This is a genomic window from uncultured Solobacterium sp., assembly GCF_963550625.1.
In the GTDB taxonomy this organism is placed as follows: Bacteria; Bacillota_I; Bacilli_A; order Erysipelotrichales; family Erysipelotrichaceae; genus Bulleidia.
In genome coordinates, this window is the sequence record NZ_CAUVCV010000005.1 from 1 (window position 1) to 108,672 (window position 108,672).

The following is a 108,672-nucleotide window of genomic DNA, read 5'->3' on the forward strand; positions in this document are numbered from 1 at the left end:
ATTTATTTTCAAACTTTTCATTACTTTACTCTTGATTTATATATAGTTGTCTATATCTGCTCTTAATTTTCCATAAATTGCCTTTCTTCTATACTTTGGTATAAACACAATATGATACTTACAGTTCCATCTCGTATGTGATAAACTTGAATCGTCATTTGGCTTTGTTGCCATTGATATCTCCTCCTTATATTTTGAATTTCGGTTGTCAGCCTTATTCAATTATATACGGAGGCTTTTTTCATCGCTTAAGCTTTTCTCTTCTCATACGCATAGCGTATGGTTTTTATAGGAAACTTCGTTTCCTATAATAATAAAAATTATCCCTGTGTACTGCATTGTACACAGGGACTTTTTTACTTCATATCTGACGGTTTTGAATGATTTGGATTAAAGAATTGTGAATAAGAATTAAAACGAATGAAGAAATAAATACAAACCATCACAATCATTACTGTCTCGAAGAGACGATTAAACATTAGTGGATCATGGATATCAAAGAGAATTGCTTTTAGTATGCCTAATGGTAACGCTAGTAACCAAAGATACTGTTTTTTATCTTTGACAACGATCCAATTAAAGTAAGTTTTCATACTTTTTCCCCTAAACATATCCTTTCTAATTTCAATATAGTACGAATTGTTTAAAATGCAATCAATTTTATATCATTTATTGGGGATAACTATGTATTTAAATGTATATAGTATTAGGTTATCAACAACTTATTCACATCCCACAATGAGTAGTTATCCACAATTGTGGATAACTGTTGAAAAGTTTAAATAACCCTTTATTTATCATATATTTTTATAAACAGTATTCTGTGTATAATCTATTTTTATAAAAAGTTATCCACGATTTTTATACTTATCAACAATGTTTATAACTTCTCCACAATTTTATCCACATCAAATTTTGTGGAAAACTGTGGAAAACCTATATATTTCATATCTGTACTATATTTTTTACATTGCTCGGTTGTGGATAAAAAAATTATCAACATTTTAACTATGGATTTATCCACAATTGAGTCTTAAAATAATAGTACGACTTAATAAAGGGGATTTTTTATGGAGTACAGGAATGAACAATATTTGAAGGAAGTCTGGGATAAACTTCTTCAATATTTGAGTGATAACCAACTAGTTGATATTGTTATAATTAATAATTTTTTTAGACCTTGTTTTTTGTATGCAATTACAGATGAAAAGGTGATTATTGTCGCACCATCTATTATTAATAAACAAATTCTACAAAGCCAAAATAAAGAAATTGAGGCTTCTTTTATTGATATTTTAAATGTTGATCATAATTTCATTGTAGAAGTACTTTTAAAGAATGAACTTACAATCAATAAAGTCGTTACAACACCTATTTCTAAGATTGATACAAGTGACTTCGTTTCTTTACCAATTCAAAAAGATCGTAATTTTGATAATTTCGTTGTTGGTGACTGTAATCGAGAGAGTCACGCTGCCGCATTAGCTTGTGCAATGAGCCCTGGTAAATTCTTTAACCCTTTATTTATCTATGGTAATTCAGGATTAGGTAAAACACATTTATTGATGTCGATTGCAAATTATGTATTAAAAGAAGATCCTACTAAGAAGGTTTATTATACAGAATCTTTAAAGTTTGTTGAAACTGTTGTTAATGCAATCAGAAATAATAAAATTGATGAGTTTAAACAATATATGTACTCAGTTGATTTATTACTTGTTGATGATATTCAATTCTTAGCTGGTAAAGAAAAATCACATGAAGTATTCTTTACAATTTATAACGAATTAGTGAATAATCGTAAGCAGATTTGTATTGCTTCAGATCGTTTACCAAAGGAAATTAAAGGTCTTGAAGATCGCTTAATTAGTCGTTTCTCCAGCGGTTTATCTGTTGGTATCGATTCACCTGAATTTGAAACATCTCTAGCAATTCTTCAAATGAAGATTAAATCTAGTAGCTATTCCATTGAAGATGTTGATAAAGATGGATTAAATTATATTGCGTCTAACTTCTCAGGAAATGTAAGAGATTTAGAAGGTGCTTGGAATCGTGTATTATTCTATGCAATTCAATTCCAACCAGATGGTGGATGTATTCGTTTTGATACGATTATGAATGCATTAAAGAATCAGTCTGTTGTTTCTGACAAGACTGGTTTATCCCCAAAAAAAATTATCAAAGTTGTAGCAGATTATTATGGATTAACAAGACAACAAGTTACTTCAAAAACACGTACAAAGAATATTGCGAATGCACGTCATATTTCTATTTACTTATGTCGTAAATTACTTGATATTTCTTATATTAAGATTGGTGAAGAATTTGGTGGTAGAGATCATTCTACTATCATTAGTGCATGTACAAAAGTTGAATCACAAATTGCTAAAGATAAAGCAATGTCTGCAGCAGTAAAAGAAATTGAAGATTACTTGAAAGCTTAAGTTATTCACAATTTTATCCACTGTAAAATAACAAGTTACAATGCTAAAATAATATAGTAATTAAAGGCTTTCTGAGAGTTTTCCACATTATCCACATACTTAATAAGAATAAATACTTAAAATACTTTAAATACACGGGAGAAAAAAATATGAATTTAACAATTTCCAAAACAGAGTTTTATAACACATTACAGTTAGTATCAAGAGCTATCTCACCAAATTCTCCACAGACATCTTTAAGAGGATTAAAGATTGAAGTTAAAAATCAATCGATGGTTGTGACTGGTAGTGATGCGGATATTTCAATCCAACGTACAATCACAGCAAACGAGAAGAATAAATTAAATATTTTAGAAGAAGGATCTATCTTAATTGAATCTAAATACTTATTAGAAATCGTTCGTAAGATTGATAGTGAAGAAATTCATGTAGAAATTATTGATGGTTCACTTACTAAGTTCTCAGGTAATTCAGCTGTATTTAAAATCAATGGTATGAATCCACATGATTATCCAACAATTGATTTTTCTAAACCAGCGAACTCTGTTGTAATTTCTTCTAGTGTAATGTCAGATATTATTGAACAAACAACATTTGCAACATCTACAAAGGAAACAAAACCTGTATTAACTGGTGTTAATTTCCATCTAGCAAATAATACATTATGTTGTACAGCTACTGACTCTTATCGTTTAGCTAAGAAGACAATTCCATTTACAAGTTCAGACAGTTTCAATGTTACAATTCCTTCTAAGTCTTTAAATGAAGTGAAGGCTACAATGCTTGGGGATGATGGTGAAATTCAAATCTTCTTGAATGATAAGAAAGCACAGTTTGTAAATGAAGATATGATTTTACAAACTAGATTATTAGATGGTGGATATCCAGAAACAAATCGTTTAATTCCTAGAGAATTTAAATATACATTAGAAATCAGTCGTAGCGATTTGATTCACGCAATTGATCGTACAACTTTCATTAAGACAGATAATATGACAATTAACCGTCTACAATGTTCTACTGATGAAATTGTATTAACGAATAAGAGCCAGGAAATTGGTGAATCTCATGAAACATTGGTTGGTACATTTACTGGTGAACCTCTAGATATTAGTTTCTCAGGTAACTATGTCATGGAAGCTGCAAGATCAATTAGAGGAGATAAATTAAAGATTGAATTTGTAGGGGAAATGAGACCATTTATTCTTAGCAGTGAAGAAGATCCTACTATTTTACAACTTGTTCTTCCAGTTAGAACTTATAACTAATTAGAGTAGATAAAATCTACTCTTTTTTATTGAATAATTATAATAATTTATTGTCTGATTTTGAGATATAAAAAATGTTTATAAATGCCTTTGTATAAAGGATTTTTTGCATTTTTTATGATATAATTATTTTGGTTTTTTAAGGTTTTTTATGAAGGAGTTTAGGATGGAAAAAATCACAACAGAATACATTACTTTACAGCAATTTATGAAACTCTCTGGTATTGTTTCCACCGGTGGTGAAGCAAAGCTAAGAATTAAAGAAATGGATATTGTTGTGAATGGTGAAAAAGAGAATCGTAGAGGCAGAAAACTCTATCCTGGCGACAAAGTAAAAATTGAAGGAAAGACTTATGTGGTTTTCTAATGTATATCAAAAATATTCAATTAAGAAATTTTAGAAATTATGAAAATGCATATATAGAGTTTAATCCGAGTATCAATTTAATCACGGGTGAAAATGCCCAAGGAAAGACGAATCTATTAGAGAGTTTGGTTTATCTTTCATTAACTCGATCACATCGCATTGTTGATGATAAGAAATTGATTCGTAATGATGAGATGTTTGCTGGGATTGATTGTAAATTTGTGGATACAGATGAAAAAGATATTGAAGTTATCATTCATCCAAATGGAAAAACTCTGATGGTTCATAAAAGACCACTCAAAAAGAGTAGTGAATTCATTGGTTTATTAAATGTAGTTTTATTCTCACCAGATGATCTAAGAATTTTTAATGATCAGCCTAAAGAGAGAAGACGTGTAATGAATCAAGAAATCACTAAAGTTTCTACAAAATATTTATTATCGTTAAATCAATTTCAAATGTATTTAAAAGATAGAAATGCTTTGTTGAAGAGTGAAAAAATTGATTTGAATTATCTAGATATTTTAGATGAACAAATGTCTAAAGTAGAAGCATATATTATCCGTGAAAGAAGAAAGTTTATTGAAGTGATTCAATCTGTGATTTCTAAGATTTATCAGGAATTATCTGGTAGTCAAATTCAGTTGGAAGTTGCTTATAAAACTTTCGTTGATGATATAGATGAACTAGAAGATAAAATTCTTGAGATTCATCGTGAATCACGTCAGAAAGATATTGAATATCATATTACAAAAGTTGGTATTCATTTAGATGATTTGATATTTAAAATGGATGATCAAAATCTGATTTACTTTGCAAGTCAAGGTCAAAAAAGAATGGCAATGTTGTCATTTAAATTAGCTTTATTAAATTATATTAAGTTAATGACAAAGAAACAGCCAATTCTACTTTTAGATGATGTATTAAGTGAATTAGATTACAGTCGTCAAAAGAAGTTATTACAAATGGTACAGCGTGATTTTCAATGCATTATCACGACGACGGAAATTCCTGAATTTTTGAAACATGCAGACATGACGGAATTTCGTATAGAAGGTGGAAAAATATTTCCACTTACAGGAGGTAAGTAATGAGCGATAAATTAGAGCAGGTAACTGAAGTATCTGAAAATAGTGAACTTGTATTAGGACAAGAAATGGATATGAAAGTTACACACACTTATAACGACTCTGATATTCAGGTCTTAGATGGCTTGGAAGCTGTACGTAAAAGACCAGGTATGTATATCGCGTCAACTTCTTCAAAAGGTTTACATCACCTTGTTTGGGAAATTGTTGATAATGGTATTGATGAAGCGATGGCTGGTTATGCTTCAACGGTTACTGTAACTGTTGATAAAGACAACATTATTACAGTTGAAGATGATGGTCGTGGTATGCCTACGGGTATTCATGAAAAGACAGGTAAGTCTACAATTGAAACTATTTTTACTGTCTTACACGCTGGTGGTAAGTTTGGTGGTGGCGCTTATAAAGTGTCTGGTGGTCTACATGGTGTAGGTGCATCTGTTGTAAATGCGTTAAGTAGTTGGTTAGAAGTAACTGTTTTCCATGATGGAAAAGAATATTTTATTCGTTTTGAAAATGGTGGCCATCCAGTAGGAACTCTTGTAGAAAAGGGAACATGTCCTGCAGATAAGCATGGTTCTACAGTTCGTTTTAAAGCTGATCCAACTATCTTTACAGAGACAGTTGTATATGAACATGATATTCTACGTGACCGTTTACGTCAGTTAGCGTTCTTAAATAAGGGTATCTGTTTAAAGTTTAATGACTTACGTGAAGAAGATGAAGCAAAGCGTCATTACGTATTTAAGTTTGATGGTGGTTTGAAACAATATACTGAATTTTTAAATCGTAATCGTGATGTTGTAAATCATGAAATTATTTATAGTGAAGGTTATGAAAATAATATTCAGGTTGAAGTAGCTTGTCAGTATAACGATGGCTATAATCCTAATATTTATACTTTCTGTAATAACATCAATACAGCTGAAGGTGGAACACATGAAGAAGGTTTCCGTCTTGCATTAAACCGTTTTATCAATAAGTATGCTCGTGATACAGGTTTCTTGAAGGAGAAGGATGATAATCTTACGACGGATGACTGTCGTGAAGGTTTAACAGCTGTTATTAGCGTTAAACATCCAGATCCTCAGTACGAAGGACAGACAAAGACAAAATTAGGTAACTCTGAAGTACGTAAGATTGTTTCTGATATCTTTGGTACGCAATTAGAGCGTTATTTAATGGAAAATCCAGATGAAGCAAAAGCTATCTTAGAAAAGGTTGCTTTAGCTTCACAAGCACGTATGGCGGCTAAGAAGGCTCGTGAATTAACAAGAAGAAAGAGTGCTTTAGAAGTCAGTCCACTTCCTGGTAAATTAGCAGATTGTTCATCTAAGGATGCGTCTATCTGTGAAATCTATATAGTCGAGGGACAGTCAGCCGGAGGTTCCGCAAAACAAGGAAGAGATTCACACTTCCAGGCAATTCTACCGTTAAGAGGTAAGATTCTTAACGTAGAAAAGGCTAGACAGTCTCGCATTTATGAAAATGCAGAAATTCGTTCAATGATTACTGCATTTGGATGTGGTGTGAGTGATGAAATTGATCTTGAGAAGTTACGTTATCACAAGATTGTTATCATGACCGATGCCGACGTCGATGGTGCTCATATTCGTACATTATTATTAACATTCTTCTATCGTTATTTACGTCCATTATTAGAACAGGGTTATATCTATATTGCACAACCACCACTCTATAAGGTTCAAAAGGGTCAGACAGTGCGTTATGCTTATACAGATAATCAGTTAGAAGAAGTAAAACGTGAACTGGGTGATCGTCTCAGTATTCAACGTTATAAGGGATTAGGTGAAATGAATCCTGAACAGTTGTGGGAAACAACAATGGATCCTAAGAATCGTACATTGATTCGAGTTACGGTAGGTGATGCGGAAGCAGCTGACTATAACTTTACAATGTTGATGGGTGAAGAAGTTGAACCACGTAAGAACTTTATTGTAGAAAACGCACACTTTGCGGAAAACTTGGATATTTAGAAAGGAGATAAATTACAATGGCTTTAGATGATTTTATGGAATTTGACGAAAGTAATTTTGATCCTGGACATATTACAGAAACAGAATTAACAAAAGAAATTCGTCGTGACTTCTTGGAGTATTCGATGTCAGTTATCGTATCACGTGCATTACCAGATGTACGTGACGGTTTAAAACCTGTACAAAGAAGAATTCTTTACTCCATGCATGAGATGAACATTGGACCTGACAAGGCATATCGTAAGAGTGCACGTATTGTCGGTGATACGATGGGTAAATATCACCCTCATGGTGACTCTTCTATCTATGGTGCTTTAGTTTATTTAGCGCAACCATGGAATATGAGAACTGTATTAGTTGATGGACATGGTAACTTTGGTTCGATGGATGGTGATGATCCAGCTGCGATGCGTTATACCGAAGCACGTATGTCTAAGATTGCGGTTGAAATGTTACGTGATCTTGAAAAAGATACAGTTGATATGGTTGATAACTATGATGGTCAGGAAAAAGAACCTACAGTTTTACCATCACGTTATCCAAACTTGATTGTAAATGGTTCTTCTGGTATTGCGGTAGGTATGGCAACCAATGTTGCGCCTCATAACTTAGGAGAAACAATCGATGGAATTTTTGCGGTTATGGATAATCCAGAAATTACAGCGACTGAACTGATGAATTACATGAAGGGCCCTGACTTTCCTACAGGTGCATATATCTTAGGTAGATCAGGTATCCGTCAAGCATTTGAAACTGGTCGTGGATCAGTAATTATGCGTGCAAAAACAAAGATTGAAGAAATGCCAAATGGCAAATCGCGTATCATTGTCTATGAATTACCTTATATGGTAAATAAAGCTAGTTTGGTAGAAAGAATTGCTACTTTAACTAGAGATAAAGTAATCGAAGGTATTACTGACTTACGTGATGAATCTAATATGGACGGTATCCGTGTTGTAATTGAATTACGTAAAGATATCCAACCAGATGTTATGTTAAATCAGTTATATCGCTCTACACCTCTACAATCTAACTTTGGTGTAAATAACGTTGTATTATTCAATGGTGTTCCTCGCCAAGCGAGTATGATTGATCTTCTAAAGGGATATATCGCATTCCAAGATGAAGTTATTGTACGTCGTACACAGTTTGATTTAAAGAAAGCACAAGATCGTGCACATATCTTAGAAGGACTACGTATTGCGGTTGATAATCTAGATGCGATTATTCATACAATTCGTGATTCACGTGATCCTAATGAAGCGATGCCACGTTTGATGGAAGGCTTTGGTTTAGATGAGATTCAAGCGAAGGCAATCTTAGATATGCAGTTTAGAAGATTGACAGGTCTTGAACGTGAAAAGATTGAAAATGAATACCAAGATCTATTGATTAAGATTGCAGACTTCCAGGATATTCTTTCTAACCATGCAAGAGTATTACAGATTATTCGTGATGAATTGAGTGAAGTGAAGGCGAAGTTTAGTGACCCACGTCGTAGTGAGATTATTGATGCTATCGCTGATGTAGAAGATGAAGACCTGATTCCTGTTGAAAATATTATTATTACGTTATCTTCAAACGGATATATTAAGCGTCTAACAACAGATACTTATCACGTACAAAATCGTGGTGGTAAGGGTATCAAAGGTATGGAACTTAACAAGGATGATATTATTGATCAGTTTATCAGTATGTCTACCCATGACCACTTATTAGTATTTACAGATAAGGGTAAGGTATATCGTATTAAGGGATATAACGTACCTGAATTCAGTAGAACAAGTAAGGGTATTCCTGCTATCAACCTAATCAGTATGGAGAAGACAGAGAATATTCGTGCTCTTGTGCCATATAGTAAAGACCATGATTCCAAGTTCTTATTCTTCGTTACAAAGCAAGGTATTATCAAACGTACTACATTTGATGAGTATGAAAACATCAATAAGAACGGTAAGATTGCGATTAAATTAAATGAAGATGACGAATTAGCGTTTGTAAGAAGTACGGATGGTAATGCAGAAATTATCATTGCAGGTTCAAATGGTAAGGCAGTTCGCTTCCAAGAAAATACAGTTCGTCCTCTAGGACGTACAGCACGTGGTGTAAAGGGATTCAATGTTGATGGTGGTTATGTCATTGGTCTAGCTACAAATCTTGAAGGTGAGTATATCTTAACAATTACTGAAAATGGATTTGGTAAGAAGTCTGCTCTAGCTGATTATCGTATGACACGCCGTGGTGCACGTGGTGTTAAGACAGTTAACGTTACAGAGAAGTCAGGTAAGCTTGTATGTATGCGCGCTGTAAGAGGCGATGAAGACTGCATGATTATGACTGCTGGTGGTATTGTAATCCGTATCTCTCTAAACCAGGTTTCTGTATATAGTCGTTCTGCACAAGGTGTGAAGGTAATTAATGTGAAGGATGATATAGTGTCATCTGTAGCGATACTTGAACCAGAGGAAGATTCCGAAGTAGTAGATATATCTCATAACGAAGTATTAGATGAAGGTGTGTTTGAAGAAACACCGGATGATGAAGATATCATTGAAAATGATGAGGAAGATGTAACTGATTCTGATTCAGAAGAATAAAAAACTAGACAGAGTGAATAATCACTCTGTCTTTTCTTTTTGGATATAAAAAAACTTCCGTAGCAAAGTACAGAAGTTTTTTAGAGATTACTTTTTCTTAGTAGTCTTCTTAGATGGTTTAGCAGCTTTCTTTGTTACTGGTGCCTTTTTTGTTGTTTTCTTTGTAGTTACTGGTTTTGCGACTGTCTTCTTAGTAACTTTTTTTGCAGCAGGTTTAGTAACTGGCTTAGCAACAGCCTTCTTAGCTACTGGTTTTGCGACTTTTTTAGCCGGAGTAGTTTTCTTGGCAATTTTCTTTTCAGCCTTTACTGGAGCCTTCTTTGTAACTTTCTTTGTGGCAGTCTTCTTTCCATTCTTTTCCATATCTGCAAGAATTAGATCACATAAGTAACCCTTTACAGATTCTTTAGCTTCAAGCCAAGCAATAACTGTTTTCTCAACTTTATTGTTAAAGCGGACTGAGAATGAGCGGTAGTTGTTTCTGTTGTAGTTGTTGTTATACTCTAACTTCTGTTTGTACTGCGACTTCTTTGCCATACCTATTCTCCTTATTATTAAACATAACTGTGTTGTTTAATCACTATAAATATATCACTGTTTTGTAACATTGACAAATTTCTAACAAGATGATTAAATATTTTTGTAAAAACGTTGATAGAGAACAGTAGTACAAAAGCATTTTCAGAAAGGCAACGGATGATGTGAGTTGCCATTGTGATGTATGAATCCGCTCTTGAGTGAAACTAATACTTTCCGGTTGTCCCGTTATCGCTAATGAAGTGGTTAAATTGTTTCACGTGAAACAATTTAGCAAAAAGGGTGGCACCGCGTTGACATCGTCCCTTTGATGGATGATGCTTTTTTATTTTTAGAGGAGAGGTAAATTATGATAGATATTAATCTAATTAGAGAAAATCCAGAACTTGTTAAAGAAAATATCAAGAAGAAGTTCCAAGATGAAAAGTTAGTACTTGTTGATGAAGTATTAAGTATGGATGCTGAGTATCGTGCAGCGAAAACACGTGGAGATACACTACGTGGAGAAAGAAATAAGATTTCTAAGCAAATTGGTCTCTACATGAGAGATAAGAATATTGAAGCTGCAGAACAAGCGAAGCAATCTGTGAAGGACATGGATGCAGAATTAGAAAGCTTAGAAGTAAAGGAAGAAAAGCTTGCTGAAGAAATTAAGAATAGAATGATGGTTATTCCTAATATTATTGATTCTTCAGTTCCAATTGGAAAAGATGATTCAGAAAATGTGGAAATTCAAAAATACGGAGAACCAGTCATTCCTTCATTTGAAATTCCATACCATACAGATATCTTAGAAAAACTTGCTGGCATTGATATTGATAGTGCAGGAAGAACATCTGGTAATGGTTTCTATTACTTACAAGGAGATGTTGCTAGATTACATTCTTCAATTCTTGCATATGCTAGAGATTTCATGATCAATCGAGGATTCACTTACTTCATTCCTCCATTCATGATTCATAGTAGTGTTGTAACAGGTGTTATGAGTTTTGCGGAAATGCAAAATATGATGTACAAGATTGAAGGTGAAGATTTATATCTCATCGGTACTTCAGAACATTCAATGATCGGTCGTTTCATGGGACAAATCTTAAAAGAAGAAGACTTACCATATGCTTTAACATCATATAGCCCATGTTTCCGTAAGGAAGTTGGTGCACATGGAATTGAAGAAAGAGGTCTTTACCGTGTACACCAGTTCGAAAAACAAGAAATGGTAGTAGTATGTAAGCCAGAAGAATCTATGGAATGGTATGAGAAGTTATGGCAAAATAGCGTAGACTTCTTCCGTTCATTAGATATTCCTGTAAGAACTTTGGAATGCTGTTCTGGTGACTTAGCAGATCTTAAGGTTAAGAGTTGTGACGTTGAAGCTTGGTCTCCACGTCAGAAAAAATACTTTGAAGTTGGAAGCTGCTCTAATTTGGGTGATGCACAGGCTAGAAGACTTGGAATCCGTATCAAGGGTGAAAAGGGCAACTACTTTGCACATACACTAAATAATACTGTAGTAGCTCCTCCACGTATGTTAATTGCATTTGTTGAAAATAACTTAAATGAGGATGGATCATTAAATATTCCTGAACCGCTCAGACCATATATGGGTGGACAGGATAAGATTGTACCTCCAACAAAGAAGAAGAGTTTCTAAAATCACAAAGGATTGTTTCACGTGAAACAATCCTTTTAAAATACACTCTTGGACAAGTAAGATAAATTTGCTATAATCATACATGGCACAGCATATATACATTGAACCTGGTCAGGGCCGGAAGGCAGCAGCCATAGATGTCCCTGTATCGCGTGTGCCACTTTTATTTTATGAAAACACACGAAGAATATATGGAACTAGCCCTAGAAGAGGCTAGAAAAGCAGAAGAAATCGATGAAGTGCCTGTAGGATGCGTTGTTGTATGTGATGGAGAAGTTATTTCACGTGGGCATAATCTTAAAGAACAACTAAACCAGGCATACGCACATGCTGAAATGATGGCTATCCAGAAAGCTGCAGAAATAAAAGGAAACTGGTGTCTGAATGACTGCGATTTATATGTAACCCTAGAACCATGTATGATGTGTACAGGAATTATCAACCTTTCACGAATAAGAACAGTATATTACGGTACAACGGATCTAAAAGGTGGTTGTTTAGAGACAGTAATTGATTTAAAGAAGATAAAAAGACTCAATCATTATCCAAATATAGTCGGAAATATACTTCAAAAAGAGTGTAGTGAGATACTAACGAATTACTTTCGAAAAAAACGAGAAATCATAAAAGAGAAAAAACAGAAAAATAAAGCCAATATACAGTGAATTCCTACATGTGAATGTAGGAATTTTGTTATAATGTATATACTGGGAGAAAAATAATGTCAAAGCAAGCGTTGTATCAAAAATATCGTTCTGCAAACTTCGAAGAGGTGGTAGGACAAGAGTATATAGTTCAATCAATTAAGAATGCAGTGCGTGAACATAAGGTGGGACACGCATATCTTTTCTGTGGTCCAAGAGGAACAGGAAAGACCACAATGGCAAGACTTCTAGCGAAAGCAGTAAACTGTGAACATCCAGAAAAGGCTCCATGTGAAGAATGTGATAACTGTACAGCCGCAAATAGCGGAACTCATCCAGATATAATTGAGATTAACGCAGCAAACGAAACTCACGTAGAAGATATTCGTGACTTAATTGATCGAAGTAAGCTAGCTCCAATGCAAGGGCATCATAAAGTATATATTGTAGACGAGGTGCATCAGCTATCCAGTGCTGCATCTAGTGCACTGTTAAAGACATTAGAAGAACCACCAGAAAATGTTATCTTTGTACTAGCTACAACAGATCCACAGAAGTTATTACCAACAATCATTTCAAGATGCCAACGCTTTGACTTTACAAAATTACGCAAAGACCAAATTAAAAATCATCTATTAGATATCGCTAAGAAAGAGAATATCTACTTAGATGAAGAAGCAGCTGAGAATATTGCGGTGTTATGTGATGGCGGAATGCGTGATGCTTTGAGCATCATGGATCAATGTGCATCCTATACAAGTGACCATATTACAGCTGAGGAAGTAGACCATATTTATGGATTGGCATCAGTTGAAGAGAAGATTGACTTAATACATTCAATTCATGCAGGAAATCTAGAAGATATCCTAACAAGAATTAAAAAGTACGAACAGAAAGGTATTGACTTCCAGAAGTTTACAGATGGGATGATAGATATCCTGAAAGATGTTGTAATCTACCATTCTACAAAGAAAGATACTTTACTGAAACTGATCACAAAAGAACAAGCAGAATCATTATCAGAAACACTATCACAAAAAACATGCATGCATATAATTGAAAAGATGTTTGATTCTAAAGATAAGTTTAGAGTAGCAACATCTTCCGCAAGTTGTTTTGAAGTGATTTGTTTAGGTCTAGCAATCCAACCTACTGCAGAAACAGTAGTGGTTGAAAAGCATGTAGAAGTTCCTGTTCAACCAAAAGAAAGTGAATATGTTGTTCCTACTGTCGAACTAAAAGAACCAGAAAAACCTATGGTACAATCACAGGAAATTAAAGTGGAACAACAGCCTGTAGAACCAGTAAAGACAGTGGTTTCAACAAGTTCTAATGAATTATCAATTGATGAAATCTTAACATTACTTGTACAGTGCCAGAAATCAATCAAGTATGAAGATGATGAGAAATTCAACAAGATTCATAGCTTGTTTGATATGGAAAGCAAGAAGTATACGGCACTTCTCGAAGAGACAAGAATTGTCGCAAGTGGACTTGATTGTGTTGTGCTAACTACTGATTCAAAAGTACTTGCAAATCGAATGAATGAACCAAAGATGAATCAAGAACTATATCAATTTGCAAAAGAAACTCTAGGTATTGATAAGATGTTGTATATTGCCACAAATGAAGCAATGAAAGAGGCAACACTGAAGTTTATTGAACTAAAGAAAGCAGGTAATCTACCACATCCAAAATCAATTGTTCGATACACAATTGAAAAGCCACAAGAAGTATCAACAGAAGATAAAGTAAAAGCAATTTTCAATCCAGAAATATTAGAAATAGAGGAATAAAAAATGGATATTCAGAAATTAATGGAACAAGCACGCCAGATGCAAGATAATCTTGGCAGAATTGAAGAAGAACTTAATGCGACGGAGTACGAAGGTAAAGCTGGAGGAAATGGTGTTAAGGTTGTTGTGAATGGAAGAAACGAAGTTCAATCTGTAGAAATTGCAGATGATCTTATGACTATAGACAACAAAGAAATGTTACAAGACTTAATTTTAATCGCTGTAAATGAAGCGGTAGAAAAAGCATTCCAAGATAGAGAAAACAAACTTGGCTCTGCTACAAGCGGATTAAATCTTCCGGGGATGTAAAGAATGTACCCAAAGAGTTTAACCGAACTGATTGAACGTTTAAAATTCTTGCCTGGTGTAGGTGAAAAGACAGCAGAAAGATACGCGTTTTCCATTATGGAAATGAATCTTCAAGAGGCAAAAGAATTTGCCCAGGCAATTAATGATGTTCATGAGAAGATAACGCATTGTAGGATATGTGGAAATCTTTCTGAGAAAGATGAATGTGAAATTTGCCGTGATGAAAGTCGCAACCAAAAACAGATTTTCGTAGTACAGTCTCCTAAAGATGTTATCGCAATGGAAAAAACAGCAGAATACCGTGGTAGCTATCACGTATTAAATGGTTTGATTTCCTCAAGCAAAGGAATTATGCCAAATGACTTAAATATTGAGGCACTACTTGCAAGACTGCCTGAAGCAGAAGAAGTAATTTTAGGTACTAATATCACAATTGATGGTGAAACAACAGCGATGTATTTGGATAAACTCATTACATCACGTTATCCAAATGTATTAGTAACTCGAATTGCACACGGTCTACCATCAGGTGGAATGCTCGATTACGCAGATGAAATGACACTTGCGCATGCATTAGCAGATCGTCGCAAGATGAAATAGAAAAGAGGTGTTTCTATGAATACAGATTTAAAGATTGCACAAGCAGCTATCCTGGAGCCAATTGATACAATTGCGCATAAAGCAGGAATCCCAGAAGAGTACTTGGAATTGTATGGCAAAGAAAAAGCCAAAGTTAACATTAAACTCATGGAAACACTAGCAGATAAATCAGATGGAAAACTGGTATTAGTAACTGCAATCAATCCAACAAAAGCAGGTGAAGGAAAGTCTACAACGACGATTGGATTAGCAGATGGATTATCCAAGATTGGTAAAAATGTTATGGCATGTTTACGCGAACCTTCTTTAGGACCGGTATTTGGTTTAAAAGGTGGTGCAACAGGTGGAGGATATGCACAGGTAGTTCCAATGGAATCTATCAATCTACACTTCACAGGTGACATGCACGCAATCACAACAGCCAATAACTTAATCGCAGCTATCTTGGACAATTCAATCTTCCAAGGAAATCCACTCAATATCGATCCGACAAGAGTGACATGGAAGCGTTGTTTAGATATGAATGATCGTACATTACGTGACATTACAATCGCACAGAAGAAAAAATCAAATGGTGTTGAAAGAGAAGACCATTTTGTAATCACAGTAGCTTCTGAAGTAATGGCTATCTTGTGTCTCTCAAAAGACTTACAAGATTTTGAAAAGAGAATTGGTAGAGCGGTTGTGGCGTATACATATGATGATAAACCAGTAACTGTAAATGATATCCAAGCTGCTGGCGCAGCCACGGTTGTTATGAGGGAAGCTATCAATCCAAACTTAGTACAAACTTTGGAACATACTCCAACATTCATTCATGGTGGACCTTTCGCTAATATTGCGCATGGATGTAATTCGGTTATTGCAACTAAGATGGCACTTAAGTTAGCTGATTATGTAGTAACAGAAGCTGGCTTTGGTGCAGATTTGGGTGCTGAAAAATTCTTAAATATCAAGTGTAGATTAGCAGAATTAAATCCTTCTGCAGTTGTGGTGGTCGCAACAATTCGTGCCCTAAAGATGCATGGAGGAGTTGAACAAGAAAATCTTGATCAACCAAATGTTGAAGCTATGCTTGCAGGTGCGAAGAATTTGCAAAAACATATTGAAACAGTTCAGAGTTTCAAACTTCCATTTATTGTCGCTATCAACAAGTTTGCAAAAGATAGTAAAGAAGAAGTGGAAGCACTACTTACATGGTGTCATGAAAATAGCTATCCAGTTGCGGAAGCTGATGGATGGGCAAAAGGTGGCGATGGTATGTTAGATCTCGCAAATAAGGTTGTAGAGATTACAAACCATGCATGCAAGTATCAACCAATCTATGATGTGGAAGATTCCATTGAAACTAAAATCACAAAGATTTGTGAAACAGTATATGGGTCACCACTCGTGGAGTTTAGTGAACTAACAAAGACGAAGATTCAGGACTTTATCAAACATGGATGGGATAAATTACCGGTATGTATGGCAAAGACACCATTATCACTGAGTGATGATCCTACTCTTAAGGGAAGACCAGAAAACTTTGTAACACATATTACAGATATCTCAGTATCTGCTGGTGCAGGCTTTGTGGTTGTTTATACAGGCAATGTACTCACAATGCCAGGACTTCCAAAGTTACCAGCAGCAGTGAATATGGGAATTGATGAAAATGGAGAAACCTACGGCTTATTCTAATTAAGATAGAAAGGAGGAGTCATAATGGGATCTATTGCATATGTAACAGATGAAAATATGCTTGCATATCATCGCTTGTGTCGAAATCAATCGATACTCTTTTGGCGGTTATCCAATAAGAAGTTTACGGATTTCCGTAAAGGAGATTTACTATTCTTCTTTGCAAGACCAAATCATGGACGTAAGAAAGCACTGATAGGTTATGCGCATTATGATTCCGAAATAAATCTTTCACTTAAACAGATGTGGAATCGCTATGGTGATTCCACTGGATATGACACACAAGATGGGCTCTACGCAGCGATAGAAAAAGCATCTCGTGGAAATATACCACCACAGATGAATTGTTTATATCTAACAAACGTTGTGTTCTTCTTATCACCTGTCTATCCAGAAGATGTAGGTATTTCTATACAAAATAATCTTGAAAGTTATTGTTATCTAGATAAAGATAGTCCAAAGATAACTGCCAAGATTTTACAACAAGCACAAAAACATGGTATCGACCTCTGGAGTGCAAATCCAAATATCACTCCAGAAGAAATCTTTAAAGAAGATGCCACAAAACATTATCTAGCAGTTATCTCTCAAGAGATTGGCCAAGATAGTGGAAATGAAAGACAACAACGTACGCTTGAAAAGTATGCAAAACAGAAAGCGAAAGAATCTAGTTGGGAGTTAATTCGTGGTAGTAATACAGAATGTATTCGTATGGACGGAAGTGAAATACAAATTGCGATTCCATTTGTATCACAAGTAAAAGAACAACCCCAGAGGATTCGAGAATATATAGGAAGGCTAACGATGTATCGCTTGTTGGCCAAGCATCAGGGTTTGGAAGGCAAAATCAGATTTGAAATACTTTCCCCAAAAATACCTGACGTATTAAAGGAAATGGTGGAAGAAATAAACAATGAGTGATTTTGATATTATTGTCATAGGTGGTGGTCATGCAGGTATTGAAGCTGCACTGGTTGCTGCACGACTAAAAAAGAAAACATGTCTACTTACATTGAAGATAGAAAATATTGGAAAGATGCCATGTAATCCATCCGTAGGTGGCCCAGCGAAAGGCATTGTTGTAAGAGAAATTGATGCCTTAGGCGGTCAAATGGCGATTACCGCTGATAAGACAGCACTACAATTCAAGATGTTAAATGGCGCAAAAGGTCCAGGTGTACGTGCACTCCGTGTACAGTCAGATAAACTTGCATATAAACGTATGATGCAAGATATCTGTTTACATCAAGAAAACCTAAGCGTGATTGAAGGTATGGCAAGTAAACTTAACGTAACCAATAACAAAGTTACTGGTGTTACGTTAAAAGATGGGACAGTAATGAATGCCAAGATTGTGATTGTAACAACAGGCACATATATGGCAGGTGTAAATATGATTTCATCAGAAGTTACACCAGGTGGTCCAGATTTAGAACCAACAACCGGAGACTTATCAGAGTCTTTACGAGAACTAGGATTAAAAACCTTTAGATTAAAGACAGGAACACCACCAAGAATCCTGCGTTCATCCATTGACTTTAGCAAAGTCAAATTAGAACCAGGTACGGAAGGTTTCTTACACTTCTCAGAATTAACAACAAAAGAAGATGTATTACCATATGATAGACAAGTATCTTGTCATATGACCTATACAACCCCAGAGACACATGAATATATCTTAGATAACCTTAATAAATCCAGTATGTATTCTGGTGTCGTAAAGGGAGTTGGACCTCGTTATTGTCCATCTATCGAAGATAAACTTGTACGTTTCCAAGATAAACCAAGACATCTATTATTCTTGGAACCAGAATCGCTAGAATTAGATACCATCTACTTACAGGGATTCTCTACATCACTTCCACGAGATATCCAAGAACAGATGGTACATTCATTACCCGGTTTCGAAAATGCAGTAATCAAAAAGTATGCATACGCAATTGAATACGACGCAATCGATCCAATTCAAATGAAACCAAGTTTTGAATCAAAGATGATTGAAAATCTATTTACAGCAGGTCAAGTTAACGGAACTTCAGGTTACGAAGAAGCTGCTGGACAAGGATTACTTGCAGGAATTAACGCATGTATGAAACTTGATGGAAAAGACCCACTCATTCTAGCAAGAAATGAAGCATATATCGGTGTTATGGTTGATGACTTAACAACCAAGGGAACATTAGAGCCTTATCGCTTATTAACATCGCGAGCAGAGTTTAGATTGTTATTACGACATGATAACGCTGATCAAAGATTAATAGAATATGGACGTCAAGTTGGACTTGTTAGTCAAGAAAGATATGACGCATACCTTGCTAAGATGGAGAATGTAAAGAAGTTAATACAGCATCTATCTGAAACAACATTCGTACAAGATGAGGAAAAGATACATGCATACCTTACTTCACTAGGATATGAAAGTGATGCGCATATTGGTATTAATGGAATTGATTTAGTGAAACGTCCAAACGTAACAACAAAAGAACTTCTCGCCACGATTGGAGAAGAAGTAGATGAAGAAATTGCGAACCAATGTGATATAGAACTAAAATATGCAGGTTATATCGATAAGGCTAAACGAGAAGCCAATAAGTTAAAAGAGATGGATGGCATTAAGTTAGGTGTTGATTTCAATTATGATGAGGTTGATAACCTATCTATTGAAGGTAGACAGAAGCTAATGAAGTATAAACCAGCCACGATGGGACAAGCATCTAGAATTTCAGGTGTTAACCCAGCCGATATCGCAGTACTTGCGATTGCCATTAAACAAGGAAAAGGAAGATAAAAAATGAAATATACAGATGTAGTATCAAATGTAAATGTCTATGGTATGGATTCAGCAGTTATGGGCTCAAAATATCCCATGGCAGTTGATTTAACAAAAGTAGATGGAACAATCGTTCCACGTACACATGCACTAGCAAACGCAAAACTAGGTAGTGGTCATGATAACTTCTTAAATGGAATTATCGTACAGTTCGACCTCACATTTACAAATAAAGCATGGGTAGAGGCGGAGCGTTATCACTTCCTAGACTTTATTAGTTCTCAATCCACAATGCACCGTATCACAAAGTTCAACTTAGATGAGGTGTATATCTCTTATACAGATCCACGAATTATCGAAATCATGAAAGAAAAGGTTAATTCCTATAATGAATTAACACAGAAGATTTCTGATAAGAAATTAGCTGGAGAAGATGTTACAGCGTTGAATGAAGAAGCGAAAGTAAAATATCTTGAGATTCTCTATTCTAATCCAGCAGGTTTTAGAATTACAGCGCGTATGACTACAAACTACCGTCAGCTCAAGACAATTTATGCACAGCGTAAGACACACCGCTTACCAGAATGGCGTGCATTCTGCGATTGGGTAGAGACATTACCAAATGCATCATTTATTGTAAATAGTGACTTAAAATAAGGATTATTTGCAATTTGTGGAAAACTATTTTATCCACAAATAATATAAAATATTTACAAGATGTGGAAAAACAAATTATCCACAATTGTGGATAAAAAAGTTATCAACATATTTTCATCTTTCACAAGGAACGTGATGGTGATAGAATAGGTCACACAGAGATTATGACAATACAAGAACTTATAGAAAAAGCAGCAGAGCTACAAATTTCATTGTCAGAAACACAGGTTAAACAACTTGAACAATACGCTCAACTTTTGGTTGAGTGGAACGAGAAAATGAATCTCACAGCCATCACGGAACATGGTGAAATATTAGAGAAACATTTCTATGATTCTATCTTGCCATTAGGAAAGGGTAAGATTTTTGGAAAAGTAGCAGATGTTGGAACTGGAGCGGGGTTTCCAGGACTGGTTTGGAAAATCGTTAAACCAGAATTAGATGTGTCACTCATTGAACCAACAGGGAAACGGTGCACATTCTTACAAGAAGTAATAAATCAACTGCATTTAGAAAACATCCATGTTTATAACACGCGTGCAGAAGAACAGGTTAAAACAGACCGCGAAATGTACGACGTAGTAACTGCAAGAGCAGTCGCAAACTTACGAGTCTTATCCGAATTATGTATTCCACTAGTCAAAGTTGATGGATTATTCCTAGCGATGAAGGGTATGCAAGGCAATGCGGAAGCGAAAGAGGCAGAACATGCGACTAAGCTGCTTGGTGTAGAGCTAGAAGAAACACAGGATACATCTTTATATACAGGAGATATGCGTGTGAACTTATACTACCGCAAGCTGAGTCACACACCACAACAATATCCACGCAATTACGGGCAAATAAAAAAGAAGCCTTTATAAGGGAGGGTTATATGCCAAGTATTTTAAGTATATTTGATCGAAAAGATACTAATCGTATCGTAGATATCCCAACAGAGAAAATTGTTCCATCAAGATACCAACCAAGATTGGTATTTGATGAAGAAGCTTTACGTGAATTAGCACTATCTATTAAAGAGAATGGATTAATTCAGCCAATTACAGTCCGTAAGGTGAATGATATATACGAAATTATCACGGGAGAAAGAAGATTCCGTGCATGTAAGATGATTGGCTTCAAAGAAGTGCCATGTTATATCATGTCACCAAATGAAAGCCAAGCAGCACAGATGGCTCTGGTTGAAAATATCCAACGTGAAAACTTAACCGCAATTGAAGAGGCGAAGAGTTACTTACAAATCATGCGCCAATCTGGATTAACACAAGAACAGGTTGCACAAAAAGTAGGTAAGTCACAATCCGCAGTAGCCAATAAGATTCGCTTACTAAATTTACCAATTGAGATTCAGGATGCAGTCATGGAATCAAAGATTACAGAACGTCACGCTCGCGCACTATTGACGGTGCCAAGCGATAGACAAAAAGAAGTATTCCATCATATCGTCGCAGCTGAATTTAACGTAAGACAAACGGAAGACTTTATCGCAAGTCTAGATGATATTCCTAAGAAGAAACGTACACGTCAAAAGACAAAAGGTTTCTCAAGAAATACACAAATTGCGGTAAATACAATTCATCAAAGTATCAAGATGATTAATAAAATGGGTATCCAAGCAAAAGTAGAAACGGAAGATAGACCAGAAGAAGTATGCATGATCATCCGTTTCCCGAAGAATTCATAAGGGAGAAGTATTATGGGAAAGATCATTGCAATCGCAAACCAAAAGGGTGGTGTAGGTAAAACGACTACATCCATGAACCTAGCATCAGGTTTATCATATATTGGCAAAAGAGTCCTCTTAGTAGACTTCGATCCACAGGGAAATGCGACTCATGGCATCGGAGCACATAAAGTAGGCTTTGATAAGACGGTATACGACATCTTGATGCGAGATGAAAATGTGGAAGATGTAAAAGTTACACTACAGATGCCACCACTAGATGTACTACCATCAACTATCGACTTATCTGGTGCAGATGTCGATATGGCACAATACGAAACAGGTCGTGAACAATTATTAAAGAGAAAACTAGAAGCGGTGAGAGATCAATATGATTACATCATCATTGATTGTCCACCAGCACTAGGTCTATTGAATACAAACGCATTAACTGCAGCAGATTCTGTGATGATTCCGGTACAGTGTGAGTACTTTGCGCTAGAAGGATTAACACAGCTATTAAGTACAATTCGTTTGGTTCAGAAATTGTGGAATCCAAGACTATCTATTGAAGGCGTACTCTTAACTATGTTCGATGTACGTACAAAGTTATCGGTAGAAGTGCAACAGGAAGTACGTAAATACTTTAAAGAAAAAGTTTACCATTGTTTTATCCCACGAAATGTACGCTTATCAGAAGCTCCATCTCGTGAACAATCAATTTTTGAGTATGATACCCGTTCGGAAGGTGCGCGTGCTTACGCACAACTTGTAAAAGAAGTAGTTACACAAAACGAAAGGATCAAACGATAGAAAATGGCAGAAAAAAAACAAAAAGGCTTAGGACGTGGTTTAGATTCTATCTTCGGGTCGAATGTTGAACAGTTCCTTGACGATATTCAAAGTAGCGCAAAGGAAGTGCCAGGCAGAAGAGAAGTAGAAATCGCAATTGAAGAAATTAGACCAAATCCTTATCAGCCAAGAAAAGAATTTGATCAAACTGCGTTAAATGAATTAGCAGATTCTATTCGAACACACGGAATCTTTACACCATTACTCGTACGCAAGAGTGTCAGTGGTTATGACCTAATCACTGGTGAAAGACGTTTACGTGCAGCGAAGATTGCTGGACTTAAGGTTGTACCTGCGATTTCTGTAGATTTTACAGAAGAACAGATGATGGAAATTGCCATCTTAGAGAATGTACAACGTGAAGACTTAAATGCAATTGAAGAAGCTGCAGCTTATGACTCACTTGTAAAAAAACTAGGCTATACACAAGAAAAACTAGCGGAGAGAGTTGGTAAATCTCGTGAATATTGTGCAAATATCATGAGACTCTTAAAACTTCCTTCTGAGATTCAAAAATTAGTCGTAGATAAAAGACTAGCAATGGGACATGTTCGTCCACTTCTAGGCTTAAAAGATGAGATGGAAATGCTTGATGCGGCTGAGAAAATCATGAAGGAAAAGATGTCTGTTCGTGAAGTAGAAGCCTACATTAGAGATATTAATGCAGAAGAAGTAAAACCAAACAAAACAAAACCAGAAAAGAAACGTGATCCAATCATTCACGATTTAGAACATCAGATTTCTGTGAAGCTTGGCACAAAGGTAACAATTCAAAACAAGAAACTCACAATTCGATATACGGATACAGAAGATTTAAACCGTATCTTAGAGATATTGAATTGCTTGGATGAAGGATAAAATTCGTGAAAAAAATACTTTTTCACGTATACTTTAAAAGGAATATAATGCAGGTAGTTGGAAATAGAAAATGACAAATCATTCTTGGAAAATATACTATGCATTCGTTCTGATTAGTTTTGTTTTCTTGCCGTTCCACTGGCAATGGACGACAGGTTGGTTGTTGGGATCGTTAGCCGCATTCATTATTTATAAAAGAACAGAGAATTTTGCAAGACAAGTAGTAAGTATGCAGTCCTCATCTGGAACATATGGAAACTTCGCTATCAATTATTTCTTGATGGCAGCAGTGCTAGTAGTTAGTGCAGTCTTTCCGCAATATCTCAATGTTCTAACATGCGCAATTGGTCTTTCAACAATTAAATTAGCAATTATATTTCATGTGGCAGTCATAGAGAGAGGACGGTGAAGACATGACAATACAATCGGACGTATATGTAATCATTCTGATTACAATCGTCCTAGCAATCGCGATGATATTATTGTCAAAGAAAATCGAAAAGGCAGATCCATTAGAAAAACCAAAAGGTATCGTCGTACCGATTGTCCTTGCGACAGAAGCAGTATATAAAACGGTACGCACAAATGTAGGTAAGAAAGTAGCGGATAAGTTAACACCATATATCCTAGCATTATGGTTCTACATCTTTGTCAGTAACACAATTTCGCTATTTGGATTAAGTTCACCGACAGCTAACTTTAGTGTAACCATTACATTATCATTCTTAACCTGGTTAATGATTCAGGTTGCGGAATTAAAATACGGTGGCTTTAAAGCCTACATGCATGCATTCTTAGAACCGATAGCACCGATGTTACCAATGAACATCATCGGTAAGTTCTCAACGATGTTATCAATGGCATTACGTCTATTTGGTAATATCACCTGTGGTTCTATTATGATGTCCCTTGTATATATGGGGACAGCAAATCTATCAAATGCGTTAGCAAGTCTAGTTGGTATCCAAGGAAATGTATTTAATTTCATGGCCCCAATTATTGCGCCAGTATTACACATGTATTTCGATTTATTTGCAGGTTTTATTCAAACATTGGTATTTGTCACTTTGACAATCGTACTTTTAGGAAACGATATTCCTGAAGAAGAAAAAATTTAAAAAAGGAGAAAAAATTATGGAAAAGGGTTTAATCGCAATTGGTGCAGGTATCGCAGTATTTACAGGTTTCTTAACAGGTTTAGGTGAAGGTACAGTAGCCGCTCACGCATGTGACGCTATCGGTAAGAATCCAGAAGCAGAATCAAAGATTCGTTCGACAATGATTTTAGGTATCGCTTTATCTGAAACATGTGCTATTTACGGTTTGTTAGTTTCTATTCTTCTCATTTTCGTATACTAATTGAGGCTTTCAGGTAACTATGGAAGTCAATATTGTTGAACAGTTATTTCCAAATGGTTTGACAGCGCTGACTCAGCTTTGTAGTACACTTGTTTTATTTCTGATTGCAAAACATTTTCTATGGCCATCTGTAAAGAATTTTTTAGATGCTAGAGCAGAAAAGATGCAAGAAGAACTTGCGTTAAGTCAACAGGCAAAAGAAGAAGCCTTGGCAGATCGCAGGGTTGCATTAGAGCAGTTGAATACTGCATCTACAAAATCAGATGAAATTGTAAGTGCTGCAATTCAGCAGGCAAAACAAGAAAAGCAACAAATCCTTGCGCAGGCGGATAAAGAAGCTGCAGCTGTAAAACAGCGTGCACAAGAACAGATCGAAGCAGAACGCAGAGAAATGTACGCATCCATGAAGAAGGAGATGGTCGATGTCGCATTCAGTGCTGCCGGTAAGTTAATTGGCGAACATGAAGGCGAAAAAGTTGACCGTCAAGCAATTGATGCGTTCGTAAAGGAAGCGGTTGGCGATGGTGAATGAGATAGCTGAACGCTATGGACAAGGACTGTTCGAGTTAGCAACTGAAAATAACACAGTTCGCGAGAAGAAAGTACAATGTGAATCATTGTTAAAAATCTTAAAAGAAAACAATGAAGTTGAACTATTCTTACGCGCAGTAAAAATAACAAAAGAAGAAAAGAAGAACTTTATAACAAATGTATTTGGTAAAGTTGTTGATCAGGATATTTTAAATCTACTAAAATTACTTGTTGATCGTGGAAGAGTTTCATATATTGATGAAATTCTACGCAAGTTTGAAGTACTCGCAAATGAGGAACTAGGTATCGTCAAAGCGGTGGTTCATTCTGCACGTAAATTAAGCCAAGAAGATTTAAATAGAATTCAAGAAGCTCTGATTCAAAAGACAAAGAAGACAGTTACAATTGAAAACCATGTCGATCCACAAATTATCGCAGGCATCAAGGTAACCGTCGGCAACAACGTTACAGATATCACAACAAAAACAAAAATTGAACGCATGAAGAATGCGATATTGAAAGGAGGACAGGCATGAGTCAAATCAGACCAGAAGAAATCAGTTCTTTGATCAAAGATCAAATCAAAAACTATGAACAAAAGATTCAGTCCGATGATGTCGGCTACGTTATTAGTGTCGGCGATGGAATTGCCATGGTCCAGGGCATCGATAAAGCAATGTCCTCAGAACTTTTAGAATTCCCACATGGTGTTATGGGAATGGTATTGAACTTAGAAGAAGACCATATTGGTGCCGTATTACTCGGTCACGATACTTTGATTCGCGAAGGTGATGAAGTAAAACGTACTGGTAGAATCGTTGAAGTTCCAGTAGGTGATGCATTACTTGGAAGAGTCGTAAATGCGCTTGGTGAAGCAGTCGATGGTGGCGAACCTATCGTTAGCACAAAGTCACGTCCAATCGAAAGAGTTGCGCCAGGCGTCATGACGAGAAAATCTGTATACCAGCCATTAATGACTGGTTTAAAGGTAATCGACTCCATGATTCCAATTGGTAAGGGGCAGCGTGAGTTAATCATCGGTGACCGTGAAACGGGTAAGACTGCAATCGCAATCGACGCAATCATCAACCAAAAAGGAAAGAACGTAAACTGTATCTATGTCGCTATTGGACAAAAGGAAAGTACAGTTGCTCGTTTGGTACAGAAGTTACGTGAAAGTGATGCGATGTCATACACAACAATCGTTAACGCCGGTGCTTCCGCAAGTGCTCCGTTACAGTACATTGCGCCATATGCAGGTTGTGCAATTGGTGAAGAATGGATGGAACAGGGTAAGGATGTATTAATTGTGTACGATGACTTATCAAAACACGCAGTTGCATACCGTACAATGTCCCTATTATTAAGAAGACCACCAGGACGTGAAGCGTATCCAGGTGATGTATTCTACTTACATAGTAGATTACTTGAAAGAGCTGCGAAGTTATCTGATGCCTTAGGTGGAGGATCACTTACAGCACTTCCAATCATCGAAACACAAGCTGGTGATATCTCTGCATATATCCCAACTAACGTTATTTCGATTACAGATGGACAGATTTTCTTACAGACTGATTTATTCGCAGCTGGTGTAAGACCAGCCGTAGACTCTGGTCTATCTGTATCCCGTGTAGGTTCTAATGCACAGACAAAGGCGATGAAGAGTGTATCTTCAACCTTGAAGTTAGACCTAGCACAATACCATGAAATGTTGTCATTCTCACAATTTGGTTCCGACCTCGATCCAGTCACAAAGAAGATCTTAAGTCATGGTGCTAAATTAACAGAACTTCTCAAGCAAGGACAATACCAACCATTATCTATGACAGAACAAGTATTATCCTTGTTCGCTGCGAAGAATGGTTATTTAGACCGTGTTGAAATCGAAGATATCGCAAGTTTTGAAAAGAGTATCCATAGATACTTCAAAGAAAACGCAAAAGACGTATGCGATCGAATTGAAACAGAAGCAGTCATCAATGATGAACTACGTTCTAAGATTACGGAAGTAATGGATAAAGTAATCGAACAATACGTACTTGTTAAAGGGGTAAACTAAGATGGCACAATCTAGACAGGCTTTGCGTAGCAGAATTAAGTCTGTCAACTCCACCAAAAAGATTACAAAAGCGATGGAGATGATTGCCAACGCAAAGCTTCTAAAACAAAGAAAAAAGATGGAAGCCAACCGTGAGTATGCACAACGTTTACAAGATACAGTCAATGATATTGTCGCAAACAACCAAGATGTTGAAAGTAAGTATCTTGTACATAACAAGAACACACATACAATGACGATTATCTTCTGTTCAGATTTAGGCCTATGTGGTGGATACAATCAGAATGTCTTTAAGTTAGCAAGAGAAACATTGAATCCTGCTGACCCAGTATTCTTAGTTGGAACTGCAATCCATCACCAGCTGAAAGAAGCAGGATTTAATATCATTAATGAGGAACAAATCTCCTCAGATAAAATCTCATTTGCGGATTTAAAGAAATGTGTTGAGGATGGTGTAGCACGCTATCAGGCAGGTGAAGTTGGTAAGGTACAGATTTTATACACAAGATTTGTAAATACAATGACCTTTACACCTGAATTTGATGTATTACTACCATGTACAATTAAACCGGGTCAAAAGAAAGAAAAAGCCGGAGAACATCAAGAAACACTATTCGAACCAGATCCAGCATCTATCTTAGATAGTTTAATTCCAATGATGATCACTGACGTAACTTATTCTGACTGGATGGAATCCACAACCGCAGAACAGGGAAGCCGCCGTGTAGCGATGAAGGCAGCTTCAGATAACGCAGATGAGTTAAGCACAACGCTGAAACTCGAATACAATAAGGCAAGACAGGCCGCAATTACCCAGGAAATAACGGAAATTGTTGGTGGCTCAAGTGCCGTATAGAAAGAAGGTAAAACAATGAGTGTTACAGGAAAAATTGTACAGGTCATTGGACCGGTCATTGATATTCGCTTTGATCCGGAACACTTACCTTCCATCAATAACGCAATTAAAGTAAAGATTGACGATCAGACATCAATGACCGCAGAAGTAGCACAACACATCGGAGACGATGTGGTTCGCTGCATCGCGATGTCATCTACAGATGGACTGGTTCGTGGCATGGAATGTACAGATACAGGGGCACCAATCGAAGTACCAGTTGGTGATGAAGTATTAGGACGTATGTTTAATGTACTTGGTGAGCCAATTGATGGATTAGGTGAGGTACACGCAAAACACAAATTACCAATTCATAGAGACGCTCCAACATTTGCACAACAACAGACAACCAGTGAAATCCTAGAAACAGGTATCAAGGTTATCGACTTACTCTGTCCTTATTCAAAGGGTGGTAAGATTGGTTTGTTTGGTGGTGCCGGTGTAGGTAAGACAGTCTTAATGCAGGAATTAATCCACAATATCGCAATTGAACATGGTGGACGCTCTGTCGTTGCGGGTGTCGGTGAGCGTACTCGTGAAGGTAATGACATGTATCATGAAATGGAAGAGTCTGGCGTATTAAAGAATACAGTTCTTACATACGGACAGATGAATGAATCACCAGGTGCGAGAATGCGTGTAGCACTATCCGCGCTAACAATGGCTGAATACTTCCGTGATGAAGAACATCAAGATGTATTATTATTTATCGATAACATCTTCCGTTTCACCCAGGCAGGTTCTGAAGTATCCGCACTACTTGGTCGTATGCCATCCGCAGTAGGATACCAGCCAACCCTTGCGACAGAAATGGGTAGATTACAAGAGAGAATTACATCAACAGATCAGGGTTCTATTACATCCGTTCAGGCAATTTATGTACCTGCCGATGACTTAACAGACCCAGCTCCAGCAACAACATTCTCACACTTGGACGCACGTCTTGTATTAGATCGTTCTATCGCTGCGCTAGGTATCTATCCAGCGGTTGATCCATTAGGTTCCTCTTCACGTATGTTAGATCCACTTGTGATTGGTGATGAACATTATGAGGTAGCTCGTCAGGTTCAGCAGATCCTACAAAGATATCGTGAACTTCAAGATATTATCGCAATCTTAGGTATGGAAGAGTTAGGCGAAGAAGACAAGAAGATTGTCGCAAGAGCACGTCGTGTTCGTAACTTCCTATCACAGCCATTCTCCGTTGCGGAACAGTTCTCAGGAATTCCAGGTATTTATGTACCAGTCGCAGATACAGTTAGAAGCTTCAAAGAAATTCTTGAAGGAAAATACGATGATTTACCGGAAGCCGCATTCCTAAGCGTTGGAACAATCGAAGATGTTGTTAAGAAGGCAGAGTCACTGAAATGAGTATGATTCATTGCCGCATCGTAACACCACACGGTGTATATAAAGAGGTAGATACATCCATCCTCAATATTGAAACACAAGATGGACAAAGAGGTATCTTACCTGAACATATGCCAATTGTGACAATGTTGCGAATAGGTAAGATGACAACAGTCGAATCCGGCAAACGAATGGAATATGCGGTGACTGGAGGACTATTCTACTTTAGAGATAACAACGCAGAAATCATGGTCGACGCAATCGAAAATAAAGATGAGATTGATGTTGAACGTGCAATCGCTGCAAAAATCCGAGCAGAACAACGTCTACAGTCAAATGACAAAAACGTCGATCAAGTTCGTGCAGAAATCGCATTAAAGAAAGCATTGAACAGATTAAACGTCAAAGGATAAAAGAAACAGATAGTGAAGACATTCTTCATTATCTGTTTTTTATATATGGTATGATAAGACCATCGAGGTAACAATATGATTAAAAAATACTATCAGTCACTAAATAGTTTATTGTATGGGCCATTCATGACACCACTTGTATTCCTAGTATTCGCATTGGCGTTTTTCTATCAAAAGAAGGGGATTCAAGAATTACGTTATGCGATGATGGTAGGTACAGCTATTTTGGCTGTCATTCTAGTGATGTACTATACAAAGAAATTCAAAATATCACGGGCACTAAAATCAATTCATAATATTGAAGAATACGAAAAAGGCGGTGTGATTGACCGCAGTTGGATCTTAAATGACCGTATGATCGCATGCATTGGATTAGACATGCATGAAGAATCCACAATGGACATTCAAGTGATGAAGGTCGAAGAAGGAAAACATGGAAAGTTAACCATCTATCTTACAAATAAAGAAAAAACCTTCTCACTTAGCTGCCGAGATAAAGGCGAAGCGAGAAGATTTGCAGGATACCTACAAAAGAGAAACCCAAATATCAAACTAGAAAATATTCAGCCTGAAGGTAATGGTACATTACAAGATTTAGGTGCATTATAGAGAAACTACGATGCATATAGTTTGTATTTGTTGACAAGAGGGAAATGATGAAAGACTATATCATTCATAAATTAAGGAAAGATACATGGAAAGGAACACTGTTACCTATTGAATACACATCGAAAGAATACTACGATGTAGATTTGCAAAGAACAGATGATGGTTTTCAGATTTCAATTCAAAAGAAAAAATTTACGAAACCATTTATACATCGTTTAGAGGACTGCGAATATCAGGATAAACTTTACGAGGACTGGTGGGAAGATGCGGAAGCCTTTGGTATTACAGAAGATAACAAATTACTTGCGGCAATTGAAATTTGCCCAGAGAGTTGGACAAATCGCTTGATTATTACAGAACTATTTGTTGATGAGAAGTTGAGAGGGCAAGGGTATGGTAAGAAGTTGCTAGACATTGCCAAAAAGATTACAGTAGAAAAAAACTATCGTACATTGATTTTAGAGGCACAATCATCAAATATAAATGCAGTTGACTTCTACCTGCATGCAGGTTTTACTTTAATCGGTTTTGACAGTTGCTGTTATACAAACACTGATTTAGAGCGAAAGGAAGTTCGTCTTAATATGGGATGGTTTCCTATAAATACAAAATAATGTAACTTAAATATGAACCTCCTAAGTTATTATAGAAAACTTAGGAGGTTCACTTTATAATTGCATGATTATTTTTGTGGTAAATCAATTTGTGTAAATGGGACATTACTAACAAACTTAAATACTAAAGAAACTAGATTGCCATTTACTTCTACAGGAACAGATATAGTATCGTGATAAATATTCATAAGATACTTCTTATCTTTCGTTTGGATATAGTAGGAGTCTGTGTATTGTGTCTGTTCGTGTTCTAGAGTACCTTCTACATAAACCTTATCAAGGAAAATCTTCACAGAATTATCTTCATAGATTTCCATGTTGTATGTACCATTTGTATTTGAATCCATCGCAAGATAATGCCCTTTTCCTATAGAAATTGTAGAGTTAAACTGCATATAAAGATAAATACTAAAACAGATAGACGTAAATAAGATGAGTAAAAAACCTGAGATTAAAACCTTTGTGCTAGTTTTATGCATGCTTTCACCTCACAATTTTAAGAAATAATGATAAATAGTAGATGTATTGGTATTTTTAGTATATCGCTTTCATAAAAAGAAGTGAATATTGAAGCAAACTTCAAATATTTTCAAAAATCTACAAAATTTGAAGTATACTTCAAATTTACTGATTCAATAATTCGACTTTTCTGCGCTTTCCTTTAACTGTAAAATCTTCGAAACGAGATAAAATATCATCCTCTTTGGAAAGGATTGTGACTGTTGAGAAGCGGTCTTGAATTTCAAGTGTGCCAATTTCATCAAAAGAGAATATGGTACAAAGTGCACCAATGATATCTTTTGGACGTATCTTATCATTTCTTCCAGCACGAATAAGGATGTGCGTTACCTGTGTGGAAGGTGTCGCTTTCTTTTGGTATGGAATCGATAGATCAACTGGGTGTGTATCTTGTGCTGTATATAATTGACTATGCATGCGGATATACATGCCAACTTCTGACGTCATATCTTCAGGTGTTAGTAATGAAATAGAAATACCTTCATCACCTTGATGTGCAGTACGACCAGAGCGATGAATGAATGTTTCCGTATCAACAGGAATATCATAATGAATTACATGGGATAGTTCATGAATGTCGAGGCCTCTAGCAGCTGCGTCTGTCGCAACCAATACGCGAATAGCGCCTTTACGGAAATCACTCATGATTGCGATACGTTTTCTCTCGTCAAAATAACCAGAGAAAGCTGAACTAAGAATATTATTTCTTAGTAGTAGATCTGATAATTCAATGGCGGTACTACGATGATTTACAAATACAATCGCTGATGTGATAGGAAGCGATTGTAGTAGAGATAGTAAAGAAGCTTTCTTGTCTTCTGTCTCAAGATAGTAAGAATAAATCTTTTCATTTATCGCTACACTTCCTTGCAGCACTTCTTCAAATGGAGTATCAAAGTAAGTTTGAATCGTGTCATTTTTTGTGGCAGACAAACAAATTGTTTGAACACCTTGAATTTCTTTTCGTAATTGATTCACTTCTTCCGATTGGCCAGTTGAGTAAACTTGATCAGCTTCATCAATGACAAACAGTGATAACTTTGAAAGATCAAAGGCACCCTGTGTATAGAGGTCTAATAATCTACCAGGAGTTCCAATAATGATATGTGGACGATGGCGTAGTGCGTTGAGTTGCCTATCGGAATCCATACCACCAATTAACGTTACGATATGCACTTTTGTGTAGGAAGCTAGTAGCTTCGCTTCTAATGAGATTTGGATTGCGAGTTCTCGTGTAGGAGCGACAATTAAAACAGATGTAAAATCGTCATTCTCTTGAACCTGCTCAATTGCAGGAATGAGGTAGGATGCAGTTTTACCACTACCTGTTTTGGCTAGCACAAACAAACTTTTCCCATCTTGAATCATCGGAATAACTGTTTCTTGAATCGGTAATAGAGAATGATAGCCCATTTCATTTAGGGCATTTTGTATAGAATTTGATAGTTTCATGACTTAATCTTAGCACACAACAAAAAAACTGCTGAGTTAACATGCAAGGAGTTGATAAAACTAGTACAATAATAGTTGAAAACTGGAGGGACAACATGTTTCAGGATACTATAGCCGCAATCGCCACTGCTGATGCGATGGGAGCCATCTCCGTCATTCGTATTTCTGGTAGTGACGCAATTCAAATTGTTACCGACTTAACAGGAAAAGATTTTAGTGATGCCAAGGGATATACAATTCATTACGCAACCATCAAAGAAGGAAATGAATCTGTTGACGAAGTACTCGTCAGTCTTTTCCGTGCACCAAAATCCTATACTGGTGAAGATGTTGTGGAAATCTCTTGTCATGGTGGCGTCTATATTACAAGAAAAGTATTGTCCCTGATACTTGGTGCAGGTGCACGTATGGCACGACGTGGAGAATTTACAGAACGCGCATTCCTTAGTGGAAAGATGGACTTGTCCCAAGCAGAAGGTATCAATGATTTAATTTGGGCAAAGGATGAAATTAACGCGAAGAGCGCAATTCATTCATTAAAAGGATCTGTCGCAAAACTAATGCGACCATTGGAAGAAGATTTGACACAAATTATTTCGAATATCGAAGTAAATATTGATTATCCTGAGTATGATGATGTACATCAATTAACAGAGGAAGAAATTCTACCAAAGGCAGAGAAGTGGATTGATGATATTCATCAGATCATCGTAACAGCCCAACAATCTGCAGTGATTAAAGAGGGGATTAACACCGTTATCCTAGGTAGACCAAATGTTGGTAAGTCCTCCTTATTGAATGCATTGTTAGAAGAAGATAAAGCTATCGTTACGGATGTGGCTGGAACGACAAGAGACCTTGTGGAAGGAACTGTAAGACTGAATGGCATCACACTAAATCTAATCGATACCGCAGGTATTCGTAAGAGTGATGATGCGATTGAACAGATTGGCATTACCAAATCCTTACAAGCATTAGAAAAAGCACAGCTTGTGATTGTTGTATTAGATGGTTCTGAAGAATTGACGGAAGAAGACCAAGAACTATTAGAAAAGACAAAAAATCATAATCGTATCGTTGTATATAATAAGAAAGATAAGGATAGTATACATGCAGGTATATCTATCAGTGCTATTCAGAAAGATATTACAGAACTAACAAATGCGATTGTGGAGAAATATCAAAGTGAGTATATCGCAGCCAATAGCGATACATTAAATAACGAAAGACAGATTGGCTATGCATTACAGGCAGAACAAGCAATGAACGATGCAGTAAATGCATTACATGCAGGTGTGGAGCTTGATTTAGTAACAATCGATTTAGAAAAAGCGTGGACTGCATTACGACAGATCACTGGAAAGGCAGGCAAGGAAGATCTCTTAGATGAAATCTTCTCACGCTTCTGTTTAGGAAAATAAGATGAGTAAATTACATTATGTAGATACCCATTGTCATTTGATGGGAGAAGAGTTTCAAGAAGATTTAGAAGAAGTTATCGCACGCTGTAAAGAAAAGCATGTGGATAAATTAATGATTATTACATTATCACTAGAAGAAACAAAACAAGCAATTGAATTTGCGAAACGTGACCCAGAAAACTATAAGGTTGCGGCAGGTATCTTCCCAGAAGATGTGACGAAGATAGATGAAAAATATTGGAATGATTTTTGTGAGTTAGCTAAAGACCCAATGGTAACTGCAATTGGTGAAATTGGACTGGAGTATCACTGGGTTACAGATGAAGCTGATCGTGCTGTACAACGTGAGTACTTCGCAAAGTTAATCGAACTTGCTAGAGAAGTAAATAAACCAATCCTAGTACATTCTAGAGATGCCATGCAAGATACCTTCGACATTATGAAGAAACATCACTGGAAGGGATTATTACATTGTTTCCCTGGCTCAAAAGAGATGGCAAAAGAATTTACGAAGTTAGGCTATTACATCGCACTTGGTGGGGCGTTGACATTTAAGAACGCAAGACATTCTGTAGATGTCGTAGAGACGATCGACTTAAACTACTTACTCAGTGAAACAGATGCACCATATATGGCACCAGTTCCAGTGCGTGGCACTCGAAATGAACCATCCAATATTCCATACATCGTAGAAAAGATGGCAGAGATTCGAAATATACCAGTTGAAGATATGGCTTCACAAATCGATGCCAACTGGGCTAGATTCCTGGAGGAAGCTGATGGATCGCATTCATGAGATAATCGTTGTGGAAGGAAGACACGATACGCAACAATTAAAGAAGTACTTTGATTGTGAAACGATAGAGACAGGTGGCAGCAGTATTGATGATAAAGTCATTGAACAGATTCGCTATGCCGCAAGCACACGAGGTGTAATTATCTTTACTGACCCAGATACACCAGGCAATCAAATCCGACATATTATCAATCAACATGTTCCTAACTGTAAGAATGCATTTGTGGATAAGCATAATGCACGTACAGAAAAGAAGGTGGGTATTGAACATGCGGATAAAGATACATTATGGAATGCACTGCAAAATATTGTAACTATCACCGATGTACCAAAGGGTAATTTAACGATGAGTGATTTACTTGAACTTGGGTTAAGTGGTCAAACGAATAGTGCAGAATTACGACGTAAAGTTGGAGAATACTACCATGTTGGGGATGGCAATGCGAAAACCATGCTTGCAAGGTTAAACTGTCTTGCGATTACCAAAGAAGAATTACGAGAGGTTATAGATCAATGAAAAAATTAATTTCAACACCATCTCGCACAAAAGAGATACTAGATCAATTTGGATTACGAGCGAAGAAAGGCTTTGGACAGAACTTTTTAGTTGATCCAATTATCGTAGAACGCTGTGCTGAAATGTCACATTGCGAAGGTGCAGTTATCGAAATTGGTCCAGGTATTGGAAGTTTAACCGAACAGCTCGCAATGCATGCTCAACACGTTCTTGCATTTGAAATAGATGAAGGTTTAATTCCAGTACTTGAACATACTTTAGAAGACTATTCCAATGTAGAGATTATCTTGCAGGATTTCTTAACATGTGATTTAGATAAAGTCGTACATGCATTAAAAGAAAAGTATAAAACTGTATCTGTATGTGCAAATCTTCCATACTACATCACAACACCAGTACTATTTAAGATATTTGAAAATCCAGATATCTCTTATATTACAGTTATGGTACAGAAGGAAGTTGGTGATCGCTTTGTCGCAAAACCAAAAGATCCTGAATACAATGCCTTATCTGTAGAGGGACAATATCTATTCGATATCAAGCGTTTATTTACAGTTCCAGGAAGATCCTTTAATCCTTCCCCTGCTGTCGATAGTGTCATCATTCAATTCGCAAGAAAGAATCACGAGGAAAGTAATGAAGAGATTCGAGATTTCTTCGAACTTGTAAGAGCCTGCTTTAAACAGCGTCGTAAAACTATCTATAATAATCTGAAAGAATATGTAGGCGATGGTAATAAGGCAACAGAGATACTTGAGAAAGCTAATATTCCAGCCAATAAACGTGCACAGGAATTAACCATCGATGAATTAAAACAAATTCATGAGGTCAGGAAATGAAAGAGCGAGCATACGCAAAAATCAATTTGTGTTTAGATGTTGTAGGAAAACGAGAAGATGGTTATCATGATTTAAAAATGATCATGGTTCCAATCAATTTCTATGATGTTTTAGAAATGGAACTTGCGGAACAAACGACGCTGGAATTAAATCGAGACTATCTACCGATCAATGATAAGAATACAATCGTAAAGGCGATTCATATCATGCAGGAAAAGTACAATCTCAAAGAAGAGTTCCGCTGTCGTTTGGAGAAACATATTCCTACAAGAGCTGGCCTTGCGGGTGGTAGTGCAGATGCGGCTGCTGCAATACGTATGATAAATCGTATGTGTAATCTACATCTTACAAAAGAAGAGATGATTGCGGTAGGTAAAGAAGTTGGTGCAGATGTACCGTTCTGTATCCTTAATCGACCTGCATTTGTGGAAGGAATTGGAGAAAAGATTACAACCTTCTCATGTAATCCAGAATTCTACTTACTACTGATTAAACCACGTAAAGGTGTATCAACTGCAGAAGCTTTCCATATCGTGGATGAACAAGAAGGAATTCATCCTGATTGTAAAGCAATGCAAGAAGCATTAGAAAACAGTGATTATGACAGCATTATCCATAGTTTGGGTAACTCCATGGAAAATGCCGCAATGACATTGGTTCCAGAAATTCGAAAGGCAAAACAAGACTTATTGAACTTAGGCTTTGATGGAGTGCTGATGTCGGGTAGTGGTTCAACTGTGTTTGGCATCACAAAAGATACAGAATTGTTAGAACGTTCCATCGATGTATTAAAAAAGAAGAGATACTTTGTTAGAAAGACAACAGTATACACACGATAAATCATGCTAGCATGAAAAATAGGAGAAAATAAAATGAAGAACGCAATTATTATGGCGGGTGGTAAAGGAACCCGTATGCACTCAGAATTACCAAAGGTTTTACATAAGATTCTAGAAGTACCAATGCTAGGTATGGTAATCAATAGCTTGAAGAAGTCTGGTACAGAAAGAATTGTATGTGTTGTTGGTTATAAGCATGAAGAAGTTGAAGCTGCGATGGCTGGTAAGTGTGAGTTTGCTGTACAGGAGCCACAGCTTGGTACAGGGCATGCGGTTATGCAGGCACAACAACTCGCAAATGAAGAAGGTATTACTCTAGTTGCGAGTGGAGATACACCATGCGTGAAACCAGAAACATATCAGAAGTTATATGATTTAATTGGTGATGCAGACATGGCTGTATTAACTGCAGTACCAGAAGATAACGGTGCGTATGGTAGAGTCATCCGCAGTGCAGATGGAACAGTTGAGAAAATCGTAGAGTTCAAAGACGCAAATGATGCAGAAAAGGCTGTACGTGAAATCAACACAGGTACTTATGCTTTCAATAACCAATCCCTATTTGAAGGGCTCAAGCATTTGAATAATAACAATGCTCAAAATGAATACTACCTAACAGACCTTGTTGATATTTTAAAGAAATTAGGTAAGAAGGTAGTTGCGATTCCATGTGATGATTGGCAAGAAGTACAAGGTATCAATGGTAATGTGGAATTAGCACACGCCGCAAAATACATGCAAGAGAGAATTAATACAGAGTGGATGAAGAGGGGTGTTACAATCTATGACCCTAATACAACATACATCGGACCAAATGTAACATTTGGAACAGATGTTATTATTCATCCGAATACATACCTCTATGGAGATGTAACTGTAGAAGATTATGCAGAAATTCTACCAGGCACATGGTTAGAAGACACAAATGTTGCAAAAGCTGAAATAGTCGGACCATTTATTCGCCGTAAGGGTTGACGAATAGTTATAAAACATCTTTAATTAATAAGGATAAACAACATTCATATGGGAGAAGAGGAAAATCATGGTTAAGGAAACTGTCGTATTCGCTCTAACATCTAGCACCGATCTAGCAGCGTCTATTTGTAAACATTTGGGATTACCTTTAGGTAAAATCAAGGTTGAGCATTTCGCAGATGGTGAGATTTTAGTCGAACCACAAGAGTCAGTCAGAGGTCGTTCTGTTTTCATCATTCAGTCAACATGCAACCCAGTATCAGAACGTTTGATGGAAGTTCTTATCTGCATCGATGCATGTAAACGTGCAAGTGCGGGTGAAATTAACGTTATTATGCCTTATTACGGTTATGCTCGTCAGGATCGTAAAGCTAAACCACGTCAGCCAATTACATCGAAGCTAGTCGCAAACCTATTACAGGTTGCAGGGGCTCACCGTGTTGTAACATTTGACTTACACGCTGCACAGATTCAAGGTTATTTCGATATTCCTATCGATGATATTACAGCAGTACCAATGATCGCTAGTTACTTCAAGAGTTTACAAATTCCAAAGGATGAATTGGTAGTTGTTTCACCTGACCATGGTGGAGTTACACGTGCTAGAAGAGTCGCTGACTTATTAGATGCACCTATCGCAATTATCGATAAGCGTCGTCCAAAACCAAACATGGTTGAAGCACAAAACATCATTGGTGATGTTAAGGATAAAACATGCATTGTTATTGATGATATCTGTGATACAGCAGGCTCACTTGTGGCTGGTTGCGAAATCTTGAAGCGCTATGGTGCTAAGGATATCTACACTGGAATTACACATGGTGTATTCTCACGTGATGCGATTGCAAAGATTGAAAACTCACCAATCACAAAGATGGTGATTACAGATACGATTCCACTTCGTGAAGACCAAAAGACAAGCACAACAAAGATTCAAGTATTATCTATCGCAGAAATGCTTGCGAATACAATTGAATCAATCGAAAATCATACACCTGTATCCAAGGTATATGAAGAATACGCATTCGACAGTTTTAAATAAGAGATACAAAAAGATGGTCATATGCCATCTTTTCTTGTGCTTATCAACAATAAAAAAGAACGGATAAACCGTTCTTTTGTTCGTACAATGTTCTTAATTAGAGCTTTGTTACGTTGGAAGCCTGTGGTCCACGATTAGACTCTGTGATGTCGAAGCTTACTGCAGCGCCTTCATCAAGTGTCTTGAATCCTTCACTCTGAATTGCTGAGTAATGAACGAAAACGTCCTTACCTTCATCAGTTGTGATGAATCCGTAGCCCTTTTCAGCATTAAACCATTTTACCTTGCCTGTTGCCATTGTGCCTTTGAATCTCCTATTCTATGATACGGAAGTAAATCCTGTATTCTCTATTATGATATACTGGCAATGTTAAAAACACAAGGTTTATTTATATAGAGCGCTTGTATAAAGGGGATAGAAACGGCTTTAAACAACACAAAAGATGCATTCTGTGTATTTGCAAAAACATACTTTCAACGTATAATAATACCGATAACAGCAATGAAAAGAAGAGTACATTTTCTTTGATTCGTAGAGAGCGTGTGGTAGGTGAAAACATGCATGAAGGGAAAATGGAATATGGTCTTGGAGCTGGTCATGCGAAGAGTATGACCCGGAGACGTCCGTTACAACGAAGAGAGGCAGATGATTGATTCATCCGCAAGACAAAGGTGGTAACGCGTGCAAGACGTCCTTTCATTTGGGATGTCTTTTATTTTGAGGAGGTACGCAAAAATGGAAAACAAAAAACCGTATTACATTACAACCGCAATCGCATATACATCAGGAAAACCACATATCGGAAATGTTTATGAGATTGTACTAGCAGACGCAATCGCTAGATTTAAGCGTGCGGAAGGCTATGATGTACGTTTCCAAACAGGAACAGACGAACATGGTCAAAAGGTAGAAGAGAAGGCAAAGGCTGCAGGCAAGACACCAAAACAATTCGTAGATGATGTCGCAGCAGTTATCAAACAACAGTTTGATGTCATGAATACTTCCTATGACTACTTTATTCGTACAACAGATGAACCACATGAAAGACAAGTACAGAAAATCTTTAAGAAGTTCTATGACCAGGGTGATATCTATAAGGGATATTATGAAGGCTTATATTGTCAAGAAGATGAAGCCTTCTACACAAAGAGTCAGTTAACAGAAGAAGGAAAGTGTCCTGTCTGTGGTGGCGAAGTTGTACCGATGAAGGAAGAAGCTTACTTCTTTAAGATGAGTAAGTACGCTGACCAATTGATGAAGTATATCGATGAACATCCACATTTCATTCAACCTGAAAGTCGTAAGAATGAAATGGTAAACAACTTCCTAAAACCAGGATTACAAGATCTTTGCGTATCACGTACATCCTTCAAGTGGGGAATTCCAGTAGAGTTTGATCCAAAGCACGTTGTATATGTTTGGATTGATGCATTATCCAACTATATTACAGGTCTTGGATATGATGCGGATGGAAATCATGGACCACTATATAAGAAATACTGGCCAGCAGATCTTCATTTGATTGGTAAGGATATTATCCGTTTCCATACAATTTATTGGCCAATCATGTTAATGGCATTGAATGAGCCATTACCAAAACAGGTATTTGGACACCCATGGTTATTGATTGGTGATTCTAAGATGTCTAAGTCACACGGTAATGTGATTTATGCGGATGACTTAGTGAAGTTATTTGGTGTAGACGCTGTTCGTTTCATCATGTTACATGAGATGCCATTTGCACAAGATGGGCATGTTACATATGACCTAATGATTGAACGTATTAACAGTGACCTTGCGAACAATTTAGGTAACTTAGTGAACCGTACAATCTCCATGCAGAACAAATACTTTGGTGGAGTCGTAGCGAATCCAAACGTTAGTGAACCAATTGATGATGAACTAAAAGCAGTAGCTACAGGCACTGTAAAGAAGGTCATCGAGAAGATGGATGAACTCAGAGTGGCTGACGCAATCCAAGATATTCTTGATTTATTCTCTAGATGTAATAAGTACATTGATGAGACAACACCTTGGGCACTTGCGAAGGATTCCGAAAAGATTGAACGACTTGCGACGGTTCTCTATAACTTATTAGAATCTGTACGCATCGCAGCTGTATTAATGGAACCATTCTTCCCAGAGACATCCAAGAAGATTTTAGATGACTTAAATACACAACAAAGAGACTTCGAGACAATATCTGAATTTGGTAAGCTTGAAACTGGCATCCACGTTGCAGAGAAACCAGAGATCTTATTTGCACGTATCGATGAAAAGGCAATTCAATCCAAGATTGATATGATTAATGAAATCAATGCGAAGGCACGTAAGAAGGAAATTGAAAAGAAGCCAACTGTTACGGTAGAAGACTTCCAAAAGATTGACCTTCGTGTAGGTAAAGTTCTATCTTGTGAAAGACATCCTGATGCGGATAAGCTATTCGTCCTAAAAGTAGACTTGGGAGATGGCGAAGTACGCCAGATTGTTTCTGGATTAGCACAAAGCTATACACCAGGACAAGTCATCGGTAAGAGTATCGTTATGATTGCCAACCTACAACCAACAGTTATCCGTGGTGTTGAATCACAGGGTATGTTACTGGCTGGTAAGGAAGAAAAGACAATCGGACTTGTTGAAGTTAATGGCTTAACTCCAGGCACAAAAGTTCAATAAAAAAATACCTGTATTAGGAATAACCTGATACAGGTTTTCTTTTGTTTCAGAATATGAAAATCAAACATATAATATATATGGACTAGGAAAAGGAGAAATCTACCATGATTACTATCCACCAAGCAAGACAATCAGATATAAAAAGACTATTAGACTTGTCTTTGATGTGGGAAAAAGAAGATAGTTGTTATGGATATCGGGCAAATACAGAAGATGACTTAAAAGATAGATACATCCTAGCAGCGTATGATGATGAACTAATAGCTTATGTTTTTGGTAAAGAGGAAGTACAAGAGAAACAAACAAGCGTGATAGATAAAAACATGCATTATTTTGAGATAGAAGAACTTTATGTACATCCATCTTATCGCTCACGTGGGATTGGGAAACAATTGATGGAAAGCCTTGAAAAAGAACTGAAGAAAAAAGGACTGAAAATGATGGCGTTAAGTACTGCAACAAAAAACTGGAAAGCAATCATGCACTTTTATATTGATGAAATAGATATGAATTTTTGGAGTGCAAGATTATATAAACGTCTATAATCCATTTGGATTCAAGCAATGTGATGTATAATACAAACAAGGAAGTAATTTATGGAAAAATTTGCAATCGTAACAAGATTCGACGACCAATCAAAACAAATTGGTGACAAAATCAAACAAGTATTACAAAGCCATCAATATGAATATAATGAAGAAAATCCAGATACAGTCTTTGTGGTTGGAGGAGATGGAACCTACATCAAAGCCATTCATGACTACATGGAACTTATACCAGCTGTAAAATTCTTAGGTTTACATACAGGGACACTAGGTTTTTTTACAGACTATCAAGACAATGAAGTAGATGCTCTATTAGAGATGTACTTATCTGGTAAATATGAAATTAATGAATATCCATTACTAGTAACAGAAGTGAATGGAAATATTTATCATGCAGTAAATGAAATCCGTGTTGAAAACATTGCACGTACACAAATCTTAGATGTTTATCTAAGTGATGAATATCTAGAAACATTCCGTGGTACTGGTATGTGTGTATGCACACAACTAGGTTCTACGGCATATAATCGTTCATTAGGTGGTGCAGTCATTCAAGAAGGTTTAGATTTAATTGAACTTTCAGAGATTGCTGGTATTCATCATAGTAAATCACGTTCACTTTTTGCGCCAATTGTATTAAGTAAAGATACGAAGGTAAGACTGAGTTCCGAAAGTTTTGAAAAAGCTATCCTCGGTGTAGATTCAGATGTCTATCCAATTGATGAGATTAAAGAATTAGAGATTCGTGTATGTGATCAAAAACGTGTACGAATGATTAAAGGAAAGAAAGTATCCTATTTTACGAAGTTAAGTTCACTATTTTAACAGGAGGCTAGTATGCAATACATGCATTCATATTTTCAAATTTTGAAATTTCCACTCATTGTAATTGCATTTGCTTGCTTTCTTTGTGGTGTATCAAATATAATCCTTCATCCTGCATATGGATTAGTTACTATCATCGCAAATGATGGTGTCTTCTTGGTAGGGGAATTATTAGGAATTATTGCACGTACAATTTTGATGTATGCACCATTACTTATTTTATTAAGATTATTAACCCAAAAGAAAAATAGTTCAGTAACGGTTGCTGCAGGTTTGGTTGGATATTTCGCATTCCATATCGCAACAATGTTTGTGCCAGCACCAGTATTACCATCGTATGCGTATAATGCACAATTTAATATAGGTATCGCATCTTCATCTGTTAGTTATTTAACGGGTTCTGCGAACTATCCATTATTAACAGGAATGGTTGGCACAATTATCGTAACAATGTTAACGTATATCGCTTGTCGAGCAAATCATCATCTTGAGATTGGTCAATCATCCCCAATCAAACAACTAAATGCGATAGTAAAGACTGTTGTGTATTGTTTATTGGCGGGTGCATTATTTGGTGTGATATGGCCATACTTCATCTTATTTATTGTGCGCTTGGTAAACTATATTTCTTCTGATTTGGGTAGCCCATTTAATATGATTCTTTATGGAATCACAGATTGTTTCTTACAACTATTCCATTTAAATGCGCTGATTCGACAACCATTATGGTATTCATCATCTGGTGGATTGTGGACAAATATTGCAGGTGCTACGGTTGTGGGTGACGCAAATGTGTGGACTGCACAACTAGGTGCAGGAACACTTACGTCTGCGGCAGGAAGATTATTTGCACCATATTATGTCATGAATATCTTTGCGATACCTGCAATGATTTGGGGAATGTACAGTATCGGTACATCAAAAGCACAACGGGTAAAAACACAAAGATTATGTATTGTTGGAACACTCATTTCCATGATATCTGGTACAACAATCCCACTACAAATCATGATGTTTATGGTTAGTCCATTACTATTCTTTTTCCATCTTGGATATAATGGATTCTTATACGGATTATTTTCAACACTACATGTTAATCTAGGTTATGTTACAAGTGATACCAATGCAGTAACCGCAACGATAGGAACACTACCAGAACTATTAAGCTATTTAAAATATACAAGTTTATATCGCAACTTGATTATTGTAGTCATTGTTGGTGTAATTTCTGCGATTGTCTACTTCTTAGCCACAAGACTATACTTCCGTCATCTATCAACAGGATTAATCATCCGTGATGAAGGTGAAAAGATGGTAAAGCAAATCATCAAGCATATTGGTGGCCAAGAGAATATCAAACATGTCGAGGCTGACGCAACATCATTAGTAATTACGGTATATGATAAAGAAATTGTACACGAGAAGGAACTCATGGATCTTGGCTCAATCAGTATTACACGTCAGGAAAATGTATATACTTTACTATACGGTGCAAAGTCGTATTACTTGCAGAAGGGGATTATTAACTCCTTACGTACAGTGATGTAAATAAATATATTTCTCTACAGTGAATTTTAACTGTAGAGTTTTATTTATATTGGATTTTATAAATATGTTTCGAGTATAGTCGAAACATATAACGATTTTGACTTCTATTTCGACTATACTCGAAACTATAAGAAATAATTAATGTTATTTCGATTATAGTCGAAATAATATAATGCAGACGACAAATGCCAGTTTTACATTGGTCTTGGACCATAAGGAATGTGCATAACTATGCTATAATACATATGTTTTGAGAGGCGAATATGGCAGAAAATTATACACCGATGATGCAGCAGTATCTTGCAGTCAAAAAAGAATATGAAGACGCAATCTTGTTCTATCGTATAGGCGATTTCTATGAGATGTTCTTTGATGATGCGAAGATTGCATCGAAAGAATTAGACCTTGTACTAACAGGAAAGAATGCGGGTGTTGAGGAACGTGTACCGATGTGTGGTATTCCACATCATGCGGCAGCTGCGTATATCCCAAGACTTGTATCCCGTGGTTTTAAGGTTGCGATTTGTGAACAGACACAAGATCCAAAGGAAGCAGTTGGTTTGGTTACACGTGATGTGATTCGAGTGATTACACCAGGTACTGTGATGCAGGAAATCTCTGATGAAAAAGCCTCTGTATATTTAGCTGCGATTACCGATTATGGATATGGGTATTCTCTTGCGATTGTAGAAATGAGTACTGGTGAAAACTATGTACAGAATATTGAGCACAAAGATGTGTTGTTAATGCAGACACTACTACGTTCGAATGTACGTGAAGTTGTAGTAGCTAGTGATTTTAAAGAAAAGACACTCAAGAGTTTTAGAGAACTGCAGATTGTCATTTCTTATTGTGATGAAACACGTATCAAAGAGGAGTATCTACCATTGACGGAAGGTATCCGCAAAGATTATGACATGCAAGCATATGGACGTATGCTAAACTATCTGGAAAATACCCAGAAGCACATGTTAGGTCACTTACAGGTTACACGCATCGAACGTGAAGATGAAGTGTTATATATGGACTTTGCGACACGTCAGAATCTAGAGCTCGTCCAGTCTTTACATGAAAATGGTAAGGCAATTACACTATGGTCATTTTTAGATGCGTGTAAATCATCGATGGGCTCAAGACAGTTACGTAAATGGATTGAAAAGCCACTTGTTTCAAGAGAAAAGATTGAAGCACGTTTTAATAAGACTGAATGGTTAATTCAAAACTTCATGCAAAGACAACAGTTGCGTGATAGCTTTAGTAATATTTATGACTTACAAAGACTCATTGCTAGATGTGCAATGAATACGGCAAATGCAGTAGATTGTCAACGTTTGACAAAGACCTTAGCAGAAGTGCCATCTATCATGCATGCATTAGATGAGACAGTCTTTGATGAAAAGCGTAAAGTTGATCCTCTGCAGGAACTCTATCAGAAGTTGAAAGATGCGTTTGTGGATAATCCACCAGTACAAATTAGTGATGGTGGAATGTTTAGAGATGGTTATAATGCCGAACTTGATGAAGCACGTAAGATTCAACATAGCGGTAGAACTTTCATTGCGGAATTAGAAGCCAAGGAAAGAGAAAGAACCGGTATTAAGACACTCAAAATCGGCTACAACAAAGTCTTTGGCTATTATATTGAAATTTCTAAAGCAGCTGCACAAGCTGTACAGGATGATTGGGGTTATATCCGTCGTCAAACACTAACAAATAATGAGCGCTTTATCTCTCCTGAATTAAAAGAGAAAGAAGACGCAATCTTACACGCGGAAGAAAATGCGATTCGCATTGAGAAACAATTATTCCAAATGATATTAGATGAAATCCGTGCATACTTACCAAGACTACAGAAGTTAAGTAAGTTTTTGGCAGAGGTTGATGCACAGGTTGCCATGGCAGAAGTGTCTGCTAAGTATGGCTATGTTCGTCCACAGTTTGATGAAGATCGTCTCTTTATTGAAAATGGGAAGCATCCAATCTTGGATGACATGATGAAGAATCCAAAGTATGTCGCAAACTCTACAGATATGCATAAAGACCAGGATATCTTACTGATTACTGGTCCAAACATGGGTGGTAAATCTACCTACATGCGTCAAACTGCATTAATTGTCATCATGGCACAGATGGGATGTTTCGTTCCAGCAAAGAGTTGTATCATGCCTATCTTCGATAAGATTTTTACACGTATTGGTGCTTCGGATGATATCCTTAGTGGACAATCTACATTCATGGTAGAGATGTCAGAAGCTAACCTAGCCCTACAGGAGGCGACTTCCTCATCCTTGATTTTATTTGATGAGATTGGTAGAGGTACATCTACTTATGATGGTATGGCATTAGCACAGGCAATGATTGAATATATCGCAACTTGTATTCACGCGAAGACAATGTTTAGTACACACTATCATGAACTAACTGTGATTTCGGATAATCTTCCAAACGTGAAGAATATGCATGTAGTCGTAAAAGAAAACAATGATGAAGTCACATTCTTATATAAGATGGCAGAAGGCCCTGCTGGACATTCTTATGGTATTAATGTCGCAAGACTTGCAGGATTACCAGATGCAGTATTAAATCGGGCAAAAGACTTACAGAAGGAATTAGAATCAACCAAGAGAGTTGTACAACAAAACTATCAATTGGTAGAAATGCATAAAGAAGATCCACGTACGGAAGCTTTGATGGACAAACTAAAACAAGTTGACCCAGATAATCTTTCCCCACGTGAGGCTTGGGTGATGTTAAGTGACCTTTGTGAGGAGGTAAAGAAGTAATGGAATTAGATAAGATTACAATACGAGGTGCCAAGGAGAATAACCTAAAGAATATTTCCTTGGAAATTCCTCGCAATAAAATGGTAGTAATGACAGGTCTTTCAGGAAGTGGAAAGACCTCACTTGCCTTTGATACGATTTACGCCGAAGGACAACGACGCTATGTAGAATCCCTTTCCGCATACGCAAGACAGTTCTTAGGTGGCGTTGAAAAGCCAAATGTTGAGTTAATTGAAGGACTATCTCCAGCAATTTCCATCGACCAGAAAACAACGTCCAACAACCCACGTTCTACGGTTGGTACTGTGACAGAAATCTATGACTACCTGCGTCTTCTATACGCAAGAACTGGTGTACCATACTGTCCAAATCACAATATTCCAATCACAGGGCAGACTATTACAGAGATGGTTAACCAAGTGATGGACTTACCAGATCGTAGTAAGTTAACAGTACTTGCGCCTACGGTTAGAAATAAAAAAGGTAGCTTTAAAGACGTATTTGCGAAGCTATTAAAAGATGGTTATATCCGTGTACGCATTGATGGTGAAATTGTGATGTTGGAGGATGAACCAGAATTAGAAAAGAATAAACGTCATGATATTGATGTAGTCATTGACCGTATTGTAAAGACAGATGAATCCAGATCACGTGTATATGACTCAATAGAAACAGCACTGAACCTAGCAGATGGACGAGCAATCATACTTAACGGGGAAGAAGAATTAGATTTTTCTACGCACTTCTCTTGTCATATCTGTGGTTTTACAGTGCCAAAACTAGAACCACGCTTATTCTCATTTAATGCGCCAATCGGTGCTTGTGATAACTGTCATGGTTTGGGTATTACAGAAGAAGTTGATGTGGATAACTTAATTCCAGATCGCTCTAAGTCTATCCGCCAAGGTGGTATTCGCTACTACAAGAATATTATCGGTACAGATAATATCGAATGGCAGACATTCGCAGTTTTACTCAAACATTACAAGATTGATTTAGATACACCAATCAAAGATCTAACAAAGAAACAATTAGAAGTAATTCTATATGGTAGTGATGCGCCTATTCGCTATACCATCACCTCCTCTGGCGGTAATAGTTATAACCGTAATGACTTCATCGAAGGAATCAAGAATATGATTGAACGTCGTTACGTAGAAACAACCAGCTCTATGAGTAAAGAGTGGTATCACTCCTTCATGGTAGAGTCTGTATGTCCAAAGTGTCATGGACAAAGACTCAACCCAGAAGCACTCAGTGTACGTGTTGGAGATAAAAACATCTGCGAGTTTACACAACTATCCGTCGGTAAAGCACTAGATTGGATTAACAATCTAAAGCTAGATGTTGAAAAGACAAAGATTGCGGAGTTAGTACTTAAAGAAATTCGTAACCGTTTATCCTTCTTGAAGGATGTAGGTTTAGAATATCTATCACTTGATCGTTTGGCAGGAACACTCTCTGGTGGTGAAGCACAACGTATTCGTCTAGCAACCCAAATCGGTTCGAGACTATCAGGAGTTCTATATGTATTAGATGAGCCATCCATTGGCTTACACCAACGTGATAACAGTAAGTTAATCAAGACCCTACAAAATATGAGAGACCTAGGTAACTCACTTATTATCGTGGAACACGACGAAGATACGATGTTACATTCAGATTGGATTGTGGACATTGGTCCTGGTGCAGGTATTCATGGTGGCGAAGTCATCGCAAATGGCACACCAGAAGAAATCAAGAATTCTTTAAACTCCATTACAGGACAATACTTATCTGGTAGAAAAGTCATTCCAATGCCAGAAACACGTCGTAAAGGTAGTGGCAAGTTTGTAGAACTGAAGGGTGTAGCTGAACATAATCTCAAGAATATCAATGTGAAATTCCCACTAGGGAAGATGGTACTTGTGACTGGCGTATCTGGTTCTGGTAAGAGTACACTCGTCAACGATGTATTCATGAAAGCCGTCCAACAAAATCTTGGAAAACAAAAAGCAAACCCAGGGAAGTATAAGTCTATCAAAGGACTTGAAAATATCGATAAGTTAGTACAGATCGACCAAGATCCAATTGGACGTACACCGCGTTCAAACCCAGCTACTTATACAGGAGTATTTGATGATATTCGTGATATATTCGCTAAGACACCAGAGGCAAGATTACGCGGTTATGAAAAAGGAAGATTCTCCTTTAACGTCAAAGGTGGACGTTGTGAAGCTTGCCAAGGTGATGGTGTAAAGGTGATCTCAATGAACTTCTTACCAGATGTTTATGTACCATGTGAAGTGTGTCATGGTAAGAGATATAACGAAGAAACATTACAGTGCACTTATAAGGGCAAGAATATCTATGATGTATTGGAGATGACAGTGGAAGATTCTTTAGACTTCTTCGCAAATCATCCAAAGATTAAGAATAAATTACAAACACTCTCTGATGTAGGATTAAATTACATCAAGCTTGGACAGTCCTCTACAACACTTTCTGGTGGTGAGGCACAACGTGTCAAACTCGCTAGTGAATTACAGAAACGTCCAACTGGTAAGACAATCTATATCTTAGATGAACCTACAACCGGTCTACATACAGATGATGTAAATCGCTTAATCGCTGTACTTGAAAGAATTGTGGATAATGGTGATACAGTTATCATCATTGAACATAATCTAGATGTGATTAAGTGTGCTGACTGGATTATTGATCTAGGACCTGAAGGTGGTGATGGTGGTGGAACAATCGTTGCCCAAGGAACACCAGAGGACATCATTAAAGTTAAAGAAAGCTGGACAGGTCAGTATTTAAAGAAAACAATTGAGTGGACAAAAGAACACCAAAAGTAAAGGGATGCCAAGGCATCCCTTTTATGTAATTAAAACTCTGCGTATATCATCGCAACGATATCATATCCAGGACCATAGGCACCAAATATGAGGAGTGTGAATATACAAGTATAGATAATTGACCAGCGCATCCATGTTGGTTTTTGTTCGATTGTATTACGAATAGAACCATGGAATTCTTTATAGAAATCCACAAGGAATATAACCACAATACCAATAAGCACAATCATCCAGTCGGCTACATCTAAACGCAAGAATGGTAACGTTTCTTTAAATGTGGATAAATCAAAGTTAGTAAAGATACTACTAAACATTGCCCAACCAACTGCTAATGTTTTGGCTCTAAAGAATAGTTCACCAATGATTACAATGATCAATAGCTTTACAAATCTAAAGATGCGTAAGCCAATATGATTATTATCAATCTGATGTTTCTTTAAGAAATCATCAACTGGTTTCTTCAACAAAATTTCTAGAACCATAAAACAGAAGTAATATAGACCATAGAAGATGTAAGACCAATAAGGACCATGCCATAAACCGTTTAAGAACCATACTGCAAATAATGCGATGAATGGACCAATAAACTTACCGGCAGCCTTCCCAAAATATTTTGTGAAAAACTTTGATAGGCGACGAATTGGCTTGGCAAGTGAAACCGGATAAAAAACATAGTCACGTAAGAAGGTACCTAGTGTGATATGCCAACGACGCCAGAAGTCAGATGCATTCTCGGCAAAGAATGGTTGTCTAAAGTTTTCAGGTAATTTAATTCCGAAAATCTCTGCACTACCTAAGCAGATATCCACGATACCTGAAAAATCCATATATAGTTGGATTGTACATAATACAGCACCGATTAAGCTAAATAGTCCATCTTGTGTGTAGGATGTAAAGATTTTACTAACTGCAGGATCGAGTCGATCTGCGATAATCATCTTCTTCATTAAACCAAATAGAATTCGTTGACTACCAAACTTTAGATTTTGGTATGTGATTGGATTCCCTGCATGAATGCTATCTTTGATTTCATTGAAACGTGTAATTGGGCCTTGAATCAAAGTAGGGAAGAAACTTGCATATACCGCAAAATCTACAATACTATGATCAGAATGAATTTTACCACTTGATGTGTCCATCAAATAAGAAATCATCTGAAGAGTATAATAGCTAATTCCGATTGGAGTAATAAAGTGCACAGCTGTAAATCTTTGATGGAAGATAGCGAATATGTTTTCACCAAAGAAGTTGGTATACTTCAGTATCACTAGTACTCCAAGGTTTATTACAATCGCTGCAAAGAGAATAAACTTCTTGGTTTTCTTGCTTGTTGTATGGTCAATGATTTTCGCAGATACATATGTTATGACCATGGTGATCACTTGATATACAAGGAAGAACTTAGACCACGTATAGAAGAATACATAGTTAGCCACTAACAGTACATACTTTCTAAACTTCTGTGGACAAAGTTGGTACAGCATGATTACTGCTGGTAAGAAGGCTATAAAGTATAGCGGTGCGGAGTACATTAATTTATTCATTTTGTACCTCCGTAGAGTGTTTGATAATCTTCTTCCCAATCTGCGTATTGGCTATCGTTACGATGATCATTGAGATTGTAATTCTCCTGCAGATATTGACCTAAAGCCTTTATAAACTTTTTGGCACCCATAGAGTTTAGGTGGTCACCGCCATCACGATAGTCTTCTTGCCAGTTTAAGTTTAATTCATCTAGTTTTAGATTATAGTCTACATAAGTTACTTGATTCTGATCACACCATGCTTGAATGGCGTTGTGCTTAGCGGTATTCCAATAGAGTGGATTAGGTGCACTGACTAGCAAAAGCTTTGTGCCTTGTTTTTCTAAGGTTTCTTTGACTTGTTGCAAGTAGTCTAATGTCCATGTATCGATTGGATAATAGGATGAATCTTCCGTCATATATTCTAAAGAGCCAGTAAATGGTACAGCCTTATCAGTTGGGCTAAAGCCTTTAAATGCATCAGGCTTCTCAGGATTTAATAAATATTGTTTATATAATTCATGATAATTAAAAATTGGAAGATACTTTGCAAGAAGGATACGTCGTTTACGAAGAGTTGTAAAAATGAAACTAGCTTCCATCACAACAAGTTTAGGTTTTTGTGATGCATACATGTGATTTGTAAGTGCTACTGTATCAATAGCCCATTGGAAATTTGTACATAGATTATAGGAACTAATACCATGTTCATGGAAAAGACTGAGTGAATCAAAGGCAGCTTTTCCTTCGCTATCGCCTAAAAACATGACATCGATAGAATGATCCTTTTCCATGGAAAGAAACTTTAACTTTGTCATGACGTTTTTATATTGATACCCATATTCTTGTCCCTTATAAAAAGGGACCTGTATAAGCATAAATAGAATGGATAATATAAGTGTAAAGAGTATAAAGTGTTTGGAATGTTGACGGATGTGTTGCACTGGTAATTCACCTCTTCTAAAAATATTAAGTAGTTAGTCACCATTAATTGTATGTTTTATTTTCTGTTTTTTCGAGTACTTTTATAAAAATAAATGAAAAGATTAAAATACCCAAGTACCCTTAAGAGTACTTGGGTATTTATAGTATGCATACATACTAATTAAATGTATGATCAATATGATTTCTAGTTAAGAAAACACAAGCTGCTAGGATTAGTGATATTCCCAGTATGAGTGCATCACGTGATGTATGGCTGTTATCAGCTGTATTCGGTGTACGTCCTGGTGTATTTGGGACATGTGGTGTTGTTGGATCAGGAACTCTTGTATAAACATGAGTTCGATCTACCGCATTCTCGATACGATTATCATCGCGAGTACCTACAACAAGATTTACAAAGAGATGTTGTACAGAATCCATGCGATTTAAATCGTAGATGAGTGGTGATAGAGAATATGTTACGCGATACTCTCCGACTGCCAAGCTATCATCAGTAGCTGTTGTATATAAGATGTCTTGGAAAGTATTATCATAGTAGATAGGATTTCCATCACTATCTGTAACACGAGCTGAACCGTCCGTATAGTAGGAGATATCTTCAGAAAGGCCATCTTCTTTTAAAATAGAGATACTGAAAGTATTATTTACTGTTTTCGTGATAACAATATCATTTACTTGTGTAGCACTCGCAAATACCTGTGTTAAATCCTGTGCCTTAATCTGGTTTAATAAACGTTCTGTTACCGCATCAACATCTAATGTAGGGGATAAAACTGCTTCATCAGTATGGTCATATGTATAGGATGAAATTGTAGCTGGTGCAGGTTGTAGACCTTCATCGGTTGGTTGTAATGTTGTGCCATCATCACTCACATACGCTGTATGCGCCAGTTTATAGTAATAGTATGTACGTGTAACATGTACCGCAGGACGAACAAGATTCCCGTTACCTTCTTTTCCTTCTGGAATCAGATAGTGAACTACTTTCTTGTGGTCTAAGATATCATTTCCTAGCACTGCTGGTGCAGTGTAGAGACCTTGTCTTTCAGTTTCGTTTCCATTACTATCCACAAATGTAGTAATCTCACGGGAAACATCAGCGATACCTAAATTTAATTGATAGACATAATAGAAGCCGTGTTCAGTATCATAGGTTAATGTCTTGTCCAATGAATACTGTCCAAGTGGTTGTGTTGGATCTAGTACTGCTGTATTGTCACGACCAACTGCACCGGCTGGAAGTAAGCCGTTAGCAAGGTTTGTATCAAAGTAGTTATGGTAGCTAGCCAAATCATTGTCTCGATCAAATTCAAATACTGGCAGAAGGATGCGGCGATCAGTAACACCGGCTAATTCAGGATGTGTATTGATATAGTTTTGTACGGCATCTTCATCTGTAGTATATTTCATTGTCTCTTCAGAGAATAAGGAATGATCAAATGCATCAAAATCAGGTACTGTGAGCTCGGATACTTTTTGGAATGATGCAGTTGTAGGATTTTCTACAACAGATTCATAAGGTTTAATTTGATTTAGATTTGATAGAGATGAGTTATCTCCATGTAAAGTTATATAGTCACTAGAACTAGGTGTATATGTATATGTCTTTGTGGTCATCTTCCAATGGTCACTGAAACTATCTTCTGGTAAACCGACAGGAGAGTCTGCTGTGTACGCGATTATCGTCTCTGCTTGTACAGAAAGCGGACGACTAAAAGATGTACCAGCAACTAAAGTACACAACAGTCCAAAGAATATTGATTTTTGCAAAGGTCTTTGTATATTCATTTGATAAAATCTAGTATCCTTTCTATCCATCCTATTATATACGGGTGAGTCAATTATAACAAACCAATAATTATTTAGAAAAAAAGTAAGATTTATACATATTTTATCGAGACAAATGAATATGTACGTGATAAATAGAACTTATGTGTATTGATTGTTTGTTATACGTATTTATGTTTTACATAAATTTAGAAATATATAAAATGAACAAAAAAGGATTTGATGATTTTATTTGTATATTTTTGTATAGAACTAACATATCTACATGATTTATAAGTCATGTTATAATAAATGGTATTGATGGAGGACGATATGTCAGAAAAAACTTATGAGAAAAAAGTAGGGATTCGTGAGATAGTATCTTTCTTCCAGTTAGAACAACTAACAGGAGATGATTCTTCTTTAGATAGATGGACAGTTATTCAGGACTTAAATCGTCCTGGTTTTGAGCTTGCTGGTGTATTTAAGAGTACGGAACCTCGTCGTATCGTTATCATCGGTAATAAAGAATCAGAGTTTATTCGAACAATGGGCGAAGATGACCAAAGAGCTAGATTTCAGTTTTTAATGGACGGTCTAACTCCATGTATTATTATTACGGGTGGAAATGAGATTCCACATATATTAAAAGAAGTCGCAATGTATAACAACTTCCCAGTATTACGTACAAATTTAGAAACATATCGTTTAACTGCGGATTTAATTACATTCTTGGATGAAAAGTTAGCACCAATCGATACGATGTCTGGTGTTTTAATGTCAGTATATGGATTAGGTGTCATGATTCTTGGTGAGAGCGGAATGGGTAAATCTGAAACTGCTCTAGACCTGATTCGTGATGGGCAGGTGCTTATTTCGGATGACCGAGTTGATGTTCAACATATCCAAAATAGTATTTATGGACATGCGCCAGCAATCACCAAGGGTTTACTAGAAATCCGTGGTATCGGTGTAATCAATGTTGAAAAGATGTTTGGTGCTTCAGCGGTCGCAGATCGTGCGGAAGTAAAGCTTGTTGTTCGCATGGTGCCGTTTGAAAGAGATGCGGAATATAACCGCATCGGAGATGAAACACAATGCTACACAAAGATTTTAGGTGTGTCTGTTCCAACTATTGTGATTCCAGTTAGTGCAGGACGTAATACCTTTATATTAGTTGAATCAGCAGTTAGAAACTTTAGATTACAGGAGGCTGGCTATAGTGGGGCTGCCGAAATCAACGAACGATTTTCTCGTTTTGTAGGAAAGGATGAATAAAATGACATTTTTCCCCGATGATATAACTTTATTGAAGATAGGGAATTTCCGTATTCCAACATATCTCGTGGCAGCGCTATTCGCTGTAATTGTAGTATTTATATTCTTATTAAAAGAAAATAAGAAACATGGATATAAACGTATCGTAGCGGTTGAATTATTCTTATTCTGCGCTGCTGGTGGTTTTATCTTTAGCCGTTTATTCTGGGTATTAGGTAATCTTTCTGAATATATGAAATATACACCATACATCTTCTTGATTACAGATGGTGGCTATGATGCGACTGGTGGATTAATTGGTGTGGCGTTAGGTACATGGGTTTATACACGTGAACACTATATGAGTTGGCGTCGTGCACTAGATATGACAGCACCACTTGCACTGCTGATGATTACGATTACAAGAATTGGTCGAGCAATGGCTGATCGTACATTGTGGTTTGTGATCGCACTAGACTTTATCGGTTTCTTGATTATCTGGTTTGAAATCCACCGTTACCGTGAAGGTAGAAGACGTGGTGAAACAGCAGCTACTACATTTATGTGGTTCGGCTTAATTTCATTCTTAGCTACCGTATTTAAGTGGGATGTACGTGGTACACATGATGTCATCATGGCAGGTCTTAGTGTAGTGGTTGCCTTACTTGGCTATATCTATCTACATACACATCCATTAGATAAGCCAGTTATCTTATTTGACTTAGATGGAACACTAATGGATAGCCGTCGTATGGTATTGTTGTGCTTTGGATACTTCTTCAAAAAATACAGCAATATCAAGAACTTTACGATTGATAAACAAAGAAAGGTATTCATTCAGCCTCTACGCACTTCCTTCAAGGAATTCTTCCCTGAACAGGATGATGCCAAGTTAGCAGAAGAATATCGTACATACCAAGCATCATTCTCGTGGTCCAATGACGTAACACTATTCCCACATACAGAAGAAGTTTTACATGACTTATGGGAAGATGGTTATAAGTTGGGTATTGTGTCTTCACGTTTAACAGAATCTTGTGATTCTTGGTTGAGACAGTTTAAGTTATCTTACTTTGATGTAGTAGTTGGTCGTGACCAGTATGATAAGGCAAAGCCATCTCCTGCAGGTATCTTATATGCATGCAAGAGATTAAAGGAAGGTCATGACAACTGTATCTACATTGGTGATAGTAAGTCAGATATCTTAGCAGCCAAGGCAGCAGGATGTTATGCGATTGGTTTCTATCCAAAACGTAATGATCCAACAGCAGATGAACGAGACAAGTTAAAACTTGGAGAATTAGAATCTGCACAACCAAACGCAATTATCGGAGATTTATCTGAACTAAAAGAGATCTTAAAAGAAACACACGGTTGGACATACGAAAAGTTATAAAAACATACCAAGCTAGATGTTCTGGCTTGGTTTTTATATGCGTTGTTGGTTTTCCTCTAAAGATAGTTGATAGAAAATGATATAATTTGAATAAAGAATGTCCATCTCAAAACTTTTAAAAGATAAATGTAAACATATGTTGCGTATATGTAAAGTTCTTGTGATGGAAGTGAATTGATAAGGATAATAGAATGAAGTTGTAAAAGAGAGGGGAAGATCACAAATGAACGTCTCAGAGAAGATTAGAACCCTACGTAAGTCAAAGGGAATGTCTCAAGAAGAACTGGCAGGCCAAGTTAATATATCTCGCCAAGCAGTTTCACGTTGGGAAAATAGTACGGCTTTACCAGACGCAGATAATATTGTTCAACTGAGTAAGTTGTTCGGTGTCACAACAGACTATCTTTTAATGGATTCATATGAAAGTGACGAAGATTCACCAAAGATAAAAGAGAACAATAAAATACTACATGCAAATTTAACTCGTCTTGCAATCATTTTTCAGGCTGCATTTTTAAATGCATGTATCTATCCATGGGGAGATTCTAATACAATCGTGTTAGAGATGATTATGAAATTATTCCCATTGCTTGCATGTTCGATATGGATGGCAAGTAATCATCGATATGAAAAAGATCTAAAACAAAGAGCGAAGAACACGAAGATTGAATCATTGTATTGTTTAATCCAAACTGTTGTGTTTGTTTTGGGTTATACATTACATATAGGTTTATGGTCTACATTATTGATATTAATAAATACATCTGTATACATCTTTCTTGTCAATCCTAAGTATATGAATCGCAAATTAACAAGATAATTCTATTGGTGATAAGAACACACAAAAAGAGTAGAAAGAGATCTAGGAGGAAGTATGAGCGAACTTGAGAAATATCGGATGTTGAGTGCAGGGAAAGCATTTGGTGATCGTGCAAAAATTGCGATGGCATTACTTGATAGCCAAACAGCTTATGAAGAATTAAAAGATGAAGCAGGTCAAAGCATGGTGGCTGGAAGTTATAGTTGTGCTGGTGGGGATCCAAGTGTAATACTAGAACAAATCACAATCGAAATGATATGTAGAGATACGCGTAATACTTGGTATTTGCCTGATACTGTAAAATTTTGGGATAGACGTTTTGGGAGCCTATTAGAAGCGAAGTTTTTCTGTTATGACGATGATGCGGAAACTTGGAGTAAAATTTTATATAAATTTTTTGTCAAATTACAATGGATGCCAAAACGAGAAGACTACCGTTCCACCAGAAGTTACAACAATGTTTGGGGATTCTTTGCGGAAATTCTAGCAGTAGTAAAACAGAATAATCATCCTGAATTTGATAAGTATTATGAAATTGTAGTTCAAAACGGAATGGATCCAAGCGTGTTAGAGAAAAAGTTAAAAGAATTAACCGAAGTAAAACAGTCTTTTATTGAGATTGAAATAAATTAAGCTACATGTAAAAACCGAATTGGAGAATGAGTGATATATCGCATTGTATAGAAAGGAAGTGATAGAAATGTTTCAGTATAAAAATCATTTTGAAAAATATTGTAAAGAATATGGACTTTCACTATCACTTTCTTTTGCTATGCCGGCTGGATATGAAACGGCATTTGGTACATTTGATTCGAACTCACTAACGGTCTTTATAAATAAAAATCTATTAAATGATAGAGAAGAGTTTGAACAAGCATTCTATCTATTTCTTTGAACAAGCATTCTATCTATTTCATGAATTACGACATGCATTACAATATACCAATCCCCAATCATTTAATAATACTATTAATGAAAGCTTATCGTATATCATTATGTACGATGGCACGTGCTATAAAAAAGTTGGAGACAAATATTATAAATATAAAATCAATGGCGATGAGGAATTCCTGAAAAATTTGTATGCAAACCAACCGTACGAGGTGGACGCGAATGAATATGCATATAAGAAAGTGTGCGAAGTAATGGGATTTTCAAAAGAACTAGAACAGCTTTATCATAGATGGATACCAAAGCGTAAGATTCCAAATGAAACATATAGATTAATATATAAAGAAATTGACAAGAGTATAAAAGAATAATACTGCCAAGTCGGATGATGAGTTGGTCTTTCATTATAAAACTTAAAAATTATAATTAACGTTAAATGGAATAAAGAAGATAGTTTACAGAGTTTATTTTCTTATAGTAAAAAGTTAAACTAATCACAAAGTTCATATTGAATATACTATTTCTTGGCTGATATAAAATAGAACTCATATAAGTGATATCTATGCCATGCTAGCATAGATTTGCTTCTGGGCTTCTACTGGAAGAATTCTGAATTATAAATTGTATTATTTAGTGTAGGAAAAGTATTGTAATGAAAGTCAATATTTCAACTATAAGCATAATTATTCCAATCGATATTTTTTCATGGCTTATATCAGCAAATCCTGAAAGAAAAACTGTAAATAATCCAACTAATCCTATGATCAGTAGATGAATTATTATATTTGAGAAACTCCAAAAGGAAATATGAAATATGATTAAAAATACTACTGAAAGAAATGTGTATATTGAAAAATACAAAATATGAACTACAAAATTCGAAATTTTGCTCACATGCACTATTTCATCTATTCTCAGTCTACGATCAAGGATAATCTGGCGTAATAATATATCTGTCGCAATTCTGACAAATAGTGTAATCAATAACAAATTAGTGATAAATGGGAATGTTAATGATAATTGGAGTTCTTTCATAAAGAGTCCAGATCCAATAGCCATTAAAAGTAAATATCCAACTTTTTTTAAGTGTAGTGTATGGATTGTACAATTTTGAAGCAAGATTAAAATCCAATTATTAGATAGAAATCTTGATGGTTTTTGAACTTGATTATAAATGTGTTGACCTGAAAATAATACAATTGTGTAAAGAAAGAGTGTTGTAATAGTGCATAGGTAAATTAGCACGGCTAGAAACATGCCAAATGTATATCCCAGGAGATATATTAAAAGAACAATCAATCCGGTTATAAACGCTGAAAGGGTATAGGCTTCTCTTGTGATGATTTGATTAAATTTTAAATATATTGTAAGTGTAAAAATATTTGTTAATACAACAGTTAATATCCCAAAGGCTATATACCAGAAATTGTAGGGTATATAGTAGGCGCCTTGATTGAAAATAGAAAACAGGATATTATTCAAAAAAATACTCGAAAAAAATAATAGCACACCAATAAATACAGGTATTATCATTTTAGAGAACAGGAATACAGTTGGCGAAATTTTACTTGTCCAAATAATTTCAATCGTTTTCTGTCTATATTCATTATTCATCATCTCAAATATGAATTCAGTAGAATATGCACCAATTAATAAATAGCTATATGGTAAGAAAATTGATGGAGAGATACCTGTTATAAAAGAATGCGGGATATATAGGTTCAATAAGGGGAGAAATAATATCAGAATTGGCACAAGCGAGAAGATGCGTTTATGTTTTATTATTTCTTTTAATTCTTTTTCTAAGAAGATATGCAATGTTTTCATTCCATCAACCTTCCTTCTTGCATTTTTAAAAGAATTGAAGGTACTTCAGATAGTAGTTCCTCATCATGCGTGACAATTAGAATACATTTCTGTTTTAAATCAATCTCTTTAAATAAAGATATTATTTCGATTTTTGCATCGTGATCAATGCCACCTGTCGGTTCATCAAAAATGTATATATTTGCATGAACAAGAGTTGTAGCGATAATTGCGGCTTTCTTTTTCATACCTAATGATAAAGAAGAGATAGGTTCATCCCTTTTATCATAGAGATGATATTTATTTAATAGAGAATAATATTCATTTTGAACTGTACTAAAACTTTGCTTATATAAAGCAAGTCGAAATCTAATATTATCCGTAATGGATAAATCTTCGTATAATCCATTATGATCTGGCAAATATGAGATGATTGCTTCTTCTACAAATTGAATGCTTCCTCTTTCAGGTTTTAGAAGCCCCAGAATTAAGCGTAGTAACGTTGTTTTTCCGGACCCATTTTCACCAATAATTGTATAAATGTTGCTAGATAAGAAAGAGAATGATAGATCAGTAATAACGGGAGTTACGTTATATGAATATGTTACATCCTTAATTTTAATCATTTGAAATTCTCCTTCGGAGCAAATAAATAAAAGTTATTTAAATTATAATTATAAATAGATAAATAAGAGAAGATTTTTTTGACGTACAATCTTTTATTAGAATAAATATTTGCTTTTATTATATTGATATAATAACGAATAGCAAATGGTGAATTAGAAAGTATTTTTATAACAATTTCTTGCGGATATTTTCGTAGATGGTCTCTTCTGCAGATTGTAGTAACTCCTGTGTGGAGGAATCAATTCCTGCAAAGCGGATTGCATCAAAATCTTCACTTAGTTGATTGAGTTGTCTAGTGATTGGTTCTGCTTTTGAAGTTAGAGAATAGTAAGTTTCAAAATCATCTGATGTAACTCTTGTGACAAATTCGTTGAATACAAGCTTCTCCAACAAAGGTAACAATAGGAATTGGTTGATATCTGTAAATAGAGCCATATCTTTCGTGATATTTGAACGGTGGAAACAAGAAAGATAATGAATAATCATGAGTTCGTTAGTACTTAGACCAGTTTCTGTTGCGATACGTTGTAGTAAACGTTCTAGTAGTTTTATGGTGTAGTAGTTATGTAGTATCGCATCTTGTTTATGGTCACTTAGTTTTGCGACTGGTACAATTTCTTCTCCAAGTTTCTTTGTGGAAAAAGAGATGGCAGAGTCATCTGTCGCAAAGCCTACTAAGAAGCTAAGAATTTCTGGGCGCTTGCGAGCGTATTCCTTTTCATCGTAAATAGATTTGTAGAAGTTGTCATAGTATTTGATGACAGATAACTTCATATCAACGATGTTACGAATATCGAAACGGCTTTGCGATACAAGAGAACCTTCTGTTTTTACATAATAATAAATTGGTAACTGTAATGGTGCTACATGTTCTACATGGAGTAGATATTCAAGATTGAAGATAAAATCCTCTGACCAAGAAAGGCTAGTATCCATCTTAAGTTGATAAGTATCAATAATGGATTTCTTATAGAGTTTATTCCAAAGTACCCCATAATAATAGTCGGCTGGATTTTGAATCATATAGTCCGCGAATTCATCTCTTGTAAGTACCTTATCGGAGTCAATTCTACCTTTATGGGATGTGTTTTCTCCTACGACACGATAGAAGTCTGCGATGACTAGATCTGCTTTTGACTCTTCCATTGTACGTACAAGGGATTTAGTGGCGTCGGTTGTAATCCAATCATCCGCATCGAGGAATTGAATATACTTTCCACGTGCATTCTGCATCGCTAGATTACGAGTGTTTGATACACCTGAATTTTCTTTATGGATAACTTTAATACGTTCGTCTGTTATGGCATATTCATCAAGAATCTTGCCAGATTCATCTTTACTTCCATCATCCACAACAATTAATTCAAAATCACGGAATTCTTGATTCAAAATACTATCAATACAGCGATGTAATACAGTTTTATCTCCATCGAGTGGTTTTGCGGCATTATATACAGGGACAATAATACTAACAATTGGTGTGTTCATATAACTCTCCTATTAACGTTACTGTTATAAATAGTATAATAGTAATAGTGTAAAATAAGAAGAGTAGCGATGGCCTTTGAACAAGTTTAGGTCGAATCTCGGATGTTCAAATAGAAACGAGGTAATTGGATATGGAAGTTAGTAAGAGAATCATACTTGTAAGTGGGATGAGTGGTGCTGGTAAGAGTACAGCAACGCGCATTTTAGAGGATATGGGTTATCACATTATTGATAACTATCCTGTTGCACTTGTAGATCAGTTCGTAGATATGATAGAAGTTTCAACTGACCCAAGATATAGCTATATTGCATTAAGTACATCGGCAGAAGACTTCCCAATTTTCTCTCGTAAGTTAAATGGTATTAATGCGTCCGTAAGCGTACTCTTTATCGATGCCAGTGATAGTGTGTTACTCAACCGTTATAAGAGCACAAGACGTATTCACCCATTATTATTAAGTAATACCGCAAATACCCTTGAAGAAGCTATCACAGAAGAAAGACATAGATTCAAACAGAATCTTGATAATAATGTTATTACAATCGATACATCCTTCTCATCTGAAAAGGAGTTTAAGAAAAAGCTAGAATCTTACTTTGCAAAGAAGCAGATACCATCATTCTCCATTTCGTTTATTTCCTTTGGTTATAAGTATGGTGTACCGCTTGATGCAGATTTGATGATTGATGTGCGTTTCTTACCAAACCCATTCTGGGATGAGAAGCTTCGTTATTTCTCGGGAAATGACAAAGAAGTATATGACTATGTTATGGATAAGCCTGAGACACAGGAATTTATTCAGCGTTTATTAGCATTTACAGATTACGCATTTGAACAGTATACAAAAGAAGGTAAGAATCATTTTACTGTAGCGATTGGATGTACAGGTGGACAACACCGTTCTGTTACGATTGCAAACTACTTATATGATGTATATAAGGAAAGATATAACTGCTACTTGGATCATCGTGATCAGAAGGAATGGCTAACGCATGAAGAAGCATAAAGTTGTCATTATCGGTGGTGGACATGGACAGTCATTAATCTGTCGTGGTGTTAAGACCATTTCAAATATTGATTTAAACGCAATTGTTACGGTCGCCGATGATGGCGGTAGTACAGGACGATTGCGTAAGAACTTTCATATTCCTGCGATGGGTGATATTCGAAATGTCATGATCAGTATGGCAGAAAGTGAAAATATGTTAAGTTCCTTAATGGATTATCGCTTTGATGATCCGGATGGAAAAGAAGATGATATTCTAGGACATAATCTAGGAAATCTTATCTTAACAGCATTAACGCAACAGACTGGTTCTTTTATGACAGCCATTCAGGAAGTGAGTCATATCTTAAATGTAAAGGGTAATATTATTCCTGCTAGTACGGATGTAATCACTTTATATGCACGCATGGAAGATGGTGTTATTGTACGTGGGGAAGCGAATATTCCAAATCATAACCACCATATTACACGTGTATTCTATCAAGATGAGGTACATGCATGTAAGGAAGCGGTTGAAGCGATACAAAGTGCAGATTTAGTCATCTATGGAATTGGTTCTGTCTATACAAGTATATTGCCGAATGTTATCATTCCAGAAATCCAAGAAGCGTTATGTAGTACAAAGGCAGAGTTAGTTTACTTCTGTAATGCGATGACACAACCAGGTGAAACAGATGGGTATACAGTAGAGGACCATGTAGACGCATTGTTATATCACCATGCGCCTGTTGATAAAGTGATTGTCGCATGTGATGAGATACCAGAGAAGATACTAGAACGCTACTCCTTAAATGGAAGTACAAAAGTAAATCTTGTAAAGCAAGACCATCCGTATCAGATTGTAACGAAGGAATTACTAAGCTTCCGTAATGGATTTATTCACCATGATCCAGAAAAGATTAAGACTGTGATTCAAGAATTGCTGGAGGTGAAATAATGTCATTTGCGGCAGAGGTAAAACAAGAAGTAGCGCAAAAAATTATGGAAGGCAATGATATACGTGCAGAACTATCCGCATTAATTCAAATGACATCATCGCTTTCTTTATCTAATCGTGGTATGACTTTATTAGTGAGTTTAGAAAATGCGGCAGTTTCACGTACTATCTATCGTTTGGTAAAAGAAAGATACGGCGTAGAAATTAGCTTGTTTGTAAAAAGAAAGATGAATCTTCGTAAGAATCGTATTTATGGTATGCGTATTATGAGTGCTGCCCCAAAAATTCTAGAGGATTTAGGAATTTATAGCACACGTGGTTTACTAGATAAGCCACTTGCGAAAATCGTACAGACAAACAATAATGCGCGTGCCTATTTGGCAGGAGCGTTTATGGCAGGTGGCTCTATCAACTCACCAGAAAAATCATCCTATCACTTGGAGATTACAGCTACCAGTGAAGAACATGCATTATTTATGGCATCCTTGTTAGAGCGATTTAACATTCATGCAAAGATTACAACACGTCGTAAGAAAGTCATTTTATATGTGAAGTCAGCCGAAAAGATTGCGGATTTCTTACGTTTAATAGAAGCAGACCAAGCAGTTTTAAAGTTTGAAAATATTCGTATTTCAAGAGACTTTAGTAACTCTCTGCAACGTATGAATAATATGGACTTAGCCAATGAAGTAAAGGCAGTTGCGGCTGCGAGTGGACAATTGGATGATATTCGAATCTTAGAAGAAAATCAGAAAATAGAAACGTTAGATCGTAAACTACAAGATATCATCGCACTCCGCAAGGCAAACCCAGAGGCTTCCTTAATGGAACTATGTGGTATCTATGAGCGTCAAACTGGGGAGATTGTTTCGAAGTCAGGCATGAAACATCGCTTTGTAAAGCTTCATGAACTAGCGATGAAAGAGGTAAAACAAGATGAATAGAACACAACTACAGACAGCGGTATCCACAATTGTGTTGATGGTTATCGTTGCGCTAATCTTCCGCTACCTATGGTGGCTTATCCTATTATTACTATTACCAATCGTAGGATTTGTGATTTATGGCTTAATTCAAGCTAGAAGATTAAACAAGCAGATGGAAAATGCTACCGTTGAAGAATTAGATATCGATCGTACTTTCTATCAGTCATATTCATCCCCTAAGGAAAATCAAAGTGATATCATTGATGTCGAATATGAGGAACATACAGACGGAGAGTAAGTTTTATGGAGATCGTAACCACTGAAATATTAGAAAATGATTTTACAACCTTACAGGTGATGGATTGGCCTATGGTTCAAGCATATTTACAGCGTTGTAAATATGAAGAATCCAATCACAATATCATCAATATGATTATGTGGTTACAGACATATCCGTTGTTCTACTATAAGAAGGAAGAGTATTTAATATTGTTGGGTATTCATGAGGGATGTTTCTTCATGTATATGCCACTATGCGAAAAGCAGTATATCGCTGAAGCGATTAAAAAGGGTAAGGAAATCTTTGACCATTATGGACATGACTTTACACTCAGCTGTTTTACAAAAGAGATGGTGGATGAAGTCATTAAGTTATATCCAGAATATACAGCCATCCATGAAAGTTGGGCGGATGATTATGTTTATGATGGAGAACGTTTACGTACCTACGCAGGTAAGAAAATGCAAAAAAAGCGCAATCATTTGAATGCGTTCTATAAAGACTTTGAAGGTAGATGGTCATATGAAACTCTCGATGAAACAAATATCGATGATTGTATTGGATATTTGAGAGATTGGAAATCGGAAGATCCAGATGATTTCTTACAAAGTGAGAGAATTGGTACATTCCGTATCTTAGACTTGTATAATGAACTACCTTGTAAGGGTGGTTTGATTCGAATTGATGGCAAGGTGCGTGCCTTTGCGATTGGTTCAATGTTATCAGACCGAATGTGCCAAGAGAATATCGAAAAGGCAGACGGAGATGTTAGAGGCCTTTATCAGTGCATCATGAAAGAAATGTTAAGCCATGAATTCCCTGGTATTGAACTCGTTAATCGTGAAGATGATACAGGTCGTGAAAATCTAAGAGCTGCTAAACTGTCCTATCACCCAGTCAGTATTATTGAGAAGTATCGTATTAAGAAAGGTGTTGAATCATGATTACAAAAGCAACGAAAGAACAAGCTACCGAAGTAAAGAATCTTTGGAAAGTATGTTTTCCACAAGAGGATGAAGGCTATATTGATTACTACTTTAAGAATCTATTTGTGCCAGAGAATTGCTTTGTATATGTAGAAGAGGGGCATGTTGTCTCGGCAATCATTCGCGCTCCTCATGCGATGATGTTTAATGACAAAGTTCTACGTACTAGTATGATTTTAGGTGTAGGAACATTACCTGAATACCGCAAGCGTGGATATATGAAGCGTTTGATGGAAATTGTATTAGATGCATGCGAGCATACTGAATTAATTACTCTTATTCAAGCATATGATCAGAAACTATATGAACCATATGGCTTCCGTAATATCTACAATCGCTCTACCTATCGTCTAACACGTGATGATGTAAAGCGCAGCACAAACTTTGGTTGTTCCTATGAACCAACAGCAATTGATTTACTAAAGGTATACTCTGCATTTATCCGTCGGTTCAATGGTTACTATGCAAGAGATTTAGAATACTTTGTAAAGTATAAGAAAGAAATCAACGCACAAGGTGGTAAGATTGTAGCCTATTACAATGGTAAAGATCAAATCAGAGGATATGCGACAATGTTGCCAAAGGGAGATGTTTTAGAAATTGAAGAGTTAATTTACCTCGATTCCACTGCCCTTATGAAACTATGTAACGCAGCACTATTCGAAAAGGATGTTGTGGAATTACATGTATCAGAAGCAGAAGACTTAACACTCGTATTCCCAGAGACAAAGGTTGAGACATACGGTTCTACAATGGCAAGACTCAATGACGCAAAGCTATTCTCAAAACTTGTGGGTAGAGATATCTCTACGGTTGAACAAGCATTTGCGACAAGTATCAAACCACTTAATCTAAATGAATTTGCATAAGAAGGGTGTATATCCTTCTTTTCTTGTGCTATATAATAAGTAAAAACATACATGAAATGCATATCATTGAGGTGATTGTTATGAGAAGAGATCATGCCAACTTCTTTCATTTTGCAATCTACAGCGTAGTCATCATACTCGTAGTATGTATCATTCCATATTTACTTCCAAGAATCCCAGGAAGACCAGAGTTCTTTAATGAGAGAATCATTAGTTCTACCAATCAAGATGAAATCAAAGAACTCAAAAAAGAGGTATTGAAAGAATATCATTTGCGATTTGATTATGATGATGTGTTAGGTTGTAAAACAGGGGTTCCTCCTTGGGATTGTGGGATAGAGAACCTACAAATTATAAACATCTATGTTCAAAGAAATTATTTTGCACAGAAGCAGTATATTGGGAAATATTTTGAATATATTGTAAATTCATATCGAAATAAGAAGGGATATACCTTTCGATTGTATGTCACGAAGGAAAATTTACCGCATCAATTTACAAATTTACATCCTGTCGATTTTGAAAGAGAAGAGTACACCATAGGTGGGAGAATCGTAACGGTACAGAAGTTATCTGACGAGGGAGATAAAGCACTGAATTTTTATCTGACTAGTGACGATTGGTATGGCTATAAACTTATGGGACTTATCGTTTATGAAAACCAAGAAACAATTGCGGATAGTACATCGGATATTCAAGAGATTCTTGAAAAGTTATTAAAAGACCATTAAAAATAAGTATAAAAAGTCTTTAAATTCACATGGTATCAATTTATTCAAAAAGTTAGAAGAATTTTTAGTGAAATTCATCACGATAGCGCTTACATTCAAATGCTCTTAATTGACCGAAAACATATTAAAACATATAATATAAATGCAACAAAAGGAGGTCTTTGAAAGACAATATGACAGATGTAAGAGTTGCTATTAACGGTTTTGGCCGTATTGGCCGTCTAGCTTTTAGACAAATGTTTGTAGCTGAAGGTTATGAAGTAGTTGCAATCAACGACTTAACAACACCTCACATGCTAGCTTACTTATTAAAGCATGATACAACACACGGTAAGTGGGATCATGAAATCTCTGCAGATGATGAAAAGGGAACAATCACTGTAGATGGTAAGGAAATTACAATTTATAAGGAAGCTGATGCTAGCAACCTACCTTGGGGTCAATTAGACATCGATGTAGTTCTAGAATGCACAGGCTTCTACACAAGCAAAGCTAAGTCTGAAGCACACATCAAGGCTGGTGCTAAGAAGGTTGTTATCTCTGCTCCTGCAGGAAACGACTTACCAACAGTAGTTTACGGTGTAAACGAACATGTTGTTACAGCTGAAGACAAGATTATCTCTGCTGCTTCATGTACAACAAACTGCTTAGCTCCAATGGCTAAGGCATTAAATGATTTATATCCAATCCAATCTGGTATCATGACAACAGTTCATGCTTACACAGGCGATCAGATGATCTTGGATGGACCACAGCGTAAGGGTGACTTACGTCGTTCCCGTGCTGGTGCTTGCAATATCGTTCCTAACTCAACAGGTGCTGCTAAGGCTATTGGTCTTGTAATTCCTGAGTTAAACGGCAAGTTAATCGGTGCTGCTCAGCGTGTTCCTGTTCCTACAGGTTCAACAACACTCTTAATCTCTGTAGTTAAGGGTAAGGATGTAACTGTTGATTCTATCAACGCTGCAATGAAGGCTGCTGCTTCTGAAAGCTTCGGCTACAATGAAGAAGAAATCGTTTCTTCTGACATCGTTGATGAAACACATGGTTCTATCTTCGACGCTACACAGACAATGGTAGCTAAGATTGATGACGACACATACCAGGTACAGACAGTTTCTTGGTATGACAATGAGAACTCATATACTTCTCAGATGGTTCGTACAATCAAGTACTTCGCAAACGTTAAGTAATTAACCTACGCAAACTTAAAACACACTTCTTATGAGGTGTGTTTTTTATTTATTAACAATTACTTTTGGAAAACAATTCTGCCATTAACAATTGTCATAAACACTTCTAATTCACGACAATCTATTGGATCAGTGTGTAATATGTCTCCATCAATTACAGTTAAATCTGCAAGTTTACCAACTGTGATTGAGCCTAAATCTTTTTCGCGATAAAAATCGTAAGCACCACCGGATGTCCAACTTTCTAATACTTCAACAGGTGTTAAACAGTTTTCTTGATTGAAAGGAAGACCACCTTCTGGAAATAGACCAGTAACAGAGTAATAGATAGATTCAGGAATATTATCAATAACAAGTGGTAAATCTGTACCGCAACATAGTGGAACCCCATAATCTTTCATCTTACGACGATTCCAATAGTTTTTTCCGCGTTCCATCCCAATCATCTTTTTGATCATTCCAACTTTATCGTCATAACTAGTAATTGATTGAATTTGTGGATAGTATTCACAAATAATGCCTAGATCTGCCATTCGTTTTAAATCCACTGGATCACTGAACTCAGCTTCGGTTATAGCATGGCGATTAACAAGTTTACCGTTATGATCTTTTTCACATAGGCTAAAAATATCTACGGCTTTAGCTACAGCGCCGTCACCTTGCGCATTTAGTGAAAACCGTGTACCTAGTCTATCTGCTTCTAGTACTTCATCTTGAATTAAATTCCAATCAATATTTAGTTTGCAGTTATAAGTTTGATTCTCATATGGGTACTTTAATAAGCCGTTTCCTTGAGAAATAGAACCATCGGTCATACGGTTAAAACCAGAAAAGCGAATAAACTCAGAGTTAAATTCAGCCATCATTCTTTTTGCATATTCGAAGTCAGCATTTGAACTAACAGGCTGTGACATAAAATGTACACGAAGATTTAACTCGTTTTTAGATTCCAGTTCAGATAAGATATCTTGAAATCCACTAAATTGGTCAAAGCCAATTTCTTTTACGGAAGTAATTCCACGCGAATTCAGCATAGACGTATATTTTTTGAATAATGGTTTAATAAAACTCTTATCTTTTAACACTTCATCTAATAATTTCCAAAACACTTCGTTACAGTCTGCGGTTAAGTCAAATCCGTAATGATTGATTGCTGTTTTATTTATCCAGAAATGATCACCACTTATAGAAAAGATAACAAGACGGCAATTTGGAAATAATTCCTCTAATCTCTCTGGACTTGGAACCGTAAAATTATCAGATATTCCATGGCCGAAAAGAGAATCTTGCATCGTATATTGAGATTTTAGAATTTCAATTACTTCGGTTTCAGTATTTGCTGTTGAAAGATCAATTCCGATATGACGTAGAGACCATCCAGTGAAGAAGGTATGTGCATCAAAAAAACCTGGCAAGATTGTTTTGCCACTTAGGTCATATATAGGATAATTTTCTTGTAATGAAGAAGGGATAGGACCGTTTTCAACAGATTGAATTTTATTATTTTGTATGATTATATAGCCGTTGATGATTCCTTGTTCATCAGAGCAAAAAATATGATCTGATTTTAAGATATATTGCGTAATAGACATTTTTCCTCCTAGGCGAAACCCAAAAAAGCATATGAATATATGCTTGGTGTAGAGGATTTTGTTTCAAGTGTAGATCTTATTTTGAATATAACACAAAAAATTAATAAATTACAAATTATTCAGATTTAAAAGTTTCAAATCCGTATTCTGCTTTGTCACATGGCATATAGGATGTTGTGAATTCAACAATGCTTCCACTAGAGTCATGCCCAATATATTGAAGATTGTAAATATAACTATCAGAGGTTATACCCATAATTTTAGTAATTGGGTGAAATGCTTTTTGAATTGTAAGTTTTTGTTCAAATGAAATTGGAAAGTGCTCTTTCTGTTTCATGTAATCATAAAGCGAGGCCTTTGAGAAATCATGACCTTGGATATCACTAAAATATTTGAATGGGAGATAGCAGTATTCAAGAGCAATACTTTCACTATCAATCTTACGCAAACGGTGTAAAGCATATATTTTCTCGCCATGTTTTAAATTAAGCTTCTTCTCAATGTATGTTTGATCCTGAATAATACCTTCTTCTAAGATGTAATTTTTGAGAGTTAGACCATGTTTATTAATAAATGCACCAAGGCCAATACTCTTACCTGTAGAATGATCGTTCAAATACAAAATTTTATTTGTGATTTTCTTTGTCACAAAAGTGCCATTATTTTTAACTCGGAATAAATAACCCTCATCAATTAAAGTATTGATTGCATGTTTAACCGTCATACGATTTATGTGATAGAGTGCAGACATTTCTCGTTCACTAGGAATCTTTTCTCCAGGTAAATATTCACCATCTTTAATACGCTGGATAATTAAGTTTTTTAACTGAATATATAAAGGAATTTGGTAGTTCATAATTATCACCTAAATTAACTCGAATGAGAAGCGATCATACTTCATATAACTTTCAGTAAAAGCAAGAACATGGTTATGCTTGTCGAATATACATCCAGAAAGCAAGGCTACATTTGCGGTGTTAGAAAGTTCTAAAGAATCTCGATAACTGTTTTCCGCTTCAATGACACGGATACGCTGTGTTGTTCTATAGAATTCAAATTGAAATTTATCTATCAAAATGTCATTTAAATTTTCAATATCTTCTTTATAATTCACGAGTTCAGGGGCAAGATTCACAGGGATAAAACAATAGTCCATACATACCGGTTCATGGTCTGCGATTAATAATCGCTTTATTTCAAAAAACTTTGTTCCAAGTGGCAAATTTGTTTCACGGCATAAATATTTATCGGCTTCGATTTCAACAAATTTAAATAGCTTTGTCTCATATGTTGAAACGTTATCTTTTATAATTTCTGACATTAAACGAATAGAATTTACATTTTTTGAAATTCGTTGTTTTGCTACAAAATACCCAACTTTAGGTACAACATCAACAATTCCCATTTCTTCTAGAATTTTCATAGCCGAACGAAGGGTTAAACGCTGAATTGAAAAAAGATCACATAATTCGCGCTCGCTTGGGAGCTTGTCCTGATATTTTAAATGTTGATCAGCAATATATTGTCTTATTTCATTGCTTATCATAATATCCAATGTCATAACTTTCATGCACTTATTTTAACAACTTTGTATATATTTAATCAAATACAATAATGTAAGGGGTTGCAAACCTATTATCAACTGGTATAATAAAATTAAATAGTGGTATATATGTAAACCAAATGTAGAGGAAATAGGGTTTCAAAGTGTAGATATACCACAAGAAAAAGGAGGACACATAATATGTCTAATCAGAACACCCAAGATTTAAAACGCAAACTTGGATTAGGTGCAGTTATTGCACTTGGTGTTGGAACAACAGTAGGATCTGGTATTTTCTCATCTTTATCAGAAGTTGCTGGCGCTGCCGGAAGTAGTTTGACGCTAGTATTGGCATTCTTGATAGGTGGATTGCTACAGATTCCAGCAAACTTTTGTTATGCAGAACTCGCATCAGCATTTCCTGAAGATGGTGGACAATACGTCTATTTCCGTGAAGCTGGTTCTCGTCCGTTAGCTTTCCTATGCGGATGGATTAGTTTCTGGGCAACTGACCCTCCATCAATCTCAATTATGGCTTTAGCAATTGCAAACTATCTAGGATTCTTCTTGCCAGTTCATGGTTTAATTCTAAAATTAGTTGCAGTTGCATTAGTAATTGTATTCATGATTATCCATATTCGTAGTGTTGAAGGCGGAGGAAAATTTCAGACAATCATTACTGCATTAAAGATTCTTCCTTTTGCATTAATTATTGGAATTGGATTATTCAATATTAACTCTAATTTATTCTTATCAAGTAAACCATTAGAAGGTGCCGCAACAGGGTTTGCTGCATTATTAGCAGGTATATCTGCAACAACATGGTCATATGATGGTATGGGTGCAGCTTGTTATATGTCTGGTGAGATTAAGGATCCTGGCAAGAACCTACCTAAAGGTTTAATTTTAACAGCAGTAATCGTATTAGCATTATATGTTAGCTTAACTGTTGTTTCTTCTGGTCTATTATCAGTTGAAGAACTAGCAGCTTCTGAAGCACCTATCGCTTTATTAGCATCTAAGATTCCGTTAATTGGTAGTGCAGCTGGCGTAGTTGTAGCTATTATGGCTATTATCGTTGTTGTCGGATCACTATCAAGTTGTGTTATGTTCCAACCAAGAATCGAATACGCAATGGCAAAAGATGGTTTATTTTTTAAACATTTTGCACAAGTGCATCCGAAGTATGAAACACCAGCATTCTCAATTGTAGTGCAATGTATTGTAGCTATTATCCTAATTTTTGCGACGAACTTGTCTGATTTATTGGGCTACTTTACATTAGTGGCATTGTTAAAGAACTTCTTAACATTTGGAACAATCTTTGTTTTACGCAAGAAGGAGCATTACAAACCAGTGTATCGTATGCCGGGTGGACTATTAATGCCTCTTATCGCGATGTTTATGACAGGAACTCTTATTTGGTCAACATTTATTTGGGCTCCAATTCCTGGTTTAATCTGTGCAGGATTAGCAGTTGGAACAGGACTACCAGTTTACTATTTCTGGGAAAATCAAAATAAGCAAAGAAAAAATGAGGCAGCTGTATGAAACTAGCAGCAATTGGTAGTAATTGCGTCGACTATTATCAAAATATGAATGGGGGTACCGCCTTTCCGGGTGGTGGCCCCGTTAATATGGCTGTTTATACAGTACGATTGGGAGGGGAATCTTCATATATTGGTCCAGTTGGAAATGATGAATTTGGACATATAATGTATAACGCAATTCAAAATAAAGGTGTTGATGTCAGTCACTTACAATTTAAAGAGGGAAAGACAGCGGTTACTCAGGTCGAACTTCTTAATGGTGAAAGAGTCTTTGGTGACTATGACGAAGGGGTTCTAGCAGATTATAAATTGAGTGAAGATGATATTTCGTTTATTTGCTCGCATGATATCGTAATCTGCGATCTGTGGGGAAAAGTTGAAAGATACTTTGAAGAACTACATGGAAGAGGAATCAAAACGGCTTTTGATTGTGCGACAAGACCAGATGATGAAGCGTGTAAGGTTGCCATTCCATACAGTGATTATGTATTTTTTTCTAATGATGAAAGCTCAATAGAATTACTAAAAGAACAGATGGAGGAAATCTATAGCAGAGGGCCAAAACTGGTCGTTGCAATGCGTGGAGAAAAAGGCAGTATCTGCTATGATGGAACCGACTATCATGAAATGGGAATTGTTTATTGCGATAGTGTGGTAGATACAATGGGTGCTGGAGATAGTTATATTGCAGGATTTCTAAATGCAATCATACAAGGTAAATCAATTATTGATAGTATGCATGCAGGGGCTATGAATGCCACTGAAACAATAAAATATTTTGGAGCTTGGTAATGGCAGTTATCAGAATGACATTCTTCTCTACTGCTTTAAGGATGACAACAAACTGTAATATATTAATACCCGATAATTCAAATGATGTAACACCAATATGTAATGGTCAGTATAAAACCTTATATCTATTACATGGTTTATCCGGTAATGCAGAGGAATGGATTCGGTTTACAAAACTGGAATATTATGCAAAGAAATTTGGCTATATCATTGTTATGCCTGAAGTAGGAAGAAGTTTTTATACAAATATAGATGGGATTAATTATGCAAAATATATTGCGGAAGAACTTCCTAATTATTTAAGTCAGTGGTTTAAAATTCCAACACAAAAAGAGTGTACTTATATTGCTGGTGAAAGTATGGGTGGATATGGAGCATTGAAAATTGGATTTAGTTATCCAAAACAATACCAATCGATAGCGGCATTATCACCAGTAATACATTTAGAAGAACTACGTTGTATGGTTGAGAACAAAGTGTTCGAAGAAATGGGTGTTGATGAGATTGATAGAATCATTTCTCAAAATGATTACTTTGATATCTATAAATATCTTGATAACAAACCAAGTAAAGATTACCCTTCTGTTATTCAATTGTGTGGGACAGATGATTTCTTGGTTGATAGCAATCAAAAGTTCTATCACTATGCAAAGAATAAGATAGATATTACTTATCGAGAGTTAAGTGGTGATCATGAGTGGCCTGTATGGGATATTGCAATACAGAAAGCTATACAATATTTTGAAAAATATGACATTGATCATTTTCGGCTATATTGAGAAACGGAGAGATTAGATATGATAACAACAGAATTATGGAAAGAAAACGAAGGTGCTAATCTCCGTAACTTTCATGAAGAACAAGATTTAAAAAGTGTAAATGGTGCATTAGCTTTACGCAAAGATATTGAAAAGATTATTGATAAAATTTGGGATGAAGGATTTGATAATATTTTCTATATTGGTATTGGAGGGACATATGCGTCCGCAATGCAAGTTGAAGTATATATGCGCGGAAGAAGTAAATTGCCAGTATTTGTAGAAAATGCAGCAGAGTTTTTAACAACAGGGAATAAAAGATTTACAAATAAGTCTATAGCGATTCTATCTTCCGTATCTGGCAATACTTTAGAGATGATCGAACTAGTGGATAAGGTACATGAAATTGGTGGAAAGGTATTTAGTTTTATCGATACACCAAATACAATTCTTGCACAACCGGATAAACAAGATTATCTAATTTTGTATCCAAAAAATGAACAACTAAAATTCTACATGACCGCAAATTACTTCATGTATAAAAACGGGGAATTTGCAGAATATGATGACTACAACCAAAATATGGAAAACTATTTAGCAGAAGCATTGGTCAATGTAGAAAAGCAAGCAGATACATGGGCGTACCAGTATGCTATGCAGAAAGTTGAATTTTTAGATAAACATCCAGATTTACCTCACTATTTTATAGGTGCAGGTAACCAATATGGTGCAACATATTCATATGCTATGTGCTATTGGGAGGAACAAATGTGGATACGAACAAAATCTATAAGTTCTCCTGAATTTTTCCATGGTATGCAAGAAATAATAGTAAAAGATACACCAATTACCTTATTTATCGGTGAAGATGAACAAAGACCGTTATCCGAAAGGGTTGCACGATTCCTTCCACAAGTAAATTCAAATTACGTTATTATTGATACAAAAGAATTTGAATTAAGCGGAATCAAAAAAGAATATCGTGGCAGCATATCCCATCTGGTTATGCATGCAGTAAATAATCGCGTTGATGCGTATATGGAAAAATTCCTAAGACATCCATTGAGTATAAGAAGATATTATCGCCAGTTCGATTATTAATATAATTTTTGAGATTAACAATAAATATTATCGGTTTAGCCGATAATATTTATGTTTCATATCATATTTTTAATATACAGAGAAATATCAGCCTTCATAAAGAAAGATAGGAGAGAATTTTATGAAATTTGGGTTATTTACGTGCGGATATCAAAGATTTGATATTGAAAAAGCATTTCAAGATGCGCAAAGATTTGGATATGACTATGTTGAATTATGGGGTGCAAGACCACATGCATATCCTTATGATCTTGAAATATGTGCAAATAGAATCAATGAATTAATAAAAAAATACAACATGCCTGTAACTGTATATACACCAGAATTAAACGCGTATCCATTTAATTTGATGTGGGAAAATGAAAGCATGCGTGATAATTCTTTAGAATATGTTTATAAATCTTTGGATTTCGCAAAAGCCATTGGTGCAGAATATACTTTAATTTCGGCTGGACATGCTGGTTTTGAAGCTACTGAAGAAATAATAAAAGAACGTTTATATGATAGTTTGGAAAAGATAATAGCGTATGCAGAAAAAGTTGGCATAAAAATTGTGTATGAACCATTAACAATTTATGAATCTAATGTAACAACTACGTCTAACCAACTACTGGAATTATGTAATCACTTTAATTCTCCTTATTTCTTTGCAATGAATGATATTGTTGTACCGTATATACAAGGAGAAAATATCATTGAATTTAATAAGAAATTAGGTAGTAAATTAGTACATATGCATGTAGTTGATAGTGACGGGCAATCTGAAGATCATTACTGTCCAGGTTATGGTAATTTGCCGTTAACGAATTTCATGCAAGAACTCATAGATAGTGGGTATGATGAAACGGTTACAATTGAATTGGTAACAAAATATCTAAATGAACCTAGTATTTACGCAAAACTAGCAATTAATAATTTAAAAGAAGGGCTGTAAATATGTGGATGAAAGATTTATGGCACAAAGATAAAGTCATTATAGGAACGCTGCATCTAGATGCATTGCCTGGAGATCCAAGATATTCTGCTAGTGATAGTCTAGATATAATTATTGAACATGCAAGAATGGATCTAAAATCGTTAATTAATGGTGGCGTAGATGCCGTGTTAATATCAAATGAATTTAGTTTTCCATATCAAAGAAAAATGGACTATGTTACTGTTGCATGTATGGCAAGAATAATTGGTGAAATAAAAAAAGATATTACAGTTCCTTTCGGAGTTGATGCAATATCTGATGGAGCCGCAACATTGGAACTTGCTAGAGCTGTAGATGCAGATTTTTGTAGAGGTACGTTCTCGGGTGTGTATGTTGGAGATGGTGGTTTATATAATAATGATATTTCCAAACTCTTAAGAAGAAAAACAGAATTGCATTTATCTAATTTAAAGATGCTTTATTTTATTAATCCAGAATCTGACAAGAATTTAGATACACGAGATTTAACTGAAATCGCAAAATCGACAGTATTCAAAACGGGAGCGGATGGATTATGTATATCTGCCAGTGCAGCAGGACAAGATGTTAATGAAGTTTTAATTCAATGTGTTAAAGATGCATGTCCAAGTGTTGCAGTGCTAGCGAATACAGGATGTAGACCTGAAACAATAGAATCCAAATTAAAGTATGCAGATGCTGCAGTTGTTGGAACATATTTTAAGACAGACGGTAAGTTACAAGATAGTAATGGAAATAATGTAAGGGTAGATGTAAACCGAGTTAAAGAATTTATGGATGTAGTTAATCGATTCAGAAAGGAATAATAAGGTTATGACATCAAAATATTTTGTTGGAATTGATGTAGGAACAAATGAAACAAAGGGTATTTTGATTGATGAAAATGGACGTGAAGTTATATCAGCATATACAGCACATGGTATTGAGAATCCAAAACCAAATTATTTCGAGCATGATGCGGATGAAGTTTGGTATAAGGATGTTTGCATTATTGCTCAAAAACTAATAAAGCAATCGCAAGTTGATCCTAAAGATATTAAGAGTATCGGAATTAGTGCACTGAGTTCAGATTGTCTACCTGTAGATATTGAAGGAAAACCATTACGCAAAGCAATTCTCTATGGAATTGATGCACGTGCACTATCCGAATGTCAAGAATTAACCGAAAAATGGGGAAGAGATAAAGTGATTGAGCTTTTTGGCAGACCGTTAGGATCAAGTGATATAGCCCCAAAAATTCTGTGGATAAAAAATAATGAGCCGGATGTGTATAGGAAAACACATAAGTTTTTAACGGCATCCTCTTACATAACTTTTAAACTAACGGGAAATTATACGATCGATAACTTCTTAGGCCTAGCAAGTTTTAATCCTCTGTATAGACGTGATGGTTCAATTAATGAGCAATATGCAGAAGGAGTATGCTTGACGGGTCAACTTGCAGACCTTAAAAAGACTACAGATATAGCCGGGTATATTACAAAAGAAGCAGCAAAGGATACTGGGTTTGCAGAAGGAACAGCAGTAATCACTGGTGGAGATGATTCTGGAGCTGAGGCCATTAGTAGTGGCGTTATGACGCCCGGAGATATGTTAGTACAAATGGGTTCGACTGTGTATATGATTTTATGTACGGATAAATTGTATGATGATAATCGCCTATGGCGGGAAGAGTTTATAGTCCCGAATACATATGATATATCTGCCGGAACAAATACATCAGGTGCTTTAACAAAATGGGTCAGAGATACTTTCTATCCGGATAAAGTTAAAGAACAAGAACAAGGTGGTATTAATGCATACCAAGCTATGATGGAGGATTTAAAAGAAATTCCTATTGGCAGTGGAGGGTTGGTTGTTTTACCTTATTTTGCAGGAGAGAGAACACCAATTAATGATGCGCATGCAAAAGGAATCATCTTTGGATTGAATCTAGCACATACTCGAAAACATATTATGAGAGCAGCATATGAATCCGTATGTTATTCGATTAAACATCACTTTGAAATATTTAAGGAGTTAGGAATTCCTATAAACCAGATTATGGTAACAGGTGGTGGCACAAAAAATGAAGTATGGATACAAATGTTATCTGATGTACTAGGAATCAAACTACAGACACCATCTGTGACTATTGGCGCAAGTTATGGTGATGCGCTTATGGCAATGATAGGAGTAAATCATATTAAGGATTTTGCGGAAGCAAAAAAGCTAATTGAGACAGGCAAAGTATATTATCCAAATTTAGAGAACACAAAAAAATATGAACCTTATTATAAGATATACATTGAGCTATATAAAAAGAATAAGGAATTAATGTCTACGATGGATGAAATAAATCAACTTGCCTAAAAATCACACTTCTTATGAGGTGTGATTTTTTTAGGTCATGACACAGACCTAACTGGTAAAGTGTTTTTTCCGAAAAGTCAAATACCTAACTTGATTAAATGATAGAATATAAGAATATTGACATACTGTAAATCAGAATTGATTTACCAAAAATTGTGGAGGAACAGCAAATGAAAAAACGTATTGCTTTATTAGTTTATCCTGATTTTAGCTTACAAGAAGTAACTAACCTGATGTATTTCTTTCGGTGGGCTTTTGATACTTTTACGGATGTTATATATACAGATCTATCTCCTGTTAGGAGTGAAGAAGGAATATTAGTGCAGCCAGTAAAAACGTGTACTAAGTTTTGTAAAGAGGATTATGATTGCTTGATTCTTCCGGGATGCAGTAATTTAACGCAACCTATACGGAATAAAAAAATAAGAGAGTTTTTAGAGTCATTCGCAAATGATAATACTTTTGTTATTGGCGCAATTTGTGCTGGTCCAGTATTCTTGGCGCAAGCAGGTTTATTGAAAAATAAAAAATATACTGCTTCGTTATATGCTGAAATGATGGAATTGTTTAGTTTTGTTGAAGAAGATAATTTCTTGCCACAATCGGTAGTAGAAGATGAAAATATAATCACTGCTGTAGGCAGTGCATTTAACGAGTTTGCAGTACATGTTGCTAGAAAACTTGGTTATGAATGCCCGGATAAAATATTAAGTGGTTATATGGATTCAGATGATGCTAATGACTATATTCATCATCTAACGGAAGAAGATTTACTAGAATTTAAAAAGGAATTTAAAGAATTTATTGATTAAAAGTATGAATGATTATCAGATTTATTATTTCTGTTTATCAAAATATAACTGTTAAATCACACCTCATGAGAAGTGTGATTTTTTGCGTCTTCTCTTTAGGTCGTAAAAATATGTATCTTACATTGTAAATTATGCATCTTAGCGAAAATGGCGAGACAGTATGAAATACTTGCGGTAATATCACATTAGAAAAGATACGAAGGGAGAATCGAAGATGAAAGTGAATGTAGAACTATCAAAAGAATTTTCTCCTCCACATGTAACGATTTATGCGGATGCGATTACGGATGAAGTTCAGAGAGTGATTGATGTACTAGACTCTAAGGATATACCACTGATAGTGCAGAGCGAAGATCGGATGGTAGTCTTGAAAGCGGAAGAGATATATATGATACGTGTGGAGGGTGGAGACACTGTTATCTATACTGAAAACGAGAGGTATTATTCCCGAAAACGTTTGTATGAGATGTTTGAGCAGATCGGGACTGGCTTTATGCAAATATCGAAACAAACTGTTATTAATCTTTCTTGTATAAAAAGTATAGAGACAGGCTTTGGTGGGACATTATTACTAAAGTTAAAGAATGGTTCTTCTGATTATGTATCAAGAAAGTATCTACCTGATCTAAAAAGATATCTAGGAATTTAAGGAGGCAAAACATGAAAACAAAGAAACAAACACTGCTATTTAACATATTCATATCAATGGGTATTGCCGCAATGATGTTTATTATCGTTGGAGTTATTATTGATTGTATCTTCCATGGAAATATGGAGATGACAAATTACGCATTTTCTAAGATGGCTATCGCAACCGTGGTAATTGGACTTGGCTTTGGGATACCTGCAATAGTTTATGACAATGAGAAGTTATCACTTTTTACACAGACAATTATTCATATGGGAACGGGTTGTATTGTTATGACTGTTACTGCGTATCTTGTGGGTTGGATTCCTATGAATCATGGGCCACTACTAATGATTGCGATACTCGTAGAAGAGATTGCCGTTGCATTTGTTATTTGGTTTCTATTTTATCTACAACAGAAGAAACTGGTAAAACAGATGAATCAACGAGTGAAAGAAATAAATAATGAATAGTTTAACGGTCTATCATAAGTAGGCCGTTATTTTTTAGTTTGGGATGATAAATTATAATTTACGTATTAAGATAGAGAGGTGCTTTTAAGGAGATTTATTATGAAGTGGTATGAGAATGCGGTGTTCTATCATATTTATCCATTAGGATTAACGGATGCACCGAAGAATAATGATTATCAAATTACAGAACATCGTTTGAATCAATTGGGTCCTTGGATTAAACATATCAAGGAAATTGGCTGTAATGCACTATATATTGGACCATTATTTGAATCGGTTGGACATGGATATGAAACAACCGATTACTATAAGTTGGATTCTAGACTTGGGGATAATGAGGATTTAAAGAAGTTTGTGAAAGAATGCCATCATCAAGGTATTCACGTAATCTTTGATGGTGTCTTTAATCATACGGGAAGAGAATTCTTTGCGTTTAAGGATATTCAACAGAATCGTGAAAGCTCTCAGTATAGAGATTGGTATTGTAATGTGAATTTCCAGGGGAATAATGAATATAATGATGGCTTTTCCTATGATAACTGGGGTGGCTATAACTTACTTGTAAAACTCAATCAACAAAATCCAGCGGTAAGACAATACCTGTTGGATGTGGTGAAATATTGGGTAAGTGAGTTTGATGTGGATGGTATTCGACTAGATGCGGCAGATGTATTAGACTTTGGCTTTATGCATGAGTTACGTATGCTGGCGAATGAAATCAAGCCTGAATTCTGGTTGATGGGGGAAGTGATTCATGGCGACTATAGTCGTTGGGTAAATCCTGATATGTTACATTCTGTGACAAACTATCAATTATATAAAGCGTTATATTCTGGACATAATGAACATAACTATTTTGAGATTGCCCATACAGTGCGTTATCTATTAGATAAAGGTAATCTGCCATATCATCTTTATAACTTTGTGGATAATCATGATGTGGAACGTATTTATACAAGACTACTCAATAAACAGGAATTTGTACCAGTACATATTTTGATGTATACACTACCGGGTATCCCTTCTATTTATTATGGTAGTGAGTTTGGCATTGAAGGAAGAAAAGAGAAACATTCCGATGCAGTTTTACGTCCTGCAATTAGCTTGGAAGATTATCCAAATGCAGTAAATGAGAATGGCTGTACCAATATTATCGCAAGACTTGGAAAAATTCGACAGAAGAATCCAGTATTTACAGATGGAATTTACCACGAACTACGACTAACAAATCGTCAGTATGCTTTCTCACGTACAAATGAGATAACACACGCAATCGTTGTGGTGAATAACGATGAAGCGGATTCATCACTAGAAATCCCAGCAAATGGAACTTATACAGAGCTACTGAGTGGAGAAGTTCAGTCTGTTGAAGGAAGTCTACACGTTCAATTGCAAGCATGTTCAGGACAAATCTGGATGAAAGACTATGATGAAACAGTAACTAGGAAAAGAGAAGTTAAGATTCCGGAAGTCAAGCAAGTTGCAGTAAAAGAGGAAGCAATCAAGCAGGCAACTGTCGATCATAGTAAATCTTATGAAGAGATGAGTGTTGAAGAACTACAAGCATGTGTTCTAGAAAAACTTGCAAAGAATGGCCCTGTAACAGAACAAATGAAACGTGATGTCGCAAATAATGTTTATCATGATTCATTGGTTAACTGGGTAAAGAGCTTTAGAAATTAAAAATACCGCAGCTGCGGTATTTTTAATATTTAGGCTTTACGTTCATGCATTAGAATAAATGGAATCAATAGAACAGCACAAGAAATCCAGATGGTTGGATAACCTAACTGTTTGGATATTACACCACCAAGACCAGCACCAATTGCGAATATTACGATAATTCCAAAGTAATGCATGGATTGGTGAAAGTATGTTTTATCATTTGTACGAAAGAAAGCAGATAATCTTGCGGTAGCACTCTTGATATTACCGATACACATGGTACTAGCATATGTGTTTCCGTTAACCTTACGGAAAGATTGTACTTGTAAGGCGCAAGAGAATGAAACAAGCATATTTGCGATGTTGTTAAGATTACCAGGAATAAAACCCACGATAAATAATGTAATGATTTCAATCAAAATGATATATTGTCTCCAGTGAAGAGAGTGCTTTTCTTTTAGTCTTCCCTGTAGTTGTTCTGCAACGAATACACCAACAATAAAGGCAAAGATTGGTAAAAGGTAATTTAAGCTATGACCTAGATTTCCTTCCATCAAGTTCTGTGTCATTAAGACGAGATTGCCTGTTTGTGCATTCGCAAAAACACGATTTCGTGTATTAAATGTATAGGCATCCTGCAAGCCTCCACTAAAAGCGAGGAAGGCAGAAGTGATAAATGCGTCTGACATCTGTTGTTCTTTCATAGTTCACCATCCTTCAAACTATTTCTAGAAAGTTCAGTCTAATATTAGGATGAATTGTAAATGAATACAAGACTAGTCAATAGAATGTAAAGGATACCATGTAAGAAAATATTCTGACATTAATTACGAAAATATGGGGAATGCTAAGTATCTAAAACTAGATCAATTAAAATGGAATAAAGATGGTAATCCAGTAGAGATAACTTTTGGATATCAAGACTACATTATTACAATTGCAAATCAAAATGAGTGATAAATCCTAATAATGGCTAAGCGTGTAGCTTAGGATATGGTTACTATTGTAGGTAATCTGTCAATATAATACAATTTGTTGTATAAATAAATTCATTAAGAGATATATTATGTATGATGCAAAAAATAGTCAAATTAAATTTTACGATGACACAATCAATTATGTTTCATTTGGTTATGGAAACAAGAATTTATTATTGATACCAGGTTTGAATACCGAGCGAATAAAAGGAAAAGCTTTACAACTTGCTTTTTTCTATAGAAATTTTTTGAGAGAATATAAAGTTTTTATATTTGACCATAAAGAACATATCAATGAGAATTATGAGATAAGTGATATGGTGGAAGAAATTGCTTATTGTATAAAAAAGTTGAATATAGATAAAGTAGATGTTGTAGGGGTATCTCAAGGGGGGATGATTGCACAACTATTAGCTATAAATTACCCTGATATTGTTGACAAACTAGTATTAGTGGCAACTACATCAAGAAATAATCCTACAACAAACAAGGTCATAGATAGATGGATTGTTCTAGCTGAAAATGGTAAGTTACAAGAACTGCAAAAAAATATGATTGAAACGGTTTATTCAAAAGGATATATAGCAAAAAATAAGTGGTTATCTATATTAGTACAAATTCTAACTAAGCCAAAATCAGATCAACTTAATAGATTTATTATTTTAGCTAAATCATGCTTAAAATTTGATGTTTTTGATAAATTAGATAAAATTCAATCTAAAACTCTGGTTATAGGTGCTGCATTAGATCAAGTTATACCAGTAAAATTTTCTAATGAACTTGCTGAAAAAATGAATTGTCAGAAAATTATTTTTGAAAACTCTGGTCATGCAGTACATCAAGAAGTTTCTGATTTTAATAGAATAGTTTTAAATTTTTTGAGAAATAGTAATTAAGAATTTAACTTTTCACTTGCACATAGCTTAGCATTCACTAACCCTTTGAGGGAGGTATATTGAAAACTGTACTTTTAACCATTAAAATAGAAAGGCAGGAGGTAAACACGAATGCTAAATAAATTACCAGAAAAATTAACACTTCTACGAAAACATTACGGTCTTTCACAGGGTGATGTAGCAACAAAAATCAGTGTAAAGTTTACCGATTATATGAACTGGGAAAATGGCAATAGTATCCCATCAATATCAAATATTCGTAAGTTATCTATGTTGTTTGGTGTTCCGGTTGAATCTTTTATTGATAACAGAAAGGTAATTGAGTTACCTGAGATAAAGGTAGTACCACCAGTACAACCAGAGTCAAGACCAGAACCAGAACAAAAACTAGATGAAACATTAAAAACAAGTACAATTCATACACAAAGAGTTAATTCTGTTAAGAATGACTTAGGAAGTACACGTGTCATGGATGCAGGAAAGATTAAGACAGCCGCAAAGGCAGCAGATACAAATCAACCGAAGAAACAAGATACTCAAAACAATCGCAAGAAGATTTCTTATGCGATTATCGCCGGATGCTTGGTTGCGGTTATCGCAGTTGTAGCACTTATCTTACGTATGACAACAGGTGGCGGTAAATCAAACTTTACTGTAGAAACTTCTGAACTAAACTGTATCGCAGAAGGTGATACCTATACATTATTTATTAATAAGAATAATGCCTTAGAAGTTTATGGTGATTTCCAGTATAAGAATGAATTCCAGGATGTTGTACAAGTCAGTGCTTATGGAAGTCATGCGGTAGGCCTTAAGAAAGATGGTACAGTCGTAACGACCGATAAGAATGAGGAAGTTACGAAATGGAAGAACATTAAGGCGATTGCGGCTGGAAAAGACCATACAGTTGGTTTAACAAGTGATGGTAAAGTTCTTTGTGCAGGTAGTGAACTTGCGTGTCAAGTCAGTGATTGGACAGATGTAGAGAGCGTCTACGCTGGTGATGATGCGACATTTGCGATTGTAAATGGACAGGTGAAAGTATCAGGTAACTCTGCAAACTTCAGTACAATTAGTGACGCAAAGAAGTTGGCTGTTGGTGATTCACAAGTACTTGTATTAAAGAAAGATGGTAGTGTAGCTGCTGTATCCTTAAAGGGAAACAGTACAAGTGATGTATCTAGCTGGGCTAAGATCGCATCCATTGCTGTAGGAAAAAACTATGTCGTTGGTGTACATGAAGATGGCACAGTCAGTGTTGTCTCAGATGATAAAGATTTAAAGGAAACAGTCGAAGCTTGGACAGATGTAAAATATATCGCAGCGTATGATGATACACTCGTTGCCTTCAATCGCTCTGGTAAGATGTATGGTTATGGAGATAACTCCAGTAGCCAATACGATAATTCATTTAAGGCAGATGCAAAACAACTATCACAAGTGAAGAATATTACATTCACAGTCACAACAGCGAATGTAAATATTGCGTGGGATCCAGTTGAAAATGCAGATTACTATGAATTAACAATTAACACGAATCCAATTACAGAACATAAGAATATTATTTCAAATAGTGATAGTATCGCATCCTCATCCCTCAAGGATGGAGAGACATACGTCGTAACAATCACAGCACATTCCAAGAAGGAAGATAAGTATAAGACAAGTGAGAAGACTTCGATTAACTTTGCATATAGTGCAAAGACAGTACAGCTCAACTCACCAACAGATATTACAGCGAATGGGTTACAGAATGCTTGGCATTTTGCTTGGTCAGCAGTAGAGAATGCAGATAAGTATAATATCTCAATTGATGGAACGGTTGCGGCATCTAATGTTGAAGGAACATCCATTACGATTGACGGTATCTCATTTGCGGAAGGCTCTGAACATGAAATTAGTATTACAGCTCTATCATCGAACCCTGCATACACTGAAAGTGTACCAACAAAGGCTAAGATGAAGTATACTATCAGCAAAGGTAAGATTAAGGTTAATCTTGAAAAACCAGATGGTAGCAGTGCCGGTTCAAAGACATATGAGCTCAATGTAGGTTCGTACTATATTCAAAATATTATCAAACCTAGTGATATCCCAAGTGGATTCAAACTGTCAACTGAACCTGTTCAAGCTGAAGTTATGAATGGGCAAACAACAGAAGTAACGATTAAATTAGAAGCAAACTAAGTGCAAGGAGAAACACATGGACAGACTTTGGTATTATACAAAACGAGGTAGCACAGAAAAATTTGGCCCATTTACAGATGCGGAATTAGTGCAGTTCATCAAACAAGAAATTCTTTGCAAGGATGACTATATCTGGATGCCAGATTTGAAGAGTTGGTTAGAAATATCAAATTCAATCTATGCAATCTACTTGCCGGCTTCAGATACAACAGTAGAAATATAAAGAAAAGAATGTATTTGTAGGAAAGCCCTATAAATACATTCTTTTTGTATACATGCATTATTTTCTACGAATGCTTTGAAGTGTTGTTGTACCAATGATTGTACCAAGACTAAGTGCGACAAGAGATAGAATACAATCAAATGCTTGTACTTCTGCTAGTCGGATATTGCCAGTTACTAGTGATGCGATCATATAGTGGAACATGTCTCCAGGAATCAATGGAATAATGGATGGGTAGATAAAGTAAGCAGTAGGAACCTGAAGCTTACGAGACATAAATTCACCGTAAAGCGAAGCAGCAAGTGCAGAAATTAAAATGATGACAAAGCGATTATCCAGAAAACTAGAAAGTGAGATATTTACTAAGCGCACTAAGAATCCACCAAGACCTGCATATAGTAATTTATCTTTGCCATGAATCCCAAAGGTAACACTAAAAGCTAGTGAAGCAATAAAGGAAAATAGTAGAATCAATATGTTGTTTACCATGCGCCTGTACCTCCCATTAGAATTACAGCAAAGTACATGCCAGCTGCTAGAGAGGCACTTTCTAAGAATACATTTAGTAATTGTAGGATACCATTGAACTCATGGCCACAAATCAAATTACGAAATGCATTGACTAAAGGGATACCTGGAATCATGAGTAAGCTGATAGAAATCAAAGTCCACTGTGTATCTGCAATCAATCCTACTCTAACTAATAGAAAGGATAGAATTGTGCCTAAGAACATACTAATAATATTGTTAATAATCTTCTCAGTACGTAGTTTGGAAAGACCTAGATTAATCCAGTATAGACAGAAAGAAACTAATGCAGTCGCAATCATATCAGTTGGTTTACCACCTAGAATAAAACAAACACAAGTAATTGCGAGTACTTGGCAGAATAAAGTAGTTATAACACTATATTTCTTTGTGTTTTGAGCTTGGTCTAGCACATTCTGTAATTGTTCAGCAGGGATAGGGTGGTTAGCAACTTGGTGCATAATATTGTTTAAAATACGTAGCTTTTCCAAGTTAATAGATATTGTAGGAATATCTAACTGTTTCATATATGTATTTCCATCAGTACCACAGAAACAAACACTTACATACTGATGTGTCATAACAGTACTTAGCTCAGTTAACTGATACGCCTCTGCATTCTTTTCGATAGCGAACTCTACATGTTCAAGAGTTGAACCGTTTGATAGTAGTGCATGGGCTAATTTTGTTAGATAATTTAATATCTGTTCCATTTCTAAACGAGTATTCATCGGATTCTCCTTATTAGGCTTATAGTATATATTCAATATCCACACGTTAGCAAGAAAAAGTAGAGATAGTAATTTCAAGGGTTGAGATGAAACAATGTTATAGTAAAACAGGGTGATAAAATGAAAGAAAAAATAGGTTCAGTTTATTCGATTGCAAAGGATAACCCATGGGTAACAAGCTGTACAGTTTCAAAAGAAGTGATGAAGAATGTCAGTTATTATTCCTTGGCAGAGAATACTGATATCAGTGCAGAAATCTACCCGTATTACAAATTGATCTATGTTCATACAGGAAGAGCAGTTGTCTATACAAATGAAGATGAAAAGACGGTTAATGTCGGTGAAGCAATCATTGCGAAAATCAATATTCCTGTAGGAATTAAAACAGATCAAGGAACCATTTATACAGAAATCATGATAGGAGAAAATAGTATGATGAACAGCGCAGTAAAACCAGGTGAAGTATTTGGCTTAAAGGATTTAGTACCATATCAGGATGGTAAGATTGTAAACATGGATGTTGCACACAATGAAAAGATGAAGTTTGTTGTGATGGCATTTGATGCAGGAACAGGCTTGTCTGAACACGCAGCTCCAGGCGAAGCGCTAGTATTTGCGTTAGACGGTAGTGCAACAATTATCTATGAAGGTGTAGCACATGAAATCCATGCAGGTGAACAGTTCTGCTTTGCAAAGGGTGGCTTACATGCAGTAACCGCAACAGAAAAGTTCAAGATGGCTTTATTATTAACATTATAAGAATTCTAAAATGTCTCAGTGATGAGGCATTTTCTTTTTGCCAAAAAGAAAACTGTACTCTCCATTATAGAAATACGGAAAGTACAGTGAGGAAGAAACCAACAAATATAAACCAACCTAATAGATATCCCTTTAGATAATGCTTGCATAACGCAACATATTCACGAATCATTGCGCTTGGCCAGAAGTAGAATGCGATAGGTGCACCAATGCCGATTGCTGGAATATCTAAAGAGCGACAAAGGAGTAATGCACGATAGACATGGAAGTTGGAAGTGACTACCGCAATACGCATGCGGCCACCTCTACGCTTAATGATTTCATAGGAATTACGCATGTTTTCGAATGTATTAACACTCTTATCTTCCATGATGATTTGATGATTCTTAATGCCTTTATCAATTAGGTATGTACGCATGGCTTCCGCTTCAGATACTTTTTCATCGGAACCTTGGCCACCAGAAACAACGATATAACAAGAAGATACTGACTTATTAAATACACGAATCGCCTTATCAAGACGATTGGCAAGTAGTTTCGTTGGTGTTAAACCATCAATTAATCCAGCACCTAATACAATAATGTAGTCAAAATCAACATGTCGTGGAAGAATCTGGATGAATATGGAATAAAACATAAATGCGACGAATACAAGTGAAATATATAAGACACTAAATCCAAATCCCATTTTAAGCAGAGTTGGAAAATCTTGTATTAGATGAATCGAATGATCTATATAGTTGTTAACAGCCACTATCATTGAAGTTATGAAATAAAATTCACCAACTAAGATAAAGATTCCAAACGCTATGGATAGGAAACTTGTAATGTGGAAACCTTCCTTACGAAGCATCTGTACACTATTTACCATCAATAAGAATGGAATGATAAATATCAAGAACATAAAGGTGGTGACAAATATACTGGAATATATCGTCGCAATCCTGGATATACCTGAATACTGCACAGATAAAACAAAGAGTGCAAATAGTAGGATTAATAAAAATACTGCATTACGAAAACGTCTAGAATCCTTGAAGAAGGAGCATAAGAATATCGCTAGTGATATGATCACCATAAATTCTGGTGTAAGAATATAATTCATGAATGTAAACATAGCAAAATAGTAACATGAATAAAAGTATCTGTGTGTGAATAATATTAAAAACAGCTTAGTATTCTACTTTTAAGCTTCTTAGAATTACGCTATAATCAAATAAACCGTTGATCGGAAATAGTACTACAATATACCGGCTTAAGAGAGAGGCACATTTGGTGAGAGTGCTTTGGCAGATGGTGTTGATGGGAATGCCTCCGAGAGGGTCTTCTTGATATGTAGAGAAGGACGTTGCACTAATGTTATCAGTGAAATTCTAAAGAGTGGATACGCATAGCGTCTTTTTAAGAAAGACGCTTTTTTAACAGGAGGAAGAATATGATCAGACTGTATAATACAAAGACTTTACAAATCGAAGATTTTAAACCAATTCATGAGGGACATGTAGACATGTATGTATGTGGACCAACTGTGTATAACTATGCACATATCGGTAATGCACGACCAATGATTGTGTTTGATGTGCTGAAGCGATTATTTGAAGCAGAAGGATATAGCGTTACGTATGTATCTAACTTTACAGACGTTGATGACAAGATTATTAAGAAGGCTGCCGAAGAAAACACAACCGAAGCGGTAATTGCACAGCGTTATATCGATGCGTATCAGGAAGTACGTACATTACTGAATACAGAACTTCCTGATATTACACCACGTGTTACAGAAACAATGGATAAGATTATTGAATTCATCGATAAACTTGTTAAGACTGGTCATGCCTATGAAGCAAACGGTGACGTATACTTCTCAGTTGAATCTGTACCAACGTATGGTGAGATTTCTCATCAACATATGGACCAACTAGAGGCTGGTGCACGCATTGAAACAAATGACCAAAAGAAAAATCCATATGATTTTGCATTATGGAAGAAGACAGATATGGGTATCAAATGGAATTCTCCATGGGGAGAAGGCCGTCCAGGTTGGCATACGGAATGTGTTGTTATGATCAATGATAATATTGGTGATTGCATTGATATTCACGGTGGTGGTATGGACTTGAAGTTCCCTCACCATGAAAATGAAGCAGCTCAACAGGAAGCTATGCATGGCAATACACTTGCGAATTATTGGGTACATAATGCCATGGTAAATATCGATGGACAAAAGATGTCTAAGTCATTAGGTAATACAATGTGGGCAAAGGATGTTGTACTATCTTTAGGTACAAACCTAACAAGATGGTTAGTATCCTCTGTACATTATCGTAAGGAATTAAACTTCTCTGATGAGACAATTGAAACTGCTCGTAAGGAATTAGATAAGGTGTTAACACCACTCAAACAAGCATATATCAAAGCTGCTCTTGCGGATTATGTTATGGGTGATGATTATGACAAGGAATCTTATCGTGCATTCTTAGATTGTTTAGATGATGATATGAATACACCAAATGCATACGCAGTCATCTTTGAGACAGTTAAGAAATTAAATCAGACATTACGTCAAAGAGAGATTGACTTTGCACAACTAACACTTTACAGCAACGCTGTGGAAAAGATGTTGAATGTATTGGGTATTGTTGTGGATAAACCAGTGATTGGTGAAGTAGAGAAGGAATTATTTGCGAAGTGGAATCAAGCTAAGGCAGATAAAGACTTCGATAGTGCGGATAAATATCGTAATGAATTAGCAGAAAAGGGCTTGTTGTAATGAATCCATTAGAATGTAATGGTAGAACACTAGCGTTTCTTGGGGATGCGGTGTGGTCTCTTGCGGTGCGTGACTTCTTGGTTCAAGAAGGTCAGGGAAAAGGAAAGATGTTACAAAAACTCAGTATTTCCTATGTCTCTGCAAAATCACAGGCAAGATTCTATTCACTGCTTCATGAAGAAAACTTCTTTACCAAAGAGGAAGAAGCGACGTATCATCGTGGACGCAACGGTAATACAGGTAGTGTTCCAAACAACACAGATGTTATGACATATCGTATGTCGACAGGATTTGAAGCTATTTTGGGTGCTTTATATCTTGAGAATAATCAAGAAAGAATAAGACAGATTTGGGACAAAGTACGGACACTTTAGGGAGGACTTCTATGGCACAATTTGTGTACGGGAAAAATGTTGTAAAACAGATGTTGATGGATAACTCCAAGATCAAACAAATCTACATGTCAGTAGACGATAGAGATTTAGAACAGTTGGCTCGTAAACAACGAGTACAACTCAAAAAAGTGGATAAGAAGACATTAACCCAGATGACAAAGACAGACCGTCATCAAGGTGTTGTGGCTGAAGTTGATCCATATCGTCTATATAGTGTGGATGAAATCGTACAGAGTGTTTCCGAGAATGGTAAGGGTCTTATCATCATGCTAGATGAATTAGAAGATCCACATAACTTAGGAGCGATATTACGTACAGCAGATGCGGTTGGTGCTACTGGTGTCATCTTTAAGAAGACAAATGCAGTTGGCTTGACGCCTACGGTTGCCAAGGTTAGTGCAGGTGCAATTGATACAGTGAAATGTGCTTCTGTAACCAACCTTTCCAGAACGCTAGAAGGCCTTCAGAAAAAAGGTTGGTGGGCTGTTGGAACAGATATGGATGGACAGGACTATCGTTCTGTAAAGTATGATTTCAATACAGTGTTGATTATTGGAAATGAAGGTAAGGGTATCTCAAGACTACTACGTGAGAAGTGTGACTTTGTGGTATCACTGCCAATGAGAGGAAAGATTGAATCGTTAAATGCGGCGGTTTCTGCTGGTATTCTAATGTATTCTATTTACAACATGCGTTTCCCACTATAGGGGGAGTGTTGTATGGAAAAGGACAATCCAAGTGAACTATTATATATGTGCAGGATGGGTGATGCGCATGCGCAATATCGCTTATTTGCCCAATATGAAGGTTTACTTACATCACTGGTGAACCAAACGATACAGGTGTATCCACCAGTGAAAAACTATAAAGATGATTTATTGCAGGAAGCACGACTTGGTTTACTTGTAGCGATACATTGTTATCGGGAAGATAATCAAGCTAGTTTTAAAACCTTCTTGTGTATCATCGCAAAGAGAAGAGTTTGGAATGTCCTACGACAACTTTCAACGATTGGAAGAAATGAAGGTGCAGATGTACTGGCATTAGATGCGATGATGAATGAGGATGAAACATTCTATGATGTTGTTGAACAACAAAATAAGATGTTTAATCCAGAATATTATTATCAGTATGTAGATGCATTCAAACAAATGACACAGGGTATCATGTCATTATCACATCGAGAAGTAGATGTAATGCGGTCTTGGTATGATGGCGATTGTTATGAAGATGCAGCTCGCAATCAGAACTGTACTGTAAAGGCATATGATGGAAGATTACAGCGAGTTAGAGCCAAGATAAAAGATTACATATATCATAATCAATGATAAAACTTGACAGATAGTGTATGATAATAAAGTAAACTGAAACAGAAATAGTAAATGCATGTCAGCGATGATTGTCGATGGCATGCATTTTGTTGTTTTATAGAAGATTTGAATATTCGCTCAAGTGTGCGCTTATAAAAACAAACTGCTTCAGTAGAGTTTGAAAAGGAGAATAGTATGAAACTCAAAAAAATCATTACAGGAGTACTTGCGGCATTCATGCTTGCAGGTTGCGCTCCAAAACAGCAGCAGAACACTACAAAATTAAAAATCGTAGCTACAACATTCCCACAATATGATTGGATCCGTGAGATTATCGGAAAAGACAATACAAATGTGGATTTACAATTATTGATGAAGAACGGTAGTGACTTGCATAGCTATCAACCAACTGCAGGTGATATCGCAAACATCTCTGATGCAAATCTATTTGTATACGTTGGTGGTGAATCTGATGAATGGGTAGATGATGCATTAGAAGAAAAGACCAACAAAGATATGAAGGTAGTCAATATGATGCAGACACTTGGTGATGACATCGATGAAGAAGAGGAAGGTTTAGAAAAAGAAAGCGAAGACCATGACCACGATCATGATGATAAAGATCATGACCATGACCATGAAGAAATTGAATATGATGAACATGTTTGGTTATCACTCAAGCGTGCACAGAAAATCGTAAAAGCAATTGCGGATGAATTAGGAGAATTGGATTCAACAAATGCAAAGAAGTATCAGGAAAATGCAGAAGCGTATATCGCAAAGTTAGCTGCTTTAGATAAGTCTTATGAATCAACAGTGAATACTGTAAAAGATAAAACTTGGATTTTTGCAGACCGTATGCCATTCCACTACTTAGCAAAAGACTATGGTATTACAACATACGCTGCATTCAATGGTTGCTCAACAGAAACAAATGCGAGCTTTAACACAATAGTGACTCTTGCCAAGTACGCAGATGAGTTGGGAATCAAACATATTATGACAATTGAAGGTTCTGATAAGAAACTTGCAAAAGCAGTCATTGAGAACACAACAGATAAGAATCAAGACATATTAACATTGAACTCATTACAGTCCGTTAGCCAATCAGATATCGATAAGGGCTTAACATACTATGGCGCAATGGAAGAGAATTTAAAGGTATTAGCACAAAGTTTTAACACGGAGGTTAAGTAAGATGACACATTTGATTACATGTAAAAATCTATCCGTTGGACATGAACGCATAAAAGTTGCGGGACCTTTTAACTTGGAAATCAACAGTGGAGATTATTTATGTGTAATCGGTGAGAATGGATCGGGTAAATCCACGTTCATGAAAACCATCTTAGGTTTAATCAGTCCAATTGAAGGAACGATTGAACATGATGAATCCTTCAATGCAAGAGAAATTGGTTACCTTGCACAACAGACACAAGTCCAAAAAGATTTCCCATCTTCAGTTGAAGAAGTTGTTTTATCCGGTTTTGTAGGTCACTTAGGACATCGTTGGTTCTATAACAAGAAAGAGAAAGAACTTGCGAAGGAGTATATGGCCAAAACTGGCGTCGATAGACTCGCAAAGCATTGTTACCGTGATTTATCCGGTGGACAACAACAGCGTACACTACTTGCTAGAGCGTTATGTGCTGCTGATAAGATGATTCTATTAGATGAACCGGCAGCAGGACTTGATCCAGATGCAATGCAGTATATGTATGATCTCATTTCAAAGTTAAATAAAGAAGGCATGACAATTGTAATGATTACACATGATGTACCTGCGGTGGTGCAGTATGCAAATCGTATTGTTCGCTTCGTGGATGGTAAAGTCAAGGAAATTTCCACAGATGAATATCGAAAGGTGGTGGAAGAATGCTAGCTGAATTACTACGCTATCTTGGATATCCCTTTGTAAGATATGCCATCGTTGCGGCGATGTTAATCTCACTATGTTCTGCACTTGTAGGTGTTATCCTTGTATTAAAGAGATATTCCTATATTGGAGATGGTCTATCGCACGTTGCCTTTGGTGCGATGTCGATAGCACTTGTATTAGGGATGATTCAACAGAAGATGTATCTTGTCTTTCCGATTACAACAGTAGCGGCGATATTGATTCTAAAATCAGGACAAAATAAAAGAGTTCAAGGGGATGCGATTGTCGGCATGATTTCGACTGGTGCACTCGCACTTGGATATCTATTAATGAATCTATTTCCACCAACTGCAAATATCAGTGGTGATGTATGTAGTACACTCTTTGGTTCTACATCGATTCTGACACTTTCCAAAGCAGAGGTTTGGTTATGTGTAATCGCATCTATCATCGTTCTAATCATATTTGTAATGTTATATCCGAAGATTTTTGCGGTAACGTTTGATGAAAACTTCTCTAAGGCAATTGGCCTAAAGACAAATCAGATTAATTTAATCTTGGCGGTTATTATTGCGGTTATTGTTGTTTTAGCAATGAATCTTGTAGGTTCATTATTGATTTCTGCATTAGTAATCTTCCCTGCATTATCAGTTATGCAGTTGTTTAAGAGTTTTAAAGCTGTATTGATTGGTGCGGCAGTACTATCAGAAATCTGTACCATTACAGGTATGCTTGTGGCGATTCTATGTAGTACACCTGTAGGTGCTACGATTGTTACTGTAGATATTATTGCGTTTATTATCTGTTGGTTGATTCGTACAATGAAAGCGTAAGTAGTAATGAAATATATCAAGAAATTTATCCTAATCTTTCTTAGTGTAGGAATTATTACATTAGCTTTTCTATATACACACCAACCAAACGCGGTAAAACCAGAGCAGAGTAAAGAGACCGAAGTGGATTATGACTTATCTAAGCTCAGTGGAAATGTTGTGTATTCGCAAGTATATGCGATGATGACAAACCCAGAAGAGTATGTGGATAAAACATTTAAAATCTCTGGAGTCTTTGCGCTAGGCAAAGATAAAGATGGTAATACGATGTATGGTTGTATTATCAAAGATGCGTTGGGTTGTTGCCAACAAGGGATTCAATTCCAATGGGAAGGAAATCATAAATATCCAGATGATTATCCAGATCTTGGAACAGAAATTACAGTTGTAGGAACTTTCAGTTATCAAAAGGATGGAAACATCGTTTCCTTATTATTAAAGAATGCAGAAATGAAGGTGGGTTAATAGCCCACCTTTTCGTGTGAAGATATTATTTTATTTGATTTATCATCTCTTGATAAATATTATACAGTTCCTGTTTTTGACTTTCGGATAGTTGGTCATTTTTGTGAATGTCGTAATCATCTACTAAAGATACGTGATAGGCTAGCATTTTTCCATTCTTTACGGCAATTACATCAGGGACAAACATGCCTTTTTTACCATTGTCATCTTCTTGGAAACTGTCTGAAATATACTTTGAAAGATTTGCGTAGTTTTCTTCTCTTTCTCTCTTTGTTTCTCCCATACCTTTGTTTGCGTCAATATAATAAATCGAAATATCATTGTCTTTTGCGACGTCATTCAAAATAGGTACAGCGCGTTCACACCATGGACAGCCAACTTTTCCGTAGTATAGAATTCCTGAATATCCTTCTGTAAAAAACTTGATTGAACTTTCAAATGTGATTTCCTTAAATGCAGGATTGTTATCGGTCAAAAATGAATATTCTTTTATATCGGAATCTTTTTGATCAACATACTCTAAGTTGAATATCTCTTTAGTGTTAGAGGTTTGACTTTCTGGTGTAGGTTTACAGCCAAGTAATAGTGTAGATGATACTAGAAGATAAAATAACTTTCTGAGTTTACGCATAATACCCCCGTGATTTAATTATTCAACAACAATCAGAAATATTAATATAGTTTGATATGAACTGTTTTGAATATGACATATCCAATCATAATTCCAATTGTATTGATCAAAATGTCTACAACATCAAAGATTCCTCGATGGCTAACGAATTGTAATAATTCAATAGAAGTTATCAGAAATAAGGATAGAAGTAGTACAGAACTAATCTTTAAATGTTTGATCCAGTATCCGATAGGAATAAATAAGATCAAATTTAATATAGTTTGAGAAAGATTTGTTGTTTCAAAATTAAAGAGTTCAAGAAGATTTAGGTTAATGTTGTTGTCATGATAGACTCTAAAAAATAGTAATAAAATCATCACAAGAAAATAAATTACCTAGAGTAGTCGTAATACAAATGTTGGAATACGATGAGATGGATTCAATAATAAATAGCTACTGCCATAAAATATGAGAGTTTGACCAAACAAAATCAAAAGATATAAAAGGGGCTCGATTACATATAATCCTTGGAAGTGAGAGTCCAAAAAATCACTAGTAACATAATAGAAAACTAGGAAACTAATAATACAAGTTAAAATGATATGTAGTATTCGGGATGATTTTCTCATATTAATATCCTTAACTGTTATTATCATATATCAAAATGAAATTGATTTGTGATTTTAATATGAAACAGGCGGTTGGCTCGTTGCGAGTTTGCAATTTTTGTGCTATTGTAATCAAGACTTTGAAGGAGTTTTTCGTAATGGCAAAAGAGGCGAGAAAAATTATTCTTGCGTGTGAAGAATGTCTTGCACGCAACTATACAACAAACGGTTCGAAAAACAGCACAAAGAGATTGGAGCTCAAAAAATTCTGTCCAAAATGTGGTAAGATGACGCTCCATAAAGAAACAAAATAGAAAGTAGGCAAGGCGATGTCTGAAGAGATGAAAGATAAGAAAGCTGCAAAGTCTGAAAAGCAGCAGGCTAAAGAAGCTAAGAAATTAGCCAAGAAGAATAAACCAGCAAAAGACCATTGGTTTACAATCAGCGGTATTACAAAAGAAGCAAAGCGTGTTCGTTGGCCACATTGGACTAACCAAGGCAGCGAAGAAGGAACACTACAAAATACTGCTGAAGTATTAGCATTCACAATATTCTTTGCACTATTCTTTGTGTTGTGTGATTTAGGTGTTGCATATCTAATGAAAGTTTTCGGGATTGGAGCGTAACAATATATGACAACAAACGAGAAGGCAGTAATTTCTGCAATTGATGATGAACATGAAACTAGATGGTATGTTGTAAATACATACGCTGGTCATGAAAATAGAGTTAAGGAAAATCTTGAGAAGCGTGTTGAAACAATGGGCATTCAGGATTCCTTATTCCGTATTGTAGTAGCAGAAGAAACAGAGACTGTTATTGGTAAGGATGGAAAACCAAAGGATGTTAAGACAAACGTATTCCCAGGCTACCTGTTCGTTGAAATGAAGATGACAGATGAAGCTTGGTACGTTGTGCGTAATACTCCAGGTGTTACAGGATTTATCGGTTCCTCTGGTGGTGGTGCAAAGCCATTCCCAGTTGCACCAGATGAAATGGAAGCTATCTTACGCCGTATTGGTCAAAGTGATAAGAAGATTTCAATTGATTTCGAGATTGGTGATACAGTGAAGATTCTTGCTGGTCCATTCAGTGGAATGGAAGGAAGAGTTGCGTCATTGAATGATCAGACACAGACAGCTAACGTATTAATTATGTTATTCGGTCGTGAAACACCAACTGATATCAACTATGGTGATTTAGAAAAAGTAGAATTATTCTAGGAGGTTGACATGACAGTAGAATTAACAAAAATCCTAACAAGTTATGCGATTTTCGCGGTAATTTGGTATGTCCTACAAACCTTCGGATATTTAAAAGTATTACGTAAGACACCTGAAAATAAGATTCTTGCATTTATTCCGGTACTACGCGAACTTGTGATGTTTAAATTAGTTTGGAAATCTAAGTATGCTGGAATTATCTGGTTTGTATGTGCAATTGGTGGGCTAGCATTGTTCTTGGCTGCTGCTAATACAGGCATACAGATTATTGGATGGATTGGTCTTGTGATGATGATTGCTTCAATCGCAATTCACATCAAGAGATCTGGAAAGCAAGCAAAAGCATTCAACATCAGTGGTGGTATTACAACATTATTAATTTTCGCTAACCCAATCGGAAATATCGTAATCGGTATGGGACAAGCTGAATACAAAGGTGCGAAATAGGAGTGTAGGAAACTACACTCTTTCCTTTTTGGAGATATGTAATGAAAAAACAAAGGATAAGTTTGAAGTATTTAAAGAAATATCAAAAAGAAAGTATTCTTGCGCCTTTATTTAAATTATTAGAGGCGTTAATGGATTTAACAGTTCCATTAGTGATTGCCCAAATCATTAAAAACGGAATTGGGAAGAATGATATGGGTTTTGTCTTAAAGATGTTTGGACTTTTGTTGTTACTTGCAGTATTAGGGATGACATTCTCCTTTACGGCACAGTGGTTTGCGGCTAAGGCAAGTACAGGGTATGCAACAGATTTAAGACAAGAGTTATTCGATAACATTCAAGATTTAACGTATGCTGAACTAGACCAACTTGGAACGGATACATTAATCACACGTATGACAAGTGATGTATTGCAAGTACAGACAGGATTAAATCTTGCTTTACGTCTACTACTAAGAAGCCCATTCATTGTATTTGGTGCAATGGTTGTTGCATTTACTATCGATGTAAGATCAGCACTTATCTTTGTGGTAACGATACCAGTCCTTGCGGTCGTTGTATTTACCATCATGTGGATTAGTATTCCCCTTTATACAAAAGTACAGAGTGCATTAGATAAATTATTAGGAACATTACGTGAAAACTTATTGGGTGTCAGAGTTATTCGAGCATTCCGCAAGGAAGATGCAGAGATTCAACAATTTAACCAAGAGAATGATATCTTAACAAAGTATAACGAACATGTAGGTCGCTTATCCGCATTAATGAATCCACTCACATATATTTTGATTAATGTGGCTATTATTACATTAATTTATGTAGGTGCAATACGTGTTGATGGTGGAATTATTGCACAAGCAGATATTGTTGCGTTATACAACTTAATGGCGCTCATCATTGTAGAACTAATTAAACTATCTTCCCTTATCATCACAATTAACAAATCACTTGCATGTCTTGAACGTATTGAAGCAGTGCTTGTAGTAAAGCGTGAGATGGTTTATAAGACAGAACCTGTAAAACAAGATGAAAGTGCTCCAGCAGTTGTCTTTGACCAAGTTTCCTTCTCTTATCCACAAGCTGGTGCAGATGCGATATCGAATATTAGTTTTGTGGCAAATCGTGGAGAAACAATTGGTATTATTGGTGGAACAGGCTGTGGTAAATCAACTATTGCACAACTAATACCACGTTTCTATGATGTGCAAAATGGGAAAGTATGCGTGAATGGTGTAAATGTAAAAGACTATCCACAGAGAGAACTTGTAGCGAAAGTGGGAATGATTCCTCAGAAGGCAGTTCTATTTGAAGGTACAATTCGCGAGAATATGCAGTGGGGTAAAGAGGATGCGACGGATGAAGAAATCTGGCATGCATTAGAAATCGCACAGGCGGCAGATGTAGTAAGAAGTAAGAATGGATTAGATGCGATGATTGAACAGAATGGTCGTAATCTATCCGGTGGGCAGAAACAACGTCTTACAATTGCTCGTGCATTACTAAAGAGCCCTGAAATATTGATTATGGATGATTCCGCAAGTGCATTAGATTTTGCGACAGATTTAAAGTTGCGACGTGCAATTCATCATTTGGGAAATCAAATGACAGTCTTTATCGTTTCACAACGTGCTTCTACAGTACGTGCGGCTCATCAGATATTAGTATTGGATGATGGTAATCTAGTTGGAAAAGGGACACACGATAAATTAATGGAGAATTGTAAGGTTTATCAGGAAATTTATTACTCTCAATTTCCAGAAGAAAAACCTGAGGAGGTTGTGGCATGAAAAAGAACACATCATTCCAGACCTTAGGGAAGGTTTTAAAGTTTATTGGAAAGTATAAAGTTTTACTTGTATTTAGCATTAGCTTATCGATTGTGGCGGCGATATTACAGTTGTATGTACCAATCTTGTTTGGTTCCGCAATCGATACAGTTATCAAACAAGGAGAAGTACATTATTCAAAACTTCTTTCAGTCTTAATCCATATTGGAATCTGTATTACGATTGCGTCAATTGGTCTATGGGTTATGAATCTAATCAACAATCGTTTAACATATCAGACGGTTAAAGAGATTCGCGCAAAGGCAATGCGACATCTTCAACATATTCCGCTCTCTTATCTAGATGTACATAGTACCGGGGATATTGTTCAGAGTGTTATTGCGGATGTGGATCAATTGTCGGATGGATTATTGTTGGGATTTACACAACTATTTACAGGTGTTGTGACGATTATTGCGACACTAGTATTTATGTTATCGAAGAATGTACTCATTACTTGTTGCGTGATTGTGTTAACGCCAGTTAGTTTCTTTGTGGCAAGATTTATCTCGACACGTTCGTATCGTTTATTTCAAAAACAGACAAGTACGCGTGGGAAACAGACTGCCTTAATTAATGAAATGATAGGTAGTGAGAAGGTTGTAAAAGCATTTGGCTATGAGAAGCGTGCTTCAAAGCGCTTTGAAACGATAAATAAAGAACTACAACAGTATAGTCAGAATGCCCTGTTTATTAGTTCCTTAACAAATCCATCTACACGTGCAGTCAATAATGTGATTTATGCGATTGTAGCAGTACTTGGTTCTTATAGTATTATGAATGGTAATTTGACTGTTGGTGGATTGACGGTATTACTTTCTTATGCAAACCAATACATGAAGCCATTTAATGATATTAGTTCTGTAGTAACAGAGTTACAGAATGCGATGGCCTGTGCAGACCGTGTATTTACACTAATCGAGTCTCCGGCTGAAAGTGTAGATCCAAAATTAGATTTAGTGGAAAAGGAAGGTGCGATTGATATTCAAAATGTATTCTTCTCTTATCTACCAGACCAAAAGTTGATCGAGAATTTTAACTTTAGTGCGAAACCTGGCACGACAACTGCTATCGTAGGACCAACAGGTTGTGGTAAGACGACGTTTATCAATTTGTTAATGAGATTTTATGACGCAAATCAAGGCGCAATTATGATTGATGGGCAGAATATCTATGAAGTAAGCCGTAAATCAATTCGTAAGAACTTCGGTATGGTTCTCCAGGATACTTGGCTAAAGAATGCAAGTATTCGTGATAACATTGCCTTTGGTGTCGAGAATGCTAGTGATGAAGAAATTATCGAAGCCGCAAAGGAAGCGCACAGTTGGGAGTTTATTCGCCGTATGCCGCATGGATTAGATACAATCGTAACAGATGACAGCTTAAGCCAAGGACAGAAACAGTTACTTTGTATTACTAGAGTATTATTGAGTAAACCTAACATGTTAATTCTTGATGAAGCGACCTCTTCTATCGATACGCGTACGGAACTTGAAATTCAAGCAGCTTTCAACAATCTTATGAAGGGACGTACTAGCTTTGTGGTTGCGCATCGTTTATCAACGATTCGTAACGCTGACCAAATTATTGTCATGAATGCTGGTAAAATTATTGAACAAGGCAATCATGATATACTAATGGCACAAAATGGATTCTATAGTCAGTTATATAACTCGCAATTTGTGACAACAAATGAATAACACTTAAGCGAAATCAGTCGTGAGTTTGACTAAAATGCGCAACGAAATCAGTTGTGGGTCAATCATATACAAAATAAGGATATCTATGTCATCATAGCTGGTGACTAAGATATCCTTTTTTAGAAAAGATTGAAATATAGTTTGATTTTATTTGTTTAATGTATCGATTATTTGTTTGGTATATGTGCCACGTTTTTTGTGCTCTCGTTTTCTGGAATATAAACATGTCGTCAAGCAATAGAATAGTTTGTCGTTTAGGCAGTATAGTGCACGGGCACGAAAACGTTCTAGGTTTGTATATCCATTGGATACCTCGATCAGTAACCGAAGTTTCCGATTGATATTTTCAGCCAGTGTGTTGGATTGTCGTCTATCGTCATACGGTCTTCTAAAACTATTGATGATTTCTGGTTTCCAGTGCTTCAGTAAAGATATAAATTCCTTATAACAGTCTAAGTCTGAGTGTTCAAATAGCTCAATCAGATAATCAAGTTTCATACTAGCTTCCTCAAAGGAGCAGCGTTTATTGAAGTCTCTATATAGTTCCTCTAATTCATATGCAAGCTTTAAATCAGGACTTATCTCCAACAACATGTTGTAAAGGTCCCTGTAATTCATCTTCTGACGAAATTTCGAGTTGTATCTTGGCTCGTTATCGAGGTCGAATGAATCGGTTTCTAATAATTTATGCCAGGTCTTCAGCAAATAGTAACTGGGACTATCATAAACACACTGTTTCATGATTCCTACACGTATGCGCGTAAAGCACTCCGTAAGGTGTTTGTTTAATGATATGGAAAGGTTCTTCTGCTATTTCACAATGCATTAGGTACTTTTTGCACACATCCCTATAAGGTTCCCACATATCGATCGTCACGTACTTTACCTTGTCTCTCTCCGATTGTGGAATCATTTCAAAGTGTTTCGATAGTGTTACTTTCGAACGGTTTGGAAGTATCTCGTTTAATGTCCTGTTATTGTTGTCTACGAATACACACAAGTATGAACCACCGTATTTCGCCATGGAAGAAGATATCTCATCGATACCAAGATTCTCTGGAAGTGTTAATCTAGGTGCACGGATGAAACTATCTGCATACATCCTTACTCTCCAGACAAAAAGACAATCCCGTAGAGAATCACTCTTTGGAATTGTCTTTTATAAAATCTATCCCCATGGGATTTTATTGCGTGTTTTTTGAAAACCCCACGCTATTTTAAATTACCTTAATTTTTTTCTAACACTCTCATAGGTGACACTATTTTCTTTTGCGTATTCTTTCAATGTAATTTTCATAATCATCTATTGAGTGTACAAAACTTATATTGTACAACGGTTGTATTTGTTAGTTGTATTTAATTTTAGCAACCAGATGCTACCGTTTCAGTCCATGCTTGCTGGTCTACAACCCATACATTGTCAAACTGTGCAGGAACATACTCTGCGCCAACCTCAACTTTTTTGACGGTATAACTGGAGTCCTCATGTTGATTATTAAATTCATCTAGGTTGTTATAAATACGACCCGTCTGATCCCCCACAAATTTATCTTCATAAATACCACGGATATGTTCAGGCACAACCTCACGTTGCTCATAATGGCCTACCTCTGGGTGAGTAACTGTTGTATAAGTAGGCACACATGGTGTAGGTGTCGGCTGACTATAAGTGTCTGTTTGAGTATTAGTAGGAACATCATTCTCAGGAGCAACTGGAGTAGTTGTTTCAGTAGGAGTTGGTGTCGGCTCTTCCTTAGTTTCATCCTTCTTATCATCAGCCTTTACTTCTTCCTTCTTATCAGACTTGTCTTCCTTAGTAGTATTGTCATTTTTAGCAGTTTCAGTGGTCTTAGACTGTTCAACTGTCTTAGAGCGGCAAGACTTAATAGCGAGGATTACTGCACAGATTAATGCCAATAGAAGTAAAACAATAATTAACTTTTTCTTTTTATTCATAACCCATATATCCCTTATTAAATTATATTTTACATATTATTAATAATAAAACAACTATAGAAACGATAGATTGATTCTTTTTTCACTTGAGGATAGTCTAAATACCATCTTTATCTTGACGCAAAACCTATATTATCCTATTATATAAAGGCACTTTTAGTGCACTCATGCGTGGGAGGATAGCAATGTCCGCTGACCACTGCATGTGGATTCTAATATAAGGAGGAAAACCACATGGCAAAGAAAATTGCAAAAGTAGCGAAGCTACAATTCCCTGCTGGTGGAGCTAAACCAGGACCAGCTCTAGCATCTGCAGGTATCAACATGCCTAAATTCTGTACAGAATTTAACGACAAAACTAAGGACCGTCACGGTGATATCGTTCCTGTAATCATTACAGCTTACGAAGATAAGTCATTCGACTTCGTCATCAAGACAACTCCAGCTGCTATCTTATTAAAGAAGGCTGCTGGTATCAACAAGGCTTCTGGAACACCAAAGACAGTTAAAGCCGGTAAGATTACAATGGCTCAGTTAAGAGAAATCGCTGAGTATAAGATGCCTGACCTCAACGCTAATGACGTTGAAGCAGCAATGAACATCATTGCTGGTACAGCACGTAACATGGGTATCGTAGTAGAAGGCGAGGCTAAGTAACAATGGCAGGAAAGAAGTACAGAGCAGCGTTAGAACAAGTAGATAGCGCTAAAGTTTATGATTACAAGGAAGCGATTGCTTTAGCTAAGAAGATCAGCACAACTAAGTTTGATTCTTCATTAGAAGCTAGCTTCGTATTAAACGTTGACCCACGTCAGGCTGAACAGAACATTCGTGGCGCAATGGTATTACCACACGGTACTGGTAAGACACAGCGTGTATTAGTAATTACACAGGGTGCTAAGGAAGATGAAGCTAAGGCAGCAGGTGCTGACTTCGTTGGTGGCGTTGATATGATTCAACAGATCCAAGGTGGCTGGTTCGACTTTGACATTATCGTAGCTACTCCAGATATGATGGGTCAGTTAGGTAAGTTAGGTAAGCTATTAGGTCCTAAGGGATTAATGCCAAACCCTAAGACAGGTACAGTTACAATGGACGTTGCGAAGGCAATTGATGAAATCAAGAAGGGTAAGGTTGAATACCGTGTAGACAAGGATGGAAACATCAACGTATTATTCGGTAAGGTATCTTTCACAGAAGAAGCTCTTGTTGAAAACTTCAAGGCTTTATATGACCGTATCTTAAAGGCTAGACCTGTAACAGTTAAGGGTACATACCTCAAGGGTGTAACAGTATCCACAACTATGGGTCCTGGTATCAAAGTTACAGTTGAATAAGTAATTTAAAAAACTCACAGTGATGTGAGTTTTTTTGTTTTCGCTATAATTTAATGGCGCTCTAAAATTACTTGGGGTTGGGGTACCACAATGAGAAATCTTGGGGTACC

110 protein-coding genes, 1 other RNA gene, 1 pseudogene and 2 other annotated features are annotated in these 108,672 nt (G+C 36.1%); of the genes and pseudogenes, 88 read left to right on the forward strand and 24 right to left on the reverse strand.

The genetic code is table 11. The features are described 5' to 3' along the window. Positions 1-39 precede the first annotated feature (39 nt). Together RYK16_RS04090 and RYK16_RS04095 are read right to left on the reverse strand one after the other, a co-directional pair. Positions 40-174 (reverse strand): annotated as a pseudogene (locus RYK16_RS04090) (transposase); the annotation flags it as partial. 182 nt (positions 175-356) lie between these two features. Continuing rightward, positions 357-593, reverse strand: a complete 237-nt coding sequence (locus tag RYK16_RS04095; protein ID WP_314850964.1) for a hypothetical protein — start codon at positions 591-593, stop codon at positions 357-359. Positions 594-1,070: 477 nt separating this feature from the next. On the opposite strand from RYK16_RS04095, the gene dnaA reads away from it, so the two are divergent. The 6 genes from dnaA to gyrA all read left to right on the forward strand — a co-directional run bounded on the left by dnaA (position 1,071) and on the right by gyrA (position 9,761). Continuing rightward, entirely contained in the window at positions 1,071-2,444 is a 1,374-nt protein-coding gene (dnaA, locus tag RYK16_RS04100; RefSeq protein WP_314850966.1) for a chromosomal replication initiator protein DnaA, read from the forward strand. Positions 2,445-2,593: 149 nt separating this feature from the next. Next, positions 2,594-3,712, forward strand: coding sequence for a DNA polymerase III subunit beta (dnaN, locus tag RYK16_RS04105; RefSeq protein WP_314850967.1), 1,119 nt, complete (start codon positions 2,594-2,596; stop codon positions 3,710-3,712). A gap of 166 nt (positions 3,713-3,878) precedes the next feature. Further along, positions 3,879-4,079, forward strand: coding sequence for a S4 domain-containing protein YaaA (gene yaaA, locus RYK16_RS04110; protein ID WP_028078761.1), 201 nt, complete (start codon positions 3,879-3,881; stop codon positions 4,077-4,079). Further along, positions 4,079-5,170, forward strand: a complete 1,092-nt coding sequence (gene recF / locus RYK16_RS04115; RefSeq protein WP_314850969.1) for a DNA replication/repair protein RecF — start codon at positions 4,079-4,081, stop codon at positions 5,168-5,170. The genes yaaA and recF overlap by 1 nt, the downstream gene beginning before the upstream one ends. A 65-nt stretch (positions 5,171-5,235) precedes the next feature. Then, positions 5,236-7,164 carry a DNA topoisomerase (ATP-hydrolyzing) subunit B gene (gene gyrB / locus RYK16_RS04120; protein WP_314851101.1) on the forward strand — a complete coding sequence of 643 codons (1,929 nt, stop codon included), beginning with the start codon at positions 5,236-5,238 and terminating at the stop codon, positions 7,162-7,164. A gap of 17 nt (positions 7,165-7,181) precedes the next feature. Further along, entirely contained in the window at positions 7,182-9,761 is a 2,580-nt protein-coding gene (gene gyrA, locus RYK16_RS04125) for a DNA gyrase subunit A (RefSeq protein ID WP_314850971.1), read from the forward strand. A gap of 87 nt (positions 9,762-9,848) precedes the next feature. Here gyrA and RYK16_RS04130 read toward each other — a convergent pair whose 3' ends face one another. Next, positions 9,849-10,298, reverse strand: a complete 450-nt coding sequence (locus RYK16_RS04130; RefSeq protein WP_314850972.1) for a hypothetical protein — start codon at positions 10,296-10,298, stop codon at positions 9,849-9,851. Between the two features lie 105 nt (positions 10,299-10,403). Then, positions 10,404-10,608: a binding site (T-box leader), on the forward strand. 39 nt (positions 10,609-10,647) lie between these two features. Between RYK16_RS04130 and serS the strand changes: the two genes are divergently transcribed. From serS to RYK16_RS04255, 25 genes are all read left to right on the forward strand, one after another. Beyond that, positions 10,648-11,949, forward strand: coding sequence for a serine--tRNA ligase (serS, locus tag RYK16_RS04135; RefSeq protein WP_314850973.1), 1,302 nt, complete (start codon positions 10,648-10,650; stop codon positions 11,947-11,949). Positions 11,950-12,024: 75 nt separating this feature from the next. After that, positions 12,025-12,122: signal recognition particle sRNA small type (ffs, locus tag RYK16_RS04140), an RNA gene on the forward strand. Then, positions 12,120-12,614: a nucleoside deaminase gene (locus RYK16_RS04145; RefSeq protein ID WP_314850974.1), complete on the forward strand. Its 495-nt coding sequence runs from the start codon at positions 12,120-12,122 to the stop codon at positions 12,612-12,614. The genes ffs and RYK16_RS04145 overlap by 3 nt, the downstream gene beginning before the upstream one ends. 56 nt (positions 12,615-12,670) lie before the next feature. After that, positions 12,671-14,389, forward strand: coding sequence for a DNA polymerase III subunit gamma/tau (gene dnaX / locus RYK16_RS04150; RefSeq protein ID WP_314850975.1), 1,719 nt, complete (start codon positions 12,671-12,673; stop codon positions 14,387-14,389). A gap of 3 nt (positions 14,390-14,392) precedes the next feature. Next, complete coding sequence (locus RYK16_RS04155; protein WP_314850977.1) at positions 14,393-14,698, forward strand: YbaB/EbfC family nucleoid-associated protein; 306 nt, start codon at positions 14,393-14,395, stop codon at positions 14,696-14,698. Positions 14,699-14,701: 3 nt separating this feature from the next. Next, positions 14,702-15,298 (forward strand): recombination mediator RecR, encoded by a 597-nt coding sequence (gene recR, locus RYK16_RS04160; RefSeq protein ID WP_314850978.1) that lies wholly within the window; start codon positions 14,702-14,704, stop codon positions 15,296-15,298. A 15-nt stretch (positions 15,299-15,313) separates the two neighbouring features. Next, positions 15,314-16,981 carry a formate--tetrahydrofolate ligase gene (locus RYK16_RS04165; protein WP_314850979.1) on the forward strand — a complete coding sequence of 556 codons (1,668 nt, stop codon included), beginning with the start codon at positions 15,314-15,316 and terminating at the stop codon, positions 16,979-16,981. Between the two features lie 24 nt (positions 16,982-17,005). Continuing rightward, positions 17,006-17,902: a hypothetical protein gene (locus tag RYK16_RS04170; RefSeq protein WP_314850980.1), complete on the forward strand. Its 897-nt coding sequence runs from the start codon at positions 17,006-17,008 to the stop codon at positions 17,900-17,902. Further along, the gene (mnmG, locus tag RYK16_RS04175) at positions 17,895-19,769 is read left to right on the forward strand and encodes a tRNA uridine-5-carboxymethylaminomethyl(34) synthesis enzyme MnmG (protein ID WP_314850981.1); all 1,875 of its coding nucleotides are present in this window, start codon (positions 17,895-17,897) and stop codon (positions 19,767-19,769) included. The genes RYK16_RS04170 and mnmG overlap by 8 nt, the downstream gene beginning before the upstream one ends. Before the next feature lie 3 nt (positions 19,770-19,772). After that, on the forward strand, positions 19,773-20,408 hold the full coding sequence (locus tag RYK16_RS04180) for a hypothetical protein (protein WP_314850983.1): 636 nt from the start codon (positions 19,773-19,775) through the stop codon (positions 20,406-20,408). 164 nt (positions 20,409-20,572) lie between these two features. Further along, on the forward strand, positions 20,573-21,271 hold the full coding sequence (rsmG, locus tag RYK16_RS04185; protein WP_314850985.1) for a 16S rRNA (guanine(527)-N(7))-methyltransferase RsmG: 699 nt from the start codon (positions 20,573-20,575) through the stop codon (positions 21,269-21,271). An 11-nt stretch (positions 21,272-21,282) separates the two neighbouring features. After that, entirely contained in the window at positions 21,283-22,092 is an 810-nt protein-coding gene (noc, locus tag RYK16_RS04190; protein ID WP_314850986.1) for a nucleoid occlusion protein, read from the forward strand. Positions 22,093-22,104: 12 nt separating this feature from the next. Further along, positions 22,105-22,884: a ParA family protein gene (locus RYK16_RS04195; RefSeq protein WP_294206399.1), complete on the forward strand. Its 780-nt coding sequence runs from the start codon at positions 22,105-22,107 to the stop codon at positions 22,882-22,884. A 3-nt stretch (positions 22,885-22,887) separates the two neighbouring features. After that, positions 22,888-23,781 (forward strand): ParB/RepB/Spo0J family partition protein, encoded by an 894-nt coding sequence (locus RYK16_RS04200; RefSeq protein ID WP_314850988.1) that lies wholly within the window; start codon positions 22,888-22,890, stop codon positions 23,779-23,781. Positions 23,782-23,851: 70 nt separating this feature from the next. Then, positions 23,852-24,190 (forward strand): ATP synthase subunit I, encoded by a 339-nt coding sequence (locus tag RYK16_RS04205; RefSeq protein ID WP_294020647.1) that lies wholly within the window; start codon positions 23,852-23,854, stop codon positions 24,188-24,190. Positions 24,191-24,194: 4 nt separating this feature from the next. Continuing rightward, on the forward strand, positions 24,195-24,899 hold the full coding sequence (locus tag RYK16_RS04210) for a F0F1 ATP synthase subunit A (RefSeq protein ID WP_314850990.1): 705 nt from the start codon (positions 24,195-24,197) through the stop codon (positions 24,897-24,899). A 16-nt stretch (positions 24,900-24,915) separates the two neighbouring features. Beyond that, the gene (locus RYK16_RS04215) at positions 24,916-25,140 is read left to right on the forward strand and encodes an ATP synthase subunit C (protein ID WP_006525283.1); all 225 of its coding nucleotides are present in this window, start codon (positions 24,916-24,918) and stop codon (positions 25,138-25,140) included. A 19-nt stretch (positions 25,141-25,159) separates the two neighbouring features. Then, complete coding sequence (locus tag RYK16_RS04220; protein ID WP_314850991.1) at positions 25,160-25,672, forward strand: ATP synthase F0 subunit B; 513 nt, start codon at positions 25,160-25,162, stop codon at positions 25,670-25,672. Further along, positions 25,662-26,207: a F0F1 ATP synthase subunit delta gene (locus tag RYK16_RS04225; protein ID WP_314850993.1), complete on the forward strand. Its 546-nt coding sequence runs from the start codon at positions 25,662-25,664 to the stop codon at positions 26,205-26,207. Before RYK16_RS04220 ends, RYK16_RS04225 begins: the two co-directional genes overlap by 11 nt. Further along, positions 26,204-27,730: a F0F1 ATP synthase subunit alpha gene (gene atpA / locus RYK16_RS04230; RefSeq protein ID WP_294020653.1), complete on the forward strand. Its 1,527-nt coding sequence runs from the start codon at positions 26,204-26,206 to the stop codon at positions 27,728-27,730. The genes RYK16_RS04225 and atpA overlap by 4 nt, the downstream gene beginning before the upstream one ends. Position 27,731: 1 nt before the next feature. Then, the gene (gene atpG, locus RYK16_RS04235; RefSeq protein WP_314850994.1) at positions 27,732-28,586 is read left to right on the forward strand and encodes an ATP synthase F1 subunit gamma; all 855 of its coding nucleotides are present in this window, start codon (positions 27,732-27,734) and stop codon (positions 28,584-28,586) included. A 15-nt stretch (positions 28,587-28,601) separates the two neighbouring features. Continuing rightward, entirely contained in the window at positions 28,602-29,996 is a 1,395-nt protein-coding gene (gene atpD / locus RYK16_RS04240) for a F0F1 ATP synthase subunit beta (RefSeq protein ID WP_294020656.1), read from the forward strand. Further along, the gene (gene atpC, locus RYK16_RS04245) at positions 29,993-30,388 is read left to right on the forward strand and encodes an ATP synthase F1 subunit epsilon (protein WP_298664487.1); all 396 of its coding nucleotides are present in this window, start codon (positions 29,993-29,995) and stop codon (positions 30,386-30,388) included. The genes atpD and atpC overlap by 4 nt, the downstream gene beginning before the upstream one ends. A 75-nt stretch (positions 30,389-30,463) precedes the next feature. Then, a complete protein-coding gene (locus RYK16_RS04250) occupies positions 30,464-30,997 on the forward strand; it encodes a hypothetical protein (RefSeq protein ID WP_314850996.1) in 534 nt (177 codons plus the stop codon). Positions 30,998-31,044: 47 nt separating this feature from the next. Beyond that, positions 31,045-31,611: a GNAT family N-acetyltransferase gene (locus RYK16_RS04255; RefSeq protein WP_314850997.1), complete on the forward strand. Its 567-nt coding sequence runs from the start codon at positions 31,045-31,047 to the stop codon at positions 31,609-31,611. A 68-nt stretch (positions 31,612-31,679) separates the two neighbouring features. Here RYK16_RS04255 and RYK16_RS04260 read toward each other — a convergent pair whose 3' ends face one another. Both RYK16_RS04260 and RYK16_RS04265 read right to left on the reverse strand, forming a co-directional pair. Then, positions 31,680-32,090, reverse strand: a complete 411-nt coding sequence (locus RYK16_RS04260; RefSeq protein ID WP_314850998.1) for a DUF5412 family protein — start codon at positions 32,088-32,090, stop codon at positions 31,680-31,682. 145 nt (positions 32,091-32,235) lie between these two features. After that, positions 32,236-33,582 carry a DEAD/DEAH box helicase gene (locus RYK16_RS04265; RefSeq protein WP_314851000.1) on the reverse strand — a complete coding sequence of 449 codons (1,347 nt, stop codon included), beginning with the start codon at positions 33,580-33,582 and terminating at the stop codon, positions 32,236-32,238. Positions 33,583-33,677: 95 nt separating this feature from the next. Here RYK16_RS04265 and mnmE point away from each other — a divergent pair, with 95 nt between their 5' ends. From mnmE to RYK16_RS04300, 7 genes are all read left to right on the forward strand, one after another. Beyond that, positions 33,678-35,003: a tRNA uridine-5-carboxymethylaminomethyl(34) synthesis GTPase MnmE gene (mnmE, locus tag RYK16_RS04270; protein ID WP_314851001.1), complete on the forward strand. Its 1,326-nt coding sequence runs from the start codon at positions 33,678-33,680 to the stop codon at positions 35,001-35,003. Between the two features lies 1 nt (position 35,004). After that, positions 35,005-35,799 carry a TatD family hydrolase gene (locus RYK16_RS04275; RefSeq protein WP_314851002.1) on the forward strand — a complete coding sequence of 265 codons (795 nt, stop codon included), beginning with the start codon at positions 35,005-35,007 and terminating at the stop codon, positions 35,797-35,799. Then, positions 35,783-36,316 (forward strand): ribonuclease M5, encoded by a 534-nt coding sequence (gene rnmV, locus RYK16_RS04280; protein WP_314851003.1) that lies wholly within the window; start codon positions 35,783-35,785, stop codon positions 36,314-36,316. Before RYK16_RS04275 ends, rnmV begins: the two co-directional genes overlap by 17 nt. Then, positions 36,313-37,155 carry a 16S rRNA (adenine(1518)-N(6)/adenine(1519)-N(6))-dimethyltransferase RsmA gene (gene rsmA, locus RYK16_RS04285; RefSeq protein ID WP_314851004.1) on the forward strand — a complete coding sequence of 281 codons (843 nt, stop codon included), beginning with the start codon at positions 36,313-36,315 and terminating at the stop codon, positions 37,153-37,155. The genes rnmV and rsmA overlap by 4 nt, the downstream gene beginning before the upstream one ends. Further along, positions 37,152-37,994: a 4-(cytidine 5'-diphospho)-2-C-methyl-D-erythritol kinase gene (gene ispE / locus RYK16_RS04290; RefSeq protein ID WP_314851005.1), complete on the forward strand. Its 843-nt coding sequence runs from the start codon at positions 37,152-37,154 to the stop codon at positions 37,992-37,994. Before rsmA ends, ispE begins: the two co-directional genes overlap by 4 nt. A 33-nt stretch (positions 37,995-38,027) precedes the next feature. Further along, positions 38,028-38,969 carry an NTP transferase domain-containing protein gene (locus RYK16_RS04295; protein ID WP_314851006.1) on the forward strand — a complete coding sequence of 314 codons (942 nt, stop codon included), beginning with the start codon at positions 38,028-38,030 and terminating at the stop codon, positions 38,967-38,969. A 67-nt stretch (positions 38,970-39,036) separates the two neighbouring features. After that, positions 39,037-40,011: a ribose-phosphate pyrophosphokinase gene (locus tag RYK16_RS04300; protein ID WP_314851007.1), complete on the forward strand. Its 975-nt coding sequence runs from the start codon at positions 39,037-39,039 to the stop codon at positions 40,009-40,011. Positions 40,012-40,108: 97 nt separating this feature from the next. Here RYK16_RS04300 and RYK16_RS04305 read toward each other — a convergent pair whose 3' ends face one another. Continuing rightward, a complete protein-coding gene (locus tag RYK16_RS04305) occupies positions 40,109-40,309 on the reverse strand; it encodes a cold-shock protein (protein ID WP_006525301.1) in 201 nt (66 codons plus the stop codon). 195 nt (positions 40,310-40,504) lie between these two features. Further along, positions 40,505-40,711 (forward strand) — a binding site (T-box leader). A 36-nt stretch (positions 40,712-40,747) separates the two neighbouring features. Here RYK16_RS04305 and metG point away from each other — a divergent pair. From metG to uvrA, 6 genes are all read left to right on the forward strand, one after another. Continuing rightward, the gene (gene metG, locus RYK16_RS04310; protein ID WP_314851009.1) at positions 40,748-42,688 is read left to right on the forward strand and encodes a methionine--tRNA ligase; all 1,941 of its coding nucleotides are present in this window, start codon (positions 40,748-40,750) and stop codon (positions 42,686-42,688) included. 104 nt (positions 42,689-42,792) lie between these two features. Next, a complete protein-coding gene (locus RYK16_RS04315) occupies positions 42,793-43,233 on the forward strand; it encodes a GNAT family N-acetyltransferase (protein ID WP_314851010.1) in 441 nt (146 codons plus the stop codon). Positions 43,234-43,284: 51 nt separating this feature from the next. Next, positions 43,285-44,058, forward strand: coding sequence for an NAD(+)/NADH kinase (locus tag RYK16_RS04320; protein WP_314851012.1), 774 nt, complete (start codon positions 43,285-43,287; stop codon positions 44,056-44,058). A 12-nt stretch (positions 44,059-44,070) separates the two neighbouring features. Further along, positions 44,071-45,606, forward strand: a complete 1,536-nt coding sequence (locus tag RYK16_RS04325) for a PTS transporter subunit EIIB (protein ID WP_314851013.1) — start codon at positions 44,071-44,073, stop codon at positions 45,604-45,606. A 263-nt stretch (positions 45,607-45,869) separates the two neighbouring features. After that, positions 45,870-48,389: a DNA mismatch repair protein MutS gene (gene mutS / locus RYK16_RS04330; RefSeq protein ID WP_314851014.1), complete on the forward strand. Its 2,520-nt coding sequence runs from the start codon at positions 45,870-45,872 to the stop codon at positions 48,387-48,389. Next, entirely contained in the window at positions 48,389-51,229 is a 2,841-nt protein-coding gene (uvrA, locus tag RYK16_RS04335; protein WP_314851016.1) for an excinuclease ABC subunit UvrA, read from the forward strand. Before mutS ends, uvrA begins: the two co-directional genes overlap by 1 nt. A 29-nt stretch (positions 51,230-51,258) precedes the next feature. Here the strand turns inward: uvrA and RYK16_RS04340 are convergent, their stop codons facing one another. The 3 genes from RYK16_RS04340 to RYK16_RS04350 form a co-directional block, all read right to left on the reverse strand. Then, positions 51,259-52,773, reverse strand: a complete 1,515-nt coding sequence (locus tag RYK16_RS04340; RefSeq protein WP_314851018.1) for an MBOAT family O-acyltransferase — start codon at positions 52,771-52,773, stop codon at positions 51,259-51,261. After that, positions 52,770-53,546: a hypothetical protein gene (locus tag RYK16_RS04345; protein WP_314851020.1), complete on the reverse strand. Its 777-nt coding sequence runs from the start codon at positions 53,544-53,546 to the stop codon at positions 52,770-52,772. The genes RYK16_RS04340 and RYK16_RS04345 overlap by 4 nt, the downstream gene beginning before the upstream one ends. Positions 53,547-53,853: 307 nt before the next feature. Beyond that, on the reverse strand, positions 53,854-55,485 hold the full coding sequence (locus tag RYK16_RS04350; RefSeq protein WP_314851021.1) for a hypothetical protein: 1,632 nt from the start codon (positions 55,483-55,485) through the stop codon (positions 53,854-53,856). A gap of 312 nt (positions 55,486-55,797) precedes the next feature. On the opposite strand from RYK16_RS04350, the gene hprK reads away from it, so the two are divergent. The 5 genes from hprK to RYK16_RS04375 all read left to right on the forward strand — a co-directional run bounded on the left by hprK (position 55,798) and on the right by RYK16_RS04375 (position 60,199). Then, positions 55,798-56,742, forward strand: a complete 945-nt coding sequence (gene hprK / locus RYK16_RS04355) for an HPr(Ser) kinase/phosphatase (protein WP_314851022.1) — start codon at positions 55,798-55,800, stop codon at positions 56,740-56,742. A gap of 1 nt (position 56,743) precedes the next feature. Further along, positions 56,744-58,117, forward strand: a complete 1,374-nt coding sequence (locus RYK16_RS04360) for an HAD-IA family hydrolase (RefSeq protein ID WP_314851023.1) — start codon at positions 56,744-56,746, stop codon at positions 58,115-58,117. Positions 58,118-58,340: 223 nt separating this feature from the next. Next, on the forward strand, positions 58,341-58,937 hold the full coding sequence (locus RYK16_RS04365) for a helix-turn-helix transcriptional regulator (protein WP_314851024.1): 597 nt from the start codon (positions 58,341-58,343) through the stop codon (positions 58,935-58,937). 54 nt (positions 58,938-58,991) lie between these two features. Beyond that, complete coding sequence (locus tag RYK16_RS04370; protein WP_314851026.1) at positions 58,992-59,570, forward strand: hypothetical protein; 579 nt, start codon at positions 58,992-58,994, stop codon at positions 59,568-59,570. Between the two features lie 233 nt (positions 59,571-59,803). After that, positions 59,804-60,199: a hypothetical protein gene (locus tag RYK16_RS04375; RefSeq protein ID WP_314851027.1), complete on the forward strand. Its 396-nt coding sequence runs from the start codon at positions 59,804-59,806 to the stop codon at positions 60,197-60,199. A gap of 259 nt (positions 60,200-60,458) precedes the next feature. On the opposite strand, the gene RYK16_RS04380 is transcribed toward RYK16_RS04375, so the two are convergent. The 3 genes from RYK16_RS04380 to RYK16_RS04390 form a co-directional block, all read right to left on the reverse strand. Next, a complete protein-coding gene (locus RYK16_RS04380; RefSeq protein WP_314851028.1) occupies positions 60,459-61,655 on the reverse strand; it encodes a hypothetical protein in 1,197 nt (398 codons plus the stop codon). Next, positions 61,652-62,260 carry an ATP-binding cassette domain-containing protein gene (locus RYK16_RS04385; protein ID WP_314851029.1) on the reverse strand — a complete coding sequence of 203 codons (609 nt, stop codon included), beginning with the start codon at positions 62,258-62,260 and terminating at the stop codon, positions 61,652-61,654. The genes RYK16_RS04380 and RYK16_RS04385 overlap by 4 nt, the downstream gene beginning before the upstream one ends. A gap of 166 nt (positions 62,261-62,426) precedes the next feature. Then, a complete protein-coding gene (locus RYK16_RS04390) occupies positions 62,427-63,749 on the reverse strand; it encodes a glycosyltransferase family 2 protein (protein WP_314851031.1) in 1,323 nt (440 codons plus the stop codon). 131 nt (positions 63,750-63,880) lie between these two features. Here RYK16_RS04390 and rapZ point away from each other — a divergent pair, with 131 nt between their 5' ends. From rapZ to gap, 8 genes are all read left to right on the forward strand, one after another. Beyond that, positions 63,881-64,756 carry an RNase adapter RapZ gene (gene rapZ, locus RYK16_RS04395; protein ID WP_314851033.1) on the forward strand — a complete coding sequence of 292 codons (876 nt, stop codon included), beginning with the start codon at positions 63,881-63,883 and terminating at the stop codon, positions 64,754-64,756. Further along, positions 64,743-65,693 carry a uridine diphosphate-N-acetylglucosamine-binding protein YvcK gene (gene yvcK, locus RYK16_RS04400; RefSeq protein WP_314851034.1) on the forward strand — a complete coding sequence of 317 codons (951 nt, stop codon included), beginning with the start codon at positions 64,743-64,745 and terminating at the stop codon, positions 65,691-65,693. The genes rapZ and yvcK overlap by 14 nt, the downstream gene beginning before the upstream one ends. After that, a complete protein-coding gene (gene whiA, locus RYK16_RS04405) occupies positions 65,693-66,637 on the forward strand; it encodes a DNA-binding protein WhiA (protein ID WP_314851036.1) in 945 nt (314 codons plus the stop codon). The genes yvcK and whiA overlap by 1 nt, the downstream gene beginning before the upstream one ends. Beyond that, complete coding sequence (locus RYK16_RS04410; RefSeq protein WP_314851037.1) at positions 66,630-66,917, forward strand: hypothetical protein; 288 nt, start codon at positions 66,630-66,632, stop codon at positions 66,915-66,917. The genes whiA and RYK16_RS04410 overlap by 8 nt, the downstream gene beginning before the upstream one ends. Positions 66,918-66,922: 5 nt before the next feature. After that, positions 66,923-67,843 carry a phosphatidylglycerol lysyltransferase domain-containing protein gene (locus RYK16_RS04415; protein WP_314851039.1) on the forward strand — a complete coding sequence of 307 codons (921 nt, stop codon included), beginning with the start codon at positions 66,923-66,925 and terminating at the stop codon, positions 67,841-67,843. Continuing rightward, positions 67,840-68,754, forward strand: a complete 915-nt coding sequence (locus RYK16_RS04420) for a GNAT family N-acetyltransferase (RefSeq protein WP_314851041.1) — start codon at positions 67,840-67,842, stop codon at positions 68,752-68,754. Before RYK16_RS04415 ends, RYK16_RS04420 begins: the two co-directional genes overlap by 4 nt. A gap of 80 nt (positions 68,755-68,834) precedes the next feature. Further along, the gene (locus RYK16_RS04425; protein ID WP_314851042.1) at positions 68,835-69,485 is read left to right on the forward strand and encodes a hypothetical protein; all 651 of its coding nucleotides are present in this window, start codon (positions 68,835-68,837) and stop codon (positions 69,483-69,485) included. A gap of 173 nt (positions 69,486-69,658) precedes the next feature. Next, positions 69,659-70,678, forward strand: a complete 1,020-nt coding sequence (gene gap / locus RYK16_RS04430) for a type I glyceraldehyde-3-phosphate dehydrogenase (protein ID WP_294206513.1) — start codon at positions 69,659-69,661, stop codon at positions 70,676-70,678. Positions 70,679-70,737: 59 nt separating this feature from the next. On the opposite strand, the gene RYK16_RS04435 is transcribed toward gap, so the two are convergent. From RYK16_RS04435 to RYK16_RS04445, 3 genes are all read right to left on the reverse strand, one after another. Then, on the reverse strand, positions 70,738-72,270 hold the full coding sequence (locus RYK16_RS04435; protein WP_314851044.1) for an amidohydrolase family protein: 1,533 nt from the start codon (positions 72,268-72,270) through the stop codon (positions 70,738-70,740). A 115-nt stretch (positions 72,271-72,385) separates the two neighbouring features. Next, positions 72,386-73,126 (reverse strand): GntR family transcriptional regulator, encoded by a 741-nt coding sequence (locus tag RYK16_RS04440; RefSeq protein ID WP_314851045.1) that lies wholly within the window; start codon positions 73,124-73,126, stop codon positions 72,386-72,388. Between the two features lie 9 nt (positions 73,127-73,135). Next, positions 73,136-73,840 carry a GntR family transcriptional regulator gene (locus RYK16_RS04445; RefSeq protein WP_314851047.1) on the reverse strand — a complete coding sequence of 235 codons (705 nt, stop codon included), beginning with the start codon at positions 73,838-73,840 and terminating at the stop codon, positions 73,136-73,138. Positions 73,841-74,014: 174 nt separating this feature from the next. Here RYK16_RS04445 and RYK16_RS04450 point away from each other — a divergent pair, with 174 nt between their 5' ends. The 11 genes from RYK16_RS04450 to RYK16_RS04500 all read left to right on the forward strand — a co-directional run bounded on the left by RYK16_RS04450 (position 74,015) and on the right by RYK16_RS04500 (position 84,917). Beyond that, a complete protein-coding gene (locus RYK16_RS04450; RefSeq protein ID WP_314851048.1) occupies positions 74,015-75,364 on the forward strand; it encodes an amino acid permease in 1,350 nt (449 codons plus the stop codon). Next, entirely contained in the window at positions 75,361-76,155 is a 795-nt protein-coding gene (gene frlD / locus RYK16_RS04455) for a fructoselysine 6-kinase (protein ID WP_314851049.1), read from the forward strand. Before RYK16_RS04450 ends, frlD begins: the two co-directional genes overlap by 4 nt. Continuing rightward, positions 76,155-76,934 carry an alpha/beta hydrolase-fold protein gene (locus tag RYK16_RS04460; RefSeq protein ID WP_314851050.1) on the forward strand — a complete coding sequence of 260 codons (780 nt, stop codon included), beginning with the start codon at positions 76,155-76,157 and terminating at the stop codon, positions 76,932-76,934. Before frlD ends, RYK16_RS04460 begins: the two co-directional genes overlap by 1 nt. Positions 76,935-76,952: 18 nt before the next feature. Continuing rightward, positions 76,953-78,014 (forward strand): SIS domain-containing protein, encoded by a 1,062-nt coding sequence (locus RYK16_RS04465; protein ID WP_314851052.1) that lies wholly within the window; start codon positions 76,953-76,955, stop codon positions 78,012-78,014. Between the two features lie 121 nt (positions 78,015-78,135). Further along, entirely contained in the window at positions 78,136-78,948 is an 813-nt protein-coding gene (gene frlC / locus RYK16_RS04470; protein WP_314851054.1) for a fructoselysine 3-epimerase, read from the forward strand. A 2-nt stretch (positions 78,949-78,950) separates the two neighbouring features. Next, entirely contained in the window at positions 78,951-79,775 is an 825-nt protein-coding gene (locus tag RYK16_RS04475; RefSeq protein ID WP_314851056.1) for a BtpA/SgcQ family protein, read from the forward strand. A gap of 7 nt (positions 79,776-79,782) precedes the next feature. After that, positions 79,783-81,321, forward strand: a complete 1,539-nt coding sequence (locus RYK16_RS04480) for an FGGY-family carbohydrate kinase (RefSeq protein ID WP_314851057.1) — start codon at positions 79,783-79,785, stop codon at positions 81,319-81,321. A gap of 170 nt (positions 81,322-81,491) precedes the next feature. After that, entirely contained in the window at positions 81,492-82,133 is a 642-nt protein-coding gene (locus RYK16_RS04485) for a DJ-1/PfpI family protein (protein ID WP_314851059.1), read from the forward strand. Positions 82,134-82,347: 214 nt separating this feature from the next. Continuing rightward, entirely contained in the window at positions 82,348-82,782 is a 435-nt protein-coding gene (locus tag RYK16_RS04490; protein WP_314851062.1) for a LytTR family DNA-binding domain-containing protein, read from the forward strand. An 11-nt stretch (positions 82,783-82,793) separates the two neighbouring features. Next, positions 82,794-83,234 carry a DUF3021 domain-containing protein gene (locus RYK16_RS04495; RefSeq protein WP_314851064.1) on the forward strand — a complete coding sequence of 147 codons (441 nt, stop codon included), beginning with the start codon at positions 82,794-82,796 and terminating at the stop codon, positions 83,232-83,234. Positions 83,235-83,333: 99 nt separating this feature from the next. Then, the gene (locus RYK16_RS04500; protein WP_314851065.1) at positions 83,334-84,917 is read left to right on the forward strand and encodes an alpha-amylase family glycosyl hydrolase; all 1,584 of its coding nucleotides are present in this window, start codon (positions 83,334-83,336) and stop codon (positions 84,915-84,917) included. Between the two features lie 29 nt (positions 84,918-84,946). Here RYK16_RS04500 and RYK16_RS04505 read toward each other — a convergent pair whose 3' ends face one another. Next, on the reverse strand, positions 84,947-85,603 hold the full coding sequence (locus RYK16_RS04505) for a YoaK family protein (RefSeq protein ID WP_314851067.1): 657 nt from the start codon (positions 85,601-85,603) through the stop codon (positions 84,947-84,949). A 362-nt stretch (positions 85,604-85,965) separates the two neighbouring features. On the opposite strand from RYK16_RS04505, the gene RYK16_RS04510 reads away from it, so the two are divergent. The 3 genes from RYK16_RS04510 to RYK16_RS04520 all read left to right on the forward strand — a co-directional run bounded on the left by RYK16_RS04510 (position 85,966) and on the right by RYK16_RS04520 (position 89,182). Beyond that, positions 85,966-86,772 (forward strand): alpha/beta hydrolase, encoded by an 807-nt coding sequence (locus RYK16_RS04510; RefSeq protein ID WP_314851069.1) that lies wholly within the window; start codon positions 85,966-85,968, stop codon positions 86,770-86,772. A gap of 111 nt (positions 86,773-86,883) precedes the next feature. After that, positions 86,884-88,959, forward strand: coding sequence for a helix-turn-helix domain-containing protein (locus RYK16_RS04515; protein ID WP_314851070.1), 2,076 nt, complete (start codon positions 86,884-86,886; stop codon positions 88,957-88,959). Positions 88,960-88,975: 16 nt separating this feature from the next. Then, a complete protein-coding gene (locus RYK16_RS04520) occupies positions 88,976-89,182 on the forward strand; it encodes a DUF4339 domain-containing protein (RefSeq protein ID WP_314851071.1) in 207 nt (68 codons plus the stop codon). 57 nt (positions 89,183-89,239) lie between these two features. Here the strand turns inward: RYK16_RS04520 and RYK16_RS04525 are convergent, their stop codons facing one another. Further along, positions 89,240-89,671, reverse strand: coding sequence for a threonine/serine exporter family protein (locus tag RYK16_RS04525; protein ID WP_294022633.1), 432 nt, complete (start codon positions 89,669-89,671; stop codon positions 89,240-89,242). After that, positions 89,665-90,441: a threonine/serine exporter family protein gene (locus RYK16_RS04530; protein WP_314851073.1), complete on the reverse strand. Its 777-nt coding sequence runs from the start codon at positions 90,439-90,441 to the stop codon at positions 89,665-89,667. Before RYK16_RS04530 ends, RYK16_RS04525 begins: the two co-directional genes overlap by 7 nt. A gap of 120 nt (positions 90,442-90,561) precedes the next feature. Here RYK16_RS04530 and RYK16_RS04535 point away from each other — a divergent pair, with 120 nt between their 5' ends. After that, entirely contained in the window at positions 90,562-91,200 is a 639-nt protein-coding gene (locus RYK16_RS04535; RefSeq protein ID WP_314851075.1) for a cupin domain-containing protein, read from the forward strand. Between the two features lie 64 nt (positions 91,201-91,264). Here the strand turns inward: RYK16_RS04535 and RYK16_RS04540 are convergent, their stop codons facing one another. Then, on the reverse strand, positions 91,265-92,305 hold the full coding sequence (locus RYK16_RS04540; protein ID WP_314851077.1) for a YdcF family protein: 1,041 nt from the start codon (positions 92,303-92,305) through the stop codon (positions 91,265-91,267). 330 nt (positions 92,306-92,635) lie between these two features. On the opposite strand from RYK16_RS04540, the gene cysS reads away from it, so the two are divergent. The 8 genes from cysS to RYK16_RS04580 all read left to right on the forward strand — a co-directional run bounded on the left by cysS (position 92,636) and on the right by RYK16_RS04580 (position 98,852). Continuing rightward, positions 92,636-93,970: a cysteine--tRNA ligase gene (cysS, locus tag RYK16_RS04545; RefSeq protein WP_399554524.1), complete on the forward strand. Its 1,335-nt coding sequence runs from the start codon at positions 92,636-92,638 to the stop codon at positions 93,968-93,970. After that, the gene (locus RYK16_RS04550) at positions 93,970-94,344 is read left to right on the forward strand and encodes a ribonuclease III domain-containing protein (RefSeq protein ID WP_314851079.1); all 375 of its coding nucleotides are present in this window, start codon (positions 93,970-93,972) and stop codon (positions 94,342-94,344) included. Before cysS ends, RYK16_RS04550 begins: the two co-directional genes overlap by 1 nt. An 11-nt stretch (positions 94,345-94,355) precedes the next feature. Further along, the gene (gene rlmB / locus RYK16_RS04555) at positions 94,356-95,072 is read left to right on the forward strand and encodes a 23S rRNA (guanosine(2251)-2'-O)-methyltransferase RlmB (RefSeq protein WP_314851080.1); all 717 of its coding nucleotides are present in this window, start codon (positions 94,356-94,358) and stop codon (positions 95,070-95,072) included. Between the two features lie 12 nt (positions 95,073-95,084). Next, positions 95,085-95,693, forward strand: a complete 609-nt coding sequence (locus RYK16_RS04560) for a sigma factor (protein ID WP_314851081.1) — start codon at positions 95,085-95,087, stop codon at positions 95,691-95,693. A 177-nt stretch (positions 95,694-95,870) separates the two neighbouring features. Next, positions 95,871-96,872, forward strand: coding sequence for a metal ABC transporter substrate-binding protein (locus tag RYK16_RS04565; RefSeq protein WP_314851083.1), 1,002 nt, complete (start codon positions 95,871-95,873; stop codon positions 96,870-96,872). Between the two features lies 1 nt (position 96,873). Then, positions 96,874-97,557, forward strand: a complete 684-nt coding sequence (locus tag RYK16_RS04570; protein WP_314851085.1) for an ATP-binding cassette domain-containing protein — start codon at positions 96,874-96,876, stop codon at positions 97,555-97,557. Continuing rightward, the gene (locus tag RYK16_RS04575; protein ID WP_314851087.1) at positions 97,551-98,387 is read left to right on the forward strand and encodes an iron chelate uptake ABC transporter family permease subunit; all 837 of its coding nucleotides are present in this window, start codon (positions 97,551-97,553) and stop codon (positions 98,385-98,387) included. The genes RYK16_RS04570 and RYK16_RS04575 overlap by 7 nt, the downstream gene beginning before the upstream one ends. Positions 98,388-98,393: 6 nt before the next feature. Further along, entirely contained in the window at positions 98,394-98,852 is a 459-nt protein-coding gene (locus tag RYK16_RS04580) for a hypothetical protein (RefSeq protein WP_294022625.1), read from the forward strand. A 25-nt stretch (positions 98,853-98,877) separates the two neighbouring features. Here the strand turns inward: RYK16_RS04580 and RYK16_RS04585 are convergent, their stop codons facing one another. Further along, the gene (locus RYK16_RS04585; protein ID WP_314851088.1) at positions 98,878-99,483 is read right to left on the reverse strand and encodes a thioredoxin family protein; all 606 of its coding nucleotides are present in this window, start codon (positions 99,481-99,483) and stop codon (positions 98,878-98,880) included. 41 nt (positions 99,484-99,524) lie between these two features. Continuing rightward, positions 99,525-99,857, reverse strand: a complete 333-nt coding sequence (locus RYK16_RS04590) for a VanZ family protein (RefSeq protein ID WP_399554526.1) — start codon at positions 99,855-99,857, stop codon at positions 99,525-99,527. 374 nt (positions 99,858-100,231) lie between these two features. Between RYK16_RS04590 and rpmG the strand changes: the two genes are divergently transcribed. The 6 genes from rpmG to RYK16_RS04620 are packed head-to-tail and all read left to right on the forward strand — an operon-like array spanning position 100,232 to position 105,269. After that, entirely contained in the window at positions 100,232-100,387 is a 156-nt protein-coding gene (gene rpmG, locus RYK16_RS04595) for a 50S ribosomal protein L33 (protein ID WP_028078588.1), read from the forward strand. A 15-nt stretch (positions 100,388-100,402) separates the two neighbouring features. Beyond that, positions 100,403-100,699, forward strand: a complete 297-nt coding sequence (secE, locus tag RYK16_RS04600; RefSeq protein ID WP_294208856.1) for a preprotein translocase subunit SecE — start codon at positions 100,403-100,405, stop codon at positions 100,697-100,699. 6 nt (positions 100,700-100,705) lie between these two features. After that, positions 100,706-101,296 carry a transcription termination/antitermination protein NusG gene (gene nusG / locus RYK16_RS04605; protein ID WP_006525771.1) on the forward strand — a complete coding sequence of 197 codons (591 nt, stop codon included), beginning with the start codon at positions 100,706-100,708 and terminating at the stop codon, positions 101,294-101,296. Between the two features lie 9 nt (positions 101,297-101,305). Then, on the forward strand, positions 101,306-101,743 hold the full coding sequence (locus tag RYK16_RS04610; protein ID WP_314851093.1) for a DUF5684 domain-containing protein: 438 nt from the start codon (positions 101,306-101,308) through the stop codon (positions 101,741-101,743). 41 nt (positions 101,744-101,784) lie between these two features. After that, positions 101,785-103,530 (forward strand): ABC transporter ATP-binding protein, encoded by a 1,746-nt coding sequence (locus RYK16_RS04615; protein WP_314851094.1) that lies wholly within the window; start codon positions 101,785-101,787, stop codon positions 103,528-103,530. Next, positions 103,527-105,269, forward strand: coding sequence for an ABC transporter ATP-binding protein (locus RYK16_RS04620; RefSeq protein ID WP_314851096.1), 1,743 nt, complete (start codon positions 103,527-103,529; stop codon positions 105,267-105,269). Before RYK16_RS04615 ends, RYK16_RS04620 begins: the two co-directional genes overlap by 4 nt. Before the next feature lie 147 nt (positions 105,270-105,416). On the opposite strand, the gene RYK16_RS04625 is transcribed toward RYK16_RS04620, so the two are convergent. The 3 genes from RYK16_RS04625 to RYK16_RS04630 all read right to left on the reverse strand — a co-directional run bounded on the left by RYK16_RS04625 (position 105,417) and on the right by RYK16_RS04630 (position 107,225). Beyond that, positions 105,417-106,064, reverse strand: coding sequence for a transposase (locus RYK16_RS04625; RefSeq protein WP_314851103.1), 648 nt, complete (start codon positions 106,062-106,064; stop codon positions 105,417-105,419). Then, on the reverse strand, positions 105,991-106,371 hold the full coding sequence (locus RYK16_RS08365) for a transposase (RefSeq protein WP_399554525.1): 381 nt from the start codon (positions 106,369-106,371) through the stop codon (positions 105,991-105,993). Before RYK16_RS08365 ends, RYK16_RS04625 begins: the two co-directional genes overlap by 74 nt. A gap of 260 nt (positions 106,372-106,631) precedes the next feature. Next, complete coding sequence (locus RYK16_RS04630) at positions 106,632-107,225, reverse strand: hypothetical protein (RefSeq protein ID WP_314851097.1); 594 nt, start codon at positions 107,223-107,225, stop codon at positions 106,632-106,634. Between the two features lie 234 nt (positions 107,226-107,459). Between RYK16_RS04630 and rplK the strand changes: the two genes are divergently transcribed. Continuing rightward, complete coding sequence (gene rplK / locus RYK16_RS04635; protein ID WP_006525781.1) at positions 107,460-107,882, forward strand: 50S ribosomal protein L11; 423 nt, start codon at positions 107,460-107,462, stop codon at positions 107,880-107,882. Positions 107,883-107,884: 2 nt separating this feature from the next. Then, positions 107,885-108,562 carry a 50S ribosomal protein L1 gene (gene rplA / locus RYK16_RS04640; protein WP_314851099.1) on the forward strand — a complete coding sequence of 226 codons (678 nt, stop codon included), beginning with the start codon at positions 107,885-107,887 and terminating at the stop codon, positions 108,560-108,562. Positions 108,563-108,672: the final 110 nt, after the last annotated feature.

Coding starts and splice junctions, on each gene's coding strand:
- RYK16_RS04440 (WP_314851045.1), bottom strand. CDS start 73,126: ATGAACTACCAAATTCCTTTATATATTCAGTTAAAAAACTTAATTATC.
- yaaA (WP_028078761.1), top strand. CDS start 3,879: ATGGAAAAAATCACAACAGAATACATTACTTTACAGCAATTTATGAAA.
- RYK16_RS08365 (WP_399554525.1), bottom strand. CDS start 106,371: ATGTATGCAGATAGTTTCATCCGTGCACCTAGATTAACACTTCCAGAG.
- RYK16_RS04225 (WP_314850993.1), top strand. CDS start 25,662: ATGGTGAATGAGATAGCTGAACGCTATGGACAAGGACTGTTCGAGTTA.
- RYK16_RS04275 (WP_314851002.1), top strand. CDS start 35,005: ATGAGTAAATTACATTATGTAGATACCCATTGTCATTTGATGGGAGAA.
- hprK (WP_314851022.1), top strand. CDS start 55,798: ATGTCAGAAAAAACTTATGAGAAAAAAGTAGGGATTCGTGAGATAGTA.
- RYK16_RS04495 (WP_314851064.1), top strand. CDS start 82,794: ATGAAAACAAAGAAACAAACACTGCTATTTAACATATTCATATCAATG.
- RYK16_RS04205 (WP_294020647.1), top strand. CDS start 23,852: ATGACAAATCATTCTTGGAAAATATACTATGCATTCGTTCTGATTAGT.
- cysS (WP_399554524.1), top strand. CDS start 92,636: ATGATCAGACTGTATAATACAAAGACTTTACAAATCGAAGATTTTAAA.
- mutS (WP_314851014.1), top strand. CDS start 45,870: ATGGCAGAAAATTATACACCGATGATGCAGCAGTATCTTGCAGTCAAA.
- gyrA (WP_314850971.1), top strand. CDS start 7,182: ATGGCTTTAGATGATTTTATGGAATTTGACGAAAGTAATTTTGATCCT.
- RYK16_RS04420 (WP_314851041.1), top strand. CDS start 67,840: ATGATTACAAAAGCAACGAAAGAACAAGCTACCGAAGTAAAGAATCTT.
- recF (WP_314850969.1), top strand. CDS start 4,079: ATGTATATCAAAAATATTCAATTAAGAAATTTTAGAAATTATGAAAAT.
- uvrA (WP_314851016.1), top strand. CDS start 48,389: ATGGAATTAGATAAGATTACAATACGAGGTGCCAAGGAGAATAACCTA.
- RYK16_RS04535 (WP_314851075.1), top strand. CDS start 90,562: ATGAAAGAAAAAATAGGTTCAGTTTATTCGATTGCAAAGGATAACCCA.
- RYK16_RS04350 (WP_314851021.1), bottom strand. CDS start 55,485: ATGAATATACAAAGACCTTTGCAAAAATCAATATTCTTTGGACTGTTG.
- secE (WP_294208856.1), top strand. CDS start 100,403: ATGTCTGAAGAGATGAAAGATAAGAAAGCTGCAAAGTCTGAAAAGCAG.
- RYK16_RS04630 (WP_314851097.1), bottom strand. CDS start 107,225: ATGAATAAAAAGAAAAAGTTAATTATTGTTTTACTTCTATTGGCATTA.
- RYK16_RS04155 (WP_314850977.1), top strand. CDS start 14,393: ATGGATATTCAGAAATTAATGGAACAAGCACGCCAGATGCAAGATAAT.
- frlC (WP_314851054.1), top strand. CDS start 78,136: ATGAAATTTGGGTTATTTACGTGCGGATATCAAAGATTTGATATTGAA.
- dnaX (WP_314850975.1), top strand. CDS start 12,671: ATGTCAAAGCAAGCGTTGTATCAAAAATATCGTTCTGCAAACTTCGAA.
- RYK16_RS04200 (WP_314850988.1), top strand. CDS start 22,888: ATGGCAGAAAAAAAACAAAAAGGCTTAGGACGTGGTTTAGATTCTATC.
- atpA (WP_294020653.1), top strand. CDS start 26,204: ATGAGTCAAATCAGACCAGAAGAAATCAGTTCTTTGATCAAAGATCAA.
- RYK16_RS04460 (WP_314851050.1), top strand. CDS start 76,155: ATGGCAGTTATCAGAATGACATTCTTCTCTACTGCTTTAAGGATGACA.
- nusG (WP_006525771.1), top strand. CDS start 100,706: ATGACAACAAACGAGAAGGCAGTAATTTCTGCAATTGATGATGAACAT.
- gyrB (WP_314851101.1), top strand. CDS start 5,236: ATGGATATGAAAGTTACACACACTTATAACGACTCTGATATTCAGGTC.
- RYK16_RS04435 (WP_314851044.1), bottom strand. CDS start 72,270: ATGTCTATTACGCAATATATCTTAAAATCAGATCATATTTTTTGCTCT.
- RYK16_RS04365 (WP_314851024.1), top strand. CDS start 58,341: ATGAACGTCTCAGAGAAGATTAGAACCCTACGTAAGTCAAAGGGAATG.
- RYK16_RS04560 (WP_314851081.1), top strand. CDS start 95,085: ATGGAAAAGGACAATCCAAGTGAACTATTATATATGTGCAGGATGGGT.
- RYK16_RS04515 (WP_314851070.1), top strand. CDS start 86,884: ATGCTAAATAAATTACCAGAAAAATTAACACTTCTACGAAAACATTAC.
- RYK16_RS04620 (WP_314851096.1), top strand. CDS start 103,527: ATGAAAAAGAACACATCATTCCAGACCTTAGGGAAGGTTTTAAAGTTT.
- dnaN (WP_314850967.1), top strand. CDS start 2,594: ATGAATTTAACAATTTCCAAAACAGAGTTTTATAACACATTACAGTTA.
- RYK16_RS04360 (WP_314851023.1), top strand. CDS start 56,744: ATGACATTTTTCCCCGATGATATAACTTTATTGAAGATAGGGAATTTC.
- RYK16_RS04445 (WP_314851047.1), bottom strand. CDS start 73,840: ATGAAAGTTATGACATTGGATATTATGATAAGCAATGAAATAAGACAA.
- RYK16_RS04575 (WP_314851087.1), top strand. CDS start 97,551: ATGCTAGCTGAATTACTACGCTATCTTGGATATCCCTTTGTAAGATAT.
- rlmB (WP_314851080.1), top strand. CDS start 94,356: ATGGCACAATTTGTGTACGGGAAAAATGTTGTAAAACAGATGTTGATG.
- RYK16_RS04370 (WP_314851026.1), top strand. CDS start 58,992: ATGAGCGAACTTGAGAAATATCGGATGTTGAGTGCAGGGAAAGCATTT.
- RYK16_RS04465 (WP_314851052.1), top strand. CDS start 76,953: ATGATAACAACAGAATTATGGAAAGAAAACGAAGGTGCTAATCTCCGT.
- dnaA (WP_314850966.1), top strand. CDS start 1,071: ATGGAGTACAGGAATGAACAATATTTGAAGGAAGTCTGGGATAAACTT.
- RYK16_RS04345 (WP_314851020.1), bottom strand. CDS start 53,546: ATGGAAAAGGATCATTCTATCGATGTCATGTTTTTAGGCGATAGCGAA.
- mnmG (WP_314850981.1), top strand. CDS start 17,895: ATGAGTGATTTTGATATTATTGTCATAGGTGGTGGTCATGCAGGTATT.
- RYK16_RS04475 (WP_314851056.1), top strand. CDS start 78,951: ATGTGGATGAAAGATTTATGGCACAAAGATAAAGTCATTATAGGAACG.
- RYK16_RS04450 (WP_314851048.1), top strand. CDS start 74,015: ATGTCTAATCAGAACACCCAAGATTTAAAACGCAAACTTGGATTAGGT.
- RYK16_RS04580 (WP_294022625.1), top strand. CDS start 98,394: ATGAAATATATCAAGAAATTTATCCTAATCTTTCTTAGTGTAGGAATT.
- RYK16_RS04210 (WP_314850990.1), top strand. CDS start 24,195: ATGACAATACAATCGGACGTATATGTAATCATTCTGATTACAATCGTC.
- RYK16_RS04260 (WP_314850998.1), bottom strand. CDS start 32,090: ATGCATAAAACTAGCACAAAGGTTTTAATCTCAGGTTTTTTACTCATC.
- RYK16_RS04305 (WP_006525301.1), bottom strand. CDS start 40,309: ATGGCAACAGGCAAGGTAAAATGGTTTAATGCTGAAAAGGGCTACGGA.
- rplK (WP_006525781.1), top strand. CDS start 107,460: ATGGCAAAGAAAATTGCAAAAGTAGCGAAGCTACAATTCCCTGCTGGT.
- RYK16_RS04565 (WP_314851083.1), top strand. CDS start 95,871: ATGAAACTCAAAAAAATCATTACAGGAGTACTTGCGGCATTCATGCTT.
- RYK16_RS04425 (WP_314851042.1), top strand. CDS start 68,835: ATGAGAAGAGATCATGCCAACTTCTTTCATTTTGCAATCTACAGCGTA.
- RYK16_RS04510 (WP_314851069.1), top strand. CDS start 85,966: ATGTATGATGCAAAAAATAGTCAAATTAAATTTTACGATGACACAATC.
- RYK16_RS04530 (WP_314851073.1), bottom strand. CDS start 90,441: ATGAATACTCGTTTAGAAATGGAACAGATATTAAATTATCTAACAAAA.
- RYK16_RS04390 (WP_314851031.1), bottom strand. CDS start 63,749: ATGAACACACCAATTGTTAGTATTATTGTCCCTGTATATAATGCCGCA.
- mnmE (WP_314851001.1), top strand. CDS start 33,678: ATGTTTCAGGATACTATAGCCGCAATCGCCACTGCTGATGCGATGGGA.
- RYK16_RS04300 (WP_314851007.1), top strand. CDS start 39,037: ATGGTTAAGGAAACTGTCGTATTCGCTCTAACATCTAGCACCGATCTA.
- rsmG (WP_314850985.1), top strand. CDS start 20,573: ATGACAATACAAGAACTTATAGAAAAAGCAGCAGAGCTACAAATTTCA.
- RYK16_RS04320 (WP_314851012.1), top strand. CDS start 43,285: ATGGAAAAATTTGCAATCGTAACAAGATTCGACGACCAATCAAAACAA.
- RYK16_RS04340 (WP_314851018.1), bottom strand. CDS start 52,773: ATGAATAAATTAATGTACTCCGCACCGCTATACTTTATAGCCTTCTTA.
- RYK16_RS04570 (WP_314851085.1), top strand. CDS start 96,874: ATGACACATTTGATTACATGTAAAAATCTATCCGTTGGACATGAACGC.
- atpG (WP_314850994.1), top strand. CDS start 27,732: ATGGCACAATCTAGACAGGCTTTGCGTAGCAGAATTAAGTCTGTCAAC.
- RYK16_RS04315 (WP_314851010.1), top strand. CDS start 42,793: ATGATTACTATCCACCAAGCAAGACAATCAGATATAAAAAGACTATTA.
- RYK16_RS04480 (WP_314851057.1), top strand. CDS start 79,783: ATGACATCAAAATATTTTGTTGGAATTGATGTAGGAACAAATGAAACA.
- RYK16_RS04520 (WP_314851071.1), top strand. CDS start 88,976: ATGGACAGACTTTGGTATTATACAAAACGAGGTAGCACAGAAAAATTT.
- RYK16_RS04540 (WP_314851077.1), bottom strand. CDS start 92,305: ATGAATTATATTCTTACACCAGAATTTATGGTGATCATATCACTAGCG.
- atpC (WP_298664487.1), top strand. CDS start 29,993: ATGAGTATGATTCATTGCCGCATCGTAACACCACACGGTGTATATAAA.
- RYK16_RS04220 (WP_314850991.1), top strand. CDS start 25,160: ATGGAAGTCAATATTGTTGAACAGTTATTTCCAAATGGTTTGACAGCG.
- rpmG (WP_028078588.1), top strand. CDS start 100,232: ATGGCAAAAGAGGCGAGAAAAATTATTCTTGCGTGTGAAGAATGTCTT.
- RYK16_RS04325 (WP_314851013.1), top strand. CDS start 44,071: ATGCAATACATGCATTCATATTTTCAAATTTTGAAATTTCCACTCATT.
- RYK16_RS04145 (WP_314850974.1), top strand. CDS start 12,120: ATGAAAACACACGAAGAATATATGGAACTAGCCCTAGAAGAGGCTAGA.
- RYK16_RS04615 (WP_314851094.1), top strand. CDS start 101,785: ATGAAAAAACAAAGGATAAGTTTGAAGTATTTAAAGAAATATCAAAAA.
- RYK16_RS04165 (WP_314850979.1), top strand. CDS start 15,314: ATGAATACAGATTTAAAGATTGCACAAGCAGCTATCCTGGAGCCAATT.
- RYK16_RS04265 (WP_314851000.1), bottom strand. CDS start 33,582: ATGAAACTATCAAATTCTATACAAAATGCCCTAAATGAAATGGGCTAT.
- whiA (WP_314851036.1), top strand. CDS start 65,693: ATGTCATTTGCGGCAGAGGTAAAACAAGAAGTAGCGCAAAAAATTATG.
- atpD (WP_294020656.1), top strand. CDS start 28,602: ATGAGTGTTACAGGAAAAATTGTACAGGTCATTGGACCGGTCATTGAT.
- RYK16_RS04170 (WP_314850980.1), top strand. CDS start 17,006: ATGGGATCTATTGCATATGTAACAGATGAAAATATGCTTGCATATCAT.
- rplA (WP_314851099.1), top strand. CDS start 107,885: ATGGCAGGAAAGAAGTACAGAGCAGCGTTAGAACAAGTAGATAGCGCT.
- RYK16_RS04610 (WP_314851093.1), top strand. CDS start 101,306: ATGACAGTAGAATTAACAAAAATCCTAACAAGTTATGCGATTTTCGCG.
- RYK16_RS04130 (WP_314850972.1), bottom strand. CDS start 10,298: ATGGCAAAGAAGTCGCAGTACAAACAGAAGTTAGAGTATAACAACAAC.
- rsmA (WP_314851004.1), top strand. CDS start 36,313: ATGAAAAAATTAATTTCAACACCATCTCGCACAAAAGAGATACTAGAT.
- recR (WP_314850978.1), top strand. CDS start 14,702: ATGTACCCAAAGAGTTTAACCGAACTGATTGAACGTTTAAAATTCTTG.
- RYK16_RS04550 (WP_314851079.1), top strand. CDS start 93,970: ATGAATCCATTAGAATGTAATGGTAGAACACTAGCGTTTCTTGGGGAT.
- RYK16_RS04295 (WP_314851006.1), top strand. CDS start 38,028: ATGAAGAACGCAATTATTATGGCGGGTGGTAAAGGAACCCGTATGCAC.
- RYK16_RS04250 (WP_314850996.1), top strand. CDS start 30,464: ATGATTAAAAAATACTATCAGTCACTAAATAGTTTATTGTATGGGCCA.
- frlD (WP_314851049.1), top strand. CDS start 75,361: ATGAAACTAGCAGCAATTGGTAGTAATTGCGTCGACTATTATCAAAAT.
- ispE (WP_314851005.1), top strand. CDS start 37,152: ATGAAAGAGCGAGCATACGCAAAAATCAATTTGTGTTTAGATGTTGTA.
- RYK16_RS04415 (WP_314851039.1), top strand. CDS start 66,923: ATGGAGATCGTAACCACTGAAATATTAGAAAATGATTTTACAACCTTA.
- RYK16_RS04380 (WP_314851028.1), bottom strand. CDS start 61,655: ATGAAAACATTGCATATCTTCTTAGAAAAAGAATTAAAAGAAATAATA.
- RYK16_RS04490 (WP_314851062.1), top strand. CDS start 82,348: ATGAAAGTGAATGTAGAACTATCAAAAGAATTTTCTCCTCCACATGTA.
- RYK16_RS04195 (WP_294206399.1), top strand. CDS start 22,105: ATGGGAAAGATCATTGCAATCGCAAACCAAAAGGGTGGTGTAGGTAAA.
- RYK16_RS04410 (WP_314851037.1), top strand. CDS start 66,630: ATGAATAGAACACAACTACAGACAGCGGTATCCACAATTGTGTTGATG.
- rnmV (WP_314851003.1), top strand. CDS start 35,783: ATGGATCGCATTCATGAGATAATCGTTGTGGAAGGAAGACACGATACG.
- RYK16_RS04505 (WP_314851067.1), bottom strand. CDS start 85,603: ATGAAAGAACAACAGATGTCAGACGCATTTATCACTTCTGCCTTCCTC.
- noc (WP_314850986.1), top strand. CDS start 21,283: ATGCCAAGTATTTTAAGTATATTTGATCGAAAAGATACTAATCGTATC.
- serS (WP_314850973.1), top strand. CDS start 10,648: ATGATAGATATTAATCTAATTAGAGAAAATCCAGAACTTGTTAAAGAA.
- rapZ (WP_314851033.1), top strand. CDS start 63,881: ATGGAAGTTAGTAAGAGAATCATACTTGTAAGTGGGATGAGTGGTGCT.
- RYK16_RS04485 (WP_314851059.1), top strand. CDS start 81,492: ATGAAAAAACGTATTGCTTTATTAGTTTATCCTGATTTTAGCTTACAA.
- RYK16_RS04180 (WP_314850983.1), top strand. CDS start 19,773: ATGAAATATACAGATGTAGTATCAAATGTAAATGTCTATGGTATGGAT.
- RYK16_RS04255 (WP_314850997.1), top strand. CDS start 31,045: ATGAAAGACTATATCATTCATAAATTAAGGAAAGATACATGGAAAGGA.
- yvcK (WP_314851034.1), top strand. CDS start 64,743: ATGAAGAAGCATAAAGTTGTCATTATCGGTGGTGGACATGGACAGTCA.
- RYK16_RS04585 (WP_314851088.1), bottom strand. CDS start 99,483: ATGCGTAAACTCAGAAAGTTATTTTATCTTCTAGTATCATCTACACTA.
- gap (WP_294206513.1), top strand. CDS start 69,659: ATGACAGATGTAAGAGTTGCTATTAACGGTTTTGGCCGTATTGGCCGT.
- RYK16_RS04095 (WP_314850964.1), bottom strand. CDS start 593: ATGAAAACTTACTTTAATTGGATCGTTGTCAAAGATAAAAAACAGTAT.
- RYK16_RS04500 (WP_314851065.1), top strand. CDS start 83,334: ATGAAGTGGTATGAGAATGCGGTGTTCTATCATATTTATCCATTAGGA.
- metG (WP_314851009.1), top strand. CDS start 40,748: ATGGAAAACAAAAAACCGTATTACATTACAACCGCAATCGCATATACA.
- RYK16_RS04385 (WP_314851029.1), bottom strand. CDS start 62,260: ATGATTAAAATTAAGGATGTAACATATTCATATAACGTAACTCCCGTT.
- RYK16_RS04215 (WP_006525283.1), top strand. CDS start 24,916: ATGGAAAAGGGTTTAATCGCAATTGGTGCAGGTATCGCAGTATTTACA.
- RYK16_RS04525 (WP_294022633.1), bottom strand. CDS start 89,671: ATGGTAAACAACATATTGATTCTACTATTTTCCTTTATTGCTTCACTA.